The following is a 113555-nucleotide window of genomic DNA, read 5'->3' as shown; positions in this document are numbered from 1 at the left end:
TGCCACCCTTTCAGGGTATGGTGAAGCATTTTTTTGTTTGCTAAATTATCGCCGCTATTAAGTGATAAGGACGCGAGATGCTCACCCTGCTTGAAGATAAAATCTCCACCCCGCTTGGCCCGCTGTGGGTCATCTGCGATGAGCAGTTTCAGCTGCGCGCCGTCGAGTGGGAAGAACATGATGCCCGGATGGTTGAATTGCTGAATATTCACTATCGCCGCGAAGGGTATCAGCGCCTGGCTTCCCGTAACCCAGGCGGGCTGAGCCAAAAACTGCAGGACTATTTCGACGGGGATTTGGCGGTGATTGATACCCTGCCGACCGCGACGGGCGGTACCCCTTTTCAGCGCGAAGTGTGGCAGATGCTGCGCACCATCCCCTGCGGCCAGGTGATGCATTATGGTCAACTGGCGACAATTCTTGGTCGCGCCGGCGCGGCGCGTGCCGTGGGTGCGGCGAACGGTGCCAATCCGATTAGTATTGTCGTCCCCTGCCACCGCGTAATCGGCAGCAACGGCATGCTAACCGGCTATGCGGGCGGTGTGGCGCGTAAAGAGTGGCTACTTCGCCATGAACGCTACTTACTATTGTGAGAAAACAGGTCTGTTTGGTATGTATTTCATGCACTTCGCTCGCTAAAGCCTTAGTGAACTAGTGGAAATTCAATAACATGAGACAAAGTAAGTCTTTACCGTTTCGCTCCACTGTTTCATTTATGGTGAATTGACGTTTTGCCAGGCTTACGTGCGCCATAAAAAGATGTTAAAATTGACCAATATCAATTACGGCGTAGAGCAGACCTATGATCCCGGAAAAGCGAATTATTCGACGCATTCAGTCTGGCGGTTGTGCTATCCATTGTCAGGATTGCAGTATCAGCCAGCTTTGCATCCCCTTTACTCTTAATGAACATGAGCTGGATCAGCTCGACAATATCATTGAGCGTAAAAAGCCCATCCAGAAAGGTCAGACCCTGTTTAAAGCAGGCGATGAGCTGAAATCGCTCTACGCTATCCGCTCGGGCACCATCAAAAGCTATACCATCACCGAACAGGGCGATGAGCAGATCACCGGGTTCCATCTGGCGGGCGATCTGGTGGGCTTTGACGCCATCGGTACCGGCCATCACCCGAGCTTCGCTCAGGCGCTGGAGACCTCAATGGTGTGTGAGATCCCGTTCGAAACGCTGGACGATCTCTCCGGTAAAATGCCGAGCCTGCGCCAGCAGATGATGCGTCTGATGAGCGGTGAGATCAAAGGCGATCAGGATATGATCCTGCTGCTGTCGAAGAAAAACGCGGAAGAGCGCCTGGCGGCGTTTATCTACAACCTCTCCCGTCGTTTTGCGCAGCGTGGTTTCTCGCCGCGTGAATTCCGTCTGACCATGACCCGTGGCGATATCGGCAACTATCTGGGCCTGACCGTTGAGACCATCAGCCGTCTGCTGGGTCGTTTCCAGAAGAGCGGCATGCTGGCGGTGAAAGGGAAATATATCACCATCGAAAATGGCGATTTGCTCTCTGAGCTGGCGGGTCATGCCCGTAACGTTGCCTGATTTTTACCCCCACCTTTTGCCTTTTTGCCGGTTCATTACATTTTTCTGATTTATTGATCCGGCAAAAGGTTTCCGCTGTTTCATTCAGCTTATATGGGTTATCTTTTACTGTCAGAGAGTGGTGACAGATGTAAGGAGACCCTGTATGGCTAAGTATCAGAATATGTTGGTCGCCATCGATCCTAATCAGGACGATCAACCCGCATTACGACGTGCCGTGTATTTGCATCAACGGATTGGCGGTCGGATCAAAGCATTTCTACCGATTTACGACTTCTCATACGAGATGACCACCCTTCTGTCCCCCGATGAGCGAACGGCGATGCGCCAGGGCGTTATCAGCCAGCGCACCGCATGGATCCGCGAACAGGCGAAATACTATCTCGACGCGGGTGTGCCAATCGACATCAAAGTGGTGTGGCATAACCGTCCTTTCGAAGCGATTATCCAGGAAGTGCTCTCCGGCGGCCACGACCTGTTGCTGAAGATGACCCACCAGCACGACAAACTGGAATCGGTGATTTTTACCCCGACCGACTGGCATCTGCTGCGTAAATGCCCCTGCCCGGTTTGGATGGTCAAAGATCAGCCGTGGCCAGAAGGCGGTCGCGCTGTGGTTGCCGTTAACCTTGCCAGCGAAGAGATCTACCACAACGCGCTGAATGAGAAGCTGGTGAAAGAGACCCAGCATCTGGCTGAGCAGGTCAACCATACTGAAGTGCACCTCGTCGGTGCCTATCCTGTCACCCCTATCAATATTGCGATTGAACTGCCGGAGTTTGATCCGAGCGTCTATAACGACGCCATTCGCGGCCAGCATCTGCTGGCGATGAAAGCGCTACGGCAAAAGTTTGGTATCGATGAGAAAATGACCCATGTCGAGAAAGGGTTGCCGGAAGAGGTGATCCCGGACCTGGCGGAACATTTACAGGCCGGGATTGTGGTGCTTGGCACCATCGGCCGCACCGGTATCTCCGCCGCGTTTCTCGGCAATACCGCAGAGCAGGTGATCGATCACCTGCGCTGCGATTTGCTGGTTATCAAACCGGATGATTACCAGTCGCCCGTTGAGCTGGATGACGACGAAGACGACTAAGCAACTAACCCGCCGCGAGGCGGGTTTTTTTATACTGCCGGTTGTTCACTCTGCGGCTCTACGGAGGGCGTTTCAACTGCCAGCCCCCCTTTCACCACCACGCACGGTATCGCCAGCTCAATCCCTTCTGCTGCCAGCTGCTCCATGATGCGGATATTGATCTCCTGCTGAATATCCATGTAGGTGTTGTAATCCGCCGAATTAACAATGTGCACCACTTCAAAGTTCAGCCGATCGGTACCAAAGCCGAGGAAGTGGGCGCGATCGAAACGCGTATTGCCCACTTCGGTGATAATGGTTTTCACCATTTCGCCCACTTTACGCAGCTTATCCGGCGGCGTGGTAAGCGCCAGGCCAAAGGTGAAGACGATACGGCGCGTCTGCATACGTTTATAGTTATGCAGGGTTTGCTGCAAGAGAATGGCGTTGCCGCAGACAATCTGCTCCCCGCTCAGGCTGCGAATACGGGTGGTTTTGAGACCAATATGCTCAATGGTACCGGCAACGTCGCCGAACACCACAAAGTCACCAATCTCAAAAGGTTTATCGAAGCCGATGGAGAGCGAGGCAAAAACGTCGCTCAGAATGGTTTGCACCGCCAGCGCAATGGCGATACCGCCTACTCCGAGGCTGGCTACCAGCGCGGTAATGTTGACGCCGACGTTTGCCAGGATCGACAGCAGCATCATCGTCCAGAGCATCATGCGCAGCAGCAGACCGGCAATCACCATAGTGACCGGGTTTTTGCTGGTGTTAGGGGAGTACATCAGGTGGCGCATCCATGACACCACGCCCTGATCAAGCCAGAGCGCGATCTGGATCGCCAGCACTAAAAACCAGGCGTGCCCGAGGGTGTTAAAGAGGTGATCGGGAAGGTCGACGAAGCGCAGGCTGAAGAGTAACGCCGCCACAAAGAGCAGGAATTTGCTGGTGCGCCTGAGCATATCCACCACCACATGCTGCAGCGTGCCGACGCCGCCCTGCTTTTCACTCCAGTTGCGCGCGCCTTTTAGCACCATTTTCAGTAAGTGGGTGAAGAGCCAGTAGACAACCAGCGTCACAATCACCACCGTACCAAGACCAATCCAGAATGAGGGCATCATCAAGATGGATATAAAGTCAAAACGTGACAAAAACGTCATCCTTCCTCCTTATAAAAAAGATCAAGCAAGAAGTATAGACGCTCTGGCAAGCCTTACTGCGGGCGAAAAAATACCGCTCCGAAGAGCGGTATCGTTAAGCCATCAACCTTACAGCGCTTTGAGAATGGCATCGACGCTGGCTTTGGCATCGCCAAACAGCATCTGCGTATTCTCTTTAAAGAAGAGCGGGTTCTGCACACCGGCGTAACCGGTGTTCATCGAACGTTTAAAGACAATCACGTTCTGCGCCTTCCACACTTCCAGCACCGGCATACCGGCGATGGGGCTGCGCGGATCGTCCTGCGCCGCCGGGTTAACGGTGTCGTTCGCGCCAATCACCAGCACCGTGTCGGTATCGGCGAAATCATCGTTGATCTCATCCATCTCCAGCACGATGTCATACGGCACTTTCGCTTCCGCCAGCAGCACGTTCATATGGCCCGGCAAACGCCCGGCGACCGGGTGAATACCGAAACGCACTTTCACGCCGCGGGCGCGCAGTCTTTCAGTAATTTCCGCCACCGGATACTGCGCCTGCGCCACCGCCATGCCGTAGCCCGGGGTGATGATCACCGAGTGGGAGTTTTTCAGCAGCTCCGCCGTCTCTTCAGCGTTGATTTCGCGGTGCTCGCCCGCTTCCTCTTCGCTGCCGCTGGAGGAGCCGTCGGTGCCAAACCCACCGGCAATCACGCTGATAAAGGAGCGGTTCATCGCCTTACACATAATGTAGGAGAGGATTGCCCCGGAAGAACCGACCAGCGCGCCGGTGACGATCAGCAGGTCGTTGCTGAGCATAAAGCCCGCCGCCGCCGCCGCCCAACCGGAGTAGGAGTTAAGCATTGAAACCACTACCGGCATATCCGCCCCGCCAATTGACGCCACCAGATGCCAGCCGAACACCAGCGCGATGATGGTCATCAGCAGCAGCGCCAGCACCTGCAGGCCAACGCTGTCGGTACGCACGAAAACCAGCAGCAGCACAAAGGAGACCACCAGCGCGGCAAGGTTCATCTTGTGACGATTCGGCAGCATCAGCGGCTTCGAGGAGATTTTCCCGCGCAGCTTACCGAACGCGACAATCGACCCGGTAAAAGTGACGGCACCGATAAAGATACCGATAAACACTTCGGTGAGATGGATATTCACCAGCACCGGATCGATGCCCGGGTTGTGATCAAGATAGCTGTTGAAGCCCACCAGCACCGCTGCCAGGCCAACAAAGCTATGCAGCACCGCGACCAGCTCCGGCATTTCGGTCATTTCGACGCGCTTCGCCAGGCGCATACCGATTGCGCCACCGATGATCATCGCCAGCAGGATCCACGCGACGTTGCCAGCATCCGGACCAAAGATGGTCGCCACCAGCGCGATCGCCATCCCGGCGATACCGAAGTTGTTACCCTGCTGGGAGGTTTCGTGCTTTGAAAGCCCCGCCAGGCTGAAAATAAACAGGATCGCGGCAACAATGTATGCAGCTGTAACTAATCCACCAGACATTTGTTACCCCTTAGTTCTTCCGGAACATTTTCAGCATGCGCTGAGTGACGGTGAAACCACCAAAAATATTGATACTGGCAATCAGCACTGCGATAAAGCTGAAGAAGCTGACCCAGCCGCCGTGCCCCATCTGTAACAATGCACCGACGACAATAATGCCGGAGATGGCATTAGTGACCGACATCAGCGGCGTATGCAGCGCATGGGAGACGTTCCACACGACGTAGAAACCGACGACGCAGGAGAGCGCAAAAACGGTGAAGTGACCAAGGAACTCTTTCGGTGCGACATCAGCAAGCCAGCCAAACAGCACAATCGCCAGCGCCATCAGCGCATATTTACGCCACGGTGAAGCCGGTGCCGGCTCCTCTTTCGGCGCAGCGGGGGCCGCTTTTGGTGCGGCCTGCGGCTGGGCAGAGACCTGAATCGGCGGTGCCGGCCAGGTCACTTCGCCTTCACGCACGACCGTTACGCCGCGCACCACCACATCGTCGAAATTAACCGCCACGTTGCCATCTTTCTCAACGCAGAGCAGTTTCAGCAGGTTAACCAGGTTGGTGCCATAGAGTTGTGACGACTGAGTCGGCAGGCGACCCGGAAGATCGGTGTAGCCAATCACTTTGACGCCGTTGGCGGTAGTGGTGACCTGGTTTGGCACGGTATATTCGCAGTTACCGCCGTTTTGCGCCGCCAGATCGACAATCACGCTGCCCGGCTGCATGGAGTCAACCATCTCGCGGGTGATCAGCTTCGGCGCCGATTTACCCGGAATGAGTGCCGTAGTGACGATGATGTCGACCTCTTTCGCTTGCGCGGCAAAGAGCTCCATCTCCGCTTTGATAAAGGCTTCCGACATCACCTTGGCATAGCCGTCGCCGCTGCCCGCTTCCTCTTCAAAATCAAGCTCAAGGAACTCGGCGCCCATACTTTGCACCTGCTCCTTCACTTCCGGGCGGGTATCGAAGGCGCGGACAATCGCACCAAGGCTGTTGGCCGCACCGATGGCGGCAAGACCGGCAACGCCTGCGCCAATCACCATCACTTTGGCTGGCGGTACTTTACCGGCGGCGGTGATCTGCCCCGTAAAGAAGCGGCCAAACTCGTGGGCGGCTTCGACAATCGCGCGATAACCGGCAATATTCGCCATCGAACTCAGCGCATCCAGCGACTGAGCACGAGAGATGCGCGGAACAGAGTCCATCGCCATCACCGTGACGTTGCGTGCCGCCAGCGTCTCAATCAGCGCCGGGTTTTGCGCAGGCCAGATAAAGCTCACCAGCGTTGTGCCCGGATTGAGCAGCGCAATCTCCTCCTCCAGCGGCGCGTTCACTTTCAGGATCACATCCGAATGCCAGACATTGTCACCGTCGACAATGGTCGCGCCCGCCTGGGCAAACGCCTCGTCGTCAAAACTTGCCAGCTTGCCCGCGCCGCTCTCAATCGCGACGGTGAAACCCAGTTTAAGTAGCTGCTCGACCGTTTTCGGCGTCGCGGCCACGCGGGTTTCATTGGCCAACCTCTCTTTAGGTACACCAATACGCATAGTTTTCCCTTCCATCGGTTTTAGTAGATGGTTTGTCCGTTTTTCGCGGTGGCTTATTAACGCCGTGCGGAAAATAAAACAGTAACAAACTTTCTATAACCTACTGAAAATAACGCCTGCGATCCACCGTCAGAAAAGCGAAATGCTGCACTAATCCGTGAAAATTAAGCGCTGAAGCGGGCTGACAGGGTTATTTGACTTAAATTAACGTGGAAAGGCTGATATTCCGCTTAAGCGAAGCGGCAAAACATGATTTATCTCCGCCCCACCATCCCTTTTAACATTACATTAACTTTAAAAACTCATAACCTTTATCGCTTTTGCTGGTCAAGGGGCTATTTTTTCAACATATCACTAAAGGTTATGGTTTATTCCCTTAGCCGCGCACACTCTGTAAAAAATGACGCAGACAGTCGCGCGGTTTAAATGCAATAATCACCGACGTTTTATCAATAACAACTTATGGTTTGCGCAAGGCGAAGGATTATTTTTATGAAGCTCAAGTACACCCTCCTGGCGTCAGCACTTCTGTCCGCAACCGCGTTTACTGCTAACGCCGCGACAGAGTTAACACCGGAGCAAGCCGCTGCGGTGAAGCCTTACGATCGCATCGTGATTACCGGACGTTTTAACGCGATTGGCGATGCGGTTAACGCCGTCTCCAAACGTGCAGATAAAGAAGGCGCAGCCTCTTTTTATGTTGTCGACACCTCTGATGCCAACAACAGCGGCAACCAGCGCGTCACCGCCGATCTCTACAAAGCAGATGCGGCGAAAGCAGACAAGCCGACCTATCGCGTGATCAATGGCGTAACAGAATATCCAAAAGATAAAGCCATTGCGCTCGAGCCTTACGATACCGTAACGGTACAGGGTTTCTACCGCACCCAGCCTGAAGTTAACGACGCTATCAGCAAAGCGGCGAAAGCTAAGGGCGCTGATGCGTTCTATATCGTGCGCCAGGTTGATGCCAACCAGGGCGGCAACCAGCTGATTACCGCCTTCATCTATAAAGCCAATGCGAAAAAACGCGTGATTCAGAGCGCAGACGCGATCCCACGCGACTCCGAAGCGGGCCGTGCAGCGCTGGCGAAAGGCGGTGAAGAGGCGAAGCGCGTTGAAATTCCGGGCGTAGCGTCAGATGCCACCGCAGGCGTCGGCGTCGGCCGTTTCTTTGAAACGCAATCTTCTACCGGCGGTCGTTACAGTGTCACTCTTCCGGACGGTAAAAAGATTGAAGAGCTGAATAAAATCACCGCCGCGCAGATGGTGCCTTTCGACAGCGTTAAGTTCACCGGCAACTATGGCAACATGACTGAAATCTCTTATCAGGTCGCCAAACGTGCCGCCGCGAAAGGCGCGAAGTACTATCACATCACGCGTCAGTGGTCTGAAAGCGGCAACAACATGACCATCAGCGCCGACCTCTATAAATAAGGCGACGCTCAGGGAAAAGGCGGCGCAGAAAGCCGCCTTTTTTTTCAGTTTTATCTACTTTTTCACAAAATTCCCCTCGCCCTCATTGCATGCCCTGGCGACTCTCCGTAAAATTCCGCGCCTTAGTGATATCCACCATATTTATGCGCTCCGGCAAAATAATTATTCTGGATGAGTTGCTTTTTTGACAGGATAACAATGGAAAAGAAACTTGGCCTTAGCGCTTTAACTGCGCTGGTCCTGAGCTCAATGCTTGGTGCGGGCGTCTTCAGCCTGCCGCAAAATATGGCGGAAGTCGCCAGCCCTGCCGCGCTGATTATCGGCTGGCTGATCACCGGCGTCGGCATCATCCTTCTCGCCTTCGCCATGCTGATCCTGACCCGCATCCGCCCGGATCTCGATGGCGGTATCTTCACCTACGCTCGCGAAGGCTTTGGCGAGCTGATTGGTTTCTGCTCCGCCTGGGGCTACTGGCTATGCGCGGTGATCGCCAATGTCTCCTATCTGGTGATCGTCTTCTCTGCACTTAGTTTCTTCACCGACAGCCCGTCATTGCGGCTGTTTGGCGATGGCAACACCTGGCAGTCGATCGTCGGTGCCTCTGCGCTGCTGTGGATTGTTCATGCACTGGTGCTGCGCGGCGTGCAAACCGCGGCGAGCATCAACCTGGCGGCAACGCTGGCGAAACTGGTACCGCTGGGGCTGTTTGTCGTGCTGGCGGCGCTGGCCTTCAACCTCGATAAATTCTCCCTCGACTTCAGCGGCGTGGCGCTTGGCGTGCCGGTGTGGGAGCAGGTGAAAAACACCATGCTGATCACCCTGTGGGTGTTTATCGGCGTGGAGGGCGCGGTGGTTGTCTCTGCCCGCGCGCGTAATAAACAGGATGTTGGCCGCGCAACGCTGCTGGCGGTGCTGGCGGCACTGACGGTCTACCTGCTGGTAACGCTGCTCTCTCTCGGCGTGGTCGCACGCCCGGAGCTGGCGGAGATGCGTAACCCGTCAATGGCCGGGCTGATGGTGAAACTGCTGGGCAGCTGGGGCGAAGTGGTGATCGCGACGGGGCTGATTATCTCTGTGTGCGGTGCTTACCTGAGCTGGACCATTATGGCGGCGGAAGTGCCACTGCTGGCGGCAACGCATAAAGCCTTCCCGCGTATCTTCGCGCATCAGAACAAACAGAGCGCGCCTGCGGCTTCGCTGTGGCTGACCAACGCCAGCGTGCAGATCTGCCTGGTGCTGATCTGGCTTACCGGTTCGGATTACAACACTCTGCTGACCATTGCCTCAGAGATGATCCTTGTGCCCTACCTGCTGGTCGGTGCTTTCCTGCTGAAAATCGCGCGTCGTCCGCTGCACCGCATGGTCGCCGTTGGGGCTTGCCTTTACGGTTTATGGCTGCTCTATGCCTCCGGCCCGATGCACCTGCTGCTCTCGGTGGTGCTCTATGCCCCCGGTCTGCTGGTCTTTATCTACGCCCGCAGCACCCATAACGACACCATCTCGCTGATGCAGCGCGAAAAAGTGCTGATTTTCCTGCTGCTGGTTGCCGCCCTGCCGGCCACCTGGATGCTGGTGCGCTGAGATCAGTGCAGGCGACTCCAGCAGTAGATTAACAGCCAGGCGCTGAGGCTCCAGCAGATCACCGCACAGCCCAGCGCCGGCCCTACCCGCATAAAAGCGGTGAAGTACCAGAGCGAAAGCAGATAGAGAAAGTAAGGGATGATCGCCCACATGCCAAAGATAATGGTGGTGCGCAGCGCCTCGACACCGCGCTCGGTGGCGACAATATAGTGCGCAATCATCGCAAAGGTGGGAAAGAGCGGGATCAACCCGGCTATATAGTAATTTTTTGTCTTCGCCAGCAAACCAATCAGCACCACCACCAGCGCGCCAATCGCTGCTTTCATCAGCAAGCCCATCATTTTTCCTGTTAACACTTCAACAACATAGACCGCCAGCATAACGGAAGCACATTCGTTTAGAAAAGAGTAATGGCAGGTTCCATCAAGGCGGTGTATGTTGACGTTTTTGTTAATCATGTTGGCTTATGAATAAGATCGTTTTTGTAGAAGACGACCCGGATGTGGGCGCACTGATTGCCGCGTACCTTGGCAAACACGATATGGATGTGATTGTCGAGCCGAGAGGCGATCGCGCTGAAGAGGTGATCGCGCGGGAGAACCCGGAGCTGGTGCTGCTCGATATTATGCTGCCTGGCAAAGATGGTATGACCCTGTGCCGCGATCTGCGCAAACAGTGGACCGGGCCGATTGTGCTGCTGACCTCGCTCGACAGCGATATGAACCATATCCTGTCGCTGGAGATGGGCGCCAACGACTATATTCTGAAAACCACTCCGCCCGCCGTGCTGCTGGCGCGGCTGCGGCTCCATCTACGCCAGCGCAGCGCAGCGGCCGCCGAGCCTGCGGTGCCATCGCTGAAACAGCATAAAACCATTACCTTCGGCACGTTGTCGATTGACCCCGTTAACCGCCAGGTCCTGCTGGCAGGCGTTGAGGTGGCGCTTTCAACCGCTGACTTCGATCTGCTGTGGGAGCTTGCCACCCACGCGGGACAAATTATGGATCGTGATGCGCTGCTGAAAAACCTGCGCGGCGTAAGCTACGACGGGATGGATCGCAGTGTTGATGTGGCAATTTCGCGCCTGCGCAAAAAGCTGCTCGACAGCGCCACTGAGCCCTATCGTATTAAAACCGTCCGTAACAAAGGCTATCTGTTTGCTCCCCATGCGTGGGACAACTGAAATCCGTAACCAGGTGTCACGATGAAAAAGCTGTTCGTCCAGTTTTACCTTCTGCTGTTCGTCTGCTTTCTGGTGATGACGATGCTGGTCGGTCTGGTCTATAAATTTACTGCCGAGCGCGCCGGCCGCCAGTCTCTCGACGACCTGATGAAGAGCTCGCTCTACCTGATGCGCAGCGAACTGCGCGAAATCCCGCCCCACGAGTGGGCAAAGACCTTAAAAGATCTGGACCTGAATCTCTCTTTTGATTTGCAGGTCGAGCCGATGAACAAATTCACCCTCGATCCTGCCGCTGCCCAGCGTCTGCGCGAAGGCGATATCGTCGCGCTTGATTCGGAATACACCTTTATCCAGCGCATTCCGCGCAGCCACTATGTGCTGGCGGTCGGCCCGGTGCCCTATCTCTTTTTCCTGCATGAAACGCGGCTACTGGATATGGGGCTGATGGCGCTGATTGCCATCTCGCTGGCCTTTCCGGTCTTTATCTGGATGCGGCCGCACTGGCAAGAGATGCTGCGGCTGGAGTCCGCCGCCCAGCGTTTTGGCGAAGGCCATCTTGAGGAGCGCATTCACTTTGACAGCGCCTCCAGTTTTGAACGACTCGGCATCGCTTTTAACCAGATGGCGGACAATATCAACGCCTTAATCGCCAGTAAAAAGCAGTTAATTGACGGCATCGCTCATGAACTACGTACGCCGCTGGTCAGGCTGCGTTACCGGCTGGAGATGAGCGATAATCTCAGCGAGGCGGAGCACACCGCGCTGAACCGCGATATCGGGCAACTGGAGGGGTTGATTGAGGAGTTGCTGACTTACGCCCGCCTCGATCGCCCACAGACCGAATTGCAGCTGACGACGCCGGATCTGCCCGCCTGGTTCAGCAGTTATCTCGACGATGCGCGCAGCATGAACCCGCAACATAGCTTACTGCTCGACTGCCAGGCCGGCGACGAGTATGGCGCGCTCGATATGCGCCTGATGGAGCGCGTGCTGGATAATCTGGTCAACAATGCCCTGCGCTACAGCGAAGGGACGATTAAGGTGACGTTGCAGCGCCAGGGATCGCTTGCCAGCATGACGGTAGAGGATGATGGCCCCGGTATCGCCCCGGCTGAACGGGAGCGCATTTTCGAACCCTTTGTGCGCCTCGACCCGAGCCGCGATCGCGCCACCGGCGGCTGCGGCTTAGGGCTGGCCATTGTGCACTCTATCGCCCAGGCCTTTGGCGGCAGCGTCAGCTGCGACGAAAGCGAGCTGGGCGGCGCGAAATTTACTTTCCAGTGGCCGATCTACCATAACCTTCCGCTTCCTGTTTAACCCTTCAATGCACAGTGGCTAATGCCCGGCTCCTGTGCTATAAACCATAAGTATGTTGTAACTACAGGAGTGGAATATGGCCCCGTTAGATCTGATTGACCGCCTGAACAGCACCTTTCGCCAGCTGGAGCGTGAGCTGGCGGCGCTGAAGGCTGAACTGAGCGAGTGCCGCCTGATGGTCGCGCGCGTCTTTACCCTGCCGGAGATTGCCAAAGGCGCCGAGCACGATCCGCTCCCGACCATCGCGGTGAAGCAGCATATCGGCAAAGCGGCGGCCGGCCTCGCACTCAACCACTACACCCACCTTTTTATTCAGCAGCAGTCGGAAAATCGCAGCAGTAAAGCCGCCGTGCGGCTGCCCGGCGTGGTCTGCTATCAGGGAAGTGACGCGATGTTGCAGGCGCTGGAGGCGCGCATTAACACCATCAATTCGCTCAAACAGGCGTTTGAAAAGATAGTCACGGTGGAATCCGGGCTGGCGCCCACGGCCCGCTTCGAGTGGGTACATCGCCATCTGCCGGGGCTGATTACCCTCAATGCCTACCGCACGTTAACACTGCTGCGCGCACCGGCGACTATCCGTTTCGGCTGGGCCAATAAGCATATTATTAAAAATTTCACCCGCGATGAGGTGCTGGCACAGCTGGAGAAGAGCCTGAAATCACCGCGCGCGGTGGCAGGCTGGAGCAGAGATGAGTGGCTGGCACGCGTTCAGCAGGAGTACAACGATGTCGCCGCCCTGCCGCAAAAAGCACGGTTGAAGATCAAACGCCCGGTGAAGGTGCAACCTATCGCCCGCGTCTGGTACGCCGGCTCGCAAAAACAGGTGCAGCACGCCTGTCCGACGCCGATTATCACGCTGATATCGGAGGAGAATGGCGGCGCGGTGCCGGACGTCGGCGAACTGCTGGACTACAACGCCGATAACGTTCAGCACCGCTACAAACCGCAGGCGCAGCCGTTAACCCCGATTATTCCCCGGCTGCACCTCTACGTGGCGGATTAGGCTGGCTTCATGCTGCCGACCATCGATTCCGGACGTACCCAACTATCGAACTCGGCTTCCGTCAGGTAGCCGAGCGCCAGCGCCGAGGCTTTCAACGTCAGCCCCTCTTTATGCGCCTTCTTGGCAATCTCCGCCGCTTTGTCATAGCCAATATGGGTATTGAGGGCGGTCACCAGCATCAGCGACTCATTCAGCAACTGGTCGATACGCTCCCGGTTCGGCTCAATGCCAACCGCACAGTGCTCATTAAAGCTCTCCATACCATCGGCCAGCAGGCGAATTGATTGCAGGAAATTATGGATCACCATCGGGCGGAAGACGTTAAGCTCAAAGTTACCCGACGCCCCGCCCATATTGACCGCCACATCATTGCCCAGCACCTGACAGCAGAGCATGGTCATCGCTTCGCACTGGGTCGGGTTAACTTTGCCCGGCATGATGGAGCTACCTGGCTCGTTTTCCGGAATCGAAATTTCGCCAATGCCGCAGCGCGGGCCGGAGGCGAGCCAGCGCACATCGTTGGCGATTTTCATCAGCGACGCGGCCAGCCCCTTTAACGCGCCGTGGGCATGCACCAGCGCATCGCAGGTCGCCAGCGCTTCAAACTTGTTCGGCGCGGTAATGAACGGCTGCTGCGTAAAGCTTGCCAGCTCTTTCGCCACCCGTTCGGCATACTCAGGATGGGTGTTGAGCCCGGTCCCCACCGCGGTGCCGCCGAGCGCCAGTTCGCCAAGATGCGGCAGGCTCTGTTCGATATGTTTAAGATTGTGCTCCAGCATGGCCACCCAGCCGGAGATCTCCTGGCCGAGGGTCAGCGGCGTTGCATCCTGCAAATGGGTACGGCCTATTTTGACGATATCGGCAAAGGCGGTGGCTTTTTCACTGAGGGTCTTTTTCAGTGCCTGAAGCTGCGGGATAAGCTGCTCGCGCACGCCAATCACCGCCGCGACGTGCATTGCCGTCGGGAAAACATCGTTGGAGCTCTGGCTCTTATTGACGTCATCATTGGGGTGGATTTTGCGCGCCATACCGCGCTCGCCGCCGAGGATCTCGCTGGCGCGGTTTGCCAGCACCTCATTCATATTCATATTGCTCTGGGTGCCGGATCCGGTCTGCCAGATCGCCAGCGGGAACTCCTCAGGGTGTTTCCCGGCCAGCACCTCATCGGCCGCCGCCATAATTGCGCGCGCCTTCTCTTCCGGCAGCAGGCACAGATCCTGGTTCACTTTCGCCGCCGCGCGTTTGGTCAGCGCCAGGGCGTGGATCAGCGAGACCGGCATCTTCTCTGTTGAGATACGGAAATGCTCAAGCGACCGCTGGGTCTGCGCGCCCCACAGCTTATCTGCCGGGACGTCAATCGCGCCCATCGAATCTTTCTCACTGCGATGCGTTGTCATTACTCTCTCCTTGGGTACAAAGTGATAGGGTTTTCGACTGGCTCACTTGCAAACAGGTAAAAGTATTGATGCTTTTTAGAATGTTGTTGTGAAGTTCGTGCTTTATAACGGCCAAAACGGGGAAAAAACCGCCCCGCAGGGCGGCAGGGACTATTTCAGGCAGCTGGCGCACTGGCCAGACTGGATCTGCTGGAAGAAGTCATTCCCTTTGTCATCGACGAGGATAAAGGCCGGGAAATCCTCCACCTCAATTTTCCAGATAGCCTCCATACCCAATTCCGGGTAGGCGACACACTCAAGATGCTTAATGCTGTTTTGCGCGAGGATCGCCGCCGGGCCACCGATGCTGCCAAGGTAGAAACCGCCATGTTTCGCGCAGGCATCCGTCACCTGTTTACTGCGGTTGCCCTTCGCCAGCATGATCATGCTGCCGCCCTGGGATTGCAGCTGATCGACGTAGGAGTCCATACGTCCCGCAGTAGTTGGGCCAAGCGAGCCGGACGCGTACCCTTCCGGGGTTTTCGCCGGGCCGGCGTAGTAGATCGGGTGATCTTTTACGTACTGCGGCAGATGCTCGCCGCTGTCCATCAGCTCTTTCAGTTTGGCGTGGGCGATGTCGCGGGCGACAATAATCGTTCCGGTCAGCGACAGGCGCGTGGAGACCGGATAGTGCGACAGCTGAGCCAGGATCTCGCTCATCGGGCGGTTGAGATCGACTTTTACTGCCTCACCCTCACCCGCCTGGCGGAGTGCTTCCGGGATGTATTTGCCAGGGTTCTGCTCAAGGCGCTCAAGCCAGATGCCGTCGCGGGTGATTTTGCCTTTGATATTGCGGTCTGCGGAGCACGACACGCCCATCCCAACCGGGCAGGATGCGCCGTGGCGCGGCAGGCGGATCACGCGGATATCGTGGGCGAAGTATTTGCCGCCGAACTGCGCGCCAAGGCCAAGGTTGCGCGCCTCTTGCAGTAACTCCTGCTCAAGCTGCACATCGCGGAACGCCTGGCCGTGCTCGTTACCCTGGGTCGGCAGCGCGTCATAATATTTGGTCGAGGCCAGTTTGACGGTCTTCAGCGTCGCTTCCGCAGAGGTTCCGCCAATGACAAAAGCGATGTGGTACGGCGGGCAGGCCGCTGTGCCGAGGGTGCGCATTTTTTCTACCAGATAGTTTTTCAGCTTCGCCGGGGTGATCAGCGCTTTTGTCTCCTGGTAGAGATAGGTTTTGTTCGCCGAGCCGCCGCCTTTGGCGATAAACAGGAACTTATACGCCTCGCCGTCAACGCTGTAGAGATCGATCTGCGCCGGCAGGTTGGTGCCGGTGTTGACCTCTTTATACATATCCAGCGGCGCGTTTTGCGAGTAGCGCAGGTTATCTTCGGTGTAGGTGTTGTAAACGCCCTGCGCCAGCGCGGCTTCATCGCCGCCGCCGGTCCAGACGCGCTGCCCTTTTTTACCCATGATGATCGCCGTGCCGGTATCCTGGCAGGTCGGCAGAATGCCTTTGGCAGCGATTTCCGAGTTGCGCAGGAACTGCAGGGCGACATATTTATCGTTCTCGCTCGCCTCCGGGTCGCTCAGAATATCGGCAACCTGCTGCTGATGCGCCGGGCGCAGGAGAAACGAAGCGTCATGGAAAGCGTGCTGCGCCAGCAGCGTCAGCGCCTGCGGATCGACTTTTAGAATATCCTGCCCCTCGAACTGAGCAACGGAGACGTGGTCGCGGCTTAGCAGATAGTATTCGGTGTCATCCTCTCCGAGGGGGAAAGGATCCTGATAGCAGAAGGGTTTGTTCGACATTGTTCTCTCACTTACGGCACGATTTGGTTATTGTTCAGGCAGGAGATCCCTCAGCCTGTGTTAAAGCGAGTCGACCTATCCTACACAAATTTTTAACAAAAACTGAGACTAGTACGACTTTTTACCCTCACTGATTACTTCCGCCGGGTTTGTTGCTTTAATGACGCGATAATTTTCCTAATCAAAAAGGGCTTGATAATGCAAAAACTCATCAACTCCGTGCAGAACTATGCCTGGGGTAGTAAAAGTGCGTTAACGGATCTCTACGGCATCGCCAATCCGGACAATCTGCCAATGGCCGAGTTGTGGATGGGCGCACACCCGAAGAGCAGCTCAAAAGTGCAGGACGAACAGGGGCAAACCCGTGCGCTGCGCGAGGTGATCGAGGCCGATAAGCGCCGCCTGCTCGGCGATGCCGTGGCTGAGCGCTTTGGCGAACTGCCGTTCCTGTTTAAAGTGCTCTGCGCTGACCAACCGCTCTCAATCCAGGTTCACCCGAACAAGAAAAACTCAGAGCTGGGCTTTGCGAAAGAGAACGCGGCCGGTATCCCGCTGGATGCCGCCGAGCGCAACTACAAAGATCCTAACCACAAGCCGGAACTGGTCTTTGCCCTCACCCCTTTCCTGGCGATGAACGCGTTTCGTGAGTTCTCTGACATCGTCTCCCTGCTGCAACCGGTCGCCGGTGCGCACCCCGCCATTGCGCACTTCTTGCAAGCCCCCGGTGCCGATCGCCTGAGCGAGCTTTTTGCCGCGCTGCTCAATATGCAGAACGAGGAGAAATCCCGCGCGCTGGCGGTGCTGAAATCGGTGCTTGATAAAGAGCATGGCGAGCCGTGGAACACCATCCGCACCATTGCCGAATTCTACCCGGACGACAGCGGCCTCTTCTCACCGCTGCTGCTTAACGTGGTCAAACTTAACCCCGGCGAAGCGATGTTCCTGTTCGCGGAAACCCCGCACGCTTATTTGCAGGGCGTGGCGCTGGAGGTAATGGCCAACTCCGATAACGTGCTGCGCGCCGGGTTGACGCCGAAATATATTGATATCCCGGAACTGGTGGCGAACGTCAAATTCACGCCGAAAGCGGCAGATGACCTGCTGACGCAACCGGTTCGTGACGATGCCGCCCTCGATTTCCCAATCCCGGTGGCTGACTTTGCCTTCTCGCTGCACGATTTATCTACCCACGAAACGCCGCTGGCGCAGCAGAGCGCGGCGATTATCTTCTGTGTCGAAGGTGAAGCGGTGCTCAGCAAAGGTGAGCAGACGCTGGTGCTGAAAGCGGGCGAATCGGCGTTTATCGGCGCGGATGAGTCACCGGTCGCCGCAAGTGGCACCGGACGGGTAGCGCGCGTGTTTAATAAAATCGACTAAGTTACTGAAGTTTTAAGCAACTATTGCTAAGCTTTAGCGAACTTCATTCGACAGTCCAGGCGGTTTGTACCGCCTGGTTTCTTTTTCAGGGATAAGCGCTATGAAAAAAACGTTGGTTGCCGCCGGGGTTATTGTTGCATTAGGTGTCGTCTGGGCAGGCGGAGCCTGGTATACCGGCAAACAGCTGGAGGGACGTCTGGGTGAGATGGTGAGCCAGGCAAATGCCCAGATCAAACGCAGCGCGCCGGACGCCAATGTTGAGCTTTCGGCGCAGGATTATAAACGCAGCCTCTTCTCCAGTACCTTCACGCTGCAGGTCAAGCCGATTGCCGGTACCACCAGCCCGTGGCTGAAGCCCGGCCAGAGCGTGGTTCTGCATGAAAATGTCGATCACGGCCCCTTCCCGCTGGCACAGCTGAAATCCTTCAGCCTGACGCCGGCGATGGCCTCCGTCCATACGCAACTGGTCAATAATGACGTCACCAAAGCGCTGTTTGAGATGGCGAAAGGCGAATCGCCGTTTATCGCCGAAACGCGTATTGGCTACTCCGGTGATACCCGCAGCGACATCAACCTGCGCGCGCTGAATGTGGAAAAAGAGGGTGAGAAAGTCGCTTTCGGCGGCGGTAATTTCCGCGTCAGCGCTGATAAAGAGGGCAATGCGGTTGCGGTAAGCGGCGAAGCGCAAAGCGGCCTGGTTGATACGGTCAACGAGTTTGGCCAGAAAGTGCAGCTCTCCTTTAATAACTTCAAGACCGATGGCTCGAGCGAAATGAGTGCTTTTAATGAGCGCACCGGCAGCCAGAAGATGAGCCTTGATAAACTTGCTATCTCCATTGAAAACAAAGAGATGGCAATTCTTGAAGGGATGGAGCTTACGGCTAAATCGGACGTGGCGGACGATAAGAAAAATATCAACAGCCAGGTCGATTACACCCTTAACAGCCTGAAAGTACAGGGTCAGGATCTCGGCAACGGCAAACTGACGCTGAAAGTCGGCCAGGTGGATGGCAATGCCTGGCATCAGGCCACGCAGCAGTATGATGCGCAGATCCGCGCCCTGATGGCGCAGCCTGATATCGCTCAGAATCCTGAGCTGTACCAGCAGAAAGCGACCGAAGCGTTTCTCAGCGTCGTGCCGCTGCTGCTGAAAGGCGAGCCGGTGATTACCGTTGCTCCGCTGAGCTGGAAAAATGCGAAAGGCGAATCGACCTTTAACCTCTCGCTGTTCCTGAAAGATCCGGCAAAAACCGCTGATGCCCCGCAGACGCTGGCGCAGCAGGTTGATCGCAATGTGAAATCTCTCGACGGCAAGCTCTCCATTCCGGTGGATATGGCGACCGAGCTGATGACCCAGGTAGCGAAGCTGCAAGGGTATCAGCAAGAGGATGCGGCAAAGCTGGCTAGCCAGCAGGTGAAAGGCCTGGCGGCAATGGGCCAGATGTTCCGCATCACTACCCTTGAGAACAACACCATTCTCACCAGCCTGCAGTATGCCAATGGCCAGGTGACGCTGAACGGCGAGAAGATGCCGCTGGAGCATTTTGTCGGCATGTTTGGCCTGCCTTCAATGCAGCCAGCCGTGCCGGGCGAGGCGGTTCCTCCCGCTCCGCCGGCCATCCCGCAGCAGTAAGCAAAACGCCCCTCACATGAGGGGCATTTTTTTGCTTCCCTCTGAAAGATATATCCTCCGTAAGCCCCTTTTCCCTTCCCTATCTATTTCTTTCAGTTATTATTAGCGAGCAAAATTCGGGGCTGCTGAATGCTTTGTAGCGCGAGGCTGATAACCGAATCAGTCCGTTGATGCAAAATCATTCTTTTGGCATTTAGCCCGTTGAAGAGAGGACAGTCGTGAAAGGTTTCCAGGGTAAAGGTCCGGATGAGAGTGCGTTCTTCCAGCCGGGTTGCACGCTCTCGCAAGAGGAGCTGTTAGGTGAGATTGTGATCGAGCTTTTGCGTGAAAAAGGCCAGGTCAGCCGACAAAGCCTCTGTATCAAACTGGCGGCGCGCCTCGATAAAGCCAACGATCCGTTAACAGAAGCGCGCTATGGCGATCTGCTGAAGCTGATTTTTACCAGAAAAATGGGCTCGTCATTTCCATAATCTTAATGAATAAGCTATAACATGCAGCATAACGTTACTAAGATGCATGACCGGGAAACCTTTGTACGGTGCAGCAAATGTGTGAGGCAGAATGAGTAAAAATGAGTCAGATAAGCTTGTAGATACGGTAATGGGCGAGGCGGTACTGGCCCTGCTTGATTCAGATGATGATGTCTCTTTCGATGCGCTGATTGGGCAGTTGCAAGAGTCCCTGATGAGTGAAGTCGACAGCACACGGCGTAAAGCACTTCAAACCGCGATCAGCGGTATTCACCACTATAAAACCCAGCCGGCCACGCGCGGGCGCAAAAGCAGTTTACAGGCCAGCCGCCTTAAGAGCCGGTTGCCTTTATCAGGCCCGGGCATCGATAACAAAGCCCGCAAGCACTGATTTTTCCAGCAACATCTCTTCACCAGGTCTGGCGTTCCCTACCGGACCATTATTTTCACCCTTCTATTCAGACTTGCTTCGCATGTTTCGACGAATGCACAGTGGATTTGATCTGGCCCGCAGGCTTAGAAGAAAAAGTCACCAGTGCAATAAGGGAGAATCATTGAACGACGATGTGCAAGTTCAACCCGCAGAGATCCATGAGGCTATCGGCTTAGCCGCCACCTACCTTATGCATTCTCAACGGCCTGTGAAACCCAGCAACCTGATTATGGTGCTGCGTGCGCAGAGCAGTATAACCACCGATCCCAGACAGAAGCGCGTGTTCGATGCCGCCCGGCAGCTTATCCTCGACAGGATAACCTACTCCGCCTGATTAACGTGAAAACGCCTTCGTCTGTTATGAAGGCGTCTTCGTTGATAAATCGATGCCGGTTTAGATATGGTCCGGCGTTTTCTGCACCACTCTTTCTAATGCGTTGCGATACACCTCCAGCATTGCGGGGTTCTCTTCTGTTTCCAGCAGCCCAATCAGTGCCAGGATGAGATGTTTATCGTTGACGTCGCGCTGCTGCAAACGCAGGTTCGAAAGGATGGTGCTAATGACCTGCTTTTCAGCCTCTTCATCACGCGCGGTCACGCCAAAATAGGCGTTGAACTGCTCTTCTGTGGTTGTCGTTTGCATACTCATCCTGCATAGCGATACGAAAAGCGGGCCTCCGCATCAGGGTCGGAGGGTGTAATTTCGCCGCTAAAAATAGTCGTGGTTTTAAGCCTTCGCAACAGGATATATAAAATTTTCTCAGCCATTTACCAAAGCTGGAAAACAGCTCGCAAATCCCCCTCTATCTTGTTGAATTCCTAATTAAGATCGTCAGGATGATTAGCTCTGCCGCCAGCGCCAGAAACCTGATACAACGCTATACGCATAGTCAGGAAGCCTGCCGTTCGCTTACTTTTTTGAGGAGTTGTTATGACGGGTAAAAAAAGGTCGGGTAATGCCATATGGGAATTTTTTCAGCAGCTGGGCCGCACCTTTATGCTGCCGGTCGCGCTGCTCTCCTTCTGCGGCATTATGCTGGGTATTGGCAGCTCACTGAGCAGCCGCGATGTGATTACCCTGCTGCCGCTATTAGGCCATCCGTTACTGCAAGCGATCTTTATCTGGATGAGCAAAATCGGCGCATTTGCCTTCACCTTCTTACCTGTCATGTTCTGTATTGCCATCCCGCTGGGCCTTGCGCGGGAAGATAAAGGCGTCGCCGCTTTTTCTGGCTTTGTCGGCTATGCGGTGATGAACCTGGCGGTCAACTTCTGGCTCACCGCGCAGGGCATTTTACCCACCAGCGACGCTGCCGTGCTCAAGGCACATAATATTCAGAGCGTGCTCGGCATCCAGTCAATTGACACCGGCATTCTCGGCGCGGTGATTGCGGGGGTGATCGTCTGGCGGCTGCATGAGCGTTTTCACACCCTGCGCCTGCCGGACGCGCTGGCCTTTTTTGGCGGCACGCGTTCCGTCCCGATTGTCACAAGCGTAGTAATGGGCATTGCTGGCCTGCTGATCCCGCTTATCTGGCCCTGGTTTGCGCTCGGCATTAGCGGCCTCGGACAGCTTATCGATCGCGCGGGCGACTTCGGACCGATGATCTTCGGCACCGGCGAGCGGCTACTGCTCCCCTTCGGTTTACAACATATTCTGGTGGCGCTGATCCGCTTTACCGACGCGGGCGGCACCATGGAGGTGTGCGGTCATCAGGTAAGCGGCGCGCTGACCATCTTCCAGGCCCAGCTTGGCTGCCCGCAGACGCACGGCTTCTCTGAGAGCGCAACCCGTTTTCTCTCACAGGGGAAAATGCCCGCATTCCTTGGCGGGCTGCCCGGCGCAGCGCTGGCGATGTACCACTGCGCGCGACCGGAGAATCGCCATAAGATTAAGGGGCTGCTGATCTCAGGTGTTATCGCCTGCGTGGTTGGCGGCACTACCGAGCCGGTTGAGTTCCTGTTTCTTTTTGTCGCTCCGGCGCTCTATCTGATTCACGCCCTCCTCACCGGCCTGGGTTTTACCGTTATGGCGGTGCTTGGGGTAACGATTGGCAACACCGACGGCAATGTGATTGATTTTATCGTCTTCGGCGTGCTGCACGGGCTGGCGACCAAATGGTATCTGGTGCCGCTGGTCGCCGCGGTGTGGTTTATCGTCTACTACGCGCTGTTCCGCTTTGCCATTACCCGTTTCGATCTGAAGACGCCCGGCCGTGAACCGCAGACGATTGAGAGCGAGCAAAGCACGACGCCAGAAGCGAGAGGTCGCTCCGGCTATGATGTCCCGGCCTTGCTTGCCGCCCTTGGCGGAGCGCAAAATGTGCAGAGCCTGGATAACTGCATTACCCGCCTGCGCCTGTCGGTGGGCAGCATGGCGCAGGTCGATGCCGCCGCGCTGAAAGCCCATCGCGCCCTCGGCGTGGTGAAGGTCAACGACCACAACCTGCAGGTAGTGATTGGGCCGCAGGTGCAGTCAGTAAAAGATGAAATGGCGCAGCTCATCGCGGCAGCGCAGGTACAGATAACCCCAGAGGCAAGTAGATGAAGCGCGACGTTTCCTTTGATTTTTCCACCCCAGTCGATCGCCACGGCACCTGGTGCACACAGTGGGACTACGTGAGCGACCGTTTTGGCCGCGCCGATCTGCTGCCTTTTACCATCTCGGATATGGATTTCGCCACCGCGCCCTGCATTCTCGACGCCCTGCAAACCCGCCTTGCGCACGGGGTCTTTGGTTATAGCCGCTGGCAGAACGACGACTTCATCGGCGCTATCGAATACTGGCTCGCCAGCCGTTTCGACACCCGAATCGACTGCGACGCCCTGGTCTATGGCCCGTCAGTTATCTGGATGATTGCCGAGACCATCCGCCAGTGGACGCAGCCCGGCGATGCCGTTGTGGTTCACACGCCCGCCTATGACGCCTTCCCGAAAATGATAAGCCACAATCAGCGCAAGCTGCTGACGGTGCCGCTGCATCAATATCACGGCGGCTGGGTGTGTGACATGACGCAGCTCGAAGCGGTGCTGGCACGGCCGGAAAGCAAGGTTCTGCTGCTCTGCAGCCCGCATAACCCGACCGGCAAAGTGTGGACGCATGAAGAGCTGACCGCGATGGCATTACTGTGCGAGCGCCACCAGGTGAAAGTGATTAGCGACGAGATCCATATGGATATGGTCTGGGCCGCGCAGCAGCACATTCCGTGGTGCAATGTCGCGCGCTCAACGTGGGCGCTCTTCTCCTCGGCATCTAAAAGTTTCAATATCCCGGCATTAACCGGCGCATGGGGGCTGTTTGGCGACAAGGCGTCGCGCAACGGCTACCTCGATGCGTTAAAAAACGCGAACGGCTTATCCTCGCCGGCGGTGCTGGCAGTAGCGGCGCATGTTGCCGCCTATCGTGAAGGCGCCCCGTGGCTTGAAGCCCTGCGCAGCTATCTGCGCGCTAACTTGGCTTACCTCGCCACTGCCCTGAACGACGCCTTCCCGCAGTTGCGCTGGCAGCCGCCGGAGTCGACCTATCTGGCGTGGATCAATCTGCGGCCACTCGATATTGATGATGACAGGCTGCAAAAAACGCTGATTGAGGAGCAGCAGGTGGCGATTATGCGCGGCGATGTCTACGGGCCCCAGGGACGCGGGTTTATTCGCCTCAACGTCGGCTGCCCGCGAGTGAAGCTGGAAGAGGGAGTAAAAAGGCTGATTGCCGCGCTGCGTTCATGTTAGCCTGTGGCGAAATTTATCAACGGAGTGAATGATGGTCTGGGGCGTGTCGCTGGTTTACTTTGTTCTCGGCTGGATCTTTTTTACCCGCACGTTCCGTCTTTATGCGCTGGTGTCGAGCCTGCTATTAGCCATCGCGCTGCACAATGTGCTGCAGAGCCACTTGCTGGTGATCCTCTATCTTGCGGTGCTGGCGGTGACCTTTATCACGCTCCTGTTGCTTAAACGTAGCCCGGACAAAAAGGGCACGCTCTTCTTTTCAGTGCCCTGCTGGCTGCTGATCGTCACAGTGATTTTCAACGTCTTCTTCTGAGGGTGTAAGCGGTGCCAGCCCGGCTTGCGCTGGCATCAGCAGGTGCATATTTTTCCATCGCCTTTGCGCACCCTCCTTTGTTATCCCGCTAATTTTATTACTATTTTTAATAAGTTAACGAAGTGTTGTATAATGCTTTGCACTTTTACAAAAATATGAGTGCGATCATGATTGATTTAAAACTGCCTTTAACCGATATCCATCGTCATCTTGACGGCAATATCCGTGCCCAAACTATCCTCGATCTTGGCCGCCAGTATAATTTAACCCTCCCCGCGCAAACCCTCGACGCGCTGCGCCCGCATGTGCAGGTCACCTCGAACGAACCCGATTTAGTGAGCTTTCTCGCCAAACTCGACTGGGGCGTAAAGGTGCTGGCCTCGCTGGATGCCTGCCGTCGCGTAGCTTATGAAAACATGGAAGATGCGGCGCGAAATGGCCTGCACTATGTTGAGCTGCGCTTCTCGCCGGGCTATATGGCGATGACCCACAACCTGCCGGTGGCAGGCGTGGTGGAAGCGGTGATTGCCGGGGTACGCGAAGGAAGCCGCGATTTTAATGTGCAGGCGCGCTTAATCGGTATTCTGAGCCGCACCTTCGGCGAAGCAGCCTGCGAACAGGAGCTGGACGCCCTGCTCGCTCATCGCGACAGTATCACCGCTCTCGATCTGGCGGGCGATGAGCTCGGTTTTCCGGGAAGCCTGTTCCTCTCCCACTTTACCCGCGCCCGCGATGCTGGCTGGCAAATTACCGTGCATGCTGGTGAAGCCGCAGGCCCGGAGAGTATCTGGCAGGCGATCCGTGAACTGGGTGCCGTGCGCATCGGTCATGGCGTAAAAGCGATTGAAGATGCCGCGCTGATGGACTTCCTCGCCGAGCAGCGGATTGGTATTGAGTCCTGCCTCACCTCTAACATTCAGACCAGCACCGTGGCCTCTCTCGATCGCCATCCGCTGAAAACCTTCCTCGATCACGGCATTCTGGCCAGCATCAATACGGACGATCCGGCGGTACAGGGGATCGACATTGGTCACGAGTATGAGGTTGCCGCTCCGGCAGCCGGTTTGAGCGCAGAGCAGATCCGCCAGGCGCAGATTAACGGGCTGGAGTTGGCCTTTATCACTGCCGAAGAGAAACAGGCGCTGCGCGAGCGCGTCGCGCAGGCTTGATGAGCATGGCTCACGGCCTGCCGTGAGCCATTCGTTCAGGTGAGGCTGAGGGTTGCGCGGTGTTTTGCCGACTCGATACCAAGCTCAATCAGCTCCATAATGCGGATCGCCTGGCTGGCCGGAACCGGATTCTCGCCGCCGCCCATCAGCGCATCGCGGATTGCCGCGTAATAAGCCGGATAGTTGCCCGGCAGTGTCAGCCAGGTCTCCTCTTTACGTGTTTCACCATCAATGCGGGTCAACACGCCATCGCGCATGTCGTAGCCCCAATCCTCCTGCGGTAAGCGCGCCCCGCTTTTTAAGCGCTCCTCCTGCGGATCAAGGCCATATTTCACATAGCTGCCGCGCGTGCCGTGGACGATATAGCGCGCGGATTCCGCCGCCGCCAGCAGCGTGCCGTGCAGCACCACGCGGCGCTGGGGATAGGTCAATACCGCGTGAAAATAGTCGGTGGATTGCGCACCAGGGCGCAGTTGGGCCAGATCGACAGTTAATGATACCGGCAGACCAAACAGATTGATCGCCTGGTCGAGCAAGTGCGGGGCTAAATCGTACCAGATGCCGCTCCCCGGGCCGCCCTGTTCGCGCCAGCGGTCACGCACCTGCGGGCGGAAGCGGTCGAAATGGGATTCGAAATAGGCCACTTCACCCAGTGCACCATCGGCAAGCAGCGCTTTCAGCGTCAGGAAGTCGCTGTCCCAGCGGCGGTTGTGAAACACCGATAACAGGCGACCATAGCTGCGGGCCAGCGCGTCCAGCTCGCGCGCCTGTGACAGTGTCACGGTAAAGGGTTTATCGACCACCACATGTTTGCCCGCTTCCAGCGCCGCTTTCGCCAGCGGAAAGTGGGTATCGTTAGGCGTGGGGATGACAATTAAATCAATATTGGGATCGTTAAACAGACGTTTGGGATCGGCAACAACATCGACGTTGGGCCAGTCCGCTTTGACCTTTGACTCATCACTGCTGGAAATAGCCGCCAGCGCCATACCGGCGGTGCCAGCGATCAGCGGAGCATGAAATGTTTTACTGGCGTAGCCATATCCGATCACGCCAACCCGAATAATATCACTCATATCACGGCCTCTTTTCAGTGAACCTCCATTTCACACTATCTGCCTGATGCCGACAACCGCTGTTGTAACGCATTTTTAAGGTGAATAATTCAGCGCATTCTGGTCTGGTTTCCGCTTACAAAATCTGCTTAAATCTGCGCCCAACACCCGTTAATGACTACCGGCGTGTGATGTGAATCCCAGGGAGCAGTATAAATATGACCGCAATATTCAATCGGATTGTTGAATTAATGGGCTGGATTGTGCTCGGCGTATCAACCATTCTGTTGGTGTTTGCCAGCCATATTGATAATTATCAGCCGCCTGAGCAAAGCGTGGTAGTGCAAAAGAAATAAAGGTATTCCCTATTGCTGCGATAGCCTATATCGCGCCAGAAGCGGGTTGCCCGTCATGAGGAAGGACGTTAACCTTCTTCGCCCGGCGCCTTTGTGGCGCCTGGTTTTTATCTGAAAAGAATATGCTTAATTTAATGGCAGATTATTCTCACGCTAGTTACGCCCGGATAATAACGTCTATTATTTGCGCGCATAGCCGTTCTTTTTTTGCCTCTTCATTATATGGACACCCTCCGACATGACCGTGCAGGACTATTTATTAAAATTTCGCAAAATCAGTTCGCTTGAAAGCCTGGAAAAGCTCTTCGATCACCTTAACTACACCCTGACCGAGAGCAGTGAGATCATTAATATGTACCGCGCAGCCGATCACCGCCGCGCTGAGCTGGTCTCCGGCGGGCGGTTATTTGACATTGGGTGCGTTCCGCGCTCGGTATGGCGCTACGTGGTCTGAGGCCGCTGGCAATCGCCGTGCGATGCTTTATACTCGTCGCCCGGCAATGTTTGCCGCAACTGAATGTGTTAACAGAGGAAATGGCATGACAACAACACCCGCAGAACGTATCGGAGGCTGGTTACTCGCCCCTCTGGCCTGGTTGCTGGTCGCGTTATTAAGCACCTCGCTGGCGTTAATGCTGTATGTCACCGCCCTGTTAACGCCGCATGCGCTCTCGGCCCTGCTGGCGCAGCCGTCGAAAGCGATGCTGCTGTTGATCTTATCCTTTGTTTTTGCCGCCGCGCTCTGGTGCTATACGCTCTGGCTGACCATCGCCTTTTTCAAACGCCGCAGCCTGGTGCCGAAACACTACATTATCTGGCTGCTGGTCTGCGTGCTGCTGGCGATAAAAGCGTTTGCGTTTTCACCGGTTTCCGATGCGATGGCGGTTCGCCAGCTGATCTTCCCTTTGCTGGCGGCGGCGCTGTTTGTGCCCTACTTCAAGCGCGCGGTGCGCGTGAAGAAGACCTTTATTAACCCGTAAATAACCTTACAGTTAACCTGTTGTCGCCCGGGGCAGTTTGCCCGATAATAGGCGGCTTTTTTCATTTCAGGCCAAATAATGACAGACTATCTTCTGCTATTTATCGGAACGGTACTGGTCAACAACTTCGTACTGGTGAAGTTTCTTGGCCTGTGTCCGTTTATGGGCGTTTCCAAAAAGCTGGAAAGCGCAATGGGTATGGGGCTCGCAACCACCTTCGTCATGACCATGGCTTCGATCTGCTCATGGCTTATCGACAACTGGGTGCTGATCCCGCTGAACCTGGTCTATCTGCGCACCCTCTCCTTTATCCTGATTATTGCCGTGGTGGTGCAGTTCACCGAGATGGTGGTGCGTAAAACCAGCCCGGCGCTCTATCGCCTGCTCGGTATCTTTCTGCCGCTTATCACCACCAACTGCGCGGTGCTTGGCGTCGCCCTGCTCAATATCAACCTTGGGCACAACTTTATGCAGTCGGCGCTGTATGGCTTTGCCGCCGCCGTCGGCTTCTCACTGGTGATGGTGCTGTTCGCCGCGATCCGCGAACGCCTTGCCGTCGCCGATGTTCCCGCGCCGTTTCGCGGTAATGCGATTGCGTTAGTTACCGCCGGCTTAATGTCTCTGGCCTTTATGGGCTTTAGTGGTCTGGTAAAACTGTAATGAATGCGATAACCATCGCCGTTGCAGTCCTGAGCGTACTTGGGCTGCTGTTCGGCCTGATCCTCGGTTACGCCTCGCGCCGGTTTGCGGTCGAGGACGATCCGGTTGTTGAACGTATCGATGAACTGCTGCCGCAGAGCCAGTGTGGGCAGTGCGGCTACCCCGGCTGTCGCCCCTACGCCGAAGCGGTCGGCACCCAGGGTGAAAAGATCAACCGCTGCGCCCCCGGCGGCGAAGCGGTGATGCAGAAAATCGCCACGCTTTTAAACGTTGACCCGCAGCCGATTGATGGCGATGCCGACGCGCTGGAGCCGGTGCGTATGCTTGCCATCATCGATGAGAGCAACTGCATCGGCTGTACAAAATGCATTCAGGCCTGCCCGGTCGACGCTATCGTGGGCGCAACCCGCGCCATGCATACGGTGGTAAGCGATCTCTGCACCGGCTGTAATCTTTGTGTGGATCCGTGCCCGACGCAGTGTATCGACCTGCGCCCGGTTGCGCCAACCACGCAGAACTGGAAATGGGATCTGCACACCATTCCGGTGCGCACTATTCCCGTGGAGCACCATGCTTAAGTTATTTTCCGCATTCCGAAAAGAGAAACTGTGGGATTTCCACGGCGGCATTCATCCGCCGGAGATGAAAACCCAGTCTAACGGTACGCCGCTGCGTCAACTGCCGCTGGCGAACCGTTTTGTCATTCCCTTAAAGCAGCATATCGGCGCTGAAGGCGAACTGTGCGTCAGCGTGGGCGATAGCGTTTTGCGCGGTCAGCCGCTGACCCGTGGCCGCGGTCGTATGCTGCCGGTGCACGCGCCGACCTCCGGCACCGTTGTGGCGATTGCCCCTCACGCTACCGCGCACCCCTCCGCCCTGCCTGAACTGAGCGTCATTATCGAAGCGGATGGCGAAGATCGCTGGATTGCGCGTGAAGGGTGGCAGGATTATCGCGCCCAGAGCGTTGAAGCGCTGATTGAGCGCATCCATCAGTTCGGCGTTGCCGGGCTGGGCGGAGCTGGGTTCCCGACCGGTGCCAAGCTGCAAGGTGCAGGCGATAAAGTCGATACGCTGATTATCAATGCCGCCGAGTGCGAGCCCTATATCACCGCCGACGATCGCCTGATGCAGGATTGCGCCGCGCAGATTATGGAGGGGGTGCGCATCCTCGCGCATATCCTTCAGCCGCGCCAGGTGCTGATCGGTATCGAAGATAATAAACCGCAGGCGATCTCGATGATGCGTGCGGTGCTGGCGGGCAGCCACGATATTCAGCTGAAAGTGATCCCGACCAAATACCCCTCCGGCGGCGCAAAACAGCTGACGCAGATCCTCACCGGCAAGCAGGTGCCGCACGGCGGCCGCTCGTCCGATATCGGCGTGCTGATGCAGAACGTCGGCACCGCCTACGCGGTGAAGCGTGCGGTGATTGACGGTGAACCGTTAACGGAGCGCGTGGTGACCCTGACCGGTGAAGCGGTTGCCCGCCCGGGCAACGTCTGGGCGCGGCTCGGCACGCCGGTTCGCCACCTGCTTGATTACGCGGGCTTCCAGCCTTCAGCAGAACAGCTGGTAATCATGGGTGGCCCGCTGATGGGCTTTACCCTGCCGTGGCTGGATGTTCCGGTGGTCAAAATTACTAACTGCCTGCTGGCCCCTTCGGCCAGTGAAATGGGCGAAACGCAGGAAGAGAAAGGCTGCATCCGTTGCAGCGCCTGCGCTGACGCCTGCCCGGCGGACTTGCTGCCGCAGCAGCTCTACTGGTTCAGCAAAGGCCAGCAGCACGACAAAGCCATCGCACACAATCTCTCTGACTGTATCGAGTGCGGTGCCTGCGCATGGGTCTGCCCGAGCAATATTCCGCTGGTGCAATATTTCCGCCAGGAGAAAGCGGAGATCTCCGCGATCGCCGAGGAAGAGCGACGCACCGCCGAAGCGAAGGCGCGTTTTGAAGCCCGTCAGGCGCGCCTTGAGCGCGAGAAACTGGCGCGTCAGGCACGTCACAAGCAGGCCGCCGCGAAGCCTGGCGAAGAGGATAAGCAGGCGATTGAAGCCGCACTTTCCCGCGTGAAAGAGAAACAGGCCGCTGCCGCAGAGCCGGTGGTGGTGCAGGCTGGCGCCGAGCCTGATAACCGTGAAGTGATTGCCGCCCGCGAAGCACGTAAAGCTGAGGCGCGTGCGCGTCAGGCAGAAAAAGCGCAGGCGACGGCTGAAGGCGACGATCCGCGCAAATCCGCTGTCGAAGCAGCGATTGCCCGCGCCAAAGCACGTAAAGCCGAGCATGCGCAGAAAGTCGCTGCCGCGACCGAGCCGGAAACTACCGAACTGGTCGACCCGCGCAAAGCCGCCGTTGAAGCGGCGATTGCCCGCGCCAAAGCGCGTAAAGCGGAGCAGGCGCAGAAAGAAGCTCCTGCTGCCGAGCCAGAAACCAGCGAGCCGGTCGACCCGCGTAAAGCCGCCGTTGAAGCGGCAATCGCCCGCGCGAAAGCGCGTAAAGCGGAGCAGGCGCAGAAAGAGATGCCTGCCGCCGAGCCGGAAAGCAGCGAGCCGGTCGATCCGCGCAAAGCCGCCGTTGAAGCGGCGATTGCCCGTGCGAAAGCGCGTAAAGCGGAGCAGGCGCAGAAAGAGGCTCCTGCTGCCGAGCCAGAAACCAGCGAGCCGGTCGATCCGCGTAAAGCCGCCGTTGAAGCGGCGATTGCCCGCGCCAAAGCGCGTAAAGCGGAGCAGGCTCAGGCGCAGAAAGAGACTCCTGCTGTTGCACCGGAAGCCAGCGAGCCGGTCGACCCGCGTAAAGCCGCCGTCGAAGCGGCAATCGCCCGCGCCAAAGCACGTAAAGCAGAGCAGGCCCGCGCGCAATCCAGCGCAGAAGAGGCCTCCACGCACACCCAGGCTGCCAATGACGATCCGCGTAAAGCGGCGGTCGCGGCGGCCATTGCCCGAGTTCAGGCTAAAAAAGCCGCGCAGCAAGCTGTTAACGAGGATTAAATGGTTTTCAGAATCGCAAGTTCCCCTTACACCCATAACCAGCGCCAGACCTCGCGCATTATGCTGCTGGTCACGCTGGCGACGATACCGGGCATCGCCGCGCAGCTGTGGTTCTTCGGCTGGGGAACCTTGATCCAGCTTATCCTCGCTATCGTCAGCGCCCTGCTGGCGGAAGGGCTGGTGCTGAAACTGCGCAAGCAGTCCGTCAGCACTATTCTGGCGGATAACTCGGCCCTGTTAACCGGCCTGCTGCTCGCCATCAGCATCCCCTCTTTTGCACCGTGGTGGATGGTGGTGCTGGGCACTGTGTTTGCAGTGATTATCGCCAAGCAGCTGTATGGCGGTCTCGGCCACAACCCCTTTAACCCGGCGATGATCGGCTATGTGGTGCTGCTTATCTCCTTCCCGGTGCAGATGACCAGCTGGTTGCCGCCCCATGATATTGCGCGTACGGTGCCCGGTTTGCTCGACGCTATTAGGGTGATCTTTACCGGTCACAGCACCACCGGCGCGACGATGGATGCCCTGCGCATGGGCGTGGATGGCATCAGCCAGGCGACGCCGCTCGATACCTTTAAAACCTCGCTCCATGCCGGACACAGCGTTGAGCAGATAATGCAGTACCCGATCTACAGCGGCGTGCTGGCAGGTGCAGGCTGGCAGTGGGTCAACCTTGGCTATCTGGCGGGCGGGATCTTTTTGCTGTCGCAGAACACCATTCGCTGGCATATCCCGGTCAGCTTCCTGCTCTCGCTGACCCTGTGCGCCACCCTCGGCTGGCTCTTTGCCCCGCAGAGCTTCTTAGCCCCGCAGCTACATCTGCTCTCGGGTGCGACGATGCTCGGCGCGTTCTTTATTCTTACGGATCCGGTTACGGCTTCGACCACCAATAAAGGTCGTCTGATTTTCGGCGCGCTGGCCGGTTTGCTGGTGTGGCTGATCCGCAGCTTCGGCGGCTACCCGGATGGTGTCGCCTTTGCGGTGTTGCTGGCGAATATCACCGTGCCGCTGATTGATTACTACACGCGCCCGCGCGTGTACGGACATCGTTAAGGAGCCGTCATGCTAGAGACAATGCGTAAACATGGCGTCACGCTGGCACTTTTTGCCGCCGGCTCCACCGGCCTGACCGCCGCCATTAACCAGATGACCAAAAGCACCATCGCCGACCAGGCGGTATTGCAGCAAAAAGCGCTCTTCGATCAGGTGCTGCCGCCCGAGAGCTATACTAACGCGCTGGCGCAGAGCTGTTATGTGGTGAGCGACCCGGCGCTCGGCAAAGGCCCGCATCGCGTGTGGATTGCGCAGAAGGACGATAAACCGGTAGCGGCGGTGATTGAATCCACCGCGCCGGATGGCTACTCCGGTGCTATCCAGCTGCTGGTCGGCGCGGATTTTAGCGGCACGGTGCTGGGCGTGCGTGTTACCGAACACCATGAAACGCCGGGCCTGGGCGATAAAATCGAGCTGCGCATCAGTAATTGGATCACCTACTTTACCGGCAAGAGAATCGATGGCCCGGCCGACAGCCACTTCGCCGTGAAGAAAGATGGCGGTGATTTCGATCAGTTTACCGGTGCGACCATCACCCCGCGCGCGGTGGTGAATGCGGTGAAACGTACCGGGATTTACGCCATGACGCTGCCTGAGCAGCTGTCCCGTTTGCCTGAGTGTGGAGAGTAAACGATGAGCGAAGTAAAAGAGGTTATTGTCCAGGGGCTGTGGAAAAACAACTCCGCGCTGGTGCAGTTACTCGGCATGTGTCCGCTGCTGGCGGTAACGTCGACCGCTACCAATGCCCTCGGGCTGGGTCTGGCGACCACGCTGGTGCTGACCCTGACCAACCTGTTTATCTCCCTGCTGCGTCGCTGGACGCCGTCGGAGATCCGTATTCCCATCTACGTGATGATCATCGCCTCGGTGGTGAGCGCCGTGCAGATGCTGATCAACGCCTACGCTTTCGGCCTCTATCAGTCGCTGGGGATCTTTATTCCGCTGATCGTCACCAACTGTATCGTGGTCGGTCGCGCAGAGGCCTTTGCGGCGAAAAAAGGGCCGGCGCTCTCGGCGCTGGACGGTTTTGCCATCGGCATGGGGGCGACCGGCGCGATGTTCGTGCTTGGCTCGATGCGTGAAATACTCGGTAACGGCACGCTGTTTGACGGCGCGGATGGCCTGCTGGGAAGCTGGGCCAAAGGACTGCGCATCGAAGTGTTCCATACGGACTCCCCTTTCCTGCTGGCGATGCTGCCGCCGGGCGCGTTTATCGGCCTCGGTATGATGCTGGCGGTGAAATACTTAATCGATCAGAAAATGAAAAAACGTCGTGAAGCCGCCGCCGCACAGGTCAACGACGCGCCAGAGACCTCGCCCGGGAAGGCATAATGAATAAAGCGAAACGCCTCGAGATCCTCACCCGGCTGCGGGAGAACAACCCGCATCCGACCACTGAACTGAACTTCACCTCGCCGTTTGAGCTGCTGATCGCCGTGCTGCTCTCAGCCCAGGCGACGGATGTCAGCGTCAATAAAGCGACGGCGCTGCTCTATCCGGTTGCTAATACGCCGCAGGCGATGCTGGAACTGGGCGTGGATGGCGTGAAGCAGTACATCAAAACCATCGGCCTTTACAACAGCAAAGCGGAGAACGTCATTAAGACCTGCCGCATTTTGCTGGAAAAACATGGTGGCGAAGTGCCGGAAGATCGCGCCGCGCTGGAAGCCCTGCCGGGCGTCGGGCGTAAAACCGCCAATGTGGTGCTGAATACCGCTTTTGGCTGGCCGACTATCGCCGTTGATACGCATATTTTCCGCGTCTCTAACCGCACGCGCTTTGCGCCGGGGAAGAATGTCGAAGAGGTGGAGGAGAAGCTGCTGAAAGTGGTGCCGACGGAGTTTAAAGTCGACTGCCACCACTGGCTTATTCTGCACGGGCGATACACCTGCATCGCCCGTAAACCCCGCTGCGGCTCCTGCATCATTGAAGATTTGTGCGAATACGACAGCAAGACCGATTAACGCCTCAGAAGGGGCGTACCACTGCCAGCAGCGTAATCACCACCGTAAACAGCACCAGCAGCAGCGTAGCGTTGTTCAGCGCGCCTGTACGCTTCAGGGTTTCACCGTTAGCGAGACGGCGCAGCGTGGCGGAGAGAAAGCCGTGCAGGCCCGATAGCAGCACCACAAACACGATCTTGACGATTAACCACAGGTGCGGCATCTGCCCGTAGGCCACCAGCATGGCGATCCCGGCAATCCACAGCACGATCATCGCCGGGCTGGTCATTCTGCGGTTCCAGCTGCGTACATCGTTAAGCAGAATCAGGGTGGTACTTTTATCTTTCTGTCGCAGGCTCCACTGCGCCACCATGGCGCTCATCAGCATGCCACCAATCCAGACGATTGCGCTGACAATATGTACTGCGTTGATCCACGGATGAAAATTCATCGCTTTGCTCCCGTAAAAATGAAGTCAGAAGTCTGCCACTGCAGCCCCCTGCTGTCATGAACAACCGGCTTATGCGGGCAAGAATTGTTAATTATTTCTCTGTTAAGCGTATCGCTTGCAAAAAATGCCGCCACAAAGTGGCTGATTTTAGGAGATAACTCATTGTGATATGTCTCACAACTCTGCAAAAGAGTCACGCAGTGACACGATCTGGCAGCCGAATGGCGCTTTGAGCAAATAATCATCCACTTATACACTTTCTGACAGTCGAAACCTTTTTTTAGAAGAAAAAAATCCAACGCTGAGCCCTTTGGGGCTTATTTGCTAAGGTAATGTTAATAAAGAGCTAAATGTTAAAATTTACGCGTCCCTGATATCCATCCCACGCCCTCTCTGGCGGGACATCCAACCAGATATGTCTCAGAAACCAGCCCGATGCACTGCCTGTGCGCGAAAATAGCCGAACATATCCCTTACTGCCGTTTCAGCATGTTAAGAACCAGTAGAAAAATCCACTTTTACCAAAATGATAAAATTAAACTCTGAATAACAATTCAGTTTGCCGAGCAAAGTTATGCGCTGGATCTATGTAACAGAATATGTCAAAAGACTTGCCTCATGAGCCAGGATAGTGAACATTACCCGCCGTTTCTCCTCCCAATATAACTAAAAGCGTGATGCAAACTGGTTATCGCGCGCTGAACACCCCCGTTAATATGGGATGTAAAAAAAGAGGTCTACGTGTCAACTGCAAACAAACCAACAGAAAGCGTCAGCATGAACGCTTTCAAACAACCGAAAGCGTTCTATCTCATCTTCTCGATCGAATTGTGGGAACGTTTTGGTTACTACGGCCTGCAAGGAATTATGGCCGTTTACCTGGTTAAGCAACTGGGAATGTCGGAATCAGACTCCATTACGCTCTTCTCCTCCTTTAGCGCGCTGGTCTATGGCCTGGTGGCTATCGGCGGCTGGCTGGGCGACAAAGTGCTCGGCACCAAACGTGTGATCCTACTGGGCGCGATTGTGCTGGCGCTCGGTTATGCGCTGGTGGCCTGGTCAGGTCACGATGCCAGCATCGTCTATATGGGCATGGCAGCGATTGCCGTCGGTAACGGTCTGTTTAAAGCCAACCCCTCTTCGCTGCTCTCCACCTGCTATGACAAGGATGACCCGCGTCTCGACGGCGCGTTCACCATGTATTACATGGCGGTGAACGTTGGCTCCTTCTTCTCAATGCTGGCAACGCCGTGGCTTGCTGCCCGCTTTGGCTGGAGCACCGCGTTTGGTCTGAGCGTCGTTGGCCTGCTGATCACCATCGTTAACTTTGCTTTCTGCAAACGCTGGGTGAAAAACTACGGCTCCAAACCGGACTTCGAACCGCTGCGCATCGGTTACCTGCTGGCGACCATCGTCGGTATCGCGGTGCTGATCGCCATCGCCACCTGGCTGCTGCATAACCAGGGTATCGCGCGTATGGTACTGGGCGTGATCGCACTGGGCATTATCGCTATCTTCGCGAAAGAGACCTTTACCCTGCAGGGCGCGGCGCGTCGTAAGATGATCGTTGCCTTTATCCTGATGGTGCAGGCTATCGTCTTCTTCGTGCTCTACAGCCAGATGCCGACCTCCCTGAACTTCTTCGCAATCCGTAACGTTGAACACACCCTGTTCGGCATCGCGTTTGAGCCGGAGCAGTATCAGGCGCTGAACCCGTTCTGGATCATTATCGGCAGCCCGATTCTTGCCGCTATCTATAACAAAATGGGTGATACCCTGCCGATGCCGCACAAGTTTGCCATCGGGATGGTGCTCTGCTCTGGCGCGTTCCTCGTGTTGCCGCTGGGTACCAAATTCGCCTCTGATGCCGGGATTGTTTCCGTAAGCTGGCTGATTGCGAGCTACGGCCTGCAGAGTATTGGTGAGCTGATGATCTCCGGCCTTGGCCTGGCGATGGTCGCGCAGCTGGTGCCGCAGCGTCTGATGGGCTTTATTATGGGTAGCTGGTTCCTGACCACCGCGGGCGCGAATATCATCGCTGGCTACGTGGCTAACCAGATGGCGATCCCGGAGAACGTTACCGACCCGCTGATGTCCCTGAACATCTACGGTAGCGTCTTCCTGCAGATTGGTATTGCGACGGCGGTGATTGCCGTGCTGATGGTGCTGACTGCGCCGAAGCTGAACCGCATGACGCAGAGCCGTGACGACGCGGATGAAGCGTCCAAAACCGCCACTGCGTAATCGCAAGCGGGTAAAAATGAAGAAGCCGTTAACGTCAGTTAGCGGCTTTTTTTTTATGCAACGGCGTACTACTCTATGCCGGAATTCAGATAAAAGGAAACGTCGATGAAACTGTTCTACAAGCCAGGTGCCTGCTCACTCGCCTCCCATATCGCGCTGCGCGAAGCCGGGAAAGAGATCGCCCTTATCAGCGTCGATCTGATGAAAAAACGTCTGGAAGATGGCGAAGACTTTTTCGCGATTAACCCGAAAGGCCAGGTTCCCGCGCTGCTGCTGGATGACAACACGCTGATCACCGAAGGCGTTGCCATTATGCAATACGTTGCGGATAACGCGCCGCAAAGCCAGCTGCTGCCCGCTGTCGGCACCCTGCCGCGCTACAAGGCGCTGGAGTGGCTGAACTATATCGCCACCGAGCTGCACAAGGGCTTCACCCCGCTGTTCCGCCCGGATACGCCGGAAGAGTACAAACCGACCGTGCGCGCGCAGCTGGAGAAGAAGCTGCACTACGTTAACAACTCCCTGAGCGGTAACGGCTGGATCGGTGGTGAGCACTTTACCATTGCCGATGGCTATCTCTTCACCGTGCTGCGCTGGGCGCATGCGGTAAAACTCGACATGAGCGGTTTTGGTAATATCGAAGCCTACATGGCGCGCGTGGCGGCCCGTCCGGCAGTCGCTGCGGCGCTCTCTGCGGAAGGCATTGCCTGATTTACAGCAGCCTGCCTGAACGCAGGGCAAAGAAAAAGGCGGGAATATCCCGCCTTTTTTATCGTCTGAAGCCAGAGAATTACTTCCAGCACACCAGGCAGTAGTTCTTTTTACCGCGACGCAGCAGCGTGTAGCGACCAAACAGACGGTCAGCATCGGTGAAGAAATACTCCGGATCGGCCTGCTTTTCACCGTTAATGGTGACAGCATTGGAGGCGATGGTTTTGCGCGCCTGGCCGCGAGACGGTTGCAGCTCGGAATCAACCAGCGCCTGCATCAGATCCGCGCCCTTCTCCATCTCAACCATCGGTACGCCATCCTGCGCCAGCTGTTCAAAGTCGGCTTCGCTGAGATCGCTCAGCGTGCCGTTGAACAGGCTTGCGGTGATGCGTTTCGCGGCGGTCAGACCCTCGTCGCCGTGAACCAGACGTGTTACCTGCTCAGCCAGCACATACTGCGCGCGCGGCGCTTTCCCGCTGTTCTTATCCTCTTCTTCCAGCGCGTTGATTTCGGCGATGTCCATAAAGGTGAAGAACTTCAGGAAGCGATAAACATCGGCATCGGCGGTGTTGATCCAGAACTGGTAGAACTTGTACGGGCTGGTTTTCTTCGGATCGAGCCACACCGCGCCGCCTTCGGTTTTACCAAACTTGGTGCCGTCGGCTTTGGTGATCAGCGGTACGGTCAGGCCGAAGACCTGGTTCTGATGCAGACGACGGGTCAGGTCGATACCGGAGGTGATGTTGCCCCACTGATCGGAGCCGCCAATCTGCAGCGCCACGCCGTAGCGCTCGTTCAGGCAGGCAAAGTCATAGCCCTGCAGCAGGTTGTAGGAGAATTCAGTGAAGGAGATGCCGACATCATCGCGGTTCAGACGCTGTTTGACCGCTTCTTTGTTAATCATCTGGTTAACAGAGAAGTGCTTACCGATGTCGCGCAGGAAGGTCAGCACGTTCATGCTGCCGAACCAGTCATAGTTGTTCGCCGCGACAGCCGCGTTCTCGCCGCAGTCAAAATCGAGGAAGGGTGCCACCTGGTTGCGGATCTTGTCGACCCACTCCTGCACGGTATCTTCGGTATTGAGTTTACGCTCGGTGGCTTTAAAGCTCGGATCGCCGATAAGCCCCGTTGCGCCGCCCACCAGCGCGACCGGTTTGTGACCCGCCTGCTGGAAGCGTTTCAGGCATAACAAAGGAACCAGATGCCCCAAGTGCAAGCTGTCTGCGGTGGGATCGAAGCCGCAATAGAGCGCGATTGGCCCCTGCGCCAGTCGCTCTGCTAACGCTTCCTCATCCGTCACCTGGGCCACCAGGCCCCGCTCTTGCAATTGTTTAATCAAGTTACTGCTAGCCATCAAATTCTCCATGTATAAAACGGACTGCACCTATGCCGGTACACGACTTTTCGCCAGATGCGAAAGGATACTTCAGGGGGGCAGATAGCATAAAGCGCCGGGCTACGTTGCACCAGCGCTTATCACAACATTTTCGGCGTTTTACGGTGCCAGACGGTCGATTTTCCACGCACCATTTTCACGCTGGTACAAAAAACGATCGTGCAGGCGATTTGCGCCGCCCTGCCAGAACTCCATCTGCTCAATCGGGATGCGATAGCCACCCCAGAAACTGGGCAGCGGCACTTCGCCCTGCTGGAATTTCTGTTTCAGTTCGAGGAATTTGCTTTCGAGGATACCGCGCGCGGAGATGCGGCTTGATTGCTTCGAGACCCATGCGCCGATTTGGCTGTCGCGCGGGCGGCTGTGGAAATACTTCACCACTTCAAGGGTGGAGAGACGCTCTGCTTTGCCGGTCACCATCACCTGGCGCTCCAGCATGTGCCACGGAAAAAGCAGGCTGATGGCCGGGTTATGTTCCAGATGCTGCGCTTTACGGCTGCCGAGGTTGGTGTAGAACACCAGCCCTTTTTCGTCGTAGTGCTTGAGCAGCACGATGCGCTGATAAGGCTGCCCGTGCTCATCGACGGTAGCGACCACCATGGCAGTCGGGTCAGCGAGCTGCGCTTCACACGCCTGGCCAAGCCAGCGCTCAAAGAGCGTTAAGGGTTCAGCGGGAAGATCGGCGCGGCGCAGACCGCCTTTGGTGTACTCACGGCGCAGGTGCGCAATGTGCTGCAATTGATCGTTATCAGTCATGGCGTTAGCGAAAGTTGTCCTCAGGGAGAGCTATTATGCGCCCCCCGGTGAAAATCTCAACGCTGCGGAATTAACTGACAGTTGTTTAACACGATGCGGTCGCGTTTATAGACGGTGGCACCGTCGCCTTTTGACCAGAATACGTACACGCCGTCGGTGTAACGCGCGCCCGAGGCGGAGAGCCCCTGCTGAAGTGTTAGCTGCTGGTTATCAAGCACGAAACTCGCCTGCTGGCGGGTCTGGTTAATCTTCACGGTCAGCGGCTTTTCATCGCACTGATAGGCGAGAGTGTCGGTGTGCATGCGCTCGACGAACTGGTTGTAATAGCTGCATCCGGCGAGCAGCGCGGGCAGGCAGATGATAAGGATTTTTTTCATAGGATACTCCGGGACGCTCCTGGTCACGGAGAGCGAAGCGCCCTCCTTAAACCCGGTCAGTCTAGCGGCGTACCCCTGAAGTGGAATGCGGTTAACTCTGATTCTGCCATGGGTTAGCCGGGAAGATCGCCCCCAGCACCGTTGGTGCGGCCGCCCCGGTCACCGAGGGGAGATTGCCCGGCAAGCCCGCCAGCGTGCGCCATGCAAGCCACGCAAAGGCGAGCGCTTCCATATCGTCGCCGCTGATCCCGGCATCATCCGTTGGTGCCACTTCAATCCCCGGCAGCTGGCTTGCCAGACGCGCCATTAAAAGCGGGTTGCGGCTGCCGCCACCGCACACCAGCAGCCGCTCGCAGCCACCGCTGAGTAACACCTGTTCGGAGATGGTGATCGCCGTCAGCTCCACCAGCGTCGCCTGTACATCGCAGGCGGCAACTCCCGGATAGTGAACAAGGTGGCGCTCCAGCCAGGCGGCGTTGAAATACTCCCGCCCGGTGCTCTTCGGTGCCGGCTCGGCAAAATAGGGGTCGCTCAGCATTCTTTGCAGCAGCGGCAGGATCACTTTGCCTTCGCTCGCCCACTGCGCGTTCTCATCATAGGGTTTGCCCTGATTACGCCAGATCCACGCATCAAGCAGCATATTGCCCGGCCCGGTGTCGAAACCTCTGACCGGCTGGCCTGGGATCAAGAGTGAGAGATTGGCGATACCGCCGATATTGAGCACCATGCGCCGCTCAACCGGGTGCGCGAGCAGCGCGTGATGAAAAGCGGGCACCAGCGGCGCGCCCTGCCCGCCGAGCGCCATATCCCGGCGGCGAAAATCGCCCACTACGGTAACGCCGGTACGCGCGGCGATCTGGTTGTTATCGCCGATTTGCAAGGTGTGCGGTGCCACGCCCGTCGGTTCGTGCCAGACGGTCTGGCCGTGACAGCCAATCGCCACGATATCCTGGGCAATGAGCTGCTCTCTGTCCATCAGGGCTAATACCGCATCGGCAAAGAGTTTGCCGAGCTGCGTATCGAGGCGACCGAGCTGCGAGAGGGTCAGCTCCTGCCCCTGACAGATGCTCAGGATCCCCTCTTTCAGCGGCAGCGGAATGGGAAAGGTCAGGCTTGCCTGCTGCGCGACCATGGTGTCGTCTATGGCGGCCAGCACCACATCCACCCCGTCCAGGCTGGTGCCCGACATCACCCCAATATAGCGACCTGATTTCATACCCCTTCCTTTAATGTATGGCAAAGAGGCTCCACTCCACCATAAAGCGTCCGTTTACGCCATCGACTGCAAATACTTTTTAACAATCCTCACCCTTCTGCTTAAGTGTAAATGGCGCAAAGTACGCTTATAATCGCTTCGTTTAGATCGGGTTGATCGCGCTTTGTGTATCATTTTTTTCGGGAATTGGCTGAAGATTCGAGTGGCATTGCGAATATGCCATATAATTTAGCCATGACGGATGCTCGCAAGGGCGTTTCATGGTGAACAGGAGATTCATAAATGATGTTACGTGCACTGGCAGTTTCGCTGGTTGGTTTTACATTGGCTGGGTGTGTGAATAACGACTCGCTCTCCGGCGACGTCTACTCTGCATCCGAAGCCAAACAGGTGCAAAATGTCACTTACGGCACCGTGGTTAACGTTCGTCCGGTGCAGATTCAGGGCGGTGATGACAGCAATGTTATCGGTGCGCTGGGCGGTGCCGTACTGGGTGGTTTCCTGGGCAACACCATTGGCGGCGGCGCAGGTCGTTCGCTGGCAACCGCCGCAGGCGCTGTAGCCGGTGGCGTTGCGGGTCAATCCGCGCAGGGTGCGATGAACAAAACCCAGGGCGTGGAGCTGGAAATTCGTAAAGATGACGGCAACACCATCATGGTGGTGCAGAAACAGGGTAAAACCCAGTACGTTGCAGGTCAGCGCGTCGTGATGGCGAGCAACGGCCGCGAAATTACCGTTTCCCCGCGTTAATCATAAGCGTGTGCGGTCATGCTGATGGCCGCATAAGCCTGCCCTTAACTGGCATAAAAAAAGCCTTGCGATTGCAAGGCTTTTTGCTTTTAGTCTCGCGACTGGAGGTCGGTAATATTGTGCTCCAGCCGGGCGATCATCTTAATCAACATCTCAAGCTCCTCCGCAGAGAACCCGGATAAAATCTCACCCCGGGTCTTACGAATTACCGTCTCCATCTGATCGATGATAGGCGACGCTTTGTCAGTCAATTTAATGCGTTTTGCCCGCCGATCGCTGGCGCAAGTCTGGCGAGAAATCAGGCCCTTCTCTTCCAGTTGATCGAGCGTGCGCACCAGTGAAGGCTGCTCAATGCCGATCGCTTTTGCCAGTTGAATTTGCGACTGGTCGGGCGGTAACTGATGAATATTGTGCAGCGTCACCCAGTGTGTCTGCGTTAATTCCAGAGGTTTTAGGCGATGGTCAATCAAAGCACGCCAAATGCGCACTAAGCGTGCCAGATCAGAACCTAATGGCGATTCCAATTTCATCTCCTTATAATTAGTTTGCTAAGTTATTATACTCATTTTAGAATAGTTTGCAGCATTTATATTTGTAAAACAAATATATTGCTCGCCTCGCCAGGGCTTGTGCCGCGCCGCTTTCCGCGCGCTGGCGCACTTATTTTAAACAGGACAGTGACGCGTGAAGTTAACCTCAAGTTCTCCCGATTTACCCTTCCAGGATCTTATCTTTGGCGCCTCGGTCTATTTTCCGCCGCTCTTCAAAGCCGTGATGCTGGGTTTTCTTATCTGGCTGATGGCGCACCGCCTGCTGCGCGACTGGATCTGCGCGGGCGACATCTGGCACCCGATGCTGATGGATCTCTCCCTCTTTGTGATTGCGCTGAGCCTCGCGCTCGGCCTGTTGATGGTGTGGTAACGATGCGGCTTAACTCACTGAAGTATTTCTCAACGTTATTGGTCGTGGCGATTGCGCTGGCCGCAGGCTGGTGGATGTGGAATGTCTATATGCAGTCGCCCTGGACGCGGGATGGCAAAGTGCGCGCCGAGCAGGTGAGCATCACGCCGCAGGTCTCCGGCAGCATTCGCCAGCTGGCGGTGAAAGATAACCAGTATGTTCACGCAGGCGATCTGCTGTTTCTGCTTGACGATACCCCTTATCACATCGCGGTAGTGAATGCCGAAGGGCAACTGGCGAAGGCGCAAACGGAGCTGGCAAAAGCTAACAACGAAGCCAACCGCCGCCGCCACCTCTCACATAACTACATTTCGGCTGAAGACCTCGACACCGCCAATATTGGCGTCAAAGCGGCGCAGGCCGATGTCGCCGTCGCCACGGCGCAGCTTAACCAGGCGAAATGGCAGCTGGCGCAAACCCGCGTTACCGCGCCGGTTGATGGCTGGGTGACTAACCTCTCTGCGCGCACGGGCAACTACGCCACTGCCGGTCAGCCGGTATTTGCGCTGGTCGACAGCCACTCGTTTTATGTCGTCGGCTATTTCGAAGAGACCAAACTGCGCCATATTCGTGAAGGTGCCGCAGCGAAGATTGTGCTCTACAGCAGCAACAAAACGTTACAGGGTCACGTATCCAGCGTTGGTCGCGCCATTTATGATCAGAGCGTGGAGGCGGACAGCGGGCTGGTGGCGGATATAAAACCGACGGTTCCATGGGTGCGGCTGGCGCAGCGTGTGCCGGTACGCATTCAGTTTGACGCCCTGCCGCAGGATATGACGCTGGTGGCCGGCACCACCTGCACCGTGACCATCAGCGAACAGCCGTGAGCAGGCTAATGCTGCTGTGGCAAAACCTGCCGTGGGTCAAGGCGACCGGCGGACAGTGGCGCTACGCACTGCGTAACGGCATTGCCATGTGCCTGGCGCTGACGCTTGCCTATGCGCTCAATCTGGATGAGCCCTACTGGGCGATGACCTCTGCGGCGGTGGTCAGTTTTCCCACCGTCGGGGGTGTGATCAGCAAAAGCCTCGGGCGCATTGCCGGTAGCCTGCTTGGGGCGTGCGCCGCACTGATTATCGCCGGGCAAACCCTTAACGATCCGTGGCTTTTTCTGTTTGCCATGGCGGGCTGGATAGCCTTCTGTACCTGGGCCTGCGCCCAGTTCACGAACAATGTCGCCTACGCCTTTCAACTGGCGGGTTACACCGCCGCCATCATCGCCTTTGCAATGACCAATATCACTGAAATTACCGAATTGTGGGACATCGCCCAGGCACGCGTCTGCGAGGTGATTCTCGGCATTCTGTGCGGCGGCCTGATGATGATGATCCTGCCTGGCACTGCCGATGGCCCGACGCTGCTCGCCGCGCTAAGAAGGATGCATGCCCGGCTGCTGGAGCACGCCAGCCTGCTCTGGCAAGCCGAAACAAACGACGCCATCCGCAACGCACATGAGAGCCTGATTGGGCAGATCCTCACCACGAACCTGCTGCGCATTCAGGCCTTCTGGAGCCACTATCGCTTTCGCCGCCAAAACCGCGTGCTCACCTGGCTGCTCCATCAGCAGTTGCGCATGACCAGCGTCATCTCCAGCCTGCGGCGAATGATGCTCAACTGGCCCGACGCGCCTGCCACGCTGCGCCCGGTGCTTGAGCAACTGCTGGCAGAGCTGGCGCATCACGATGCCGATGCGCTAACGGTCGCCCGCATTATTGCTCCGCTGGCACCTGCGCCGGACGCTGACTATCGCCATCACGCTTTCTGGCAGCGGCTGCGCTACTTCTGCCGTTTATACCTCGCCAGCAGCCGCTGGTTACGCCAGCTGGAAAACGCCTCGCCGGTAAGCGAAGCGCTGCCGCCGCGCAGCCCGGCGTTAATGCGCAATATCGACAATGCCGAGGCGTTGTGGAGCGGGCTGAGAACCTTTGTCGCGCTGATCATGGTCGGAGCATGGAGTCTCAGCGCGCAGTGGGAGCATGGCTCCGCCGCGCTGACGCTGGCAGCGATCAGCTGCGTGCTCTACTCCGTTTCGCCTGCGCCGTTTAACTCTTTAACCCTGCTGTTGCGCACGCTTGCCCTGCTGACGTTGTTCAGCTTTGTGGTGAAATTTGGCCTGATGGTGCAGATCAACGCGCTGGCGCTGTTTCTGCTGTTTCTCTTTCCACTGCTTACCACCCTGCAATTGCTCAAGCTTCAAATGCCAAAGCGCGCCGGGCTGTGGGGGCAGTTGATTGTCTTTATGGGTTCGTTTATCGCGGTGAGCGACCCGCCGGTGTTTGATTTTGCCGATTTTCTCAATGCCGATCTGGCAAAAATCCTCGGTGTGGCGCTGGCCTGGCTTGCCTTTGCGGTGCTGCGACCGGGGTCGGATGCGCGTAAAGGCCGTCGCCATATTCGCGCCCTGCGCCGCCATTTTGTTGACCAGCTGAGCCGCGCGCCAAGGTTGCAGGAACACCAATATGAGTCGGTTGTTTATCACCACATTAGCCAGCTTAGTAACAGCCAGGATGCGCAGGCGCGGCGCTGGTTGTTGCGCTGGGGCGTGGTGCTGCTCAACTGCTCGCATGTGGTGTGGCAACTGCGTGACTGGGAAACGCGTTCTGACCCGTTGAGCCGGGTGCGCGATCGCGCAATTGGGCTGCTGCGGGATGTGATGAGCGAACGCGGCGTTCAGCAACGATCGCTGAATGCCACGCTCGCAGAGTTAGAGCGGATTTGCGCGGCGCTGGGCCAGCATCACCAGCCCGCCGCGCGCGAACTCGCCTCGCTTATCTGGCGTCTCTACTGCGCGCTTGCCCAACTGGAAAACGCGCCTGCGCCAGGTACCATCAGCGAGCCGGTTACTTAATTACGCCGCAGGCATAACGCGCCCCGCCGCCGCCGAGCGGTTTCGGCTGATCGGACATGTTATCGCCACCGACATGGATCATCAGCGCCTTGCCTTTCACCTCATCCAGCTTTTTCAGACGCGGCGCAACAACGGCATCGGTCGCTTTGCCATCGTTATTGACCACCAGCACCGGCAGGTCGCCTAAATGGCCTTCCCCCTCTGGTCCTGCATGTTTGCCTGTTTTATGGGGATCGAGGTGACCGCCCGCGGCTTCAGCGGCAGAGGGCTTGCCCTCTTTCATTGCTGGCTGACAGCTGCCTTTGGCATGGACATGGAAACCGTGCTCGCCGGGCGGTAGCGCATTGAGATCGGGCGCGAACTCCAGCCCTTTATCGGTTTCGCTGATCTTCACGCTACCGACGGACTGCCCGACACCCTGCGCGGTAACGAGGTTCATCTGCACTTCTTCACTGGCGGCCTGCGCACCCGCACAGGTGAGCAGAGCCAGCATTGCCAGACTAAAACGCTTCATATGACCTCCGTTGGATTTTTTTCGCTCTGTAAGTGTAGGCCAGAGCGGCAGATTTCACCGGGAGGTCATAGCGTTAGCTTACGGCACGTCGTAGCCGAGCGCCGCTTTACGGATGCGGAACCACTGCTGGCGGGACATCTGAAGATTGAGCGCGCCAAGAGATGAACGCACGCGCTCAATTTTGCCGGAGCCGATAATCGGCAGCGGCGAAGAGGGTAAACGTAGCACCCAGGCGTAAATCACCTGCTCAATATTTTCGGCGTTCAGCTCCGTTGCCACCTGGTGCAACTCATCGCGCAGCGGCTGGTAGTCGGCATCGCTGAAGATGCGCCCGCCGCCCAGGCAGGACCACGCCATCGGGCGGATGCGCAACTGCTGAAGCTGATCGAGCGTGCCATCAAGCAGCAGCGGCTGGTGCACAGGCGAGATCTCCACCTGATTGGTGACCAGTGTAAACGGCAGCCGTGATTGCAGCAGGGAGAATTGCGCAGGCGTAAAGTTGGAGACGCCGAAGTGGCGCACTTTACCGCTCTGGTGCAACTGTAAAAAGGCTTCGGCAACGTCGTCGGCATCCATCAACGGATCCGGGCGATGGATCAACAGCAGATCGAGATAATCGGTCGCCAGGTTGCGCAGGGACTGCTCGGCGCTGTGAATAATATGGTCGCGCTCGGTGATGTAGTGGCCGAGCGCGTGTTCCGGCTTCGCGGTGGTGGCGATGCCGCATTTAGTGACCATCTCCATACGCGCGCGCAGATGCGGGGCAAGTTTGAGGGCTTCGCCGAAGGCGGCTTCACACTGATAGCCGCCATAGATATCGGCATGATCGACGGTGGTAACGCCAAGATCGAGATGGGCTTCAATAAAACTCACCAGCTGGCGCGGGGTAAAGTTCCACTCCATCAGACGCCAGTAACCCATCACAAAACGTGAGAACTCAGGACCTTGCGGCGCAAGGGCAATACGCTGGACCATCATGGTTTCCTCGAAGGTAATTTGCCCCGAGTATACCCATTTTTGCCCTTAAAACAGCGAAGGTTGATCAGGTTCTTCCGGGGGTTGGTCACGCATTGCGCGCAATTTACGCTGCCAGCGCTGGCGGCAGAGGCGCAGCACCTCCTGCTTTTGCGCGTCGCTCATCGCTTGCCAGTTAAAGCGCTCATCGCGGCTGCGCATACAGCCACGGCAAAAGCCGCGCTCATCTGACTGGCAGATGCCGCGACACGGACTCTGGACCGGGAAAAACTCCAGTTGTTCAGGCAATGGACGCTCCATAGATGCAGGCTTTCTCTACATTCAAGACCGCGGTGAGATATTGCGCAACTGTTAAAAACGCATTGTTCGCCAATTGCCATCACAAAGTTCGCCCGCTAGAGTGTGTCGATGCGCAAGAATTCTGAACACGACACACGCGAACACTTACTGGCAACCGGCGAGCAGCTCTGTATGCACCGCGGCTTTACCGGCATGGGGTTAAGCGAATTACTGAAAACGGCGGAAGTGCCGAAAGGCTCCTTCTACCACTACTTTCGCTCGAAAGAGGCGTTTGGCGTGGCGCTGCTTGAGCGCCACTATGCGGGTTACCACCAGCGGCTGGCGAACCATTTTGCCAACGGCCCGGGCACGGCACGCGACAGATTGCTGGCCTATTATCAGGAGACGCTGAATCAGTTTTGCCAGCAGGGCCACATCAGCGGCTGCCTGACGGTGAAGCTCTCGGCGGAAGTGTGCGATCTCTCGGAAGATATGCGCACCGCCATGGACCGCGGCGCGGGAGGGATTATCGCCCTGCTCGCTAAAGCGCTGGAACAGGGACGCGAGGATAAAAGCCTCGCCTTTGCCGGCGAAGCGCGCTCCCAGGCACAGGTGTTATATGCTCTGTGGCTCGGCGCAAATCTGCAGGCAAAAATTTCGCGCAGTGCCGTGCCGCTGGAAAGCGCGCTGGCGCATGCGCAGCAGATCATTACCCGGCCTGAATAACATCAGGCTTTTTATTTCATCTTTTACTAGTCGACCGGTCTATTCAGGAGTTGTTTATGTCCAGTAAATTATTTACGCCGTTGAAAGTCGGTGCCATTACCGTACCGAACCGCGTGTTGATGGCGCCCCTGACGCGCCTGCGCAGTATTGAACCGGGCGATGTTCCGACGCCGCTGATGGCCGAGTACTACCGCCAGCGCGCCAGCGCCGGGCTTATCATCAGTGAAGCGACGCAAATCTCCGCCCAGGCCAAAGGCTATGCGGGTGCGCCGGGTCTGCACAGCGACGAGCAGATTGCCGCATGGAAAAAGATCACCGATGCAGTCCATGCCGATGATGGCCGCATTGCGGTTCAGCTGTGGCACACCGGCCGTATCTCTCACAGCAGCTTACAGCCGGGCGGTGCCGCACCGGTTGCGCCGTCTGCGATAAGCGCAGGTACCCGTACCTCGCTGCGTGATGAAAACGGCAACGCCACCCGTGAAGATACCTCCATGCCGCGCGCGCTGGAGACCGATGAGATCCCGGGCATCGTTAATGATTTCCGCCAGGCCGTCGCCAATGCGCGCGAAGCTGGTTTTGATCTGGTTGAGCTGCACTCTGCCCACGGTTACCTGCTGCACCAGTTCCTTTCACCTTCAGCTAACCAGCGTACCGACCAGTATGGCGGCAGCGTTGAAAACCGTGCGCGCCTGGTGCTGGAAGTGATTGACGCGGTGTGTGAAGAGTGGAGCGCCGATCGCATCGGTATTCGCGTCTCGCCAATCGGCTCTTTCCAGAACACCGACAACGGCCCGAACGAAGAAGCTGACGCGCTCTATCTGATTGAAGAGCTGGGTAAACGCGGTATCGCTTACCTGCACATGTCCGAGCCGGACTGGGCGGGCGGTGAGCCCTACAGCGAAACGTTCCGTGAAAAAGTGCGTGCGCGCTTCCACGGCCCGATTATCGGCGCTGGCGCATACAGCGTTGAGAAAGCGGAAGACCTGATCAACAAGGGGCTGATCGATGCCGTGGCGTTTGGCCGCGCCTATATCGCCAACCCGGATCTGGTAAAACGCCTGCAGCTGAAAGCGGAACTCAACCCGCAGCGCCCGGAAAGCTTCTATGGCGGCGGCGCGGAAGGTTACACCGACTACCCTTCTCTCTGAGAAGCGGATTGAGATTTGATAGCGGCCCGGATCGGCCGCTATACTAAAACCGTGTTTCGAACCGGAACGTTAACGCATTCATAAAAGAGGATATTATGCGCTTACTTCACACCATGCTGCGCGTCGGCGACCTGCAACGCTCAATCAATTTCTACACCAACGTGCTGGGCATGAAACTGCTGCGCACCAGCGAAAACCCGGAGTACAAATATTCGCTGGCTTTTGTCGGTTACGGTGATGAGAGCGAAGAAGCGGTGATTGAGCTGACCTACAACTGGGGTGTCGACAGCTATGAGCTGGGCACGGCGTATGGTCACATCGCGCTGAGCGTAGAAAACGCGGCGGAGTCCTGCGAAGCGATCCGCAAAAACGGCGGCAACGTCACCCGTGAAGCTGGCCCGGTTAAAGGCGGCACCACGGTTATCGCCTTCGTTGAAGATCCGGACGGTTACAAAATCGAACTGATTGAAGAGAAAGACGCCGGACGCGGTCTGGGTCACTGATCCCCCCGGGCGCGCAATGCGCCCGCTGTTTTACATCTTTCCGTAAAATTTGCCATAATGCGCTGCCCTTTTTTCCTATCAAGAGATCCTGATGTCCGATAATGCTCAACTGACTGCTCTGTGCGACCGTTTTCGCGGTTTTTACCCTGTGGTAATCGATGTTGAAACCGCCGGGTTTAACGCCAAAACCGACGCCCTGCTGGAAGTCGCCGCCGTTACGTTAAAAATGGATGAGCAAGGCTGGCTGATGCCTGACAGCACCCTGCACTTTCACGTTGAGCCATTCGAAGGAGCTAATTTACAACCAGAAGCGCTGGCGTTTAATGGGATCGACCCGACGAACCCGCTGCGCGGCGCGGTGAGCGAATATGACGCCCTGCACGCCATTTTTAAACTGGTGCGCAAAGGGATGAAAGAGCAGAACTGCAACCGTGCGATCATGGTGGCGCACAACGCGACCTTCGATCACAGCTTTATGATGGCCGCCGCCGAGCGCGCGGCGATGAAACGCAATCCGTTTCACCCCTTTGTGACCTTTGATACCGCGTCATTAAGCGGGCTGGCACTGGGTCAGACCGTGCTCTCTAAAGCCTGCGCGGCTGCCGGTATCGACTTTGACGCTACCCAGGCGCACTCGGCCTTATATGACACGGAGCAGACCGCACGGCTGTTTTGTGAAATCGTTAACCGCTGGAAGCGGCTTGGCGGCTGGCCGCTGCCGACGCCAGAAGTCGATTCAGAAGCCTGAAAAAAACCGGTCTGTTGACCGGTTTTTTATTAAAAGTGGTAGACCAGCCCGGCGGTGGTGAGCAGCGCGGAGTGTTCTATCCCGGCGCTATCCTTGAAAGAGGCGCGCGCATAGGTACCGTCCCTGGAGAAGATGGCGGTATTGGTCCCTTTTTTGTTTAACGTGCGATCCCACGTGCTTTCCAGATAGAGCTTTACCTGCTGCGTGACGTAATAGCCGACGTTAGCCGAAAGGGAAAAGCTATGCTGGTGCCGGGTAGTATCCCTGAAGGTGATGCTGCGTAAGTAGTGCTGGTCTGTCGCTTGCGCTCTTACCCAGCGGCTATATTTCAGACTGGTTCCTGCTTCAACATTGCCATAGCGATAACGACCGGTCAGGCCAACATAGGGTATGTTGAAACGCTGTGAATATCCGAGAACTTTCACATCATCGAAACGGCCAACCTTTGCGCCATTATTACGGCTGAACGTGCCGCCGTGCGCCGTGCGCCGTGAAGCTGGTTCGGCTTTGCCGATAACCGCCCATCACGCCAAGTCGCCAGTCAGGCTGGTGAACGAGCCAGCCCGTCAGATGGAGATCCCACTGGTTAGCGAAATTGAGCCACGTATGAGGGTGAGAGCTATGGTCGATCCATCGGGTTTGCGATGCCTGCTGCCAGTCGTAATCATCCATCTTGCTGCCACTGTGCGCGACAGTTGTCCATCCGGACGCACCGACAGTGAGCCATGACTGCACCGGCCACTCGATAGAGCCCTGCACCACGACAGCGTGACGATAGCGCCAGTCTAGCTGGCTGACTTTGCGTCCGCCCTCATCGGTATCGTAGACCCGCTCCTTCGCCGTTCCGCTCAGGGTGCCCAGTGAGAGAGTGGTCACCACATCTTCCCTGCTTGCCAGCGGCTGCTGCTGAGCCGTTACTGAAAAAGCAAAGAGAAGCGTCATCAACGTAATTATCTTGTCTATTTTTTTCATCATTCATCCTGAATTAAGGCAATCCTGTTCACAGCTTGTCATCAGAAAAAGCATGCCTGGGTTTATCAAAATTCTTAAAATAGGATAATTAACAATGGGTTACACTTAAATCCGCACAGTAATACCCAATAATTTTGGTTAAGTCAACACGCCGTGAGCAGGTGACAGGCAATAAAAAAGGGCTCATGTCGAAACATGAGCCCTTTCCAGGCAGAGCCAATAACTGCGGGTTATTCGGCGTCCGGTACGCCTTTATATTTAGCGGCAGCCTCTTTGATCAGCGGCTGCAATTCGCCACGCTGATACATTTCGATAATGATATCGCAGCCGCCAACCAGCTCACCCTCAACCCATAGCTGCGGGAAGGTTGGCCAGTTTGCGTATTTTGGCAGTTCGGCACGGATATCCGGGTTTTGCAGAATATCCACATAGGCAAAACGCTCGCCGCATGCAGAGAGCGCCTGTACCGCCTGGGCGGAGAAACCGCAGCTTGGCAGTTTCGGCGAGCCTTTCATGTACAGCAGAATCGGGTTCTCAGCGATCTGGCGCTGAATTTTCTCAAGAGTCTCACTCATTGTCTTTGCTTCCTTCAACTTCTTCTACGGCAGAGATCGAACATTGTAGCGGGTCAGGCTGGCTTCGGAAAATAACATTTTATTCAGCGCGCGGATTTAAGGTGTTACAGGCACGATAAGGTAAAGGTGACTTAAGCCAACCCGGCGCGGTTCAGGCGGCGGAAAATCCGTTTTTAGCGAAACGTTTTGCTCGTTTTTTTGCGCTTGTTAACGAAACGACGCTATAGATGCAAAAACAGTATTAACGTTTGGGCTTTTTATAGATTAGAATCGACGAGTTTTTTAAATCATACGCAAGCATTATAGATGCCTGCCCTAACAGGGGATTGCTCAGTGGCGCGGATACCAAAAGCTTCAATCACGCTCTGTGCTTTGTTGTTCACCACGTTGTCTTTCACGCCATTAGCGAGCGCTTCTGAACAAGCGCCAGCCTCGGCCGTGCAAAAAACACATCTGGCGAAAGCATCCGAACGTAAGAAAAAAAACAGTTCTACAAAAACAGCAAAGAAAAGCAGTGGCACTCCAGCAGAAAAAGCCAGCAGTAAAAAAACCGCAAAAACCAAAACGTCGACCAAATCGATAAAAAAGAAAAACAGCGCTACCCCGCAGAAAACCGCTAAAACTCCCTCGCGTCGTAAAGCATCCAGTTCACAGAAAACCGCAACCGTTAGCTGGACTGAGAAGTGTACGCCGCGCAAAGGCCACAAGCCGCACTGTATTAAAGTGAAAAGCAGCCAGGCGGGCACGCTGGCAGACGTGCATAAACTGCGCGTGCAAAAAGTGCAAAAAACCGCGATGTCGAAGCTGATGAACCAGCTTGGCAAACCCTACCACTGGGGCGGTACCTCGCCGAAAACCGGTTTTGATTGCAGCGGGCTAGTCTATTACGCCTATAAGGATCTGGTGAAATTCCGTATTCCGCGTACCGCCAATGAGATGTATCACCTGCGTGATGCCTCACCGGTTAACCTGCGTGAACTGGAGAGCGGCGATCTGGTCTTCTTCCGCACCCAGGGCCGCGGCACCGCCGATCACGTTGGCGTCTACGTTGGCAACGGCAAATTTATCCAGTCACCGCGCAGCGGCCAGGATATTCAGGTCACTTCATTAAGCGAAGATTACTGGCAGCGCCACTATGTTGGTGCGCGCCGCGTGGTCACGCCGAAAACCATTCGCTAATCCCCTCTCCCACCTGCCGCTCGCGCGGCAGGTGTTACTTCGCCTTACTCCGCTGCCGCGCAGACGCGCGACGCTGAATCACGCCCGGAGAAGAGCACCAGCAGCAGCCCCAGCCCGGCAATAATCGCCCCCATCACCGGAACGAAGCTGTAGCCGAGGCCGCCGGAGATCACCGCCCCGCCTGCCGCCGCGCCAAGGGCATTACCGAGGTTGAAGGCGCCAATATTGACCGATGACGACAGCCCCGGTGCTTCATGGGCAACACGCATCACGCGCATCTGCAACGGCGGCACTACCGCGAAGGTTGCCGCGCCCCACACCACCATGGCGATCGCCGCACCGATCTCACTGCGCGCCAGCAGCGGGATAGCCAGCATGATGGCAATCAGCAGCAGTAAAAAGCCTTTCAGCGTGCCGGTTACCGAGCGGTCCGCCAGTTTCCCACCCAAAAAGTTACCAATCGAGAAACCAACGCCAATCAGCACCAGCATGGCGGTGACAAACACCGGCGTGGCATCCGTCAGCGTGCGCAACACCGGTGAGATGTAGGTATAGAGGGTAAACATTGCCCCGGCACCGAGCACGGTGGTCAGCAGCGCCGTCAGCACCTGCGGGCGCATCAGTACCGCCAGTTCGTTGCGCACGTTGGGTCGCGCGCCCGCGCCGCCTTTCGGTAATGAGAAGAAGAGCGAGACCATGGAGATCACCCCAAGCCCGGCGGTTGCCATAAAGGACATGCGCCAGCCGATGGTCTCCCCAAGCCAGGTGGCGGCGGGCACACCGCCGATATTGGCGATAGTCAGCCCCATAAACATCGTCGCCACCGCGCTGGCCTGCTTCTCTTTCGCGACAACGCTTGCGGCAACGACCGAGCCAAGGCCGAAGAACGCGCCGTGATTAAGGCTGGTGATAATACGGGCGATCATCAGGGTGGCGTAATCCGGCGCAATGGCAGAGAGCACATTGCCGACGGTGAAAATAGCCATTAAGAAAATCAGCGCATTACGACGACCGCGATGGGAAAGCAGCAGCGTCATCAGCGGCGCACCCACCATAACGCCAATGGCGTAGGCGCTGATCAGCATCCCCGCCGCCGGAATAGAGACCCCAACGCCCTGCGCAATCACCGGCAGTAACCCCATCGGCGAAAACTCAGTGGTGCCAATGCCAAAGGCACCAATTGCCAGCGCAAGCAGGGGGAAATTTATTTTCATCTTTTGACTCCGAAATGGACATGCCGACCCTCTACCGGGTCGCGAAAGGCAAAAGTATGACAGGTGTCACAAAAAACAGAAGTGAGCGTACGGAGAAAAGTTTATTGCGCAACGGGTAACAATGGGGACGCAAGAACCGAGGGAGAGGGCTCTCCCTCGCATCAGATCAATGCAGTGCAGCGGTCAGCGCGCCGAAAACGATCAGGCTCAGAACGATGACGGTGGTGAAGAGTGAATACTTAAGATCGGTGCTCATCAATTTTTCTCCATTTAATTTCCCCACAAAAAGTGAGCCTGCGCATTTTTGCACAAATTATCTGAAAAATCTTGCGCGAATTGGCAGCAGAACCGTTTTAATACTTCCCCTTTTGCTCAAGATCAGACAAAATTCGACGCTAAATTTATTAGCGTACCGGCCATTGACTCCCCTCCTGACGTCCAGTGTCGTTTTCCCGGCGTACCGCACTCACTTTGATGGGTTCAGGGTGATTAAAGGCAAACGTTTACCTCAAGAATTATCAGGAGCTTACGATATGGTCTGGAGTAATATCTGATGGCAACGATTAAAGATGTCGCGAAACGAGCAAACGTTTCCACTACAACCGTATCACATGTAATTAACAAAACCCGTTTTGTCGCCGAAGAGACGCGCAACGCCGTCTGGGCGGCAATCAAAGAGCTGCACTATTCGCCAAGCGCCGTCGCGCGCAGCCTGAAAGTGAATCACACCAAATCGATTGGTCTGCTGGCAACCAGCAGTGAAGCGGCCTACTTTGCCGAGATCATCGAAGCGGTTGAGAAGAAGTGTTTCCAGAAGGGTTACACGCTGATCCTCGGCAACGCCTGGAACAGCCAGGAGAAGCAGCGCGCCTATCTGTCGATGATGGCGCAAAAGCGTGTCGATGGCCTGCTGGTGATGTGCTCTGAGTACCCGGAAACCGTGCTCACCATGCTTGAGGAGTATCGCCATATTCCGATGGTGGTGATGGACTGGGGCGAATCGAAGGCGGACTTCACCGATTCGGTGATCGATAACGCCTTCCAGGGCGGCTATATGGCCGGCCGTTACCTGATCGAGCGCGGCCATCGCGATATCGGCGTAATCCCGGGTCCGCTGGAGCGCAACACCGGCGCAGGCCGTCTTGCCGGTTTTATGAAGGCGATGAACGAGGCGATGATCAACGTGCCGGAGAACTGGATTGTGCAGGGCGACTTTGAGCCGGAGTCCGGCTACCGCGCCATGCAGCAGATCCTCGGCCAGTCCTCGCGCCCCACCGCGGTCTTCTGCGGCGGCGACATTATGGCAATGGGCGCACTCTGCGCCGCCGATGAGATGGGGTTGCGCGTGCCGCAGGATATCTCCGTCATTGGCTATGACAACGTGCGCAACTCGCGCTTCTTTACCCCGGCCTTGACGACGATTCATCAGCCGAAAGACTCGCTGGGCGAAACGGCATTCACCATGCTGCTCGATCGCATTGTGAATAAGCGTGAACAGTCGCAGTCGATTGAGGTGCATCCGCGCCTGGTGGAGCGCCGCTCGGTGGCCGATGGCCCCTTCCGCGATTACCGCCGTTAATCCCCTCCCGCGGGAGCCTTACTCCGGCTCCCGCAGCCACTCCTTATTCAACGTTTCGCTGTCCCCCAAGTAATCGAGCAGCCAGTTCAGTGCAGGTGACGCCTCGTTTTGTTGCCATGTCAGGCAGCAGGCGGCATCCGGAAACGGGTTTTCCAGTTCAAGCGCCACCCAGTCACCGCTATCGAGCCTCGGGCGGGCAAAATGGGCTGGCACCATCCCCACACAAAGCCCCGCCGACAGGCACGCTTCCGACGAGGCCCAGTCAGGCACCATCACCCTTTTCTGGTTATCCAGCAGCCAGGTAATACGCTTTGGCAAAGAGCGGGAGGTATCCTCCTGAATCAGCGACGGCCAGTTGCGCAACGTCTCATCGCTTAACGGACCGTCGAGCTGCGCCAGCGGATGCTGACGTGAGACGACACACTTCCAGCTCAAAGTGCCCATATCGCGAAAAGCATAGCGCCCCCCGACGGGGATCGCCTGCGTAGCGCCAATCGCCAGTTCAACACGGCCATCGGCGAGCGCATCCCAGACGCCGTTGAACACCTCCTGGTAGACAACCAGCTCGACATCGCTGAAGTGACGGTAGAAATCGACGATCATCTGCCGGGTGCGCGCGGGTTTCACAATGTTATCGACAGCAATCGGCAACTGGCCGCGCCAGCCATTGGCGATCTGCTGACACTGCTGGCGGGTGATCAGCATTTTTTTGATAACAGATCGCCCCTCCTTTAAAAACCAGACCCCGGCGGGGGTGAGTTCCACATCGCGGTGGCGGCGCATAAACAGCGGCACCGCCAGCCACTCCTCCAGCTGGCGCACGGTGTAGCTCACCGCCGAAGGCACGCGGTGCAACTCCTGCGCCGCGCCGCTAAAGCTGCCGTTACGCGCTACGGCATCCACCACTTCAAGGGAGTATTCTGACCACATATTCTGCCTGCAAAATTTTTGAAACCAATGTGCAAATATTAGCGTTTCACAACCAGGAAAGCACTCCTTACACTTCCCCACCCTGATTACCTGCAATTAAAGAGAAATGAGAATGCAACCTGGCAAAGGATTTTTAGTCTGGCTCGCGGGCTTAAGCGTGCTGGGCTTTTTAGCCACCGACATGTACCTGCCCGCTTTCAGCGCGATTCAGCAAGATTTAAACACCTCTCCCGCCGTGATCAGCGCCTCGCTGAGTCTGTTCCTCGCCGGGTTCGCGGTGGCACAACTGCTGTGGGGGCCGTTGTCGGATCGCTATGGTCGCAAACCGATTCTGCTGATTGGGCTGTCGATTTTCGCCCTGGGCTGTCTTGGCACCCTTTGGGTGCGCGACGCCACCTGGCTGCTGGTGCTGCGTTTCGTGCAGGCCGTCGGCGTCTGTGCCGCTACCGTTAGCTGGCAGGCGCTGGTAACGGATCACTATCCGGCGCACCGCGTTAACCGTATTTTCGCCACCATTATGCCGCTGGTCGGCTTCACCCCGGCGCTGGCCCCGCTGCTCGGTGCCTGGCTGCTGGCCCATATTGAATGGCAGGCAATTTTCGCCACCCTGCTGGCCATCACCGTGGTGTTGATGATCCCGGCTTTCCGCCTCAAATCGCCGGTAAAAAAAGTGGCGCACGACCAGCAGGCGCTCACCTTCCTCGATCTGCTGCGCGCCCGTGATTATCGTGGCAACGTGATGATCTACGCCGCCTGCTCCGCCAGCTTCTTTGCCTGGCTTACCGGCTCGCCGTTTATCCTGCACGAAATGGGCTATGGCCCGTCGGTGATTGGCCTGAGCTATGTGCCGCAGACGTTCGCCTTCCTGATTGGTGGTTACGGCTGTCGCGCAGCGCTGCAAAAATGGCAGGGATCGCGCATGTTACCGTGGTTACTGAGTGGCTACGCCCTGAGCGTGCTGGCGACCTGGGCAGTCGGCTTTATTCCCGGCGTCTCGCTGACCGCGCTGATGATCCCCTTCTGCCTGATGGCGGTGGCGAACGGGGCTATTTACCCTATCGTGGTTGCGCGGGCGCTGCGTCCCTTCCCGCAGGCGACGGGGCGCGCGGCGGCGTTGCAGAATACCCTGCAACTGGGGCTCTGCTTCCTGGCAAGCCTTGTCGTCTCGTGGCTGATCATTACCCCGCTGCTGACCACCACCAGCGTGATGCTCGCCATGGTGCTGCTCGCGGCACTCGGTTATGGCATTCAGCATCGCGCAGGCGAAGAGCAGGATGAGGTGCGTGAGCCCTCCTCCGCGCGCGGGTAGTTGCTGACGGGACTGTCGCTGATGGCGTAATTAGCACGCTATTAGCGACAAGTTGAATCACCTGATATTGAGGCCTATACTAATTTTCGGCTATCTCATAAATACGATAAATATTATGCAGTAACGGGCACCGGAGCGTGCTCGTTTCCCCAAGGAGGGCCTTTTCTGGCAAGGGTCTCTCCCTTCCTCTGTTCTACGTCTGATATCAGCCTCACGGTGCAAACCGTGAGATTTCTCACAAATTCTGCCAGCGTCTACGCTTGTAGAGTTCTGATCGCTATTCGTGATGGAGAAGGTATGAGTTCATCGTGTATAGAAGAAGTGAGCGTGCGGGATGACAACTGGTTCCGTATAGCAAACGAACTGCTGGGCCGCGCAGGTATTCGTATCAACGGCCCCGCTCCCGCAGACATTCGGGTGAAAAATCCTGATTTTTTCAAACGCGTTTTACAGGACGGATCGCTCGGACTCGGCGAAAGTTATATGGACGGCTGGTGGGAGTGCGAACGGCTGGACATCTTCTTTACCCAGGTACTGCGCGCCGGCCTGGAAAAACAGCTTCCACACCATCTCAAAGATACCCTGCGCATTGCCGCCGCCCGGCTCTTCAACCTGCAAAGTAAAAAGCGGGCGTGGATTGTCGGCAAAGAGCACTACGATCTCGGCAACGATCTCTTTACCCGCATGCTCGACCCCGCAATGCAATACTCCTGCGGTTACTGGAAAGAGGCGACTACCCTTGCCGAGGCGCAGCAGGCAAAATTGCGGCTTATTTGTGAAAAATTGCAGTTAACGCCCGGCATGCGCGTGCTGGATATCGGCTGCGGCTGGGGCGGCCTGGCGCAATTTATGGCACAGCACTATGGCGTTCGCGTGGTCGGCGTCACTATTTCGGCAGAGCAGCAGAAAATGGCGCAACAGCGCTGCGCCGGGCTGGATGTGGATATTCTTTTGCAGGACTACCGCGATCTGCGCGATCAGTTTGACCGCATCGTCTCCGTCGGCATGTTTGAACACGTCGGGCCGAAAAACTACGCCACCTACTTTGATGTGGTCGACAAAAACCTGAAGCCGGACGGCCTCTTTTTACTCCACACCATCGGCTCCAGACAGACCGATAACAATGTTGACCCGTGGATCAACCGCTACATCTTCCCGAACGGCTGCCTGCCCTCGGTTCGCCACATCGCCACCGCCAGTGAATCGCACTTTGTGATGGAGGACTGGCACAACTTTGGCGCTGATTATGACCGCACGCTGATGGCCTGGTATGGGCGTTTTCTCGCCGCATGGCCGGAGATCGCCGACAACTACTCCGAACGGTTTAAACGCATGTTCAGCTACTATCTGAATGCCTGCGCCGGGGCGTTTCGCGCCCGCGACATTCAGCTCTGGCAGGTGGTATTTAGCCGCGGCGTCGAGAAAGGTCTGCGCGTCGCGCGTTAATACCGTGTTTGAGTAACAAAAAAGCCGCAACGGGTACGCTGCGGCTTTTTGTTCTCTGCGGCGTCGGATTATTCGACGACGTTTACCACGACAGCGGCCTCTTTTGCCGCCAGTACGCGCTCGACGGTGTCGACAACGGCCTGGGTTTGCGGATCGATCTCAATATTGACGCGCTGGCCCAGCTTTTTGGCACTCAGGGTGGTGCGCTGCAGCGTTTCCGGGATCAGGTGCACGCAAAAACGCGTGGCGGTGACTTCGCCGACCGTCAGGCTGATACCGTCGATGCCGATAAATCCTTTATAAAGGATGTATTTCATCAGCGTCGGATCCTGCACTTTAAACCAGATCTGGCGGTTATTTTCCGAGGCGAGGATTTTGACGATTTCAGCGGTCGACATAATATGGCCCGACATTAAATGTCCGCCAATCTCATCGCTGAATTTCGCCGCGCGCTCAACGTTAACGATATCCCCGACTTCGAGTTCGCCAAGGTTGGTAATACGCAGCGTCTCTTTCATCAAATCGAAGCTGATATGGCTACCGTTAATCTCGGTGACGGTCAGACAGCAGCCGTTATGCGCAATGGACGCCCCGGTTTCAATTCCGTCCAGCATCGTTTCAGGCAGCTCAACAACGTGGGTGCGAAAATTCGGTTTTTCGTCAATCGACACCACTTTTGCCGTGCCCTGTACAATACCCGTAAACATAATCATCACTCCTGTTTCATTCTTACGGCATTACCGTGTGCTTCACGCACAATAACAGGTGAAAAATTCCCTTGCCAGCCTGAAGCCCGCTTTGCGGCGAAAGATAATTTTGATTTATGGATAACGTGGCAAAAAGAGGCGTTAACAGGTACTATTTGAGCAGATGTCGCACCTATCGCAGTGCGGCATTTTTTGTCGCACAAGGATATAACTCCTTTCTCTTAAGTATTTCCATTCTCTCTTATAACAACAATATATAGGTGTTCGCGTGCAGAAGTATGTAACAGAGGCGCGTCAATTACTGGCACTTGCCCTGCCGGTGATTTTTGCGCAAGTTGCCCAGACGGCGATGGGCTTCGTCGATACCGTGATGGCCGGGGGCTATAGCGCCACGGATATGGCTGCGGTCGCCATCGGTACCTCTATCTGGTTTCCCGCGATTCTTTTTGGTCACGGCCTGCTGCTGGCGATGACGCCGGTTATTGCGCAGCTGAATGGTTCCGGACGTCGCGATCGCATTGCCCATCAGGTTAGCCAGGGGTTCTGGCTGGCGGGTGCCGTATCGGTGCTGATTATGATTGTGCTGTGGAACGCCGGTCATATTATTCGCGCCATGCATAACATCGACCCGCTGATGGCCGATAAAGCGGTCCACTTTTTACGCGCGCTGATGTGGGGCGCACCGGGCTACCTCTTCTTCCAGGTGTTGCGCAACCAGTGCGAAGGGCTGGCGCGAACCAAACCCGGCATGGTGATGGGCTTTATCGGCCTGCTGGTCAATATTCCGGTTAACTACGCCTTTATCTATGGCCGTTTCGGTATGCCGGAGCTGGGCGGCGTCGGCTGCGGCGTGGCGACCGCGTCGGTCTACTGGGTGATGTTTATCTTTATGCGCCTCTACGTGAAACACGCCGGTGCCATGCGCGACATTAAACATGCTGCCCGCTTCGCACGACCCGATATGGCAGTGCTGAAACGGCTGACCCAGCTTGGCTTGCCGATTGCGCTGGCGCTCTTTTTCGAAGTGACCCTGTTTGCCGTGGTCGCGCTGCTGGTCTCGCCTCTCGGCATTGTCGATGTTGCCGGGCACCAGATTGCGCTTAACTTCAGTTCACTGATGTTCGTGTTGCCGATGTCGCTGGCGGCGGCGGTCACCATTCGCGTCGGCTTCCGCCTCGGCCAGGGCTCAACGATTGATGCCAAAACCTCGGCGCGTACCGGGTTGATGGTCGGCGTTTGCATGGCGGCTATTACCGCGGTGTTTACGGTGCTGATGCGCGAACAGATCGCCCTGCTCTATAACGACAACCCGGAAGTGGTGGCGCTGGCATCGCATCTGATGATGCTGGCGGCAATCTATCAGATCTCTGATTCGATTCAGGTAATCGGCAGCGGTATCCTGCGTGGCTATAAAGATACGCGCTCGATCTTCTTTATTACCTTTATCGCCTACTGGGTGCTGGGGCTGCCGACTGGCTACATTCTGGCGCTGACGGATCTGGTGGTCGCACCAATGGGTCCGGCAGGTTTCTGGATGGGCTTTATTATTGGCCTCACCTCGGCGGCAGTGTTGATGATGCTGCGCATGCGTCATTTGCAGCGCCAGCCTTCGAGCCGTATTTTGCAGCGCGCGGCACGCTAAACCGCTGTAGCCGCCTGCGGGCGGCTACTTTCAGCGCGTTTTGCTCAGTTGTTCCGCAATCGAGTGAATTCAGTAAGAAATCTGCCATTTTCCGCTTGCCACATCTGCGGGCTGCCGCTAATATTCGTCCCCGTTGTCAACCACAACATTGCGTTCATAGCTCAGTTGGTTAGAGCACCACCTTGACATGGTGGGGGTCGTTGGTTCGAGTCCAATTGAACGCACCATTCTTCTTCAGTGCGTCCGTAGCTCAGTTGGTTAGAGCACCACCTTGACATGGTGGGGGTCGGTGGTTCGAGTCCACTCGGACGCACCATTCGTTGTTACTCTCTGTTTTATCCCCTTTATTTCATCTCAGCTTCAGCATCACCCGCACGCCCTCTGCGCGTTACCGGCCGTGATAAAAACCTCCCAACAGAAATAAGAGATAAAAAAAACCGCACCTTGCGGCGCGGCTTTTCATATTACTGCAAGGCTTATCAGAAGCCGACTTTCAGCGTGATTTGACCGCCGTAGCCCCCGGTACCCGCGTCATCAATGCTGCGGGTATAGCCCGCGCGCACCCCGAGGGTCACGTTGTCGCGGATCTGGCCATCGATGCCGATATCCAGCGCTGCTGCGGTGCCATCCTGATCCGGATTGAACGACGTTTCGCTGCCTGCCACACCCGGCGCGCTGACATTCAGCGTGCCCTTCGAGTCGAAGGTCTGAATAAAGGACGGACGGATAAACCAGCTTACCGGTACCGGTTTGCCACTCTCTTTCAGCGTCGCGTTGTTGCCCAGACGCAGACCGGCACGCACCTGCTGGCTGTGACCATCACCGAACTGGACGTCAGCCACATCATCACTACCATCTTTCAGGTTCACGCCGCGATACTGGTACTGCACCTGCGGTTCCAGCACCAGGCCGCTGCCAATCTCAAACGGCAGACCGGTTTCGAAGGAGCCAACGTAGCCCCAGCCGTGGGTTTTCAGGCCGTCGCCGTCGCGCGGATTAGTGTCGAAGTTGTGGCGAGTACCCTGTGCCACTACGTCCATCCACCAGCCGCTCTCATGCACGCCATTAAGGTAGAGACCGCCGCTGTAAGCGTCATCGCGAACCGTACCGGCTTTCGACTTGTTGTTACGCTGCACGTCGATAGCGGAGAGACCTGCCGCACCGTAGATCCCCGCGGTCCACTCCATGCCCGAGCCTGAGCCCTGCCACAGATCGCTACCGATCTGCAGGAAGGTGTAGCCGCCTTTGCTTTCCGGCGTGTTGCCATTGCTCAGGTCACTGCCGCCGTGATCGTGGCTCAGCTGACCGGCCTGGAAACGGGCCCACATATTGCTGCCGCCTTCGGTCGGGGTACGCGCCGCATAGCGACGGGCATCCAGCGAGCCGAGGAGCGCACTGTCATAATCCATTGCCTGAGCGTAGACGGAGCTGTAGAGGTACATCGCCGAACGGTAGTTCTGCGGGCCGTCTGCGTTACCGCCTGCCTCAGCGGTGGTCAGATACCAGCTCTCGTCGGCGCTGCCCTGTTGCAGGGTGTAGTTATACGCACCCGCCTGCAGGCTGCCGTCAAGACGGAAAGCATCATCGGTGGTGGTCGCGCCGTTAATGGCGTTCACCACCTGAATGCCGTTACCGCTGGTACGTGCCCCAAGGCCGCCCTGGCTGCGAATGGCGATATTGGTGTTACCGGTGGCAGTACCGCCATCCAGTACCAGGCTGTCACTCACTGCGGTATTACCATCAAACAGAGTGTTAAGGGTGATGGTGCCGCCATTGCCCACCAGGTTAGTGACGGTCAGGGTTTTCGGTACAAACGCCCCGGTCGGTGCCTGGTAATCAATGGTGCCGCCCAGCGTCAGGTTGTCGAGCAGGGAGCTGTCAGTCATCAACCAGTTTGAACCCGCGTCAACGGTCAGGTCGGTCGGGTCAATCATCCCGGTCAACGTGGAGCCGTTGCTTAACTGCAAAGAGGTCCCGGCCTGGGCGATGATGTCGGTCACCGCATCCAGCCCGCTGAACACGAGGGTACCGCTCTGCAGGTAGGTGCCGCCCGCCTGATTAAGCGCACCGCTCAGGGTCAGGGTGTTGTTACCCTCTTTATAGAGCGTACCGTTGCCGTTGATCGCCGCGTTAACGGTGCTGGCGCTGTCCTCAGTGGTGATGCGCAGTTCGCCGTCGTTGTTCACATTACCGGCCAGCGTACCACCATCATTGATTTTGGTGACCCCGGTCAGCATGCCGCCCTCGGCGACGCTCAGCGTACCGTTTTCGCTGACCACGGTGTTGTTGGCACTGCCGTCTGCGGCAACCGCCAGCAGACCGCCGCTTTCCAGCAGCAGGCTATCGGCGATCTTATTGGCAATGGAGAAGCTGCCGTTGGCGTTAGTGCCGTTAAGCGTGGTGTCGGTGCCCGCCATCAGCGCTGCGCCGCTGTTGAGATTGATATTGGTGACCGTTGCGCCATCTTCCAGCGCCAGCATGCCGCCGCGTTCAATGGCCGTCAGATCCGCCACGCCCCCGGCGCGAACGAATTGTGCCCCGCCTTTGCTGACGGTGGTGGCGATAGCCTTGCCGCCGAAAGTGACACTCTGGGCGCCGTTTTCGCTAACGGTGGAAGATGCGACAGTGCCGCCCTGGTTAACCACCTGATCGCCAACCACTTTGTTGTCGATGACGATCGCGCCGTCATTGACGTTCTGGATCCCGCCTTCACGGATGATGGTGGAGATCACCGTCCCGCCGCTGTTGACGTTCTGCGTACCGCCACCGTTAATGGTTGTGTTGCTGGCGATGCCGCCGGTCAGCACGTTCTGGATCCCGCCGACGTTGATAACAGCAAAATCTGATGAACCACCGCTATAGATATTCTGCGTGCCTCGCTCGTAGAGCGTGGTGCGTGTTGCCGTACCGCCGCGGTAGACGTTCTGCACGCTGTTTGCGGAGAGATCGGTATCTACCGCGCTGCCGCGCACGTTCTGCTGGCTGTCGTTACCCAACGAGGTGTTGACCGCCGTTCCCCCGGCGGCGATATTCTGCACCGCAAAGTTATCCATCAGGTTATTTTCCGCACGGCCACCGCTGTAGATATTCTGGATGCCGTGACGGTTGCGGGTATCGGTGACCACGGCGCCGTCGTAAATCCCCTGTACCGCATCGTCGTTCAGCACGGTAGAGATGGCTGAACCGCCGCTGTAGATACGCTGTTCTGCACGGGTGATTTCCGAACCGGTGGTAGTGCCGAACACCTCCTGGATACCGCCATCAGTCACGATGGAGACTTCGGCGTTGGCATTTTTGTTGATTACCTGACGCCCGCCGTTTTTCACGATGCTGACAATCGACGTGCCGTCAACCACCTGCAGGCCGCCGTCGACGAAGGTGAAGTCGGTGACGCCGCCAGCGGCAACGTTTTGTCTGCCACCCTCAGAGATAGTGCCGCCGTAGGTGTAACCGCCATCATTAACGTTCTGCACGCCGCCCTTCTCAATACTCGCTTCGAAAGCCTGTCCACCGCTGCCGATATTCTGCGTCCCGCCCAGCACGCGCGCAGCGAAGGATTTCGCGCCGTTATTGACGTGCTGCTCACCGCCGTTCAGCACGGTGGAGATTGCCACCGCCGCGTTGCTGAGGATCTGCTTGCCGCCCGCGTTAATTACGCTCTGGCGCGACCAGCCGTACGGGTCAACAATCTGCTGGCCGCCGTTATTGATCACCGCATCGAACGACTGGCCGTCGACGCGCTGGACGCCGCCGCTGTTAACCAGCGTGCCGCGAGCCTGGCCGCCTTTGGTGACCAGCTGTACCCCGCCGTCGCTGATGCTGGTACCGGAAGCCGTACCCTGAACCAGCTGCGTACCGCCGCCAAACACCGTGCCGTCTGAAGCCGCGCCACCGGCTGAAACGTGCTGCACGCCGCCGTTTTTGACGATTGAACCGGCAGCGAGGCCGCCGTTGTTGACGATCTGCTGACCGCCGTCGTTAACGACCGACGAGATGGCGGTGCCATCTACGCTCTGCACGCCGCCGTTGTTAATGTGGGTATCGGTAGTTTTACCGCTCGTCTGCACGATCTGCTGACCGCCATCGCTCAGGCTGGTGCCGGATGCCGTGCCCGCAACCACCTGTTTGCCGCCGCCAAATACCGTGCCGTCGGAAGCCGCGCCGCCAACATTGATGTGCTGCAAACCGCCGCTGTGCACCGTGGTGCCTGCCGCCAGACCGCCCCGGTTCACCAGTTGCGTACCGCCGTCGCGCACGACCGATGAGGTAGCGTTACCGTCGACGCTCTGCACACCGCCATTGTTGATTTGGGTATTGGTGGTTTTACCGCTCGCCTGCACAATCTGCTGACCGCCATCGCTGACGCTGGTGCCGGAAGCCGTACCCGCCACCAGCTGTTTGCCGCCGCCGAAGATCGTGCCGTCAGAGGCCGCGCCGCCGACATTAATGTGTTGCAGGCCACCGCTGTTAACGATGGAGCCCGCGGCAAGCCCGCCGCTGTTAACCAGCTGCACGCCGCCGTTGTTGACGACGGCTGAGGTCGCCGAGCCGTCAACGCGCTGCAAACCGCCGCTGTTAATAAGCGATCCCGTGGCACTACCGCCCACCTGTACGTGCTGGATGCCGCCGTCGCCGATGACCGTATCACCCGCCAGCCCGGCAACCTGCTGCGTTCCGCCCAGCAGAGTCGTTTTTGAAGCCGCACCGTTGGCACGCACAATCTGCACGCCATCTTTATCAACGCGGGTATCGTTCGCGTGACCGCCGCTGCGGATCAGCTGTTTACCGCCGCTGTAGACGGTGGTGCCGTTCGCCGTGCCGTCAACATCCTGGAAACCGCCGTCATAGATTTTGCTGTCGGTGGTTTTGCCGGTCACATGAACCTGCTGCACGCCGCCTGCATCGACACGGGTGTTGGAAGCTGTCCCTTCAACAACCTGGGTACCGCCAAACAGCAGCGCATCCGACGCTGCACCGCCTTCGTTAATATGTTGCAGACCGCCGCTGTTCACTTGCGAACCGCTGGCCAGCGCGCCGGAGTGGATCAGCTGTACGCCGCCGTCGTTGACTACGGCAGCAATGGCCGCGCCGTCTACCGCCTGGGTGCCGCCGCTGTTAATGATGGTGTCGGTGGCTTTACCGGTGGCCTGCACCAGCTGATGACCGCCGTTATTGATGCTGGTTCCGGACGCCGTCCCGGCAACAACCTGCTTGCCGCCGCCAAACACCGTGGTGTCGGACGCCGCTCCGCCTTCATTAATGTGCTGCAGACCACCACTGTTTACGGTCGCGCTCTTCGCCAGACCGCCGTTATTGACCAGTTGGGTGCCGCCGTCATAGATAACCGAGGAGGTGGCCGTGCCATCCACGCGCTGCAGGCCGCCGTCGTTGATAAGCGATCCCGTCGCGCTGCCGCCCACCTGCACGTGCTGTACGCCGCCCGCACCGATAATGGTGTCTGCCGCCACGCCCGCCAGTTGCTGAATACCGCCCAGCAGCGTGGTGGCAACGGTTGAACCGCCCGCAAGCACGCTCTGGATGCCGCCAGTGTTGATCACCGCGCTGGTCGCGCTGCCGCCGCTGCGCACTTTTTGCAGGCCGCCGTCGTTCACCTCTGCCGAGAGCGAAACGCCGTCAACATCCTGTTCACCGCCCGCGTTAACCACCGCATCTTTGCTCATGCCGCTGGCGTGGATCTGCTGCAAACCGCGGTTATTGATGACGGTACCGGAGGCCATGCCTTCCACCAGTTGGGTGCCGCCGAGTAGAGTGGCGTCGGATGCCGCACCGCCTACGCTGATATGCTGTAGCCCGCCGGTGTTGACCACGCCGCCGGTCGCCAGACCGCCGCGGTTAACCAACTGCGTACCGCCCGCGTTGACCACGGAGTCGATCGCCTGGCCGTCAACGGTCTGGGTGCCGCGATTGTTGATGATGGTTCCGGTGGATTTACCGGTCTCCTGAACTAACTGCGCACCGCCGTCGCTGACGCTGGTGCCGGATGCGGTGCCCGAAAGAACCTGGGTGCCGCCGCCAAACACGACGCCGTCGGAAGCTGCGCCGCCCTGTTTGATATGCTGGATACCGCCGCTGTTGACGGTGGTGCCCGCCGCCAGACCGCCGCTATGCACCAGTTGGGTACCGCCGCCGTTGACCACCGCAGAGATCGCGGTGCCGTCAACGGTCTGGGTGCCGCGATTATTGACGATAGTGCCAATAGCTTTACCGGTTTGCTGAACCAGCTGCGCGCCGCCGTCGTTGAGATGGGCACCGGATACCGTGCCAGCGACGATCTGGTTGCCGCCGCCAAAGATAGCGGTGTCGGCTGCGGAACCCCCGACGTTAACGTGCTGGATGCCGCCGCTGTTGACCGTCGCATCCTGGGAGAAACCGCCGTTGTTGATAAGCTGCGTGCCGCCAGCGTTGACCACGCCCTCGACCGATTTACCGCTAACGGCCTGTACGCCGCCGTTGTTAATCACTGTCTGGCTTGCCAGCCCGCTTTGCAGCACGGTTTGCACGCCGCCTGCACCAACCACGGTGCCGCTCGCCTTACCGGAGACCGCCTGCGTGCCGCCGCTGTTAAGCTGCGAGCCGATTGCCGTGCCGTCCACTTCCACAATCTGTACACCGTTAGTAACAACGGTCCCGCTGGTCTGGCCGTTCTGGCGCACAATCTGCGAACCACCATCCTGCACGCGGGTGTCAACGGTCTGACCGCCCGCCACGATCTGGGTGCCACGGTTGCCGATAGTATGGTTAGTGGTTAATCCGCCGGTGCGCACATTCTGTACGCCCTCCTGCACTACCTCATCCCGCACCGAATCGGTGACATCGGGGGTGAATGCCATTGCCCCGCTGCTGGCGAACAGACCGCCTACCGCCGCTGAGATTAATACCGCGCCACCTGCGCGCTTGCCTTTTGCCCGTGTCAGTTCTGAAACCACCACGAACGCCCGCTGAACGTCATTCCACACCAGCCGGTAACTGCAGTTAAGACTTTTCTTCATTTCAATGTCCTCGAAACTCGTTTCTCATCCGCTATGCGGCGTGTTGATCGGGGTCTGCCAATGCTGTTGTTTTGATGCCAAAGGGATTGCTTCGCAGGGCAATCAGCCGGCGTAAATGGCCGATGACCTGCTTGCCAGTGATAAATCGTGTGCATTCGTACTGCCGGTCCGTGCCTTTGTGGCGCGGACACCAGAAATAGTCCTGATGATCGAAATTGAGCCGCACGTCATCCCAGCAGCCGTTGCAGACATGGGTGTTGATGACGCGCCAGGGGGTATAAAACTCGCTGTTCGGCAGGCTGAAACCGCTGATCAGCACCACCGGGATATGGCAGCCCCAGGCAAGCCAGGAGAGGCCGCTGCCGAGGCCGATAAAAAAGTCGGCGTGCTCCAGCAGCGCCACGCGTTCAGCCAGCGGCAGATTGCCGGTGAAATCTTCCGCGCCGTGGGGGATTTTGTTCCAGACGTAACCGCGGCCGACCACGCGCTCTTTGTCGATGCAGAGCACGCGGTAGCCCTGGGCTTTCAGATAGTCGATGACCTCATGCCAGCCGGTGCCGTTGTTCCAGAATTTGGCCTGGCTGGTGGACTGGGTGGCGATGCAGACATAGGGCTCAGCGATGCGGCGCGGCGTATGCTGGCGCAGATCGGGAATGATTTCGCTCGGATCGACGCCGAGAATATGCCCGGCGGTGCGGTGCAGGCCGACAGAGCGGAAATCAAAGGGCTGCTTGTCGAGATCGCCATTAAAAAAGAGCCCGACGCGCCAGCTGGCGTAGGGTGGCGTGCTCTCGCCCGACCCGGCCAACCAGCTTTCCGGAGTGTAGAAATTGAGCTGCGGATAGACCGGCGAGAAGAGATCGGCGATCGGCTGCGCCAGGGTGCAGTCAACACTGCACTGGAAGGTCTGACGGAAGCGTTCAGCGTAAGGCACCCAGCCGACCAGGTCGCCAAGTGTGCCGCTGGGGAAAGAGACCAGTACCCTTTTGCCGCGCATATCCAGCGCATGATCCAGCACGGGCTCCGACTGTACCCCGTCCCAGACCCGCAGACGAAACGGCACATAATATTTTTTGGTGCTGATGACCCACCCCTGCCCGACATTGTCAGCAAAGAGGATATTTCCCGTTTCGTCATCGCTTATTTCTACCCGCCAGTTACCCGCTGGCAACAATAATCGGGCACCGTCATTAAAATCATACAGGATACCCATCGGCCCCTGTTGGGTCGGAATTTCCGGCGGTGAAATAAAAGCATATTCATGACCAACAACTGTGGAAGTCGTCATCGCCTAACCTTCATCAAGAGTCATCGCATTAAATAGGGCTGGCGGTAAATAACGAGCAGGCACCAGCCGACCTCCGGGAGTGATTCCCCGGAACGAATGTTTTTATAAATTTTTTGGGTCTCATTAAGAGTCGCTTAAGCGTAGTTACGCCGTGCTTTATTGCAAATTATCTCAAAAAGTTAAGATCTATATATTTCAATGAGTTAGTTTTTTAGCTTTGTCACGCTGCGTTACAAGAAACTAACTAAAACAAAAAGTTAGCCACGCTTAAATGCAAGCATTTTAGGATTTTCCTTAATCTAAATTTCGTGCAAAAACGTGATATTGATTCGGAAATATAAAATATATTTCTGCGCTATTGATGACGTAATGAACGATATATCCGCTTCGTTAAAGGTCAATGCGATTAAAAAAATAGCTATCGTGGTAATTAATTAGAGTGCAAGCAGTTTGTCTTTTATTTATTTATTTAATCCCCCTGCGTGTACGGTTAGTCAACCGAGATATATGGAACTTTCTTATTGCTAATTCTTTTGAGTAAAAGAGTGGCTCGATAAATAAGCACTTGCGCAGGTGTACAATATTGTTGCCGCATAATGAGGTCATTCTCACACTACTGTTAGCTTCGTGTTGGGCAGCAGAGGGAGCGCATACGGTAGTGCAACGGTTGCGCAATTATGTGATAACGGTTGCATAACGAAACGATGCTGCTCATCAATTCGCATTTTGAAACAGCGTTTTTAATTCCTTTCTGTCACTGTGGACGCTATAATGCCGCAATCCTAATTTGAATGGATTCAGCTGATTGAACTGTAAAGCAGATAACTCACATCAATGTTTTCCCAGACTGGCTGAACCTCAGGCACACATTCCTCTGCACGCTTTTTTGATGTCACCTATCCTTAGTCTGTGGCATCGCTCTTTTCGCAACACAGGTTTGACTCCGGCGCCGTGCGCATCCCGGAGCGTGAATTCCCATTCCTTCTCAACCCAAACTTAAAGACCAGAAACTGTCATGAAAAAGACCAAAATTGTATGCACCATCGGGCCGAAAACCGAATCCGAAGAGATGTTGACCAAAATGCTGGACGCGGGCATGAACGTCATGCGTCTGAACTTCTCTCACGGTGACTATGCTGAGCACGGCCAGCGCATCCAGAACCTGCGCAACGTGATGAGCAAAACCGGTAAGAAAGCGGCCATCCTGCTGGACACCAAAGGTCCGGAAATCCGCACCATCAAACTGGAAGGCGGTAACGACGTTTCGCTGAAAGCGGGTCAGACTTTCACCTTCACCACCGACAAATCCGTTGTCGGCAATAGCGACACCGTTGCCGTGACCTATGAAGGCTTCACTAACGACCTGAGCGTCGGCGATACCGTGCTGGTCGACGATGGTCTGATCGGAATGGAAGTGACCGCCATCGAAGGGAATAAAGTTGTTTGTAAAGTGCTGAACAACGGCGATCTCGGCGAAAACAAAGGCGTGAACCTGCCGGGCGTCTCCATCGCCCTGCCGGCGCTGGCGGAAAAAGATAAGCAGGATCTGATCTTCGGCTGCGAGCAAGGCGTCGATTTCGTTGCTGCCTCCTTTATCCGTAAGCGTTCTGACGTGGTTGAAATCCGTGAGCACCTGAAAGCGCACGGCGGCGAAAACATCCAGATCATCTCCAAAATTGAAAACCAGGAAGGCCTGAACAACTTCGACGAGATCCTTGAAGCGTCGGACGGCATCATGGTTGCCCGTGGCGACCTGGGCGTTGAGATCCCGGTTGAAGAGGTGATCTTCGCGCAGAAGATGATGATCGAAAAATGTATTCGCGCACGCAAAGTGGTGATCACCGCGACCCAGATGCTCGACTCCATGATCAAAAACCCGCGTCCGACCCGCGCTGAAGCTGGCGACGTGGCGAACGCCATCCTCGACGGCACCGATGCCGTGATGCTCTCTGGCGAATCCGCAAAAGGGAAATACCCGCTGGAGTCCGTCTCTATCATGGCGACCATCTGCGAGCGTACTGACCGCGTGATGACCAGCCGTCTGGACTACAACAACGACAGCCGCAAACTGCGTATTACCGAAGCTGTCTGCCGTGGCGCAGTGGAAACCGCTGAGAAGCTGGAAGCACCGCTGATCGTTGTGGCAACTCAGGGCGGTAAATCTGCGCGCGCCGTGCGCAAATACTTCCCGGATGCGACCATCCTGGCGCTGACCACCAACGAAGTGACCGCGCGTCAGCTGGTGCTGAGCAAAGGCGTTGTCGCCCAGCTGGTGAAAGAGATCTCCTCTACCGATGACTTCTACCGTCTGGGTAAAGAAGTGGCGCTGGAAAGCGGTCTGGCGAGCAAAGGCGACGTTGTGGTGATGGTCTCCGGGGCGCTGGTTCCGAGCGGCACCACCAACACCGCGTCTGTCCACGTACTGTAATAATTACCGGACTTTCCGGCAGATTAAAAAAGCGCCCTTGCGGCGCTTTTTTTTTTAATATTTCGGCTTGCGGATTGAATTAAAAGTTTCAATCGGATTTTGCTATTTAAATCGCCCTTTATCTAAGATGAATCCGATGAGAATCCGCTGTTTTAATAGGCGTTTTTAGCAAGTTAAATCAAAGTCGGTGCTTCTTTGAGCGAACGAGCAAATTTAAGTGCATTCTCATCAAAAAAATATTCTCAACATAAAAAACTTTGTGTAATACTTGTAACGCTACATGGAGATTAACTCAATCTAGAGGGTATTAATAATGAATCGTACTAAACTGGTACTGGGCGCGGTAATCCTGGGTTCTACTCTGCTGGCTGGTTGCTCCAGCAACGCTAAAATCGATCAGCTGTCTTCTGACGTTCAGACTCTGAACGCTAAAGTTGACCAGCTGAGCAACGACGTGAACGCAGTGCGTTCTGACGTTCAGGCTGCTAAAGACGACGCAGCTCGCGCTAACCAGCGTCTGGACAACCAGGCTCACTCTTACCGTAAGTAAGAGTTCCTGTAATGAAAATGGCGCACATTGTGCGCCATTTTTTTTGCCTTCCTTCTACCCCTCTAACCTACTGCATCACCACTTCGCTCTGCCCTTCGACGCTTCCAGTCGGCTTAATGCTGTTCTGTACCGACAATACCGGAGTTGCCGCAGAGGTGGCTTTCCCGGCGGTAATCACTACCGGATAACCGGCGCGACGCGAGAGCGCTTTCTCAATCATCGAATGGTCACCGCCTGACTGCTCAATCATCGCGCCCAGCGCCGGTGAGAAGACGATAGGCTGCGTCTGCGTGTCCTGTTCGACGGTCTGCGCCAGTGGGCGATGCACTTCAATGTAGTGCTTACCATCAGGTTCAACGGCATACTTCACCGGTTCATTGATGATGGCTACCCGCGTACCGGCAGCGACCTGGGCAAACAGCGCTTCGATATCGGGCGCGTTCATACGAATACAGCCGGAGCTGACGCGCAAACCGACGCTGTCCTGCGCATTGGTGCCGTGAATCAGATACTCGCCATTGCCAATTCCCAGACGCATGGCAAAGCGTCCCAGCGGGTTATTTGGCCCGGCGGGCACCACTTTCGGCAGTTCCACGCCACGCTCCAGCGAGCGCGCACGGATACCGGCGGTCGGCGTCCAGGTCGGATTAGGGATCTTCTGACTGATGCGGGTCACCGACACCGGCGTTTCCAGCCCCTGCTGACCAATGCCAATCGGGTAGACCTGTACGCTGTTTTTACCCGGCGGGTAGAAGTAGAGCCGCAGCTCTGCGAGGTTGACGACAATCCCCTCCCGCGGCGTATCCGGCAGCAGCATCTGCGTTGGGATCGTCACCGTCGTACCCGGCGCAGGCACCGGCGCGATGGTGTTGTTCGCCTCAAGGATCAGCATTGCCGCCGTATCAAAATGGCGGGCGATGGCCTGCAGATTTTTATCGCTGGCCTGTACGGTGTAGGTCTGGTTCTGGCCAATCAGGCGACCGCCGTTCGCAGGCAGGCTGTATTCCGCCCCATGGGCCAGCTGAAGTGTGCTTAATGCACCAAAAAGAGAAAGAAAGAGTAAAGACGCGCGTTTCATGCTGTGTTTCCTGTAATCACTGACAGGCTGTCAGAAAGCTGAAGAATCAGCGAGGCGGCAAACGCCCCGCGTAAACAGGATAGAAGGGTCTTTTGAGTTTAGCTAAGATTGGCAGCTTTGGTACGGATGGCGCGGATCATCGCTTCCAGCCCCTGCGAGCGCGAGGGGGTTAAGTGCTGCGTCAGGGCAAGTTTTTCAAACCACGGGCGGACATCGAAGGCCACGATGTCCTGCGGAGTCATCTGCTGATAGAGGGCGAAGACAATCGCAATAAGCCCTTTGACGATGGCGGCATCGCTGTCGCCGGTCAGCTCAATCATGCCCTCTGCATTCCGCTCCATCACAATCCACACCTGGCTCTGACAGCCCTGAATAAGATTGTCAGCGTTATGCGCTTCAGGACTCAGCGCCGGTAAGCGCTGGCCCAGTTCAATGATGTAGAGGTACTTCTCTTCCCAGTTGGCGCAACGGTTAAAGTTGCGCACCAGCTTCTCTTTATCGGGTAGTGCGGCCATGGCGTGCTCCCTGTTAGCCCAGTAACTGATGAATACGTTTCAGGCCGGTAACCAGACGATCCACCTCTTCATGCGTGTTGTACATCGCAAACGACGCACGACACATTGCCGGGACATTATAGAAGGCCATCAGCGGCATCGCACAGTGGTGACCGGTGCGCACCGCAATACCGTAATTATCCAGGAAGCTGCCCACGTCATAGGCGTGATGTTTGCCGAGATTAAAAGCAATCACCCCTTTTCTGTCGGCCGGGCCGTAGAGCGTCAGATCCGGCACCTCGCGCAGCGCATCGAGGGCGTAGCGCATCAGCGTCTGCTCATACTCGCCAATCGCGTCCAGACCGAGGCGCGTCACATACTCCATCGCCGCGCCAAAGCCCATAATGCTGCCGGTGTTCGGCGTACCGGCCTCGAAGCGCCACGGCGCTTTCGCATAGGTTGTGCCTTCAGTCAGGCTGACGGTGGCGATCATCGCCCCGCCCCCTTCCCACGGCGGCATTGCCTGCAAAATATCCTCTTTGGCGTAGAGCACGCCAATGCCGGTCGGCCCATAGAGTTTATGGGCAGAGAAGACGTAGAAGTCGCAATCGAGCGCCTGCACATCAATGGCGTGGTGCATTACCGCCTGCGCGCCATCCACCAGCACCTTCGCGCCGTGCTGATGCGCCAGCGCGATGATCTCTGCAACCGGGTTTTCCGTGCCCAGCACGTTAGAGATATGGGTAATCGCCAGCAGTCTGGTCCGCGCATCCAGCAGGCCGGGTAACGCCTCAAGTTGCAGGGTGCCATCCTGATTCAGCGGGATAACACGTAGCTCAGCACCTACCCGTTCACAGAGCATCTGCCACGGCACAATGTTGGCATGGTGCTCCATGGCGCTGATGATGATGTTATCGCCCGCTTTGACCTGGCTGTTGCCCCAGCTATTGGCAACGAGGTTGATCCCTTCGGTGGTGCCGCGCACAAACACGATCTCTTCCGGCAGACGAGCGTTCAGGAAGCTCGCCGCCTGCACCCGCACATTTTCCATGCGCTGCGTCGCTTCCGCGCTGAGCGTATGGATGCCGCGATGCACCGCGGCATAGCCGAAGCGGAAGAACTCCGCTTCGGCTTCGATAACCGCATTCGGTTTTTGCGCGCTGGCGGCGCTGTCGAGATATGCCAGCGGGAGTCCGTTTACTTCACGTTGCAGTACCGGAAAATCGGCACGTACCTCGTTCACGGGAAAACTCATGCTTCGCCCCCTGCAAGACGCTGGCTGATACGCGCCAGAATCTGCTGTTTTAGCGCCTCGTCGCTGATGGCTTCGGTCAGCTCAGCGGCAAAGGCATGGATGATCATCTGCTGCGCCGCGTTCTCATCAATGCCGCGCGAGCGCAGGTAAAACATCTGCTCATCGTCGATGCGGCCAATGGTCGCCCCGTGGCTACATTTCACGTCATCGGCATAAATTTCCAGCTGCGGTTTGGTATCCACTTCCGAAAGACGACCGAGCAGCAGGTTGTTGTTGGTCATCTGACCGTCGGTCTTAATGGCGTGTTGCGCCACCTTGATCAGACCGTTGAACACCGCCCTTCCCTTGCCGCTGACAATGGTTTTATGCAGCTGGCGGCTGTTGCAGTAGCCCTTATTGTGCTCAAGCCAGGTGCGGGTGTCGCACACTTCGCTCTTCACCGGCATCGCCAGGCTGTTGATATTCAGCTGCGTGTTTTCACCGTTCAGTTGGGTACTGGTGTTATGTCGCAGCACCGCGCCGCCGAGCAGGAAGCTGTGGCTGTCGGCTGCGCCATCGTCGCCGAGCACAATATCGTTATGGGCAAAGTGGTAGCTGAGCGGGTTCTCGAAAGCCAGCTTGAAATGGTGCAGCCGCGCATTGGCGCCGACCTGCATGGTAAAGCGCGAGCCGGTAAAATGGCGTGCGTCGTTGAGGCTGACATAGTGTTCATAAACCGTCGCTTCTGCGCCCTGCGCCAGTTCGATATGGTGGCGATAATGCGCCGTGTTCATCTCCTCCCCGGCCAGCCCTTGCGTAACGTGCATCAGCAGCAGCGGCTTTTCAGGGCGCTGGTTGCGCGCGACCTCGATACGGGTGACGTTCTGCGCCAGGCTTTCGGTAAGGTGTAAGAAGACCTCTGGTTGCACCGGCGCTGGCAGGTTTTCGGCAGCTTCGCTTACCGTCACCGCAAACCCGGAGCCGGTGATGTCGTCGCTTAATTCTGCGCTGAACAGGCCGTCAACGAAGACCAGACGCAGCGCATCAACCGGCAGCGCCAGCGCATCACGCTGTGCGGCGTCGAGGGTCGCATTGCTGGCGACAAACTGGCTGTTTAACAGGCCATCCAGCGGCGTATATTTCCAGTTCTCATGTTTACGCGTCGGCAGGCCGAGACGCAGCATCTGTTGCAGGTGCTGCTCAGCCGTGGCCGAGTGCGCGCCTCTTTTTGTTTCAAACAGATGGTGCCACTGTTGCAGCGCGTTACTGCTGTTCTGTAAGCCAGCCATAGCCCTGCTCCTCCAGTTGCTTAACCAGCGTGAAATCGCCTGATTTCACGATGCGCCCCTGATACAGCACATGCACAAAGTCCGGTTTGATGTAGTCGAGAATGCGCTGGTAGTGGGTGACGATAATAAAGGCGCGCTTCTCATCGCGCAGCGCGTTCACCCCTTCGGCAACAATCTTCAGCGCATCGATATCAAGCCCCGAGTCGGTTTCATCAAGAATGCAAAGCTCCGGCTCCAGCACCGCCATCTGAAGAATGTCGTTACGCTTCTTCTCACCGCCGGAGAAGCCAACGTTAACCGAGCGGGTCAGCAGATCTTCCGGCATCTTCAGCAGCTTGATCTTCTCTTCCATCAAATCCTGAAAATCGAAGCGATCCAGCGCCTCTTCGCCGCGATACTTACGCACCGCGTTGAGCGCCGTTTGCAGGAAGAACTGGTTGCTGACGCCCGGGATCTCCACCGGATACTGGAAGGCCATAAAGACGCCTTCGCCCGCGCGATCTTCCGGTGACAGTTCCAGCAGATCTTTGCCGTTGAACTCCACGCTGCCGCCGGTCACTTCGTAATCTTCACGCCCGGCGAGGGTGGCGGAGAGCGTACTTTTCCCGGAACCGTTCGGGCCCATAATGGCGTGCACTTCGCCCGGACGCACCTCAAGGCTCAGGCCGCGCAGAATCGACTTATCTTCAACACCAACCTGCAAATCTTTGATACTTAACATTTATTATCCTTTAATTCTTAACCGACGCTGTGTTCAAGGCTGATGGCCAGCAGTTTTTGCGCTTCGACGGCAAATTCCAGCGGCAGCTCGGAGAAGACATCTTTACAGAAGCCGTTAACAATCATTGAGATGGCGTCATCTTCGCTGATGCCGCGCTGCAGACAGTAAAAGAGCTGATCTTCACCGATACGCGAGGTGGTCGCTTCATGCTCCAGCTGCGCGCTGTTGTTGCGGCACTCGACATACGGGAAGGTGTGCGCGCCGCTATCGGGGCCAATCAGCATCGAGTCACACTGGGTGAAGTTTCGCGCGTTGGTCGCCGTCGGCATGATTTTCACCAGCCCGCGGTAGCTGTTCTGGCTGTGTCCGGCCGAGATCCCTTTCGAGATAATCGTCGATTTGGTGTTCTTACCAATATGGATCATCTTGGTGCCGGTATCCGCCTGCTGATGCCCGCTGGTCAGCGCCACTGAGAAGAACTCGCCAATCGAATTGTCACCGCGCAGGATGCAGCTCGGATACTTCCAGGTGATCGCCGAACCGGTTTCTGACTGCGTCCACGACATTTTGCTGTTCTCGCCTTCGCACAGCGCACGCTTGGTGACGAAGTTGAGGATGCCGCCGGTGTTGTTATCGCCCGGGAACCAGTTTTGCACCGTCGAGTATTTCACTTCCGCATCTTTGTGGATGATCACTTCCACCACCGCCGCATGCAGCTGGTAGCTGTCGCGCACCGGTGCAGAGCAGCCTTCGATATAGCTGACGTAGCTCCCTTCATCTGCCACCAGAATGGTGCGCTCGAACTGGCCGGTCTTCTCCGCGTTGATGCGGAAATAGGTCGACAGCTCCATCGGGCAGCGCACCCCTTTCGGGATGTAGATAAAGGTGCCATCAGAAGCGACGGCCGCATTCAGCGCGGCGAAGAAGTTATCGTTCGACGGCACCACGGTGCCGAGATACTTCTGCACAAGCTCGGGGTGATCGTGGATCGCCTCACCGAAGGAGCAGAAGATAATCCCCTGCTCGGAGAGTTTTTCGCGGTAGGTCGTGGCAACCGATACCGAGTCGAAAATGGCGTCAACCGCCACCTCTTTGCCTTCACGCACCGGCACGCCGAGCTGGTTAAAGGCCTCTTCGACCTCTTCGGTCAGCCAGGTATTGCCATTCGTTTGCTGTACCGCGCCGGGCTGCGAGGCGCAGGCGTCGTCGCAGTTGCCGCAGGAAGGGGCGGAGTAGTAGCTGTAATCCTGGTAGTTAAGCTTGTCATAATGGGCTTTTAACCAGTGCGGCTCTTCCATCTCCAGCCAGGCGTGAAAAGCGTTCAGGCGAAACTCCAGCATCCACTCAGGCTCGTTACGTTTCGCCGAAATGGCGCGCACGACCTCTTCGTTGATGCCTTTCGCCAGCTCATCCGTATTCAGCCGGGTGAAAAAGCCCTCTTTATAATTGATATTGCCGGTCCAGGTTTTGACATCGTCAGTTGCTTCAGTATTACGAGACATAGTACCGCCTATACCCCAAAGCTTTCGCCGCAGCCGCACTCGTGCTGAGCTTTCGGGTTATTAAATTTGAAGATCTGGTTCAAGCCTTCGCGTACGTAATCCACTTCGGTGCCATCGATAAACGGCATGGCCTGTAAAGGGACGTAGAGGCGAGCGCCATCAGATTCGTACAGCAGGTCGTCGTCGTTCGGCTCGCTTACGGTGTCGAGCACATAACCAAAGCCTGCGCAGCCGGTCTGTTTAATGCCAAGCCGCACGCCGAGGAGGCCGGCCTGTTTTTCGGTTAGCTCACGGATATGCTCCGCGGCGGCCGGCGTCAGGGTGAGCCCGCGCCATGCAAAATCTTCGGGATTAAATGATTCCATCGTGTTACCTCACTTCATCTGAGCTGAAGGGCATAACGCTATGTTAGTGATAATAATTCTCACTTCAACCTTCTTACCGCAGGGTTATTCCCCCACGGGCCCTTTTTACAGCGTATCTGTTAAGCATAGACCCTGTTGAAAGGGTATAGAGCACGTTAAAAAAATGATTAATAAATTGATAAATAATGGCTTTAGCAAGCGTAACGCGTTAAATCGGTAAAAGCGCAAAAAATGTATAGGAAATGCCTATTTTTATTATAGGAAGGGCTTAAAGATGACCGCCCGCTGAAGAATAGGAATTTGCAGGCTCCCGAGGGGATCGATCTTTTATATGATGAGCGCACTTTTACCGCGCTCACGCCAACGGGCGCTCATATAAGGAAAAGAGTGATGCAGACACCATCTACCCTGTCATACATCGATAGCGGCAGCGGCTATCCCCTCCTGCTTGGTCACAGCTACCTGTTTGATAAGACCATGTGGTCACCGCAGCTGACCGCGCTGGCGAAGCAGTTTCGCGTCATTGTGCCCGATCTATGGGGGCATGGTGAATCGCCCGCGCTGCCCGCAGGGAGAAGCACCATGGCCGATCTCGCCGCCGATCATTTGCAGATTATGGATGACCTCGGCATTGAGGAGTTTGCGGTTGTCGGGCTGTCGGTAGGGGGAATGTGGGGCGCTGAACTTGCCGCCATGGCCCCGCAGCGGGTTAAAGCGCTGATGCTGATCGACACCTTTGTTGGCAGTGAAACGGATGAGGCGCGTGAAAAGTATTTCGCGATGCTCAACGCCATTGACGCCGCAGGTGCCCTGCCCGCACCGCTGCTGGAGTATGTCGTTTCGCAGTTCTACTCTCACAATGCCGATCCGTCTGACGTGCAGGCGCTCACCGCCCGGCTTGGTGCACTCAGCGCAGAGCAGCTGCGTGAAAGCATTGTTCCGCTAGGCAAACTTATTTTCGGGCGTCCCGATCGCATGGCGGTGCTGGAGAAAATCACCTGTCCGGTGCAGATTGCCACCGGGGAACTCGATTTACCGCGCCCGCCGCTGGAGGGGCAATTAATGGCGGAAAAAGTGGGCTGTGAATTTAGCCTAATCCCCAACGCTGCCCATATTAGCAACAGAGAAAACCCTGAATTTGTTACCCGGCTGATTATCGACTTCCTGGCTCATCACGCTTAATTGGCGTTTTTTTCTCCCGGGCGCGCCTATTTTCCTCTGGCGCGCCCGCGCTATTTTCATCATGACCGGTGATTTATTGGCAGCGGTGAGTGGCTGTTTAAACAATTAATGCTTTTATTGCGGCATAAAAAACAAAACCCAGCGATAGCAGGGCCGTTTCATGACGATTTTTTCAGACAGTATAGAAATAAATTTTTCACGTTTTATCAGCGATAACAAGAAGATAAGAAAAACCCAAAACAAACCTACAGATAATAATATGCCGTTAATCGGAATATTACGTCGATAACGCTAACCAATTATATAGATTTAAGCGATCGGTTTTGTAATAGCAATAGATAGAGGCTATCAAACAGCAACAGATCGATCACTTAAAACAATTTTCAAATGTGATGATTGCGTAGGTAAAATTGCGCTCTTGTATATTGGAAAAGTCCTGTTCTTTTGAGTAGGGAGCTTAATCAGGGAAATGAAATCAATAATAGTCGATATTGCTGATAAGAAACTTCTCGTGACGGCAGAATTTCTGCCAGTGACCGATCTGTCGGGAAAAAATATTCTTTGTTACCAGACGAGCGCGCGTTTTTTTGAATACAGCGAGCAGCCCACGCTTCCTCGTCCGGTAGAGATAACCTGCGCGCAGCCGCCTGGCGTGGACGATTTTATTTTTACCACACTGTGCCGGCTGGCGAAAAAGAAAGAGACGCTCTGCTTCTCCTTTACGTTACCGCCGCAGCGGCTGAACGATAGCGATTATCTCGCCACGCTTTATCATCTTTGCACCAGCAATGATGTCGCCGCAGAGCGTATTGAGATCGTTCTTGATAAGCGCATCGCGCACGAGGACCTGCAACAGAGCCTGCCCTTTTTACGCGAGATAAAAGCCTGTGGCTTTATGCTGGGGCTGCAAAATCGTGCAGAGCACCTTCTGCAGAGTCGCGACAGCGAATGGCAAAGCCTCTTTCCTGCCGTTAAAGGCTATGCGCTCCCCCACGCTCTGACCCTTTCACAGCTGCAGTTATGGGAAGATCTCAGCAGTTAGCCCAGCGCCCGTCTTTACGGTGACGGCGTTTCCTGCTGCTGGCTACAGAGGATCGCTTTGTCATCGGTATGGTTATTATCTGAATAGAAAAAGGCTTTTTTACCGCTTCCCAGCTGCGTAATGATATGGATCGCAACCCAGTTTGTTTCTGCGTTCTGATCCTGCTTATCGCTGTAAAAAAGCGAACGTCCGGTGTATTGATCGCCAATCTCATACGGCTTCTCTTGCGGATCGCTGAAGTGCCGCCCGTTTACCGTAAGCCCGTTGGGCTCCACCTCAACGCTGTACTCATCGCAGAGCAGCGCGATGCCGGCTGACCATGAGCAGGCAGAGAAAAGTGCAAAACAGCCTGCGGCAATAATCCTGACCATAACCACTCCCTTTAATTAAACGGCAAAACGCCCCTGAAATGGGGCGTTAAGAAAGATTAGCTGTAAAGCGAAGGTTCGCCGATCGGGCGCGTTTTGAAACGCCGGTGGATCCACAAATACTGTTCCGGCGCGCGCAGGATTTCACGCTCGATCACCCGGTTCATATAGCTGGCTGCGGCAAATTCGTTATGGGCGGGATAATCATCCAGCGCCTGGCCGATGTGCAGCGAGTAGCCGGAGCTGTCCTCTTTGCGCACCATCGTCACGGTCAACATTTTTGCGCCGGAGAGACGGGAAAGCACGAACGTACCGTTGGTGGTCGCTGCGTCCTTAACCGAGAAGAATGGCGCGAAGCTGCTGCCCTTACGGCCATAATCCTGATCCGGTGCAAACCAGACGGCTTCGCCCTGCTTCAGCGCCTGTACCAGCCCTTTCAGGTTGCGGCGATCGATCATCGATTTATTAGAACGCATGCGTCCGCGGGTCTGCACCCACTCCATCACCGGGCTGTTATGCGGGCGATAGGTTGCCATCATCGGCTGGCAGAGCCCCATCACGCGGCCACCAAGCTCCAGTGACATAAAGTGCACACCCACTACCATCACGCCCTGTCGGCTTGCCTGTGCAGCCTGCAAGTGCTGATAGCCGTCGACATCAAACCAGCGACGCACGCGTTTATCCGACCAGAACCAGGCCATGCCGGTTTCAATCAGGCCCATGCCCAGCGAGACAAAGTTTTTGGCGATAAGCGTTTCGCGTATCTCGTCGCTCATATCAGGAAAACAGAGTTCGAGGTTACGCTTTGCGATCTTCTCGCGGCGTTTGAGGAAGCGGCGTGATTGTCGCCCCAGACCGGCGCCAAGACGCGAAAGAAAAGGATAAGGGAGTTGCACCAGCAACCAGAGAAACCCCAGACCAGCCCAGGTGAGCCAGTAACGCGGGTGGAGAAAAGCCCATTTAAATGCCGTCATTCATCAATCCTTCAAGCATGTATCCAGTAGCGCTTAAAGAGACAATGAAGAACTTCATCAGGTCATTATGCGTTACAGCCATTCGCTTGCATCAGAGCGCAAGCGTTACATCCCGTAGCGCGCAATATAGCACGGAGTGCTAACTGATTATCTTAAGAATAGTGAATAAATCGTGAATATTTTCGGCGGTTACCCGCCGAAATTTCTCATACCACGGCGGTGGTCAGCCGCGAAGAGCAGCAGAGGCGCGCCTGCTCATCGAAGATATCGATCTGCCACACTTGATGACGGCTGCCAGTGTGCAGCGCTTTACAGACACCGCGCACCCGACCGCTGCGTACCGAGCGCAGGTGGTTGGCGTTGACCTCCAGCCCGACCACCTTTTGCTCCCCTTCCGTGCAGATATAACCCGCCACCGAGCCGAGGGTTTCGGCCAGCACCACCGACGCACCGCCGTGCAGCAGGCCAAAGGGCTGATGCGTGCGCTCATCAACAGGCATCGAGGCTTCCAGCGTATCGTCGCTGATGCGCTCAAAACGGATATCCAGCAGGCCCACCATATTGCCGTCGCCCATGGCGTTGAGCGCTTCCAGCGTAACCGCACGTTTCCAGATCATCACACCATCTCCAGCAGAGCCTGTAACGGATGGCGCACACCGTTTCCTTCGATGCGCTTCACCTGGCTGCGGCATGAATAGCCCGTCGCCAGACAGCGGTTGCGCGGAAGTCGCTGCATCGCCTGATGCCACGACAACTCATAAATACCGAGCGAATTGGCGTGGTTCTTCACTTCGTGACCATAGGTGCCAGCCATGCCGCAGCAGCCGACGCTGACATTCTCCAGCTGTGCGCCGAAACGCGCGAAGATAGCCGCCCACTGCGCAGGCGCACCGGGCAAGGCGGTCACTTCGGTACAGTGGCCGAAAAGATACCAGGGCTCGCCGCTCACAGTGCGTGGCTCAACCTTTTCCAGCACGCCCGGCAGCCACTCATGCACCAGCTGTACATGGAAGTCGCCGCGTTTATCCGCCAAAGCCAGCTTGTACTCATCGCGATAACAGAGCACCAGCGCCGGATCGACACCGACCATCGGCATCCCCAACTCCGCAACGCGGTTGAGGAAATCGGCGGTCTTCTGCGCTGTCTTCGCAAAGCGATTCAGAAAGCCCTTGATGTGCTGCGCTTTGCCGTTAGGTGAAAATGGCAGCACTACCGGCCTGAAGCCGAGGCGCTCGACCAGACGGACAAAATCCGCCACCACCTGCGCGTCGTAGTAGCTGGTAAAGGGATCCTGCACCACCAGCACCGTTTTCGCGCGCTGCTCTTCGCTCAACGCTTCAAGCTGCTCCAGCGTCATATTGGCAGAGTGATGGCCGACCATCTGTCGCTGCAACGACGGTACAGAGAGTAACGGCAGATCGACCATGCCGATATGCTTCGCCGAAAGATCCCGCACCCACGGCTGGCTCATAAAGAAGTTGAAAGTTTTTGGCGCACGCGCCATTAGCGGTGCATAGCTTTCGACCGTGGCTACCAGATGATCGCGCAGCGGGCGCAGGTAGCGACCATGGTAGATTTGCAGAAAACGGGAGCGGAACTCCGGGACATCAATCTTGATCGGGCACTGGGTTGAACAGGCTTTACAGGCCAGGCAGCCGGACATCGCCTCTTTCACTTCGTGAGAGAAGTCATACTCGCCGCGGCGCGCATGCCAGCTGTTGCGGGTGCGCTCAATCAAGGTGCGCAGCGAGGCGCGTTTTTCCGGCAGCTCTCTCTCAAGCTTCAGCGGATCGATACCGCGGTCGGCCAGCAGGCGCAGCCATTCGCGCACCAGCGTGGCGCGCCCTTTCGGTGAGTGAATGCGGTTGCCGGTGATCTTCATCGACGGGCACATCGGGCTTTTCACATCAAAGTTAAAGCACAGCCCGTTACCGTTACACTCCATCGCTCCGCGCCAGGCGGTGCGCGAGGTGGTCGGGATCTGCCGGTCAAACGTTCCGCGCTTCACCGCATCAACCTGCTTCATCGGCGCATCAAGCCCCTCTGGCGGGCAGATTTTCCCCGGATTCAGGCGGTTCTCAGGATCAAACGCCGCTTTGATTTTCCGCAGCTCGCCATAGAGCGCCTCGCCGAAGAAGGCCGGGCTGTACTCGGCGCGGAAACCTTTACCGTGCTCGCCCCACAATAACCCGCCATATTTCGCCGTCAGCGCTACCACCTCATCAGAGATAGTTTTCATCAGCACTTCCTGCTGCGGATCGCACATATCCAGCGCCGGTCGCACGTGCAGCACACCGGCATCGACATGACCAAACATGCCGTAGCTCAGCCCGTGCCCGTCGAGCAGGGCCCGAAACTCAACAATATAATCGGCCAGGTGTTCCGGCGGCACGCAGGTATCTTCCGCAAAGGGGATTGGCTTGGCCGCGCCTTTGGCATTGCCCAGCAGGCCAACCGCTTTTTTGCGCATCGCATAAATACGCTCAATCGCCGCCAGCTCATCGCAGCGCTGCCAGCCAATCACGCCGCCTTCGCCGCGCGCCATCAGCTCATCCAGACGCTGACAGAGCGAGGCGACCTGCGTATCGATCAACGCTTCATCATCCCCGGCAAACTCGACGATATTGAGGCCGAGCAGGGTTTTGTCCGGCACATCGGTAATCAGCTCTTTGACCGAGTGCCAGACGATATCTTCCCGCGCCAGGTTGAGCACTTTCGAATCGACGGTCTCCACCGACAGGGCGCGCGCCTCGACCATAAAGGGGGCGTTGCGCAGGGCAGAGTCAAAAGAGTCATATTTGATGTTCACCAGCCGGCGCACTTTCGGCAGGCGGGTGATATCGAGCCGCGCTTCGGTAATAAAGGCCAGCGTGCCCTCCGAGCCGGTTAACACACGCGTCAGGTCAAACTCGGTCATCTCATCATTAAAAACGTGGCGCAAGTCGTAGCCGGTGAGAAAGCGGTTGAGTTTCGGAAAATTATCGATAATCAGTTGGCGGTTATCGCGACAGCGCTCAAGCACGGTTTTATAGATGCGGCCGATAGCGGTGCTGGCCTTGCCGAGGGTCTCGGCCAGCGCAACCGGCATCGCCTGGGTATCAAGGATATCGCCGCCCAGCAGCACCGCGCGCAGACCGAGCACGTGGTCGGAGGTTTTACCATAAACCAGTGAACCCTGGCCGGAGGCATCGGTGTTGATCATGCCGCCAAGGGTCGCGCGGTTGCTGGTAGAGAGCTCCGGCGCGAAGAAGAAACCGTACGGTTTAAGAAACTGGTTAAGCTGATCTTTGATGACGCCCGCTTCAACCCGCACCCACCCCTCTTCGGGGTTAATCTCAATAATGCGGTTCATATAGCGGGACATATCAACAATGATGCCCTGGTTCAGCGCCTGGCCGTTGGTGCCGGTACCGCCGCCGCGCGGGGTAAAGACCAATGCCTTAAAACGCGCTTCGGCGGCGAGGCGTGTGATCAGGGCAACGTCTGACGTTGAACGTGGGAAGAGAACGGCGTCGGGAAGTAGCTGGTAAATACTGTTGTCTGTCGCCATTGTTAGCCGGTCGGCGTAACTGGTGGCGGTATCACCTGTAAAACCTTGCTGCTCCAGTGCTTGCAAAAAATTGAGCACCAGTTGAACGACGCCTGGTGCCTGGGAAATCTGTGGGATCATTATGCTTGACCCTGCCTGACAGTTAATGTTGTTAAAAGTTAATCGTTTGCTTTAAGCCCTCATCGTTGTATCACATTTTTTTCTTAGGCGCTCAGCAGAATTGCAGGCAGAATCAGGCGGTGCAAATCAGCGCATATCGCTTCGCATAATAATGGGTGCTTGCCTGCCGCACCGCCCCTTCAGTACTGGAAAGGTGAATAATGGATAAAGTTGATAGTCGTCACTCCAGGGATGTGCCGCAATTAATGCTGTCGGTACTGTTTTTAGCCCTGATGATCATTGCCTGCCTGTGGGTGGTGCAGCCGTTTGTTCTCGGCTTCGCCTGGGCAGGAACCGTGGTGATCGCCACCTGGCCTTTGCTGCTGCGCCTGCAGCGATTACTCTTCGGCCGCCGCTCGCTGGCGGTGCTGGCGATGATGCTGCTGCTGATCCTGCTGTTTATTATCCCGGTCGCCCTGCTGGTCAATAGTCTTGTCGACTCCAGCGGCACGGTGATCCACGCCGTGACCAGCGGCGTCTCTTCACCGCCGGATCTGGCATGGCTGAACAGCATTCCGCTGGTGGGCGGCAAACTCTACGCCGCCTGGCACAGCCTGCTCGATATGGGCGGTAGCGCGATTATGGCAAAACTGCGCCCCTACGTCGGGACAACAACAACGTGGTTTGTCGGCCAGGCCGCGCATATTGGTCGCCTGATGCTGCACTGCGGCCTGATGCTGCTATTCAGCGCCCTGCTTTACTGGCGCGGTGAGCAGGTGGCAGAGGGTATTCGCCACTTCGCCTTCAGGCTGGCGGCTGAACGCGGCGATGCCGCGGTGCTGCTGGCAGGCCAGGCGATCCGCGCCGTCGCGCTCGGCGTGGTGGTGACGGCGCTGGTTCAGGCGGTGCTGGGCGGTATCGGGCTGGCCGTCTCCGGCGTGCCTTACGCCACCCTCTTTACCGTGCTGATGCTGATGACCTGTCTGATTCAGATTGGCCCGCTGCTGGTGCTGGTGCCAGCGATTATCTGGCTCTACTGGAGCGGGGATTCTACGTGGGGAACGGTGCTGCTGGTGTGGAGTGCGGTGGTAGCAACGCTTGATAACTTTATCCGCCCGGTGCTGATTCGCCTCGGAGCCGATCTTCCGCTGATCCTGATCCTCTCCGGCGTTATCGGCGGCCTGGTAGCCTTTGGCATGATTGGCCTGTTTATCGGCCCGGTGCTGCTGGCGGTCTCCTGGCGTCTCTTCTCTGCCTGGGTTAATGAAGTCCCGGCACCGAAAACGCCCTCAGACGACGCGCTGGCGCAAGTTGACGATTTAGACAAGCCTGCCTGATACCGTTAAGGCGGGGTAGCCCGCCTTAATAATCATTAAGCATTGCTTATCATTTTAACACTGCTGTAGCACTCACTCTGTATAATCTCCGGTATATCGCCCCTTTTGCAGCATATATTCTTTACCTGCGTTTAACTAATGAGACGAATCTGATCGACGCAAAAATTCTGCATGCCTACTATAAGAGCACGGTTATAAATCAACACCTTGATTTATAAGCATGGAAATCCCCTGAGTGAAACAACGAATTGCTGTGTGTAGTCTTTGCCCATCTCCCACGATGGGCTTTTTTTTATCCTTTTTTTATTGATATCGCTGATAAAAAAGAAACCCGCTTTACATAGCGGGTTTCGTCTGAAATTAGCGACTTACTTCACAATTACTCATCATTCGCCAGCGTTGCGGCAGCACTTTTGTCTGCCCGGTTACCGTTACGGTTGCGCGCCCGCGGATATCCGCCGAAGACGCACCGACCTGCAACTCAAACTCTCCCGGTTCGACAATGCGCTTTCCGTCCCGGCGGGTGAAGTTGAGCATATCGACCGGCAGCGTAAAGGTGAGCGTCGCCGTCTCGCCGGGGCTTAACGCCACGCGCTGAAACGCTTTTAACTCCTGCACCGGCCGCACCATTGAGGCGACCTTATCGCGCACATAGAGCTGCACCACGTCACTGCCGCTGCGCTCTCCGGTATTGCTTACCTTCACGCGCAGCGTAATTTCGCCGTCGATATCGACCTGACTGCTCGCCAGTTCAGGCTCGCCGTAGGCAAACTGCGTCCAGCTCTGTCCATACCCGAAGGGGTAGCGTGAGCCAAAGTGGAAGGCGAAAGGCGTTCCACCGCTCTTAAGTTTGTGGTTGTAGTAATAGGGCATGGCGCCCGCGCTCTTCGGCACGCTCACCACCAGCCTGCCCTGCGGCTCCGCGCGTCCGGTAAGCACATCGGCGATCGCCCAGCCGCCCTCCTGCCCCGGTGCCCATGCCATCAGCAGAGCGGCGACGCGCGTTTCCAGCCCCTGCAGGTTGTAGGGACGCCCACCGGTCATCACCACCACTACCGGCTTGCCGGTTTCCACCAGCGCCTCCAGCAGTTGCTGCTGGACGCCGGGCAGGGTCAGGCTGTCGGTGTCGGAACCCTCGCCGACCGTGCCGCTCTGAAACAGGCCAGCAAGATCGCCCACGCAGGCAATCACTACCTCACTCTCTTGCGCCGCGCGCACCGCGTCGGGGATCAGGCTCATGTCATTTGAGACCGGTGACGCCTGCATCGGTTTTCCTGAGGCGTCGCCCGGAAAGACCGGCGCGCCCGCCATCCGTTTTTCAATGATATGGCAGCCTTTGGCGTAACGAACCTGCGCCTCACCAAGGGTCTGGCGCAGCGCGGCAAGCGGTGTGGTGACCTGCGACGTCTCCTCCAGCATATCGCTGATAATCAGATGCACCGGGAAGCTGTAGCCGCTTAATAAGGCCAGCGGATCGTCGGCGGTCGGGCCGATAACCGCCACCTTCGGCGCACCGCTCAGGGGAAGCACGCCGTTATTCTCCAGCAGCGTCAGCGATCGGGTTGCCACCTCGCGCGCTACCTGCCGCGTCCCCTCCGCTTGCAGAACAATCTTCTGCTCATCGCTGTAGGGGTGTTCAAACAGGCCGAGGCGGAACTTCACCGCCAGCAACCGCGCGACAATCTCATCCACTTTTTCCATAGTGATCAGACCGCGCTCCACCGCCTGCGCCAGATGACGCGCGCAGTCATCTTTCGGCAACTCGACATCGAGCCCGGCGTTAAAGGCCAGCGCCGCCGACTCGGCGGCATCATGAGTAACGCCGTGATGCTGGTGCAGCAGGCTGACGCCGCCATAATCCGCTACGATAATCCCCTCAAAGCCCCACTGTTCACGCAGCACGGTGGTGAGCAGGAAGCTATCGCTATGGCCGGGCTGGTTATCGATATCGTGATAGGCGGGCATCACCGATCCGGCATTGGCGCACTTCACCGCCATCTCAAAGGGCAGCAGGAAGGTGTCGTTCAGCTCGCAAAAACCGAGATGCACCGGCGCGTGGTTGCGCGCCCCTTCACTGAATGAGTGGCCGACATAGTGTTTGAGCGTCGCCAGCATATCGCCCTTCTCGCCCTGCAATCCCTCGACGTAGGCGCAGGCCATCACGCCGACCAGCCAAGGGTCTTCACCGAAGGTCTCCTCCGTGCGCCCCCAGCGCACATCGCGCGAAACATCCAGCACCGGAGCCAGCCCCTGTTTACAGCCGGTCGAACGCGCCTCATCACCAATGTGTTGCGCGGCGCGTTTAATCAATTCCGGATCCCACGTTGAGCCGTAGTTGAGTGAGGAGGGAAACAGCGTGGCATCTTTACAGAGCAGCCCCACCAGACACTCCTCATGGAACAGCGCCGGAATGCCAAGGCGCGTCTCCTCCATTAGCGTTTTTTGCAGCCGGTTGGCGGCACGCACGCCCTGTTTCGCCTCGACAATATGCGTGCCCAGCGGGCGGGTGATTTGCCCGACGCCGAGTTTCAGCCGCTCCGCCAGCGCCTCCTGCGCGCTTACACCGGCAAATTCATCGCTTAAATCGGTCCGCTCGCGGTGGTCGCCCTCTTCTGAGAGCACCAGCCACAGCCCATGCATCTGGGCGAACTTCTCCTCTGGCGTCATACGGGCAAGAAGGTCGGCCACGCGCTCGGCGACGGGGCGGTTTGCGTCTTTGTAAATTGCGGTCATCGGGTCACTCCTGTGTTGCTGAGATCCGGGGTGGTTTGCGCGTCGGCGGCTTCATTACTGCCCCCGCGCTTGCGCAGAAGTTCTTGTGCAATGCTGTCAGCGACGCTGCTGTTCAGTTTGTAACGGGTCAGCAGCAGCACCATGCAGATAAATAACAGGCAGGGAATCAGGGTAAACAGCGCATTGATGGTGGTGAGCACGGTTGCGCTCTGCTGAGCCTGGTTCGGAATATAGTCAACCGCACCGAGCACCCAGCCCACCACTGCGCCGCCGAGGGCCAGACCAAATTTAATGGCGAAGAGCGCGGTGGAGAAGACCAGCCCGTCGAGGCGGCGTCCGCTGCGGTGCTCTTCATAATCGACCACGTCGGAGAACATCGTCCATTGCAGCGGCGTGGTCAGGTTCTGAATAAAGCTGAAGACAATATTGAGGGTGAAAATAAGCCACACCTGCGACGGCGGAATGATAAAGATCAGCGCGGCAAAGATGACGAAAGTAATAATCGTCCACTGGTAAGCGCGTACGCGATCGAATTTACCGAGCAGACGCGCCGATAATAGTGCACCGGCCAGCGAAGCAATCATGCCGGAGACAATAAAGGTAAAGACCATTTCCGGGCGCAGTAACACATATTTGACGTAATACATAGTGGCTGAACCGCGGGTCACGACGGCGGTCAACAGCAAAATATTAAACAGGAAAACAATGCGCCACTGGCTATTTGCTGCCAGCAGTTTGAGATCGCCAATCATCGAGCCGGAGGTGTCATTACGCGGCGTAAAGCGTTCGCGGGTCATAAAGAAACAGCTAAAGAAGAGCACAATCCCCAGCACGCCCATCATGCTCATGGCGTAGAAGTAGCCCTTCTGCACGTTGCCATCGCCAAGGTGCGCCACCAGCGGCAGGGCAATGACGGTGACAATCAGCCCGCCGATAAAAGAGAGGCCAAAGCGCCAGGATTGCAGCGAGTGGCGCTCGTGGGGATCCATGGTCAGCGCGCCGGGCATGGCGCAGTAAGGGACGTTAATGGCGGAGTAGATAAAGCTGAGAATGGCGTAAGTGACGCAGGCATAAATAATTTTCGCCGTGGCCCCCGCTTCCGGCACATAGAAGGTGATGACGCAGCTGACGCCGAAGGGAATGGCAAACCAGAGCAGCCACGGGCGGAAACGGCCGTGCCGGGTTTGCGTGCGATCCACCAGCGCGCCGATGCAGGGATCGACAAACGCATCAATAACGCGAACAACTAAAAACATGGTGCCCATAATGGCGGCGGGTAAACCAAAAACGTCGGTATAGAAATAGGCGAGAAATAGCGTCGCCGTTTGCCACACCAGGGCGCTTGCCATATCGCCGAGGCCATAGCCTATTTTGTCTTTCGTACGCAGGACAGAGGAAATTGTCATTGTTATTAGCCTTGTGAGGTGAAAAATTATTTCATCCTGGTGCGTTATTTCTTATCGCACCGCTCACTACAGGCTCAAGTATTAGAAGAAGGCAGCATCGGAACAATTGCAATAATTGCCAGGCTTTTTACGTTTTTTAGTTATTGTGATCGGCCACATATTCGCGGCTGAAATAAAAAAATCCCCGACATTTTGCCGGGGATTTTGTTTTCGCCGTTATTTTTTCAGTTCAGCGAGGCTAAGCCAGGTTTGCACCACGGTATCCGGGTTGAGCGACAGACTGTCGATGCCCTCATCCATTAACCATGCGGCAAAGTCCTCATGGTCAGACGGCCCCTGGCCGCAGATGCCGACATATTTGCCCTGCTTTTTCGCCGCGCGGATTGCCATCGACAGCAGCGCCTTCACCGCCTCGTTACGCTCGTCAAACAGCTCCGACACTACGCCGGAGTCGCGATCCAGCCCGAGTGCCAGCTGGGTCATGTCGTTCGAGCCGATGGAGAAGCCATCAAAATGTTCGAGGAACTGCTCCGCCAGCAGCGCGTTCGACGGAATCTCGCACATCATAATGATCTTCAGCCCGTTCTCGCCGCGCTTCAGCCCCTGGCGCGCCAGTTCATCCACAACCGCTTTCGCCTGGTCAACGGTACGCACAAACGGGATCATGATCTCGACGTTGGTCAGCCCCATCTCGTTGCGCACGCGTTTTACCGCTTCACACTCCAGCGCAAAGCAGTCGCGGAAGCTCTCTGCCACATAGCGGCCCGCGCCACGGAAGCCGAGCATCGGGTTCTCCTCTTCCGGCTCGTAGCGCTCACCGCCCACCAGGTTGGCATATTCGTTGGATTTGAAGTCGGAGAGGCGCACGATAACGCGCTTCGGCCAGAAGGCCGCGCCGAGCGTTGCGATCCCCTCCGTCAGGCGGCCGACATAGAACTCAACCGGCGAATCAAAGCCCTTTATCATTTCGCGGATCTCGTTCTGCAGCTTCGGCTCCTGGTCGTCAAACTCCAGCAGCGCGCGCGGGTGGACGCCGATCATGCGGTTGATGATAAATTCGAGACGCGCCAGCCCGACGCCTTCGTTTGGCAGGCAGGCAAAGTCAAAAGCGCGATCCGGGTTACCGACGTTCATCATGATCTTCAGCGGCAGATCCGGCATGGTGTCTACGCTTGAGCTTTTCACGCTGAAATCGAGCAGTTCGGCATAGACATAACCGGTGTCGCCTTCGGCACAGGAGACCGTCACTTTTTCGCCGGTTTTGATGCGCTCGGTGGCATCGCCGCAGCCAACCACCGCCGGAATGCCCAGCTCACGGGCGATAATCGCCGCATGGCAGGTGCGCCCGCCGCGGTTGGTAACAATCGCCGCCGCCTTTTTCATGATCGGCTCCCAGTCCGGGTCGGTCATGTCGGTGACCAGCACGTCGCCAGGCTCAATCAGGTTCATCTCGCTGATATCATGAATCACTTTCACCGTGCCCGCGCCAATACGATGGCCGATTGCACGCCCCTCGGCGATGATTTTGCCCTGTGCATGCAGGGTGTAGCGCTCCATCACCTGGCCGCGTGAGCGCACGGTTTCCGGGCGCGCCTGCACGATAAAGAGCTTGCCAGTGTGACCATCTTTCGCCCACTCGATATCCATCGGGCGACCATAGTGTTTTTCAATCTGCACCGCCTGTTTCGCCAGCGCCTGCACTTCCTCATCGGTCAGAGAGAAGCGATCGCGCTCGGCCTGCGGTACATCTTCGATCTGCACCTGCTTGCCATGCTCCTGATTCGCTGCGTAGACCATGCGGATTTTTTTCGAGCCCATGGTGCGGCGCACAATTGCCGGGCGATCGTTGGCGAGCGTCGGCTTATGCACGTAGAACTCATCCGGGTTGACCGCGCCCTGCACCACCATTTCACCCAGCCCGAACGCGGAGGTGATAAACACCACCTGGTCGAAACCGGATTCGGTATCAATGGAGAACATCACGCCGGAGGAGGCGAGATCGGAGCGTACCATGCGCTGCACGCCCGCTGAGAGCGCCACGCCGCGGTGATCGTAACCCTGATGCACGCGATAGGAGATGGCGCGGTCATTAAAGAGGGAGGCGAAGACGTGCTTAATCGCCACCAGCACGGCGTCATAGCCCTGCACATTGAGGAAGGTTTCTTGCTGGCCGGCAAACGAGGCATCCGGCATATCTTCTGCGGTAGCCGAGGAGCGCACGGCAAACGAGGCCTCTGCGTCATCGGCGGAAAGTTGGGCGTACGCTTCATGTACCGCCTGCTCCAGCGCTGGCGGGAACGGGGTATCCACAATCCACTGGCGGATCTGCGTCCCGGCTTTCGCCAGTTCGGAGACGTCGTCGATGTCGGTTTTATCAAGCAGTTCATAAATACGCTGATTTAAACCGCTCTGTTCGAGGAACTGATTAAACGCGTCGGCGGTGGTCGCAAATCCGTTCGGTACGGAGACGCCCATACCGGAAAGATTAGTAATCATTTCACCCAGGGAGGCATTTTTGCCTCCAACTCTGTCTACATCATTCATGCCGAGTTGGTCATACCAAAGCACCAGCGGTGACGAGCCATTGTTGGACATCGAGACAATCCTTTTGTGATATATGAAGGGGTACATAACGTCTTACAGCGTTTTTTATCCTGGCATAATAAATTGCGTTGAAAAAACGGTGAATCGTGTAAGCAATTACCCTTTGCGGTTTTTCGGACAGATACCCATCAATAAATGGCGACCAGGTTAATTCTCACTACCCCGGCGCTTCGCGCACTGCTCTTTGCTAAAAAATGAACCGTACAGTTCATTAAAAATAAAAACAGTATTTCATTTTAAAATGAGATAAAGGTTATACGCAGCAGCAGGCTTTTTAATTTAAGCTTTCAGATAATTGCGCATCACATTCAGGATGGGATTAATGGACAACGCAGTCGATCGTCACGTGTTTTATATTTCCGATGGAACCGCTATCACCGCTGAAGTATTAGGCCATGCGGTGATGTCGCAATTTCCGGTTGCCGTCAGCAGTATCACCCTGCCTTTTGTCGAAACCGAGAGTCGCGCCCGCGCGGTCAAAGAGCAGATAGATGCGCTCTACCAGCAAACGGGTAACCGCCCGCTGGTCTTTTACTCGATTGTGCTGCCGGAAATCCGCGCCATTATTTTGCAAAGCGAGGGTTTTTGTCAGGATATCGTGCAGGCGCTGGTGGCCCCATTGCAGCAGGAATTAAAACTCGATCCGACGCCGATTGCCCATCGTACTCATGGCCTGACGCCGGGAAATTTGACCAAGTATGACGCGCGTATCGCCGCCATTGATTACACGCTGGCGCACGATGATGGTATTTCGTTGCGCAACCTCGACCAGGCGCAGGTGATTCTGCTCGGCGTCTCCCGCTGCGGTAAAACACCCACCAGCCTCTATCTGGCGATGCAATTTGGTATTCGCGCCGCAAACTACCCCTTTATTGCGGATGATATGGATAATCTCGGGCTGCCTGCCGCGCTCAAGCCATTGCAGCATAAACTCTTTGGTCTGACCATTAATCCTGAACGCCTTGCCGCCATCCGCGAAGAGCGCCGCGAGAACAGCCGCTATGCGTCGTTACGCCAGTGCCGTATGGAGGTGGCCGAAGTAGAAGCGCTTTACCGCCGCCATCAAATCCCCTGCCTTAACAGCACCAACTACTCCGTGGAGGAGATCGCCACCAAGATGCTCGATATGATGGGATTAAGCCGCCGCATGTACTAATAAGCTAGTACATGAGTGCATTCTGCGCTATCATGCTTCCCACTGATGTGTTGCGCCCCGTAGCGGGCTTGTTTTCAGCCGCGATTGGTTTATGGTGAGCGCATCACTTCCGGCACTTTTGCCGCTGAAGCCCCTAATTTCGAGATCTTTAATGAACAAAACAGATGAACTTCGCACCGCGCGTATTGATAGCCTGGTGACGCCTGCGGCGCTGGCGCAGCGCTATCCTGTCAGCCCGGAGGTCGCCGCCCATGTGACGGCTTCCCGGCGACGTATCGAAAAAATCCTTAATGGTGAAGATCGCCGCCTGCTGGTGGTTATCGGCCCCTGCTCTATTCACGATCTGGATGCGGCGATGGAGTACGCCCGGCGTTTGCAAGCCCTGCGTACACAGCACGAGGCGCAGTTAGAGATTGTGATGCGTACCTATTTTGAAAAACCGCGCACGGTGGTCGGCTGGAAGGGGTTGATCTCCGATCCCGATCTGAACGGCAGCTATCGCGTGAATCACGGTATCGAACTGGCGCGCAGGCTGCTGTTGCAGGTCAACGAACTGGGTGTGCCGACCGCCACCGAATTTCTTGATATGGTGACCGGCCAGTTTATTGCCGATCTGATTAGCTGGGGTGCCATCGGCGCGCGTACCACCGAAAGCCAGATCCACCGTGAGATGGCCTCGGCGCTCTCCTGCCCGGTGGGCTTTAAAAATGGTACCGATGGCAATACCCGTATCGCCGTCGATGCAATCCGCGCCTCGCGCGCCAGCCATATGTTCCTGTCGCCGGATAAAGATGGCCAGATGACCGTCTACCAGACCAGCGGCAACCCGTGGGGCCATATCATTATGCGCGGCGGCAAGCAGCCGAACTTTTACCCGCAGGATATTGCCAATGCCTGCGACACGTTGCGTGAGTTTGATCTGCCCGAGCAGTTGGTGGTCGATTTCAGCCACGGTAACTGTCAGAAGCAGCATCGCCGCCAGCTTGAAGTGTGCGATGAGATCTGTGCGCAAATCCGCAATGGTTCAACGGCCATTGCCGGGGTGATGGCGGAGAGTTTCCTTAAAGAGGGGACGCAAAAAATCGTTGCCGGGCAGCCGCTGGTCTATGGTCAATCGATCACCGACCCGTGCCTTGGCTGGGATGACAGCGTGCTGCTGCTGGAGAAACTGGCCGCCGCCGTCGCCACGCGCGGTTGAGCCAGGCTCACCTTTAAACCAGGCAGAGGTACCTACAGATTTTAGGGGGATCGGCGCGATCTCCCTGCAACCCGCTTGCCTCACTGCGCGGTTTATCGATAATAATTCTCATTGTTGATTTACCGTTAAGCGCGACTTTGCCTATGGACAGCTCCGCCACGCCCACCAGCCGGAACGAAAAACCGGATCATATTAATCCTGACGATCGGCACATCACCAGCCAGGCGCTGCTCGGCGAACAGCGCCGTGTTGTGATTGAGCATAACGGGCAGCGCTATTTGCTGCGCGAAACCCATGCCGGCAAGCTGATCCTCACCAAATAAGTCAACTTGAGCAGCTTACTTCCAGCCGTTTGCCCCAGTCCGGCGGACGGCGGGCATAATCGTCGCTGCGATCGCTAAAGGGCTGGCGCAGGATCTCATGCAGCCTTTCCAGTTCTGCCGTATCGCCCTGCTCCGCCGCATCGATGGCACGCTGCGCCAGCCAGTTGCGCAACACCACCGCCGGGTTAACGCTCTGCATCTGCTGCTGCCGTTGCGCATCGTCAATCCCCTCCTGCTGCAGACGCTGGCGATAGGTTTCGAACCAGTTATCAAACGCGCCGCGATCGATAAATTCATCGCGCAGCGGCGAGGCCGCGCTCTGCTGCTCGGTGTGGCTTAGCATGCGGAAGGTGCGCGTGTAGTCACTCCCTTCCCGCGCCATCAGCGCAAACAGCGCGTTGAGGATCTCGTTATCCCCCTCCTGCGGCACAAACAGGCCGAGCTTGCTGCGCATCAGGCTGCCATACTCGGTCAGCAGCTCTGTCTGATACTCATCCAGCGCCGCATTCAGGGCATCGACAGCAATAAACGGCGACAGAGACTGCGCCAGGCGTTGCAGGTTCCACTGCGCGACCACCGGCTGATTTTCAAAACTGTAGCGCCCCTGGTAGTCAGAGTGGTTACAGATAAACGCCGGGTTGTAGTCGTCGAGAAAACCATAGGGCCCGTAATCCATCGTTAACCCGAGGATCGACATATTGTCGGTGTTCATCACGCCGTGGGCAAAACCGACCGCCTGCCAGCGGGCAATCATCACGGCGGTACGCCGAACCACATCGCGGAACCATGCGACGTAGCGGTCAGGCTCCTCCTGCAGATGGGGCCAGTGATGACGAATGACAAAATCAGCCAGCTCTCGCACTTTTTCAGGCTGACGACGATAGTAGAAGTGTTCGAAATGGCCGAAACGGACATGGCTTTCCGCGATACGCATCAGCATCGCCCCCTGCTCGCGGGTCTCGCGCATCACCGGCGTGTCGCTGGTGACAATGCTTAACGCACGGGTGGTGGGAATACCGAGATAGTGCATCGCTTCTGAAGCAAGGCTTTCACGAATGGTCGAACGCAGCACCGCGCGGCCATCGCCCATGCGCGAGTATGGCGTAAGCCCGGCGCCTTTCAGGTGCCAGTCGCGGGTCGAGCCATCCGCCAGCTGCTGTTCGCCGAGCAGAATACCGCGCCCATCGCCCAGTTGCCCGGCCCAGACACCGAACTGATGCCCGCTGTAGACCTGCGCCAGCGGCGACATACCGGGCAGCAACGTTTCACCGCCCCAGACGCCAGCGCCGGATTCAGGGTGAAAGAGCGCCTCGGGCACGCCGAGGGTTTCTGCCAGCGGGGCATTGCGCCAGATAAGGCGCGCATTGCTGAGCGGGGTGGGCGTTAACGCAGTGTAGTAATCTGGCAGTTCATCACGCCAGCGAGTGGTAAAAGTCAGGGTCATAGATCCTCCAGCCTTTTAGTGTAGTGCCTAATGCGGTGTTTAAACACCGGGCAACACAAGGGCTATGGGTGGATCAGTGACGTCAGCTGCGCGGGGCTAACCGCTGGCCAGAGCGCGCCTTGCATAGCGCTGAACTGAAACGCCCTTGCGCGCTTCAGCGACGGCTCATCATCAATGCCCGCAATCATCACCGCATCGCAATAGGGTTCGACCTGCGAAATGATGGCGCGCATAAAGGGTTCGAAGGCAAGCGTAGATAAACGTTGGTGAATGAAGTTTTTATCCAGCATGACCTTTTTAAACAGCCCGTCAAATACTGCTCTGGTTGACGCAGCGCCAACGCCAAAATTCCACAGCACCAGCGGATATTGTTTCGCCAGTAGAGACAGAATTTTGTTCTCTTTTCCGCTATTGAGATCTGGATAATTCTCATTGATGGCTAATTCAAGGCACGGGAATTTTCTTACCTGCGCCGCCAGGGTGTCATCCGTCAGTAATTGCTCGGCAATTTCCGGAGAAATATTAATCCAGGCGGTAAGATGATGCTGAATTAAAAAGAGCTGGCAGACTTCAATTAGAGCAAGTTGCTCAGTAAACAGCGTCACTTTTTCAGCGACCGTCAGGCGTGGCAAGACCAGCTCTGTCGGGGCGCGGACGGTGCTGTCCTTTCCAACAAAGTTAACGATAATTTCGACACCCTGAAGCATTCCGTTACCGTCTCTTGCCGGTAGTAATAAAAGCTCAGAGCGATAGCTGTAATCGAGTGAAACTATCATTTTGCCAGCCCCGCATTATGGGTTAAATCCGGCGTTAACAAACCTGTCTGACGATATTCCATATTTACTGATTTTAATGAGATTGGCTTCATTTTTTTCCCGTTCTATTTTTCTACCCTCCCCTCCGTTGTTATTCGTTTGCTCCCGCATTCTCCTGCCCCCTGGCGGTGAGTCGCGAACAATCATAATTAATTTAAAAAAAGCGAATTAGTGGAAACGTCCTGGTTTATATGAAAATGTTCCGCCGCCAGAAACAAAAAAGGGAGGCTTGCATTACGCGCGCTCCCTTTTTTTGCACCGTCTGTCGATGTCACGTCAGATACGTCGCGCCTGCCAAAAATTTTTGCGCCAGTAGACATTATCCAGCGAAGAGCGCATCACGCCCCGGCTGGTTGAAGCATGAATAAAGGCGTTATCGGTGTCGTAGATGCCAACATGCAGCCCGCTCTCACCGGAGCCGGTTTTAAAGAACACCAGATCGCCAGGCAACAGATCCTCTTTGTCGATCTCGGTACCGAGCTTCGCCTGTTGACGCGTTTCGCGCGGCAGCTGCAACGCGAATTTGTCGCGGAACGTCATCATCACAAAGCCAGAGCAGTCGACGCCTGAGCGCGCCATGCCGCCATAGCGATAGGGCGTGCCGCGCCATTCGCTCAGCTGATCGTTCAGATTGGCAATCACCGTAATGGAGTCCGACAGCCTTGGGTTCGGCGGTGGCGCGCGGTGAGAACTACATCCTGCAAGGAAAAGCGCCGTCGCCAGTAAAAACCAGATACGCATTCTGCAATACGCCTCGTTATCTCTTTTTATCGGATTAATCTACAGTGGGAGCGCGCGCTGTGGCAAGTCACCATTGCGTCACACGGCCGGGATTAGCATTCGGTGGCCTTCCACCTCAACCTGCTGGAAAGCCATGCCGTAGGCGTCAGCCAGATGCGCAGGCGTCATCACCTGCGCTTTTGTGCCGCTCGCCAGTAACTTTCCCTCACGCAATAGCCAGACCTGATGGGCCTGGCACAACGTATGATTGAGATCGTGGCTGCTCATCACTACCGTGATACCCGCGCTTACCAGTTCACCAATTACCCCATCCAGCGCCGCCTGCTGCGCCACATCGAGGCTGTTCATCGGTTCATCCAGCAGCAACAGCTGCCCGCGATCGTTACCCTGCGGGTGGATCTGCAAAATCACCGCCGCCAGACGCACCCGTTGCCACTCGCCGCCGGAGAGCTGGTTGGTTGCCCGCGCCAGCTTATCGTGCAGGCCGAGTTGACCGGCAATGTGGGTCAGCAGGGCGTGCTGGCTTTTGTCAGGCTGATGCAGCGACAGGTAGTGCCACACTGGCATAGCAAAGGGTGCACTCTGCTGTTGAGCGAGGTAGGCGCGATGCCGGGCCAGCGCCGTCGCTGACCACTGCTCAAGCAGTTGTCCGCCAAAGGTAACCTTACCCGGCCCGCTGGACAGCCCGGCGATACGCATCAAAAGCGTGCTCTTCCCTGCCCCGTTCGGCCCGACAAGATGCACGATCTGCCCGTGGGGAAGTGACATGCTCATCGGCTCCAGCCTGCCCGGCTCAGCAACCTCCTGTAGCTGCATCAGCGTCGACATTACTTCGAGACGGCCTGCTTAATGGCGTTGACCAGCAGCGGATCGTCCGGCGTCATATCGGGTGAAAAACGCTGAATGACCTGGCCGTCGCGACCAATCAGGAACTTTTCGAAGTTCCATAAGATATCGCCCGGTGCCTGCGGTGCACGGCCTTTGCTGACCATGCGCTCATAAAATTCGCTGTCTGCCGGTGCGAGCGCCGTTGGTGCGGCAGCAATCAATTTTTCATAGAGAGGATGGCGCGCGTCGCCATTGACGTCGATCTTGCTGAACAGCGGAAAGGTGACGCCATAGGTGGTGCTACAGAAGGTTTTGATCTCCTCTTCCGAGCCCGGCTCCTGCCCGAGGAACTGGTTGCACGGGAAGCCCAGCACGCTAAAGCCTTCCCCTTCCCACGCCTTCTGCAGGTTTTCCAGCTGCTCGTACTGCGGCGTCAGGCCACATTTTGACGCGACGTTAACCACTAAAAGCACCTTGCCGCGCCAGGCGCTGAGCGAGCGCTTTTCGCCATCAATGGTGGTGACTTCGGTATCCAGAATATTCTGTTGCATAACATCCCCTTAATGAATGTGATGGTTGCCGGGCTTAGCGCCCGACCCTCAATAATAGCCAGATAAACACTGGCGCACCTAGTGTCGATGTAACAACACCTATCGGCAGCTCTGCGGCGCTGAGCGCGAGGCGCGAGACAATATCGGCAAACAGCAATGCAACCGCGCCCGCCAGCGCGCAACCCGGAAGCAGAACGCGATGATCGCTTAAGCCACATAAGCGCAAAATATGCGGGATCACGAGCCCGATAAAGCCGATAGCCCCGGCAATCGCCACGCTGACGCCAACCATCCAGCCGGTAGCCGCCACCAGCAGATTACGCCATAACCAGAGCGGCAACCCAAGCTGTCGGGCAGAGATTTCACCCAGCGCTAACACGTTCAGTGCCGTGGATTGCAGGCAGATCCATACCATCACCGGCAGAAGTGCAGCCATCAGCCAGCCCTGCTGCCAGTCGACGCCGCTGAAGCCGCCCATCATCCAGTACATTAACTGGCGTAAATCGAGCGAGGTGGAGAAGTAGACCGCCCAGGTCATTAAGGCGGTACAGATAATGCCGAGCGCCACACCGGCCAGCAGTAAGCGGCTGGTGGAAAGATGGCGGCGCGCAAAGCGCAGCAGGATAAGCGTAACCATCAATGCGCCTGCAATGGCACAGAGACCGAGTGCCCAGTCGGGCAACATCCCGCCGCCGAGAAACACCGCCGCAACCAGGCCTACGCCCGCGCCGCTCGAGACGCCAAGCAGCCCTGGCTCTGCCAGCGGGTTTTCAAATAAAGCCTGCATGGTGGCACCGCACAGCGCCAGTGCGGCACCGACCAGCAGCACGGCAAGAGTGCGCGGTAAGCGTATCTGCCAGACAAAAAGCTCACCCTCAGGGGTGAACCAGCGATCGGGGGCTATCCACTGCTCGCCTGCGCAAAGGCTCAAGGTCAGCGCAAGCAGTAAAAGCAGCGCCAGCGCGCCGAGCCAGCGGCGATTGTGGTGCTGTTGAAGGTGGGCATATGCCAGCATGGTTTCACGTTTACTCATCAGCCAGGTGACTGATTCTAAGAGGGATAGCGAATGCTGAAAAGAAAAAAGGCCGCGAGGCGGCCTTTTTGGTTAGTGCAAAAAAATCATTCAGCTTTGGGCGAAGCGTTTTCAACGCGGCTCTTTAACTTCTGGCCGGGTCTGAAGGTCACCACGCGCCGTGCTGTAATGGGAATATCTTCGCCGGTTTTTGGGTTACGGCCCGGACGTTGATTCTTGTCACGCAAATCAAAGTTGCCGAAGCCGGAGAGTTTGACCTGCTCACCATTTTCCAGAGCGCGACGGATCTCTTCGAAAAACAGCTCTACCAGCTCTTTTGCGTCCCGCTTGCTAAGCCCAAGCTTATCAAACAGATATTCTGACATTTCAGCTTTTGTAAGCGCCATAGGTTCAATCCCTCAATGATGCCTGGAATCGCTCTTTTAATGCCTCTACACATCTGGCAACGGTAGCGGCAATCTCCTCTTCTTCGAGTGTACGGCCGGTATCCTGAAGGATCAGACTGATGGCAAGGCTTTTCGACCCTTCCACGACGCCCTTACCGCGGTACACGTCAAACAAGTTTACGCCAACTACCTGATTTGCGCCAACTTTCTTACATTCAGCCAAAACATCTGCTGCGAGTACATTTTCATTGACCACAACAGCGATGTCGCGGCGGTTCGCCGGGAAGCGAGAAATCTCCTGAGCCTGAGGCACGGCGCGGTCTGCGAGGGCATTCCACTCCAGTTCAAACACCAGCGTACGGCCGTTCAGATCAAGCTTACGCTCCAGCTCCGGATGCACCACGCCGATAAAGCCAATGCGTTTATCTTTCAGATAAATCGCGGCAGATTGACCCGGATGCAGCGCCGGATTGGTCTCTGCGCGGAATTCGATAGCGCCTAATTTGCCGGTCAGCTCGAGCACAGACTCCAGATCGCCTTTCAGGTCGAAGAAGTCAACGCTGTTTTTCGCCAGGTCCCAGTGCTCTTCATAACGGTTTCCGCAGATAGCGCCCGCCAGCATCACGTCCTGACGGATGCCGAGGTTCGCCTGGGTATCCGGCACGAAACGCAGACCGGTTTCGAAAATGCGTACACGGCTCTGCTGACGGTTCTGGTTATAGACAATGGTGCCCAGCAGACCAGTCCACAGTGAGAGACGCATCACCGACATTTCGCTGGAGATTGGGCTTGGCAGCACCAGCGCTTCTTCGCCCGGGTGGATCAACTGCTGCAGTTTCGGATCAACGAAGCTGTAGGTGATCACTTCCTGGTAGCCTTTGTCGTTAAGCATAGTTTTCACTCGCTTAAGGGACAAGTTGGCTTCGCGATGTTCGCCCATCACCAGCCCGGCCTGCACCGGCTCGTCAGGAATATTGTTGTAACCGTAAACACGGGCAACCTCTTCCACCAGGTCCTCTTCGATCTCCATATCGAAACGCCAGCTCGGCGCAACCGCCAGCCACTCATCCTGGCCTGCGGTCACTTCGCAGCCAAGACGGGTCAGAATATCGCTCACCTGCTCGTCGGCAATGTGATGGCCAATCAGGCGATCCAGCTTGCTGCGACGCAGACGGATAGTGGCGCGTTTCGGCATTGACGCTTCGTCGGTAACGTCAATGACCGGGCCTGCTTCACCGCCGCAAATATCCAGCAGCAGGCGCGTAGCACGCTCCATCGCTTTGTATTGCAGTTGCGGATCGACGCCGCGCTCGTAGCGGTGAGAAGCATCGGTGTGCAGACCGTGACGACGTGCGCGACCGGTAATGGAGAGCGGGTTGAAGAAGGCGCACTCCAGCAGGACGTTTTGCGTTTCGCTGTTCACACCGGAGTGTTCACCGCCGAAGATACCGCCCATCGCCAGCGCTTTTTTCTGGTCTGCAATCACCAGCGTGTCGGCACTCAGTTTCGCTTCGTTGCCATCAAGCAGCACCAGCGTTTCGCCCTCTTTCGCCATACGTACCACGATGCCGCCTTCAAGGCGATCGCTGTCGAAGGCGTGCATCGGCTGGCCGAGCTCAAGCAGAACGTAGTTAGTGACATCGACTACCGCATCGATTGAACGAATGCCGCAGCGGCGCAGCTTCTCTTTCATCCACAGCGGCGTCGGCGCGCTGACGTTGATACCTTTGACCAGGCGGCCAAGGTAACGCGGACAGGCCTCTTTCGCTTCCACAACGATCGGCAGCGTATCGTTAATGGTTGCAGCAACGGGCGCAATTTCTGGCTCGTTCAGCGGGGATTTATTCAGCACCGCAACGTCGCGAGCCACGCCGATAATGCCCAGGCAATCGGCACGGTTTGGCGTAACGCTGATTTCGATAGTGTTGTCGTCAAGCTTCAGGTATTCACGAATATCGGTGCCGATCGGCGCATCTGCCGGCAGTTCAATGATGCCGTTGTGATCGTCGGAAATACCGAGTTCGGAGAAGGAGCAGAGCATCCCTTCAGAGGGTTCGCCGCGCAGTTTCGCCGCTTTGATTTTGAAATCGCCTGGCAGTACCGCGCCGACTGTCGCTACGGCCACTTTCAGCCCGAGGCGGCAGTTTGGCGCGCCGCAGACGATATCCAGCAGGCGATCGCCGCCCACATTCACTTTTGTTACGCGCAGTTTGTCAGCGTTCGGGTGCTGAGCGCACTCCATCACTTCGCCAACCACCACGCCATGAAACGCGCCGGCGACCGGTTCAACGCCGTCCACTTCCAGACCGGCCATGGTGATCTGCCCGGAGAGCGCTTCGCTATCAACCGCTGGGTTCACCCATTCGCGTAACCACAGTTCACTGAATTTCATTGTTTCGCCTGCCCTTATTTAAACTGTTTGAGGAAACGCAAATCGTTTTCGAAGAATGCGCGCAGATCTGTCACACCGTAGCGCAGCATGGTGAGACGCTCCATCCCCATGCCAAATGCGAAACCGGAGTAGATTTCCGGGTCGATGCCAACGTTACGCAGTACATTCGGGTGGACCATGCCACAGCCCAGCACTTCCAGCCATTTACCGTTTTTACCCATCACATCCACTTCGGCGGAGGGTTCGGTGAACGGGAAGTAGGAGGGACGGAAGCGGATTTGCAGATCCTCTTCAAAGAAGTTACGCAGGAAGTCGTGCAGCGTCCCTTTCAGGTTGGTAAAGCTGATGTTTTTATCAACGATCAGCCCTTCCATCTGATGGAACATCGGGGTGTGGGTCTGATCGTAGTCGTTACGGTAGACGCGGCCCGGGGCAATAATGCGAATCGGCGGCTGCTGGTGCTCCATGGTGCGGATCTGCACGCCTGAGGTCTGGGTACGCAGCAGACGCGTAGCGTCGAACCAGAAGGTGTCGTGATCGGCACGCGCCGGGTGGTGGCCCGGAATGTTCAGCGCGTCAAAGTTGTGGTAATCGTCTTCGATCTCCGGCCCGGTGGCGACGGTAAAGCCCAGCTCACCGAAGAAGCTCTCGATACGATCGATGGTACGGGTCACCGGGTGCAGACCGCCATTTTCAATACGACGGCCTGGCAGAGAGACATCGATGGTCTCAGCGGCGAGGCGGGCATTCAGCGCAGCGCTTTCGAGATCGTTTTTGCGCGCGTTCAGCGCTTGCTGAACCTGCTCTTTCGCTTCATTGATTACCGCTCCGGCAGCCGGGCGCTCTTCTGGCGGCAGCTCACGCAGGGTGGTCATCTGAAGGGTCAGATGCCCTTTCTTACCCAAATATTCGACGCGTACGTTGTCCAGCGCGGCGACATCTGAAGCATCGTTAATGGCTGCCTTCGCACTGGCAACCAGCTCTGCGAGATGTGACATGGTTTTCCTCGTTATATGACGATATTTACACGCGGCAGATACAAAAAAAGCCTCCACAAGGGAGGCTTTCTGGCGCTGTTTTCCGTTTCTTCTTTCACGCGCAAGCCCCCTGGGTTCAGGTGCTAAAGTAAAAAAAGAAGCGGAAAATAGCAGCATTCATGCTTGCATTACCTTAATCGGCTACGTGGCGACGATGGGCTATTGAAAACGCATCACGGCAAAAAGTCAATGTATTGATACTGTTAAAGCAAAAGAGGGAGCCAGGCTCCCTCTCTTAAACTGGCTTACGCCAGAGCTGCTTTCGCTTTTTCAACCAGGGCAGAGAATGCCACTTTGTCGAATACGGCGATGTCAGCCAGGATCTTACGGTCAATTTCAACAGAGGCTTTTTTCAGGCCGTTGATGAACTTGCTGTAAGAAATACCGTTCTGACGTGCTGCTGCGTTGATACGTGCAATCCACAGCTGACGGAACTGACGCTTTTTCTGACGACGGTCACGATAAGCGTACTGACCAGCTTTGATAACAGCCTGGAAGGCAACACGGTAAACGCGTGAACGCGCGCCGTAGTAGCCTTTAGCTTGTTTCAAAATTTTCTTATGACGTGCACGTGCAATCACACCACGTTTTACGCGAGCCATATGCTCTCCTGTATATTCTAATTAAAAAGTTAAAAGGTTAACGACTTATGCGTACGGTAGGCACGCGATGACCAGGCCCAGATCGCCTTTAGAAACCATGGCTTTCGGACGCAGGTGACGTTTACGCTTGGTAGCTTTTTTGGTCAGAATATGACGCAGGTTAGCATGCTTGTGCTTAAAACCACCTTTACCGGTTTTTTTGAAGCGCTTAGCAGCACCGCGTACGGTTTTGATCTTTGGCATTTTTCAATTTCCACTTCGCATTGTTAATAAACGAAACAAAGGCGAACTAAACCCGCGAGCACGAGGCCCACAGGTTTAATTACTTGATGGCCTTACTGTTTCTTCTTAGGAGCAAGCACCATAATCATCTGGCGGCCTTCGATCTTCGTAGGGAAGGATTCGACAACTGCCAGTTCGACCAGATCTTCTTTCACGCGGTTAAGCACTTCCATACCGATCTGTTGGTGGGCCATCTCACGACCGCGGAAACGCAGCGTGATCTTGGCCTTATCGCCCTCTTCAAGAAAGCGAATCAGGCTGCGGAGTTTTACCTGATAGTCGCCTTCATCTGTACCAGGTCGGAATTTGATTTCCTTGACCTGAATAACTTTTTGCTTCTTCTTCTGTTCCTTAGAAGATTTGCTCTTTTCATAGAGGAACTTGCCGTAGTCCATTATACGGCAAACGGGCGGCTCGGCGTTAGGGCTAATTTCGACTAAATCAACCCCGGCTTCTTCAGCTTTTTCCAGAGCTTCTCGCAGACTCACAATACCAAGCTGCTCGCCTTCCAGACCAGTTAAGCGAACTTCCAGGGCGCGGATCTCGCCATTAATACGATTGGGACGCGCCGTTTGAACTCGTTTTCCGCCTTTAATACCTTATTCCTCCAGTTGTTTAAGACTGCGGCTGCGAATCTCTTGTTGCAGCTTCTCGATAACTTCATTTACGTCAAGGCTACCCAGGTCTTTACCGCGACGGGTACGCACAGCAACTTTGCCGGCTTCAACCTCTTTGTCACCACAAACAAGCATATAAGGGACACGACGTAAAGTGTGCTCGCGGATTTTAAAGCCTATCTTCTCGTTTCTCAAGTCTGCTTTTACACGAATGCCCGCATTTTGCAGTTTCTGGGTCAATTCGTTGACATATTCAGACTGTGAATCAGTAATGTTCATGACTACGACCTGCACCGGCGCGAGCCAGGTTGGGAAGAAGCCAGCGAACTCTTCAGTCAGGATGCCGATAAAGCGCTCCAGTGACCCAAGAATTGCGCGGTGAATCATAACTGGAACCTGACGCTCGTTGCTTTCGCCTACATAAGAGGCGTTCAGACGAGCCGGCAGGGAGAAGTCCAGCTGTACCGTTCCGCACTGCCATGCACGATCGAGGCAGTCATAAAGGGTAAATTCAATTTTCGGACCGTAGAATGCGCCTTCACCCAGTTGATATTCAAATGGGATATTGTTCTCTTCCAGCGCAACTGCCAGATCCGCCTCAGCACGATCCCACATCTCGTCACTACCGATACGTTTCTCGGGACGGGTGGAGAGTTTAACAACGATTTTTTCGAAGCCAAACGTGCTGTACATATCGTAGACCATACGGATGCAGGCGTTCACTTCATCGCGAACCTGCTCTTCCGTACAGAAAATGTGCGCATCATCTTGCGTAAAGCCGCGCACACGCATCAGACCGTGCAACGCGCCCGAAGGTTCATTACGGTGGCAGCTACCGAACTCCGCCATACGCAGCGGCAGGTCGCGGTAGGATTTCAACCCCTGGTTGAAAATCTGCACATGTCCCGGGCAGTTCATCGGTTTGATGCAGTACTCACGATTCTCCGAAGAGGTCGTAAACATAGCATCTTTATAGTTGTCCCAGTGGCCGGTTTTTTCCCACAGCACACGGTCCATCATAAACGGGCCTTTCACTTCCTGGTACTGATACGCTTTCAGCTTAGAGCGTACGAACGTTTCCAGTTCACGGAAAATGGTCCAGCCATCGTTGTGCCAGAAGACCATACCCGGCGCTTCTTCCTGCATATGGTACAGGTCAAGCTGCTTACCGATTTTACGGTGGTCGCGTTTTGCGGCTTCTTCCAGACGCAGCAGATAGGCATTAAGCGCTTTTTTATCTGCCCATGCGGTACCGTAAATACGCTGCAGCATCTTGTTGTTGCTGTCGCCGCGCCAGTAAGCGCCCGCCGTTTTCATCAGTTTGAAGTGGTGGCAGAAACGCATATTCGGTACGTGCGGACCACGGCACATATCGACGTATTCTTCATGATGATACAAGCCAGGCTTGTCATCATGGGCAATGTTTTCATCAAGAATGGAGACTTTGTAGTTTTCACCGCGTGCGACAAACGTTTCACGCGCTTCCTGCCAGCTCACTTTCTTCTTGATAACGTCATAGTTGGATTCGGCGAGCTCGTGCATACGTTTTTCGAGCGCGTCGATATCTTCCTGAGTCAGGGTGTGATCGAGATCAACGTCATAATAGAAGCCATTGTCGATAACCGGACCAATTGCCATTTTAGTGTGCGGCCACAGCTGCTTGATCGCATGGCCCAACAGATGCGCACAGGAGTGGCGGATAATCTCCAGCCCTTCCTCATCTTTTGCGGTGATGATAGCAAGGTTTGCATCACTGTCGATGATATCTGAAGCATCGACCAGTTCACCGTTGACACGACCAGCGATGCAGGCTTTCGCCAGACCAGGGCCAATATCAAGCGCAACATCCAGGGGACTTACGGCGTGGTCATAATGGCGTTGACTGCCATCAGGAAGCGTAATTACAGGCATTTCATTTCCTTAATTTGCAGTGGTGCGCCACACGAAAGAGCACATGCAAAATGAGATTTCAAAGATATAACAGCAACTTAGATAAGTTTTCTCGCTTCACTCTGCGGAATATGTATCGAACGGTGATGACCGGACTTTACCCTTACCCGCTGCTGTTAAGTACCCGACAATAGTACACATTTGCACTCGGCGTTGAAAGGGCTAGTGTGACGGGGATCATTTTTGCGCCCTTTTCCGTCGCTATGGAGGAGAGCCGCCATTTAACCGTGCTGGCGCAAGGAAGGTATTATCTGATTTTTCGTTTACATCTTGACACAACAGGGGTAGAAGCAGTCTATTTGGCTACCCAGCAACCCCTAACCCACTGATAAATCATGGTAATAGTTTATATCTTAGCCATTATTCTGTTGATTGCTATTGTTATTTTTGCCTTCTACAAACACAGCAAAGTGAAATATTCACAAACCCTTCCGGTTTCACCGAGAAAACGACGCTAGGGCTTTCGCTTCTCCCGGGCACGCAGCAATGCGTGCCCTGTTGAAACCCGGCTCAGGCGTCAAAACCAAGGGCTCGGATCACCTCTTCCATCGCCGCTTCTGTCAGTTCGCTACGTTTAATTCTCTGATTAGCCAGCATGGTTCTCACCACACCCGCGATAACAATATGCTTAGGCTCCTGCCCCAGGTCACGCATCTCAAGCACGACCTTGCCCACTACCCGGCACATCTCATCGTACAGCGCCGCATCATTTAACTTGCCCATACCGCCCCATCTCCCCGTTTTTTTTCATTAGAAAGCCTTGAGTAACACGCAGCCTACCCTTATTGCAGTTGCCTGTAAGTGTGCCACAACACTGCAAATCTTTAGCGAAAATGTAAAAGGACTTGTTTTTTATACAGTTGCACAAAGTTAAATTTCCTTATCGATTTACCTTAAAGAAACTCGCTACTGTTGCCGATAAATAGAGCATTCGTGGTTTGAATGATAAAGCGACGGTAATGCAAGCGATCAATTACAACGAGATGACGGGCTTGAACCTGACGGTTCGCAAAACAACCTCATCGACTCTGCAGGAGTCAATTGAGCGTTTATCGTCAGGCTTACGAATCAATGGCGCAAAAGACGATGCGGCAGGACAGGCCATCGCTAATCGTATGCGTTCAAACAGTAACGCAGACACCGTGGTTTCCCGCGGGCTTGATGACGCCATCAGCATGGCGCAGACCGCCGATGGCGGCCTGAGCACCATTAGCGAACGGCTGATCCGCGCCAAAAGTCTGGCTATCCAGGCCGGTAACAGTACGCTTTCTGAAAGTGACAGACAAAGTATCCAGAACGAATACAAAAGTATTCTCGATACCATTCAGTCGATTTCCGAAGGCACCGAGATTTTCGGCTCTTATCCCCTGGCAACGGACGCCCCGGAACTTCCACCAGCGCTTATCGGCGATGTTCCGCCGCTGAGTACTAAATTTCCGGTGAGCGGAACGGACTATTCGTTCAGCTCAGGTATCGTCTCGCTGGCCTATATTCCGGCGGGGGCGAAAAATATTGCTATAACCATCGACTCATTGGGCCTTGATGACGACATCCAGCTCTTTACGCGCGACGGTAAACATCTGGCGGGAACGCCGATTAACGGCAGCGATCCGGATTACACCTGGAAAAGCCGCGGCATCACAGATTCAGCGAAGGCGACCAGCCGCGTATTGACCGCATCGAATGGTTTTGAGAGTGGCGCCACTTACGATGACTCGCTGTTGATTGAAGGGGGTTCTTCCTGGGCATTAAATGGCAGTGCGACGCTCTCCTACAACGGCATGACCATCAAATACAGTGGCGATGGCGATCGTTATGAATCCGCTGCGGCCTACAATGACGGCAGCAACGGTTCGAACCGCCTTGAGCGATTAAAGATTGATGACGTCACCGAAGATCTTGTCGTCATGGTCGTCGGTAGCGGCTCTTTTACCAGCAACCTGACCTGGGGCGATCTGCCAAAACCGACCATCACACCGGCAGAGCCGCCTAAGCAGAGCAGGCCGTGGGAAGTGGTGACCAGCGCCACTGTCGGGGATGAGATCAAATCAACGACCATTCCAGCCACGCCCGCAGATGTTAAA

At 56.4% G+C, this 113555-nt stretch carries 106 protein-coding genes, 2 tRNA genes, 1 other RNA gene, 1 pseudogene and 1 other annotated feature (1 of these 111 running past the window's edge); of the genes and pseudogenes, 55 read left to right on the top strand and 55 right to left on the bottom strand.

What is annotated here, in order from left to right:
- Window positions 1-77: 77 nt before the first annotated feature.
- From ogt to uspE, 3 genes are all read left to right on the top strand, one after another.
- Window positions 78-593: a methylated-DNA--[protein]-cysteine S-methyltransferase gene (gene ogt, locus ACWPW2_RS08745; RefSeq protein WP_454122462.1), complete on the top strand. Its 516-nt coding sequence runs from the start codon at window positions 78-80 to the stop codon at window positions 591-593.
- Between the two features lie 209 nt (window positions 594-802).
- Window positions 803-1555 (top strand): fumarate/nitrate reduction transcriptional regulator Fnr, encoded by a 753-nt coding sequence (fnr, locus tag ACWPW2_RS08740; RefSeq protein WP_023481718.1) that lies wholly within the window; start codon window positions 803-805, stop codon window positions 1553-1555.
- Between the two features lie 145 nt (window positions 1556-1700).
- Window positions 1701-2651 carry a universal stress protein UspE gene (uspE, locus tag ACWPW2_RS08735; protein WP_270220826.1) on the top strand — a complete coding sequence of 317 codons (951 nt, stop codon included), beginning with the start codon at window positions 1701-1703 and terminating at the stop codon, window positions 2649-2651.
- Window positions 2652-2680: 29 nt separating this feature from the next.
- Here uspE and ACWPW2_RS08730 read toward each other — a convergent pair whose 3' ends face one another.
- The 3 genes from ACWPW2_RS08730 to pntA all read right to left on the bottom strand — a co-directional run bounded on the left by ACWPW2_RS08730 (window position 2681) and on the right by pntA (window position 6833).
- Complete coding sequence (locus tag ACWPW2_RS08730) at window positions 2681-3793, bottom strand: mechanosensitive ion channel family protein (RefSeq protein WP_454122459.1); 1113 nt, start codon at window positions 3791-3793, stop codon at window positions 2681-2683.
- 108 nt (window positions 3794-3901) lie between these two features.
- On the bottom strand, window positions 3902-5290 hold the full coding sequence (pntB, locus tag ACWPW2_RS08725; protein ID WP_124968425.1) for a Re/Si-specific NAD(P)(+) transhydrogenase subunit beta: 1389 nt from the start codon (window positions 5288-5290) through the stop codon (window positions 3902-3904).
- Window positions 5291-5300: 10 nt separating this feature from the next.
- The gene (gene pntA, locus ACWPW2_RS08720) at window positions 5301-6833 is read right to left on the bottom strand and encodes a Re/Si-specific NAD(P)(+) transhydrogenase subunit alpha (RefSeq protein ID WP_454122456.1); all 1533 of its coding nucleotides are present in this window, start codon (window positions 6831-6833) and stop codon (window positions 5301-5303) included.
- A 492-nt stretch (window positions 6834-7325) separates the two neighbouring features.
- On the opposite strand from pntA, the gene ydgH reads away from it, so the two are divergent.
- Both ydgH and ACWPW2_RS08710 read left to right on the top strand, forming a co-directional pair.
- The gene (gene ydgH / locus ACWPW2_RS08715) at window positions 7326-8270 is read left to right on the top strand and encodes a DUF1471 family protein YdgH (RefSeq protein ID WP_023481762.1); all 945 of its coding nucleotides are present in this window, start codon (window positions 7326-7328) and stop codon (window positions 8268-8270) included.
- Window positions 8271-8468: 198 nt separating this feature from the next.
- Complete coding sequence (locus ACWPW2_RS08710; protein ID WP_023481701.1) at window positions 8469-9851, top strand: amino acid permease; 1383 nt, start codon at window positions 8469-8471, stop codon at window positions 9849-9851.
- Window positions 9852-9853: 2 nt separating this feature from the next.
- Here ACWPW2_RS08710 and ACWPW2_RS08705 read toward each other — a convergent pair whose 3' ends face one another.
- Entirely contained in the window at window positions 9854-10189 is a 336-nt protein-coding gene (locus ACWPW2_RS08705) for a GlpM family protein (protein ID WP_023481682.1), read from the bottom strand.
- A 128-nt stretch (window positions 10190-10317) separates the two neighbouring features.
- Here ACWPW2_RS08705 and rstA point away from each other — a divergent pair, with 128 nt between their 5' ends.
- The 3 genes from rstA (at window position 10318) to tus (ending at window position 13357) form a co-directional block, all read left to right on the top strand.
- Window positions 10318-11034 (top strand): two-component system response regulator RstA, encoded by a 717-nt coding sequence (gene rstA, locus ACWPW2_RS08700; protein ID WP_023481872.1) that lies wholly within the window; start codon window positions 10318-10320, stop codon window positions 11032-11034.
- Between the two features lie 21 nt (window positions 11035-11055).
- Window positions 11056-12351 (top strand): two-component system sensor histidine kinase RstB, encoded by a 1296-nt coding sequence (rstB, locus tag ACWPW2_RS08695; protein WP_023481468.1) that lies wholly within the window; start codon window positions 11056-11058, stop codon window positions 12349-12351.
- A 76-nt stretch (window positions 12352-12427) separates the two neighbouring features.
- The gene (gene tus, locus ACWPW2_RS08690) at window positions 12428-13357 is read left to right on the top strand and encodes a DNA replication terminus site-binding protein (RefSeq protein ID WP_454122453.1); all 930 of its coding nucleotides are present in this window, start codon (window positions 12428-12430) and stop codon (window positions 13355-13357) included.
- On the opposite strand, the gene fumC is transcribed toward tus, so the two are convergent.
- Both fumC and fumA read right to left on the bottom strand, forming a co-directional pair.
- Window positions 13354-14754 (bottom strand): class II fumarate hydratase, encoded by a 1401-nt coding sequence (fumC, locus tag ACWPW2_RS08685; RefSeq protein WP_454122451.1) that lies wholly within the window; start codon window positions 14752-14754, stop codon window positions 13354-13356. The two genes, tus and fumC, sit on opposite strands and share 4 nt — an antisense overlap.
- A 150-nt stretch (window positions 14755-14904) precedes the next feature.
- A complete protein-coding gene (fumA, locus tag ACWPW2_RS08680; protein WP_023481500.1) occupies window positions 14905-16551 on the bottom strand; it encodes a class I fumarate hydratase FumA in 1647 nt (548 codons plus the stop codon).
- A gap of 198 nt (window positions 16552-16749) precedes the next feature.
- Between fumA and manA the strand changes: the two genes are divergently transcribed.
- From manA to ACWPW2_RS08655, 5 genes are all read left to right on the top strand, one after another.
- Window positions 16750-17928 (top strand): mannose-6-phosphate isomerase, encoded by a 1179-nt coding sequence (gene manA, locus ACWPW2_RS08675; RefSeq protein WP_454122449.1) that lies wholly within the window; start codon window positions 16750-16752, stop codon window positions 17926-17928.
- A gap of 100 nt (window positions 17929-18028) precedes the next feature.
- Window positions 18029-19561 carry a YdgA family protein gene (locus tag ACWPW2_RS08670; RefSeq protein ID WP_454122447.1) on the top strand — a complete coding sequence of 511 codons (1533 nt, stop codon included), beginning with the start codon at window positions 18029-18031 and terminating at the stop codon, window positions 19559-19561.
- Window positions 19562-19779: 218 nt separating this feature from the next.
- Window positions 19780-20031, top strand: coding sequence for a hypothetical protein (locus tag ACWPW2_RS08665; protein ID WP_023481387.1), 252 nt, complete (start codon window positions 19780-19782; stop codon window positions 20029-20031).
- A 91-nt stretch (window positions 20032-20122) separates the two neighbouring features.
- Window positions 20123-20422 (top strand): hypothetical protein, encoded by a 300-nt coding sequence (locus ACWPW2_RS08660; protein WP_023481550.1) that lies wholly within the window; start codon window positions 20123-20125, stop codon window positions 20420-20422.
- Window positions 20423-20597: 175 nt separating this feature from the next.
- Window positions 20598-20798 (top strand): hypothetical protein, encoded by a 201-nt coding sequence (locus tag ACWPW2_RS08655; RefSeq protein ID WP_128483046.1) that lies wholly within the window; start codon window positions 20598-20600, stop codon window positions 20796-20798.
- A gap of 60 nt (window positions 20799-20858) precedes the next feature.
- Here the strand turns inward: ACWPW2_RS08655 and ACWPW2_RS08650 are convergent, their stop codons facing one another.
- Window positions 20859-21107 (bottom strand): biofilm development regulator YmgB/AriR family protein, encoded by a 249-nt coding sequence (locus tag ACWPW2_RS08650; RefSeq protein WP_454122444.1) that lies wholly within the window; start codon window positions 21105-21107, stop codon window positions 20859-20861.
- Between the two features lie 288 nt (window positions 21108-21395).
- Between ACWPW2_RS08650 and malX the strand changes: the two genes are divergently transcribed.
- From malX to add, 4 genes are all read left to right on the top strand, one after another.
- Entirely contained in the window at window positions 21396-23012 is a 1617-nt protein-coding gene (gene malX / locus ACWPW2_RS08645; RefSeq protein ID WP_454122442.1) for a maltose/glucose-specific PTS transporter subunit IIBC, read from the top strand.
- Complete coding sequence (locus tag ACWPW2_RS08640) at window positions 23009-24193, top strand: MalY/PatB family protein (RefSeq protein ID WP_454122440.1); 1185 nt, start codon at window positions 23009-23011, stop codon at window positions 24191-24193. Before malX ends, ACWPW2_RS08640 begins: the two co-directional genes overlap by 4 nt.
- Before the next feature lie 28 nt (window positions 24194-24221).
- Window positions 24222-24503 carry a hypothetical protein gene (locus ACWPW2_RS08635; protein WP_454122438.1) on the top strand — a complete coding sequence of 94 codons (282 nt, stop codon included), beginning with the start codon at window positions 24222-24224 and terminating at the stop codon, window positions 24501-24503.
- Window positions 24504-24670: 167 nt separating this feature from the next.
- Window positions 24671-25672, top strand: coding sequence for an adenosine deaminase (gene add, locus ACWPW2_RS08630; protein ID WP_023481529.1), 1002 nt, complete (start codon window positions 24671-24673; stop codon window positions 25670-25672).
- A 35-nt stretch (window positions 25673-25707) separates the two neighbouring features.
- Here add and ACWPW2_RS08625 read toward each other — a convergent pair whose 3' ends face one another.
- Window positions 25708-26748, bottom strand: a complete 1041-nt coding sequence (locus ACWPW2_RS08625; protein ID WP_124968441.1) for an oxidoreductase — start codon at window positions 26746-26748, stop codon at window positions 25708-25710.
- Between the two features lie 197 nt (window positions 26749-26945).
- Between ACWPW2_RS08625 and blr the strand changes: the two genes are divergently transcribed.
- The 10 genes from blr (at window position 26946) to nth (ending at window position 34725) form a co-directional block, all read left to right on the top strand.
- A complete protein-coding gene (gene blr, locus ACWPW2_RS08620) occupies window positions 26946-27083 on the top strand; it encodes a division septum protein Blr (protein ID WP_023481427.1) in 138 nt (45 codons plus the stop codon).
- A 238-nt stretch (window positions 27084-27321) separates the two neighbouring features.
- On the top strand, window positions 27322-27537 hold the full coding sequence (gene ydgT, locus ACWPW2_RS08615; RefSeq protein WP_023481783.1) for a transcription modulator YdgT: 216 nt from the start codon (window positions 27322-27324) through the stop codon (window positions 27535-27537).
- 85 nt (window positions 27538-27622) lie between these two features.
- Entirely contained in the window at window positions 27623-28063 is a 441-nt protein-coding gene (locus ACWPW2_RS08610; RefSeq protein WP_023481384.1) for a DUF2569 domain-containing protein, read from the top strand.
- Window positions 28064-28141: 78 nt separating this feature from the next.
- The gene (rsxA, locus tag ACWPW2_RS08605) at window positions 28142-28723 is read left to right on the top strand and encodes an electron transport complex subunit RsxA (protein ID WP_023481348.1); all 582 of its coding nucleotides are present in this window, start codon (window positions 28142-28144) and stop codon (window positions 28721-28723) included.
- Window positions 28723-29301, top strand: coding sequence for an electron transport complex subunit RsxB (gene rsxB / locus ACWPW2_RS08600; RefSeq protein WP_023481647.1), 579 nt, complete (start codon window positions 28723-28725; stop codon window positions 29299-29301). Before rsxA ends, rsxB begins: the two co-directional genes overlap by 1 nt.
- Window positions 29294-31708 carry an electron transport complex subunit RsxC gene (rsxC, locus tag ACWPW2_RS08595; protein WP_454122434.1) on the top strand — a complete coding sequence of 805 codons (2415 nt, stop codon included), beginning with the start codon at window positions 29294-29296 and terminating at the stop codon, window positions 31706-31708. Before rsxB ends, rsxC begins: the two co-directional genes overlap by 8 nt.
- A complete protein-coding gene (gene rsxD, locus ACWPW2_RS08590) occupies window positions 31709-32761 on the top strand; it encodes an electron transport complex subunit RsxD (RefSeq protein ID WP_454122432.1) in 1053 nt (350 codons plus the stop codon).
- A 9-nt stretch (window positions 32762-32770) separates the two neighbouring features.
- Window positions 32771-33391 carry an electron transport complex subunit RsxG gene (gene rsxG, locus ACWPW2_RS08585; RefSeq protein ID WP_454122430.1) on the top strand — a complete coding sequence of 207 codons (621 nt, stop codon included), beginning with the start codon at window positions 32771-32773 and terminating at the stop codon, window positions 33389-33391.
- 3 nt (window positions 33392-33394) lie between these two features.
- Complete coding sequence (locus tag ACWPW2_RS08580; RefSeq protein ID WP_454122428.1) at window positions 33395-34093, top strand: electron transport complex subunit E; 699 nt, start codon at window positions 33395-33397, stop codon at window positions 34091-34093.
- Window positions 34093-34725, top strand: a complete 633-nt coding sequence (gene nth / locus ACWPW2_RS08575; protein WP_023481795.1) for an endonuclease III — start codon at window positions 34093-34095, stop codon at window positions 34723-34725. The genes ACWPW2_RS08580 and nth overlap by 1 nt, the downstream gene beginning before the upstream one ends.
- Before the next feature lie 4 nt (window positions 34726-34729).
- On the opposite strand, the gene ACWPW2_RS08570 is transcribed toward nth, so the two are convergent.
- Window positions 34730-35155 carry a CopD family protein gene (locus tag ACWPW2_RS08570; protein WP_454122425.1) on the bottom strand — a complete coding sequence of 142 codons (426 nt, stop codon included), beginning with the start codon at window positions 35153-35155 and terminating at the stop codon, window positions 34730-34732.
- A gap of 741 nt (window positions 35156-35896) precedes the next feature.
- Here ACWPW2_RS08570 and dtpA point away from each other — a divergent pair.
- Window positions 35897-37399, top strand: coding sequence for a dipeptide/tripeptide permease DtpA (dtpA, locus tag ACWPW2_RS08565; protein ID WP_023481746.1), 1503 nt, complete (start codon window positions 35897-35899; stop codon window positions 37397-37399).
- Between the two features lie 105 nt (window positions 37400-37504).
- The gene (gene gstA, locus ACWPW2_RS08560; RefSeq protein ID WP_454122423.1) at window positions 37505-38110 is read left to right on the top strand and encodes a glutathione transferase GstA; all 606 of its coding nucleotides are present in this window, start codon (window positions 37505-37507) and stop codon (window positions 38108-38110) included.
- A 79-nt stretch (window positions 38111-38189) separates the two neighbouring features.
- Here the strand turns inward: gstA and tyrS are convergent, their stop codons facing one another.
- From tyrS to anmK, 4 genes are all read right to left on the bottom strand, one after another.
- Window positions 38190-39464: a tyrosine--tRNA ligase gene (tyrS, locus tag ACWPW2_RS08555; RefSeq protein WP_094420006.1), complete on the bottom strand. Its 1275-nt coding sequence runs from the start codon at window positions 39462-39464 to the stop codon at window positions 38190-38192.
- A 141-nt stretch (window positions 39465-39605) separates the two neighbouring features.
- Window positions 39606-40262 (bottom strand): pyridoxamine 5'-phosphate oxidase, encoded by a 657-nt coding sequence (gene pdxH, locus ACWPW2_RS08550; protein WP_313162143.1) that lies wholly within the window; start codon window positions 40260-40262, stop codon window positions 39606-39608.
- A 56-nt stretch (window positions 40263-40318) separates the two neighbouring features.
- Window positions 40319-40639, bottom strand: a complete 321-nt coding sequence (gene mliC, locus ACWPW2_RS08545; RefSeq protein ID WP_124968452.1) for a C-type lysozyme inhibitor — start codon at window positions 40637-40639, stop codon at window positions 40319-40321.
- Window positions 40640-40730: 91 nt separating this feature from the next.
- A complete protein-coding gene (anmK, locus tag ACWPW2_RS08540) occupies window positions 40731-41855 on the bottom strand; it encodes an anhydro-N-acetylmuramic acid kinase (protein ID WP_454122420.1) in 1125 nt (374 codons plus the stop codon).
- Between the two features lie 282 nt (window positions 41856-42137).
- Between anmK and slyB the strand changes: the two genes are divergently transcribed.
- Complete coding sequence (gene slyB, locus ACWPW2_RS08535) at window positions 42138-42605, top strand: outer membrane lipoprotein SlyB (RefSeq protein ID WP_023481629.1); 468 nt, start codon at window positions 42138-42140, stop codon at window positions 42603-42605.
- 89 nt (window positions 42606-42694) lie between these two features.
- Here slyB and slyA read toward each other — a convergent pair whose 3' ends face one another.
- Window positions 42695-43135 (bottom strand): transcriptional regulator SlyA, encoded by a 441-nt coding sequence (gene slyA, locus ACWPW2_RS08530; protein WP_454122417.1) that lies wholly within the window; start codon window positions 43133-43135, stop codon window positions 42695-42697.
- A 154-nt stretch (window positions 43136-43289) separates the two neighbouring features.
- Here slyA and ACWPW2_RS08525 point away from each other — a divergent pair, with 154 nt between their 5' ends.
- From ACWPW2_RS08525 to ACWPW2_RS08515, 3 genes are read left to right on the top strand one after another with little or no spacing between them, the layout of a single operon-like run.
- Window positions 43290-43526, top strand: a complete 237-nt coding sequence (locus tag ACWPW2_RS08525) for a DUF1656 domain-containing protein (protein WP_454122415.1) — start codon at window positions 43290-43292, stop codon at window positions 43524-43526.
- A gap of 2 nt (window positions 43527-43528) precedes the next feature.
- Window positions 43529-44392: an efflux RND transporter periplasmic adaptor subunit gene (locus tag ACWPW2_RS08520; protein WP_454122413.1), complete on the top strand. Its 864-nt coding sequence runs from the start codon at window positions 43529-43531 to the stop codon at window positions 44390-44392.
- An 8-nt stretch (window positions 44393-44400) separates the two neighbouring features.
- A complete protein-coding gene (locus ACWPW2_RS08515; protein WP_454123612.1) occupies window positions 44401-46413 on the top strand; it encodes an FUSC family protein in 2013 nt (670 codons plus the stop codon).
- Here ACWPW2_RS08515 and sodC read toward each other — a convergent pair.
- From sodC to ACWPW2_RS08500, 3 genes are all read right to left on the bottom strand, one after another.
- Window positions 46406-46927 carry a superoxide dismutase [Cu-Zn] SodC gene (sodC, locus tag ACWPW2_RS08510; RefSeq protein ID WP_124968456.1) on the bottom strand — a complete coding sequence of 174 codons (522 nt, stop codon included), beginning with the start codon at window positions 46925-46927 and terminating at the stop codon, window positions 46406-46408. The two genes, ACWPW2_RS08515 and sodC, sit on opposite strands and share 8 nt — an antisense overlap.
- Before the next feature lie 78 nt (window positions 46928-47005).
- On the bottom strand, window positions 47006-47902 hold the full coding sequence (locus tag ACWPW2_RS08505; RefSeq protein WP_454123610.1) for an aldo/keto reductase: 897 nt from the start codon (window positions 47900-47902) through the stop codon (window positions 47006-47008).
- 48 nt (window positions 47903-47950) lie between these two features.
- Window positions 47951-48202, bottom strand: coding sequence for a DUF1289 domain-containing protein (locus ACWPW2_RS08500; protein WP_161629349.1), 252 nt, complete (start codon window positions 48200-48202; stop codon window positions 47951-47953).
- 108 nt (window positions 48203-48310) lie between these two features.
- Between ACWPW2_RS08500 and ACWPW2_RS08495 the strand changes: the two genes are divergently transcribed.
- The 4 genes from ACWPW2_RS08495 (at window position 48311) to rnt (ending at window position 51309) form a co-directional block, all read left to right on the top strand.
- Window positions 48311-48907 carry a TetR/AcrR family transcriptional regulator gene (locus tag ACWPW2_RS08495; protein ID WP_454122410.1) on the top strand — a complete coding sequence of 199 codons (597 nt, stop codon included), beginning with the start codon at window positions 48311-48313 and terminating at the stop codon, window positions 48905-48907.
- A 56-nt stretch (window positions 48908-48963) separates the two neighbouring features.
- The gene (nemA, locus tag ACWPW2_RS08490) at window positions 48964-50058 is read left to right on the top strand and encodes an alkene reductase (RefSeq protein WP_023481761.1); all 1095 of its coding nucleotides are present in this window, start codon (window positions 48964-48966) and stop codon (window positions 50056-50058) included.
- A 95-nt stretch (window positions 50059-50153) separates the two neighbouring features.
- Window positions 50154-50561 (top strand): lactoylglutathione lyase, encoded by a 408-nt coding sequence (gene gloA, locus ACWPW2_RS08485; RefSeq protein WP_023481879.1) that lies wholly within the window; start codon window positions 50154-50156, stop codon window positions 50559-50561.
- Between the two features lie 91 nt (window positions 50562-50652).
- Window positions 50653-51309: a ribonuclease T gene (rnt, locus tag ACWPW2_RS08480; RefSeq protein WP_023481488.1), complete on the top strand. Its 657-nt coding sequence runs from the start codon at window positions 50653-50655 to the stop codon at window positions 51307-51309.
- Window positions 51310-51338: 29 nt separating this feature from the next.
- Here the strand turns inward: rnt and ACWPW2_RS08475 are convergent, their stop codons facing one another.
- The 3 genes from ACWPW2_RS08475 to ACWPW2_RS08465 all read right to left on the bottom strand — a co-directional run bounded on the left by ACWPW2_RS08475 (window position 51339) and on the right by ACWPW2_RS08465 (window position 52856).
- Window positions 51339-51734 carry an omptin family outer membrane protease gene (locus ACWPW2_RS08475; RefSeq protein WP_454122407.1) on the bottom strand — a complete coding sequence of 132 codons (396 nt, stop codon included), beginning with the start codon at window positions 51732-51734 and terminating at the stop codon, window positions 51339-51341.
- A gap of 31 nt (window positions 51735-51765) precedes the next feature.
- The gene (locus ACWPW2_RS08470) at window positions 51766-52284 is read right to left on the bottom strand and encodes an omptin family outer membrane protease (protein WP_454122405.1); all 519 of its coding nucleotides are present in this window, start codon (window positions 52282-52284) and stop codon (window positions 51766-51768) included.
- 227 nt (window positions 52285-52511) lie between these two features.
- A complete protein-coding gene (locus tag ACWPW2_RS08465) occupies window positions 52512-52856 on the bottom strand; it encodes a Grx4 family monothiol glutaredoxin (RefSeq protein ID WP_023481856.1) in 345 nt (114 codons plus the stop codon).
- A 333-nt stretch (window positions 52857-53189) separates the two neighbouring features.
- Here ACWPW2_RS08465 and ACWPW2_RS08460 point away from each other — a divergent pair, with 333 nt between their 5' ends.
- A complete protein-coding gene (locus ACWPW2_RS08460; RefSeq protein ID WP_023481630.1) occupies window positions 53190-54035 on the top strand; it encodes a C40 family peptidase in 846 nt (281 codons plus the stop codon).
- A 44-nt stretch (window positions 54036-54079) separates the two neighbouring features.
- Here ACWPW2_RS08460 and ACWPW2_RS08455 read toward each other — a convergent pair whose 3' ends face one another.
- Both ACWPW2_RS08455 and cydH read right to left on the bottom strand, forming a co-directional pair.
- Window positions 54080-55249 (bottom strand): MFS transporter, encoded by a 1170-nt coding sequence (locus ACWPW2_RS08455; protein ID WP_312118858.1) that lies wholly within the window; start codon window positions 55247-55249, stop codon window positions 54080-54082.
- 166 nt (window positions 55250-55415) lie between these two features.
- Window positions 55416-55505, bottom strand: coding sequence for a cytochrome bd-I oxidase subunit CydH (cydH, locus tag ACWPW2_RS08450; protein WP_094192965.1), 90 nt, complete (start codon window positions 55503-55505; stop codon window positions 55416-55418).
- Between the two features lie 297 nt (window positions 55506-55802).
- On the opposite strand from cydH, the gene purR reads away from it, so the two are divergent.
- Entirely contained in the window at window positions 55803-56828 is a 1026-nt protein-coding gene (gene purR, locus ACWPW2_RS08445) for an HTH-type transcriptional repressor PurR (RefSeq protein WP_023481848.1), read from the top strand.
- On the opposite strand, the pseudogene punR reads toward purR, so the two are convergent.
- Window positions 56825-57758 (bottom strand): annotated as a pseudogene (gene punR / locus ACWPW2_RS08440) (DNA-binding transcriptional activator PunR). The gene purR and the pseudogene punR sit on opposite strands and share 4 nt — an antisense overlap.
- Window positions 57759-57870: 112 nt before the next feature.
- Here punR and punC point away from each other — a divergent pair.
- Window positions 57871-59067, top strand: coding sequence for a purine nucleoside transporter PunC (punC, locus tag ACWPW2_RS08435; RefSeq protein WP_454122401.1), 1197 nt, complete (start codon window positions 57871-57873; stop codon window positions 59065-59067).
- A gap of 297 nt (window positions 59068-59364) precedes the next feature.
- Window positions 59365-60513: a cyclopropane fatty acyl phospholipid synthase gene (gene cfa, locus ACWPW2_RS08430; protein ID WP_454122399.1), complete on the top strand. Its 1149-nt coding sequence runs from the start codon at window positions 59365-59367 to the stop codon at window positions 60511-60513.
- A 68-nt stretch (window positions 60514-60581) separates the two neighbouring features.
- On the opposite strand, the gene ACWPW2_RS08425 is transcribed toward cfa, so the two are convergent.
- On the bottom strand, window positions 60582-61220 hold the full coding sequence (locus tag ACWPW2_RS08425) for a riboflavin synthase (RefSeq protein ID WP_023481404.1): 639 nt from the start codon (window positions 61218-61220) through the stop codon (window positions 60582-60584).
- Window positions 61221-61488: 268 nt separating this feature from the next.
- Here ACWPW2_RS08425 and mdtK point away from each other — a divergent pair, with 268 nt between their 5' ends.
- From mdtK to ACWPW2_RS08410, 3 genes are all read left to right on the top strand, one after another.
- Window positions 61489-62862, top strand: a complete 1374-nt coding sequence (mdtK, locus tag ACWPW2_RS08420) for an MdtK family multidrug efflux MATE transporter (RefSeq protein ID WP_454122397.1) — start codon at window positions 61489-61491, stop codon at window positions 62860-62862.
- Window positions 62863-63012: 150 nt separating this feature from the next.
- Window positions 63013-63089, top strand: a tRNA-Val gene (locus ACWPW2_RS08415).
- 12 nt (window positions 63090-63101) lie between these two features.
- Window positions 63102-63178 (top strand) — tRNA-Val (locus ACWPW2_RS08410).
- A 163-nt stretch (window positions 63179-63341) separates the two neighbouring features.
- Here ACWPW2_RS08410 and ACWPW2_RS08405 read toward each other — a convergent pair.
- Both ACWPW2_RS08405 and ACWPW2_RS08400 read right to left on the bottom strand, forming a co-directional pair.
- Window positions 63342-69872: an AIDA repeat-containing protein gene (locus ACWPW2_RS08405; protein ID WP_454122395.1), complete on the bottom strand. Its 6531-nt coding sequence runs from the start codon at window positions 69870-69872 to the stop codon at window positions 63342-63344.
- 31 nt (window positions 69873-69903) lie between these two features.
- Complete coding sequence (locus ACWPW2_RS08400; protein WP_454122393.1) at window positions 69904-71160, bottom strand: autotransporter strand-loop-strand O-heptosyltransferase; 1257 nt, start codon at window positions 71158-71160, stop codon at window positions 69904-69906.
- A gap of 805 nt (window positions 71161-71965) precedes the next feature.
- Between ACWPW2_RS08400 and ynhH the strand changes: the two genes are divergently transcribed.
- The 3 genes from ynhH (at window position 71966) to ACWPW2_RS08385 (ending at window position 74138) form a co-directional block, all read left to right on the top strand.
- Window positions 71966-72160: a protein YnhH gene (gene ynhH / locus ACWPW2_RS08395; RefSeq protein ID WP_420920232.1), complete on the top strand. Its 195-nt coding sequence runs from the start codon at window positions 71966-71968 to the stop codon at window positions 72158-72160.
- A 15-nt stretch (window positions 72161-72175) separates the two neighbouring features.
- Window positions 72176-73588 (top strand): pyruvate kinase PykF, encoded by a 1413-nt coding sequence (pykF, locus tag ACWPW2_RS08390; protein WP_054802861.1) that lies wholly within the window; start codon window positions 72176-72178, stop codon window positions 73586-73588.
- Between the two features lie 313 nt (window positions 73589-73901).
- Window positions 73902-74138 (top strand): major outer membrane lipoprotein, encoded by a 237-nt coding sequence (locus tag ACWPW2_RS08385; protein WP_006118977.1) that lies wholly within the window; start codon window positions 73902-73904, stop codon window positions 74136-74138.
- 67 nt (window positions 74139-74205) lie between these two features.
- Here ACWPW2_RS08385 and ldtE read toward each other — a convergent pair whose 3' ends face one another.
- The 7 genes from ldtE to sufA all read right to left on the bottom strand — a co-directional run bounded on the left by ldtE (window position 74206) and on the right by sufA (window position 80821).
- The gene (gene ldtE / locus ACWPW2_RS08380; RefSeq protein ID WP_454122388.1) at window positions 74206-75216 is read right to left on the bottom strand and encodes a L,D-transpeptidase LdtE; all 1011 of its coding nucleotides are present in this window, start codon (window positions 75214-75216) and stop codon (window positions 74206-74208) included.
- A 98-nt stretch (window positions 75217-75314) separates the two neighbouring features.
- A complete protein-coding gene (sufE, locus tag ACWPW2_RS08375; RefSeq protein ID WP_454122386.1) occupies window positions 75315-75731 on the bottom strand; it encodes a cysteine desulfuration protein SufE in 417 nt (138 codons plus the stop codon).
- Between the two features lie 13 nt (window positions 75732-75744).
- A complete protein-coding gene (gene sufS, locus ACWPW2_RS08370) occupies window positions 75745-76965 on the bottom strand; it encodes a cysteine desulfurase SufS (protein WP_454122384.1) in 1221 nt (406 codons plus the stop codon).
- Window positions 76962-78233, bottom strand: a complete 1272-nt coding sequence (gene sufD / locus ACWPW2_RS08365) for a Fe-S cluster assembly protein SufD (RefSeq protein WP_312118841.1) — start codon at window positions 78231-78233, stop codon at window positions 76962-76964. The genes sufS and sufD overlap by 4 nt, the downstream gene beginning before the upstream one ends.
- Entirely contained in the window at window positions 78208-78954 is a 747-nt protein-coding gene (gene sufC, locus ACWPW2_RS08360) for a Fe-S cluster assembly ATPase SufC (RefSeq protein ID WP_023481658.1), read from the bottom strand. The genes sufD and sufC overlap by 26 nt, the downstream gene beginning before the upstream one ends.
- Before the next feature lie 17 nt (window positions 78955-78971).
- The gene (gene sufB / locus ACWPW2_RS08355) at window positions 78972-80456 is read right to left on the bottom strand and encodes a Fe-S cluster assembly protein SufB (RefSeq protein ID WP_023481479.1); all 1485 of its coding nucleotides are present in this window, start codon (window positions 80454-80456) and stop codon (window positions 78972-78974) included.
- An 8-nt stretch (window positions 80457-80464) separates the two neighbouring features.
- Window positions 80465-80821, bottom strand: a complete 357-nt coding sequence (gene sufA, locus ACWPW2_RS08350; protein WP_124968472.1) for a Fe-S cluster assembly scaffold SufA — start codon at window positions 80819-80821, stop codon at window positions 80465-80467.
- Window positions 80822-81211: 390 nt separating this feature from the next.
- On the opposite strand from sufA, the gene ACWPW2_RS08345 reads away from it, so the two are divergent.
- The gene (locus tag ACWPW2_RS08345; protein WP_454122381.1) at window positions 81212-82003 is read left to right on the top strand and encodes an alpha/beta fold hydrolase; all 792 of its coding nucleotides are present in this window, start codon (window positions 81212-81214) and stop codon (window positions 82001-82003) included.
- A gap of 469 nt (window positions 82004-82472) precedes the next feature.
- Window positions 82473-83045, top strand: a complete 573-nt coding sequence (locus ACWPW2_RS08340; protein WP_454122379.1) for a hypothetical protein — start codon at window positions 82473-82475, stop codon at window positions 83043-83045.
- Window positions 83046-83059: 14 nt separating this feature from the next.
- Here ACWPW2_RS08340 and ACWPW2_RS08335 read toward each other — a convergent pair whose 3' ends face one another.
- The 4 genes from ACWPW2_RS08335 to ydiJ all read right to left on the bottom strand — a co-directional run bounded on the left by ACWPW2_RS08335 (window position 83060) and on the right by ydiJ (window position 88057).
- On the bottom strand, window positions 83060-83416 hold the full coding sequence (locus ACWPW2_RS08335; RefSeq protein WP_454122377.1) for a hypothetical protein: 357 nt from the start codon (window positions 83414-83416) through the stop codon (window positions 83060-83062).
- 56 nt (window positions 83417-83472) lie between these two features.
- The gene (lpxP, locus tag ACWPW2_RS08330; protein WP_454122375.1) at window positions 83473-84387 is read right to left on the bottom strand and encodes a kdo(2)-lipid IV(A) palmitoleoyltransferase; all 915 of its coding nucleotides are present in this window, start codon (window positions 84385-84387) and stop codon (window positions 83473-83475) included.
- Window positions 84388-84593: 206 nt separating this feature from the next.
- Complete coding sequence (gene menI, locus ACWPW2_RS08325) at window positions 84594-85004, bottom strand: 1,4-dihydroxy-2-naphthoyl-CoA hydrolase (protein WP_454122373.1); 411 nt, start codon at window positions 85002-85004, stop codon at window positions 84594-84596.
- A complete protein-coding gene (gene ydiJ, locus ACWPW2_RS08320; protein WP_454122371.1) occupies window positions 85004-88057 on the bottom strand; it encodes a D-2-hydroxyglutarate dehydrogenase YdiJ in 3054 nt (1017 codons plus the stop codon). Before ydiJ ends, menI begins: the two co-directional genes overlap by 1 nt.
- A 200-nt stretch (window positions 88058-88257) precedes the next feature.
- Between ydiJ and ydiK the strand changes: the two genes are divergently transcribed.
- Together ydiK and rprA are read left to right on the top strand one after the other, a co-directional pair.
- Window positions 88258-89373 carry an AI-2E family transporter YdiK gene (ydiK, locus tag ACWPW2_RS08315; RefSeq protein ID WP_279791558.1) on the top strand — a complete coding sequence of 372 codons (1116 nt, stop codon included), beginning with the start codon at window positions 88258-88260 and terminating at the stop codon, window positions 89371-89373.
- A 188-nt stretch (window positions 89374-89561) separates the two neighbouring features.
- Window positions 89562-89669: antisense sRNA RprA (gene rprA / locus ACWPW2_RS08310), an RNA gene on the top strand.
- A 64-nt stretch (window positions 89670-89733) separates the two neighbouring features.
- Here the strand turns inward: rprA and ACWPW2_RS08305 are convergent.
- The 3 genes from ACWPW2_RS08305 to ppsA form a co-directional block, all read right to left on the bottom strand.
- A complete protein-coding gene (locus ACWPW2_RS08305) occupies window positions 89734-92106 on the bottom strand; it encodes a glycoside hydrolase family 3 N-terminal domain-containing protein (protein ID WP_454122369.1) in 2373 nt (790 codons plus the stop codon).
- The gene (locus ACWPW2_RS08300) at window positions 92103-93512 is read right to left on the bottom strand and encodes an MFS transporter (RefSeq protein WP_023481578.1); all 1410 of its coding nucleotides are present in this window, start codon (window positions 93510-93512) and stop codon (window positions 92103-92105) included. The genes ACWPW2_RS08305 and ACWPW2_RS08300 overlap by 4 nt, the downstream gene beginning before the upstream one ends.
- A gap of 216 nt (window positions 93513-93728) precedes the next feature.
- A complete protein-coding gene (gene ppsA / locus ACWPW2_RS08295; protein ID WP_454122366.1) occupies window positions 93729-96107 on the bottom strand; it encodes a phosphoenolpyruvate synthase in 2379 nt (792 codons plus the stop codon).
- Between the two features lie 331 nt (window positions 96108-96438).
- On the opposite strand from ppsA, the gene ppsR reads away from it, so the two are divergent.
- The 3 genes from ppsR to hemP all read left to right on the top strand — a co-directional run bounded on the left by ppsR (window position 96439) and on the right by hemP (window position 98793).
- Window positions 96439-97272 (top strand): posphoenolpyruvate synthetase regulatory kinase/phosphorylase PpsR, encoded by an 834-nt coding sequence (gene ppsR, locus ACWPW2_RS08290; protein WP_023481661.1) that lies wholly within the window; start codon window positions 96439-96441, stop codon window positions 97270-97272.
- Between the two features lie 151 nt (window positions 97273-97423).
- Window positions 97424-98470: a 3-deoxy-7-phosphoheptulonate synthase AroH gene (gene aroH / locus ACWPW2_RS08285; protein WP_023481385.1), complete on the top strand. Its 1047-nt coding sequence runs from the start codon at window positions 97424-97426 to the stop codon at window positions 98468-98470.
- 143 nt (window positions 98471-98613) lie between these two features.
- Window positions 98614-98793, top strand: coding sequence for a hemin uptake protein HemP (gene hemP / locus ACWPW2_RS08280; protein ID WP_279791566.1), 180 nt, complete (start codon window positions 98614-98616; stop codon window positions 98791-98793).
- Between the two features lies 1 nt (window position 98794).
- Here the strand turns inward: hemP and selO are convergent, their stop codons facing one another.
- The 15 genes from selO to fumD all read right to left on the bottom strand — a co-directional run bounded on the left by selO (window position 98795) and on the right by fumD (window position 112194).
- A complete protein-coding gene (gene selO / locus ACWPW2_RS08275) occupies window positions 98795-100237 on the bottom strand; it encodes a protein adenylyltransferase SelO (protein WP_454122363.1) in 1443 nt (480 codons plus the stop codon).
- Window positions 100238-100299: 62 nt separating this feature from the next.
- Window positions 100300-101013 carry an EAL domain-containing protein gene (locus ACWPW2_RS08270; protein ID WP_454122361.1) on the bottom strand — a complete coding sequence of 238 codons (714 nt, stop codon included), beginning with the start codon at window positions 101011-101013 and terminating at the stop codon, window positions 100300-100302.
- A 315-nt stretch (window positions 101014-101328) separates the two neighbouring features.
- The gene (locus tag ACWPW2_RS08265; RefSeq protein ID WP_023481861.1) at window positions 101329-101793 is read right to left on the bottom strand and encodes a C40 family peptidase; all 465 of its coding nucleotides are present in this window, start codon (window positions 101791-101793) and stop codon (window positions 101329-101331) included.
- A gap of 78 nt (window positions 101794-101871) precedes the next feature.
- Window positions 101872-102621 (bottom strand): vitamin B12 ABC transporter ATP-binding protein BtuD, encoded by a 750-nt coding sequence (gene btuD / locus ACWPW2_RS08260; protein ID WP_454122358.1) that lies wholly within the window; start codon window positions 102619-102621, stop codon window positions 101872-101874.
- Window positions 102621-103172 (bottom strand): glutathione peroxidase, encoded by a 552-nt coding sequence (locus tag ACWPW2_RS08255; RefSeq protein WP_289742671.1) that lies wholly within the window; start codon window positions 103170-103172, stop codon window positions 102621-102623. Before ACWPW2_RS08255 ends, btuD begins: the two co-directional genes overlap by 1 nt.
- Window positions 103173-103206: 34 nt before the next feature.
- Window positions 103207-104187, bottom strand: coding sequence for a vitamin B12 ABC transporter permease BtuC (btuC, locus tag ACWPW2_RS08250; RefSeq protein WP_454123608.1), 981 nt, complete (start codon window positions 104185-104187; stop codon window positions 103207-103209).
- A 104-nt stretch (window positions 104188-104291) separates the two neighbouring features.
- Window positions 104292-104591 carry an integration host factor subunit alpha gene (ihfA, locus tag ACWPW2_RS08245; protein WP_006820203.1) on the bottom strand — a complete coding sequence of 100 codons (300 nt, stop codon included), beginning with the start codon at window positions 104589-104591 and terminating at the stop codon, window positions 104292-104294.
- A 4-nt stretch (window positions 104592-104595) separates the two neighbouring features.
- Complete coding sequence (gene pheT, locus ACWPW2_RS08240; RefSeq protein WP_454122355.1) at window positions 104596-106983, bottom strand: phenylalanine--tRNA ligase subunit beta; 2388 nt, start codon at window positions 106981-106983, stop codon at window positions 104596-104598.
- 14 nt (window positions 106984-106997) lie between these two features.
- Entirely contained in the window at window positions 106998-107981 is a 984-nt protein-coding gene (pheS, locus tag ACWPW2_RS08235) for a phenylalanine--tRNA ligase subunit alpha (RefSeq protein ID WP_023481633.1), read from the bottom strand.
- 40 nt (window positions 107982-108021) lie between these two features.
- Window positions 108022-108146: a sequence feature (Phe leader region), on the bottom strand.
- A complete protein-coding gene (gene pheM, locus ACWPW2_RS08230; RefSeq protein WP_001386830.1) occupies window positions 108097-108141 on the bottom strand; it encodes a pheST operon leader peptide PheM in 45 nt (14 codons plus the stop codon). It overlaps the preceding feature by 45 nt.
- Window positions 108147-108265: 119 nt before the next feature.
- Window positions 108266-108622: a 50S ribosomal protein L20 gene (gene rplT, locus ACWPW2_RS08225; RefSeq protein ID WP_007374646.1), complete on the bottom strand. Its 357-nt coding sequence runs from the start codon at window positions 108620-108622 to the stop codon at window positions 108266-108268.
- A 45-nt stretch (window positions 108623-108667) separates the two neighbouring features.
- A complete protein-coding gene (gene rpmI, locus ACWPW2_RS08220; RefSeq protein WP_001124225.1) occupies window positions 108668-108865 on the bottom strand; it encodes a 50S ribosomal protein L35 in 198 nt (65 codons plus the stop codon).
- A 92-nt stretch (window positions 108866-108957) separates the two neighbouring features.
- Window positions 108958-109500 (bottom strand): translation initiation factor IF-3, encoded by a 543-nt coding sequence (gene infC, locus ACWPW2_RS08215; protein WP_071789579.1) that lies wholly within the window; start codon window positions 109498-109500, stop codon window positions 108958-108960.
- Window positions 109501-109503: 3 nt separating this feature from the next.
- Entirely contained in the window at window positions 109504-111432 is a 1929-nt protein-coding gene (gene thrS, locus ACWPW2_RS08210; RefSeq protein WP_023481648.1) for a threonine--tRNA ligase, read from the bottom strand.
- Window positions 111433-111981: 549 nt separating this feature from the next.
- On the bottom strand, window positions 111982-112194 hold the full coding sequence (fumD, locus tag ACWPW2_RS08205; RefSeq protein WP_023481640.1) for a fumarate hydratase FumD: 213 nt from the start codon (window positions 112192-112194) through the stop codon (window positions 111982-111984).
- Window positions 112195-112430: 236 nt separating this feature from the next.
- Between fumD and ACWPW2_RS08200 the strand changes: the two genes are divergently transcribed.
- A protein-coding gene (locus ACWPW2_RS08200) for a flagellin N-terminal helical domain-containing protein (RefSeq protein WP_454122351.1) crosses the window boundary here: on the top strand, window positions 112431-113555 show its 5' portion. Its footprint extends 321 nt past the window's final position; 1125 of the gene's 1446 nt are visible here — the first part of the coding sequence; its start codon is at window positions 112431-112433; its stop codon lies beyond the right edge, outside the window.

This window comes from Kosakonia sp. Marseille-Q7440 (assembly GCF_965119485.1).
The sequence above is the reverse complement of the archived record's forward strand: the minus strand, read 5'-3'. Positions and strand labels throughout refer to the sequence as shown.

What these genes read in the sequence shown, in the direction of transcription:
- ogt (WP_454122462.1), top strand. Translation starts at nt 78, where the DNA reads ATGCTCACCCTGCTTGAAGATAAAATCTCCACCCCGCTTGGCCCGCTG.
- fnr (WP_023481718.1), top strand. Translation starts at nt 803, where the DNA reads ATGATCCCGGAAAAGCGAATTATTCGACGCATTCAGTCTGGCGGTTGT.
- uspE (WP_270220826.1), top strand. Translation starts at nt 1,701, where the DNA reads ATGGCTAAGTATCAGAATATGTTGGTCGCCATCGATCCTAATCAGGAC.
- ACWPW2_RS08730 (WP_454122459.1), bottom strand. Translation starts at nt 3,793, where the DNA reads ATGACGTTTTTGTCACGTTTTGACTTTATATCCATCTTGATGATGCCC.
- pntB (WP_124968425.1), bottom strand. Translation starts at nt 5,290, where the DNA reads ATGTCTGGTGGATTAGTTACAGCTGCATACATTGTTGCCGCGATCCTG.
- pntA (WP_454122456.1), bottom strand. Translation starts at nt 6,833, where the DNA reads ATGCGTATTGGTGTACCTAAAGAGAGGTTGGCCAATGAAACCCGCGTG.
- ydgH (WP_023481762.1), top strand. Translation starts at nt 7,326, where the DNA reads ATGAAGCTCAAGTACACCCTCCTGGCGTCAGCACTTCTGTCCGCAACC.
- ACWPW2_RS08710 (WP_023481701.1), top strand. Translation starts at nt 8,469, where the DNA reads ATGGAAAAGAAACTTGGCCTTAGCGCTTTAACTGCGCTGGTCCTGAGC.
- ACWPW2_RS08705 (WP_023481682.1), bottom strand. Translation starts at nt 10,189, where the DNA reads ATGGGCTTGCTGATGAAAGCAGCGATTGGCGCGCTGGTGGTGGTGCTG.
- rstA (WP_023481872.1), top strand. Translation starts at nt 10,318, where the DNA reads ATGAATAAGATCGTTTTTGTAGAAGACGACCCGGATGTGGGCGCACTG.
- rstB (WP_023481468.1), top strand. Translation starts at nt 11,056, where the DNA reads ATGAAAAAGCTGTTCGTCCAGTTTTACCTTCTGCTGTTCGTCTGCTTT.
- tus (WP_454122453.1), top strand. Translation starts at nt 12,428, where the DNA reads ATGGCCCCGTTAGATCTGATTGACCGCCTGAACAGCACCTTTCGCCAG.
- fumC (WP_454122451.1), bottom strand. Translation starts at nt 14,754, where the DNA reads ATGACAACGCATCGCAGTGAGAAAGATTCGATGGGCGCGATTGACGTC.
- fumA (WP_023481500.1), bottom strand. Translation starts at nt 16,551, where the DNA reads ATGTCGAACAAACCCTTCTGCTATCAGGATCCTTTCCCCCTCGGAGAG.
- manA (WP_454122449.1), top strand. Translation starts at nt 16,750, where the DNA reads ATGCAAAAACTCATCAACTCCGTGCAGAACTATGCCTGGGGTAGTAAA.
- ACWPW2_RS08670 (WP_454122447.1), top strand. Translation starts at nt 18,029, where the DNA reads ATGAAAAAAACGTTGGTTGCCGCCGGGGTTATTGTTGCATTAGGTGTC.
- ACWPW2_RS08660 (WP_023481550.1), top strand. Translation starts at nt 20,123, where the DNA reads ATGAGTAAAAATGAGTCAGATAAGCTTGTAGATACGGTAATGGGCGAG.
- ACWPW2_RS08650 (WP_454122444.1), bottom strand. Translation starts at nt 21,107, where the DNA reads ATGCAAACGACAACCACAGAAGAGCAGTTCAACGCCTATTTTGGCGTG.
- malX (WP_454122442.1), top strand. Translation starts at nt 21,396, where the DNA reads ATGACGGGTAAAAAAAGGTCGGGTAATGCCATATGGGAATTTTTTCAG.
- ACWPW2_RS08640 (WP_454122440.1), top strand. Translation starts at nt 23,009, where the DNA reads ATGAAGCGCGACGTTTCCTTTGATTTTTCCACCCCAGTCGATCGCCAC.
- ACWPW2_RS08635 (WP_454122438.1), top strand. Translation starts at nt 24,222, where the DNA reads ATGATGGTCTGGGGCGTGTCGCTGGTTTACTTTGTTCTCGGCTGGATC.
- add (WP_023481529.1), top strand. Translation starts at nt 24,671, where the DNA reads ATGATTGATTTAAAACTGCCTTTAACCGATATCCATCGTCATCTTGAC.
- ACWPW2_RS08625 (WP_124968441.1), bottom strand. Translation starts at nt 26,748, where the DNA reads ATGAGTGATATTATTCGGGTTGGCGTGATCGGATATGGCTACGCCAGT.
- blr (WP_023481427.1), top strand. Translation starts at nt 26,946, where the DNA reads ATGACCGCAATATTCAATCGGATTGTTGAATTAATGGGCTGGATTGTG.
- ydgT (WP_023481783.1), top strand. Translation starts at nt 27,322, where the DNA reads ATGACCGTGCAGGACTATTTATTAAAATTTCGCAAAATCAGTTCGCTT.
- ACWPW2_RS08610 (WP_023481384.1), top strand. Translation starts at nt 27,623, where the DNA reads ATGACAACAACACCCGCAGAACGTATCGGAGGCTGGTTACTCGCCCCT.
- rsxA (WP_023481348.1), top strand. Translation starts at nt 28,142, where the DNA reads ATGACAGACTATCTTCTGCTATTTATCGGAACGGTACTGGTCAACAAC.
- rsxB (WP_023481647.1), top strand. Translation starts at nt 28,723, where the DNA reads ATGAATGCGATAACCATCGCCGTTGCAGTCCTGAGCGTACTTGGGCTG.
- rsxC (WP_454122434.1), top strand. Translation starts at nt 29,294, where the DNA reads ATGCTTAAGTTATTTTCCGCATTCCGAAAAGAGAAACTGTGGGATTTC.
- rsxD (WP_454122432.1), top strand. Translation starts at nt 31,709, where the DNA reads ATGGTTTTCAGAATCGCAAGTTCCCCTTACACCCATAACCAGCGCCAG.
- rsxG (WP_454122430.1), top strand. Translation starts at nt 32,771, where the DNA reads ATGCTAGAGACAATGCGTAAACATGGCGTCACGCTGGCACTTTTTGCC.
- ACWPW2_RS08580 (WP_454122428.1), top strand. Translation starts at nt 33,395, where the DNA reads ATGAGCGAAGTAAAAGAGGTTATTGTCCAGGGGCTGTGGAAAAACAAC.
- nth (WP_023481795.1), top strand. Translation starts at nt 34,093, where the DNA reads ATGAATAAAGCGAAACGCCTCGAGATCCTCACCCGGCTGCGGGAGAAC.
- ACWPW2_RS08570 (WP_454122425.1), bottom strand. Translation starts at nt 35,155, where the DNA reads ATGAATTTTCATCCGTGGATCAACGCAGTACATATTGTCAGCGCAATC.
- gstA (WP_454122423.1), top strand. Translation starts at nt 37,505, where the DNA reads ATGAAACTGTTCTACAAGCCAGGTGCCTGCTCACTCGCCTCCCATATC.
- tyrS (WP_094420006.1), bottom strand. Translation starts at nt 39,464, where the DNA reads ATGGCTAGCAGTAACTTGATTAAACAATTGCAAGAGCGGGGCCTGGTG.
- pdxH (WP_313162143.1), bottom strand. Translation starts at nt 40,262, where the DNA reads ATGACTGATAACGATCAATTGCAGCACATTGCGCACCTGCGCCGTGAG.
- mliC (WP_124968452.1), bottom strand. Translation starts at nt 40,639, where the DNA reads ATGAAAAAAATCCTTATCATCTGCCTGCCCGCGCTGCTCGCCGGATGC.
- anmK (WP_454122420.1), bottom strand. Translation starts at nt 41,855, where the DNA reads ATGAAATCAGGTCGCTATATTGGGGTGATGTCGGGCACCAGCCTGGAC.
- slyB (WP_023481629.1), top strand. Translation starts at nt 42,138, where the DNA reads ATGATGTTACGTGCACTGGCAGTTTCGCTGGTTGGTTTTACATTGGCT.
- slyA (WP_454122417.1), bottom strand. Translation starts at nt 43,135, where the DNA reads ATGAAATTGGAATCGCCATTAGGTTCTGATCTGGCACGCTTAGTGCGC.
- ACWPW2_RS08520 (WP_454122413.1), top strand. Translation starts at nt 43,529, where the DNA reads ATGCGGCTTAACTCACTGAAGTATTTCTCAACGTTATTGGTCGTGGCG.
- ACWPW2_RS08515 (WP_454123612.1), top strand. Translation starts at nt 44,401, where the DNA reads ATGCTGCTGTGGCAAAACCTGCCGTGGGTCAAGGCGACCGGCGGACAG.
- sodC (WP_124968456.1), bottom strand. Translation starts at nt 46,927, where the DNA reads ATGAAGCGTTTTAGTCTGGCAATGCTGGCTCTGCTCACCTGTGCGGGT.
- ACWPW2_RS08505 (WP_454123610.1), bottom strand. Translation starts at nt 47,902, where the DNA reads ATGGTCCAGCGTATTGCCCTTGCGCCGCAAGGTCCTGAGTTCTCACGT.
- ACWPW2_RS08500 (WP_161629349.1), bottom strand. Translation starts at nt 48,202, where the DNA reads ATGGAGCGTCCATTGCCTGAACAACTGGAGTTTTTCCCGGTCCAGAGT.
- ACWPW2_RS08495 (WP_454122410.1), top strand. Translation starts at nt 48,311, where the DNA reads ATGCGCAAGAATTCTGAACACGACACACGCGAACACTTACTGGCAACC.
- nemA (WP_023481761.1), top strand. Translation starts at nt 48,964, where the DNA reads ATGTCCAGTAAATTATTTACGCCGTTGAAAGTCGGTGCCATTACCGTA.
- gloA (WP_023481879.1), top strand. Translation starts at nt 50,154, where the DNA reads ATGCGCTTACTTCACACCATGCTGCGCGTCGGCGACCTGCAACGCTCA.
- rnt (WP_023481488.1), top strand. Translation starts at nt 50,653, where the DNA reads ATGTCCGATAATGCTCAACTGACTGCTCTGTGCGACCGTTTTCGCGGT.
- ACWPW2_RS08470 (WP_454122405.1), bottom strand. Translation starts at nt 52,284, where the DNA reads ATGATGAAAAAAATAGACAAGATAATTACGTTGATGACGCTTCTCTTT.
- ACWPW2_RS08465 (WP_023481856.1), bottom strand. Translation starts at nt 52,856, where the DNA reads ATGAGTGAGACTCTTGAGAAAATTCAGCGCCAGATCGCTGAGAACCCG.
- ACWPW2_RS08455 (WP_312118858.1), bottom strand. Translation starts at nt 55,249, where the DNA reads ATGAAAATAAATTTCCCCCTGCTTGCGCTGGCAATTGGTGCCTTTGGC.
- cydH (WP_094192965.1), bottom strand. Translation starts at nt 55,505, where the DNA reads ATGAGCACCGATCTTAAGTATTCACTCTTCACCACCGTCATCGTTCTG.
- purR (WP_023481848.1), top strand. Translation starts at nt 55,803, where the DNA reads ATGGCAACGATTAAAGATGTCGCGAAACGAGCAAACGTTTCCACTACA.
- punC (WP_454122401.1), top strand. Translation starts at nt 57,871, where the DNA reads ATGCAACCTGGCAAAGGATTTTTAGTCTGGCTCGCGGGCTTAAGCGTG.
- cfa (WP_454122399.1), top strand. Translation starts at nt 59,365, where the DNA reads ATGAGTTCATCGTGTATAGAAGAAGTGAGCGTGCGGGATGACAACTGG.
- ACWPW2_RS08425 (WP_023481404.1), bottom strand. Translation starts at nt 61,220, where the DNA reads ATGTTTACGGGTATTGTACAGGGCACGGCAAAAGTGGTGTCGATTGAC.
- ACWPW2_RS08405 (WP_454122395.1), bottom strand. Translation starts at nt 69,872, where the DNA reads ATGAAGAAAAGTCTTAACTGCAGTTACCGGCTGGTGTGGAATGACGTT.
- ACWPW2_RS08400 (WP_454122393.1), bottom strand. Translation starts at nt 71,160, where the DNA reads ATGACGACTTCCACAGTTGTTGGTCATGAATATGCTTTTATTTCACCG.
- pykF (WP_054802861.1), top strand. Translation starts at nt 72,176, where the DNA reads ATGAAAAAGACCAAAATTGTATGCACCATCGGGCCGAAAACCGAATCC.
- ACWPW2_RS08385 (WP_006118977.1), top strand. Translation starts at nt 73,902, where the DNA reads ATGAATCGTACTAAACTGGTACTGGGCGCGGTAATCCTGGGTTCTACT.
- ldtE (WP_454122388.1), bottom strand. Translation starts at nt 75,216, where the DNA reads ATGAAACGCGCGTCTTTACTCTTTCTTTCTCTTTTTGGTGCATTAAGC.
- sufE (WP_454122386.1), bottom strand. Translation starts at nt 75,731, where the DNA reads ATGGCCGCACTACCCGATAAAGAGAAGCTGGTGCGCAACTTTAACCGT.
- sufS (WP_454122384.1), bottom strand. Translation starts at nt 76,965, where the DNA reads ATGAGTTTTCCCGTGAACGAGGTACGTGCCGATTTTCCGGTACTGCAA.
- sufD (WP_312118841.1), bottom strand. Translation starts at nt 78,233, where the DNA reads ATGGCTGGCTTACAGAACAGCAGTAACGCGCTGCAACAGTGGCACCAT.
- sufC (WP_023481658.1), bottom strand. Translation starts at nt 78,954, where the DNA reads ATGTTAAGTATCAAAGATTTGCAGGTTGGTGTTGAAGATAAGTCGATT.
- sufB (WP_023481479.1), bottom strand. Translation starts at nt 80,456, where the DNA reads ATGTCTCGTAATACTGAAGCAACTGACGATGTCAAAACCTGGACCGGC.
- sufA (WP_124968472.1), bottom strand. Translation starts at nt 80,821, where the DNA reads ATGGAATCATTTAATCCCGAAGATTTTGCATGGCGCGGGCTCACCCTG.
- ACWPW2_RS08345 (WP_454122381.1), top strand. Translation starts at nt 81,212, where the DNA reads ATGCAGACACCATCTACCCTGTCATACATCGATAGCGGCAGCGGCTAT.
- ACWPW2_RS08340 (WP_454122379.1), top strand. Translation starts at nt 82,473, where the DNA reads ATGAAATCAATAATAGTCGATATTGCTGATAAGAAACTTCTCGTGACG.
- ACWPW2_RS08335 (WP_454122377.1), bottom strand. Translation starts at nt 83,416, where the DNA reads ATGGTCAGGATTATTGCCGCAGGCTGTTTTGCACTTTTCTCTGCCTGC.
- lpxP (WP_454122375.1), bottom strand. Translation starts at nt 84,387, where the DNA reads ATGACGGCATTTAAATGGGCTTTTCTCCACCCGCGTTACTGGCTCACC.
- menI (WP_454122373.1), bottom strand. Translation starts at nt 85,004, where the DNA reads ATGATCTGGAAACGTGCGGTTACGCTGGAAGCGCTCAACGCCATGGGC.
- ydiJ (WP_454122371.1), bottom strand. Translation starts at nt 88,057, where the DNA reads ATGATCCCACAGATTTCCCAGGCACCAGGCGTCGTTCAACTGGTGCTC.
- ydiK (WP_279791558.1), top strand. Translation starts at nt 88,258, where the DNA reads ATGGATAAAGTTGATAGTCGTCACTCCAGGGATGTGCCGCAATTAATG.
- ACWPW2_RS08305 (WP_454122369.1), bottom strand. Translation starts at nt 92,106, where the DNA reads ATGACCGCAATTTACAAAGACGCAAACCGCCCCGTCGCCGAGCGCGTG.
- ACWPW2_RS08300 (WP_023481578.1), bottom strand. Translation starts at nt 93,512, where the DNA reads ATGACAATTTCCTCTGTCCTGCGTACGAAAGACAAAATAGGCTATGGC.
- ppsA (WP_454122366.1), bottom strand. Translation starts at nt 96,107, where the DNA reads ATGTCCAACAATGGCTCGTCACCGCTGGTGCTTTGGTATGACCAACTC.
- ppsR (WP_023481661.1), top strand. Translation starts at nt 96,439, where the DNA reads ATGGACAACGCAGTCGATCGTCACGTGTTTTATATTTCCGATGGAACC.
- aroH (WP_023481385.1), top strand. Translation starts at nt 97,424, where the DNA reads ATGAACAAAACAGATGAACTTCGCACCGCGCGTATTGATAGCCTGGTG.
- hemP (WP_279791566.1), top strand. Translation starts at nt 98,614, where the DNA reads ATGGACAGCTCCGCCACGCCCACCAGCCGGAACGAAAAACCGGATCAT.
- selO (WP_454122363.1), bottom strand. Translation starts at nt 100,237, where the DNA reads ATGACCCTGACTTTTACCACTCGCTGGCGTGATGAACTGCCAGATTAC.
- ACWPW2_RS08270 (WP_454122361.1), bottom strand. Translation starts at nt 101,013, where the DNA reads ATGATAGTTTCACTCGATTACAGCTATCGCTCTGAGCTTTTATTACTA.
- ACWPW2_RS08265 (WP_023481861.1), bottom strand. Translation starts at nt 101,793, where the DNA reads ATGCGTATCTGGTTTTTACTGGCGACGGCGCTTTTCCTTGCAGGATGT.
- btuD (WP_454122358.1), bottom strand. Translation starts at nt 102,621, where the DNA reads ATGTCGACGCTGATGCAGCTACAGGAGGTTGCTGAGCCGGGCAGGCTG.
- ACWPW2_RS08255 (WP_289742671.1), bottom strand. Translation starts at nt 103,172, where the DNA reads ATGCAACAGAATATTCTGGATACCGAAGTCACCACCATTGATGGCGAA.
- btuC (WP_454123608.1), bottom strand. Translation starts at nt 104,187, where the DNA reads ATGCTGGCATATGCCCACCTTCAACAGCACCACAATCGCCGCTGGCTC.
- ihfA (WP_006820203.1), bottom strand. Translation starts at nt 104,591, where the DNA reads ATGGCGCTTACAAAAGCTGAAATGTCAGAATATCTGTTTGATAAGCTT.
- pheT (WP_454122355.1), bottom strand. Translation starts at nt 106,983, where the DNA reads ATGAAATTCAGTGAACTGTGGTTACGCGAATGGGTGAACCCAGCGGTT.
- pheS (WP_023481633.1), bottom strand. Translation starts at nt 107,981, where the DNA reads ATGTCACATCTCGCAGAGCTGGTTGCCAGTGCGAAGGCAGCCATTAAC.
- rplT (WP_007374646.1), bottom strand. Translation starts at nt 108,622, where the DNA reads ATGGCTCGCGTAAAACGTGGTGTGATTGCACGTGCACGTCATAAGAAA.
- rpmI (WP_001124225.1), bottom strand. Translation starts at nt 108,865, where the DNA reads ATGCCAAAGATCAAAACCGTACGCGGTGCTGCTAAGCGCTTCAAAAAA.
- thrS (WP_023481648.1), bottom strand. Translation starts at nt 111,432, where the DNA reads ATGCCTGTAATTACGCTTCCTGATGGCAGTCAACGCCATTATGACCAC.
- fumD (WP_023481640.1), bottom strand. Translation starts at nt 112,194, where the DNA reads ATGGGCAAGTTAAATGATGCGGCGCTGTACGATGAGATGTGCCGGGTA.